The following is a 114,875-nucleotide window of genomic DNA, read 5'->3' on the forward strand; positions in this document are numbered from 1 at the left end:
GGTATTTTGGACAATTATCGTCCCCTGCACCAGACCAGCGACGAGGACTGGGAGCAGATTTTTGCGCTCAATCTGTCCGCGACTATGAAAATCACCCGCTTTTACCTGCGGAAAATGCTGGAGAAGAAATCTGGCATCATTATTAACATGTGCTCGATTGCTAGCTTTCTGGCTGGCGGCGGCGGTGCTGCCTATACAGCCTCTAAGCATGCTCTGGCTGGCTTGACCAAACAGATAGCCTTAGACTATGCGGATAAAAATATCCAAGTGTTTGGCCTAGCGCCAGGCGCTGTCAAGACAAACATGACTGCCTCCGACTTTGAGCCAGGCGGACTGGCAGACTGGGTTGCTGAGGAAACGCCTATCAAGCGCTGGCTGGATCCTCAGGAAGTGGCAGACATCAGCCTCTTTCTAGCCAGTGGTAAGGCATCTGCTATGCAGGGCGAGATTATCAAAATCGACGGCGGCTGGAGTTTGAAGTAAGGAAATAAAATGTTTAAATGGGAAAAACGCAAAAAGACTTATATGATTTGTCTAACTCTGCTATTTCTTATCTGGGTAAACAATACAAGCCTCTTTTCTAATAAAGAGGGGAAGGAATATAAAATCCTAGCCCATCGAGGGCTTGCGCAGACCTTTGATGAGTCTAAAGCGGACTGGGAGAGCAATACGGCAGCCATGATTGACCCGCCTATGCATCCCTATCTTGAGAACACTATTTCTTCGATGCAGGCGGCTTTTGACCTAGGAGCGGATGCAGTGGAGTTTGATGTGAAATTGTCCAAAGACAAGCAACTGGCAGTCTTTCATGATGCAACTCTCGAATTCAAAACTGGCATTGAGGGAGAAATTCAGGACTACACGATGGCTGAGCTCAAAAAGATGGATATCGGTTACGGTTATACGGCTGATGGCGGAAAAACCTATCCTTTTAGAGGAAAAGGAGTCGGTCAGATGCCCACAATAGATGAGGTTTTTGAGTCTTTTCCCGACAAGGAGTTTGTGATTGAGGTCAAAGACGGGAAATTAGAAACCTATAAAGTCTTGTGGGAGAAACTAAAAATGCTTTCGCCCGAAAGGCTAAATAAACTCAGTGTCTGCGGGGCAAGCGAGGAAGGCGTTCATTGGTTGCGCAGTCAAAGCAGCAGCCTCAAGCTCTTGTCGAAGAAGCGCATGCTTAAGGCTCTTATCCAATATGAACTATTGGGCTTTACGGGCTATATCCCTGAGGAAATGAAAAATGCAGAGCTGCGTATTCCTTTGAAATATGCCAGATTCTTATGGGGTTGGCCAAATAAATTTATGGAAAGAATGGAAGCTGTCAATACACGGGTTGAGCTAACAGCTGGCGGCAGCGACTTATCAGAAGGTTTCGATCATATCCATAGTCTAAAAGATATTCCTGAAAGCTTTGACGGCTATATCTGGACGAATAAAATCAATGAACTGCATCTGAAAGAAGACAAAGAATGAAGGTAAAGAATACTTTTTTCCAATCCTGGACCAAAAATATGGTACTTTACGGTTTGGATGCTGGCCTAGGGCAGTTCTTCATGAATGCGCCTGAGACATCCTGCCTTTACCAACTAGGAAATTTCATTTTTCCGGCTGGTTTGGCGGATTCTGATTTTTGGCAGGATTATGGCATAAAATACAGCTTGGCTGACAAGGTCATTATCTCCGAGGAACCTAGTTGGCAAGAGTTTCTAGATAGCCAGAGTGAGTTGCAGCAATTTACTCGCTATGCTTTTGCGGACAGGGCAGACTTTGACACAGAGGCTTTGGAGAAATGGCGGAGCAGGCTACCAGCAAACTACCACCTTTGTCCGATTGATAAGGAGAGTTATGAGCGTTTGGCTGAGGAAATCTGGTCTCAGGATTTGCAGGGTGATTTTTCCGATTTTGACCATTTTCAAGCGGCGGGTGGCTTTGGATTTTTGTTCTATTCAGGAGAGGAAATCATCGCTGGCGTATCGACAGGATTGGTCTATCATGGAGCTCTTGAGATTGAAATAGCTACCAAGCCAGCCTACCAAAGATAGGGCTTGGCCAAAATCTTGGGTGCCCAGATGATTTTAGAAGCCCAAAAACGCTCACTCTTTCCTCTATGGGATGCGCACAATGAGGCCTCCAAGAAGGTCGCAGAAAGATTGGGCTATAAGTGCCTAGGAGCTTATCCAGCTTATGAATGGAAAGGGACTTTTGATCAATGAAGAAAAACCAAACCTATTTCTTAAAAGACATCATTGAGGCTGTAAAATCGGAAGAGCTAGATGATGATTTCTGTTTGTATGCTAAGGAAAATGGAGAACTGAATTTTCAGGACAGCTACTTGCTTCCTTGTTGGTAAAGTTTTTGTCCTTTAGGGCAAAAATCATGGCTATTGTTATCATTAAAGCAAACCAAAAGGCGGGAATGAGAATAGGAGAAAGCATTTCGCGAAGGGCTGGTGCAATAGCGCTGAGTAGCCGACTAAGGAGAATTCCTGTTAAGGGAGTTGTTAGGGCAAACCAGCGCGGGTAAGCCGTTTTCTTACTCAAAACGAGGATAACAATAAATAGGAGAAGTACAGCCATAAGTACGAAATAAATAAGCAGAAAGTTATTTTTCACTATTGAAAAGCTTTCTAGTAATTTTGCAATATCGGCAGAGGGATTATGGGCATACAGCCGCGAAGTGGCGGCAAAATAGAAATAGCTGGTGTGGAGGAAAACACAGACAGTCATGAGAATCCAAGCTCCTACTATTCCTAGCCATTTTTGTCTCAGCCCGATAGAGAGGATATAGACGCCCATTCCTAAAAGCGGGAAAAGAAGTAAGGCATAGCCTGCAAAATCAACTTTCCAAGCTGCTAAATCAGGCATGTGCTGCCAAAATCCCTTTCCAAAACCGTCAGAGATAGCAATCAATATATCTGCAACATAAATCAGCCAGCTTCCTAAAATAGACCAGGGAGCCCAGCGACGGATCGTTTTTTGAGTCATAAGCGCCTCCTTTAGACTTGTGTTGCTAACATTTTACTAAAGGTTTGTTACGGAAGCAAGTCTCGAAATGCCTAGAGGCTATAAAATGGTGTCTGCTTTCTATGTAAGGGGATGAAATGATTTCAGAAAGTGTGGGAAATGTTTGATTTTTGGGCTCTTTGTCAACTGTAGTGGGTTGATGAGAAGTTATAATCTGGAGAGGACTAAATCAGTCCTCTCCTTTTTGATGTTCAAAGCGATGAGGATTCTAGTTTTAAAATTGTCAAAGTTCCGAAATCCGAAAGCGTTTCGCTTGATGACTTTGATGAGGTTGTTAGTAGCTTCTAGTTTTATGTTTGAGTAGGGCAGTTCCAGTGCGTTCAGGATCTTATCCTTGTTTTTCAAGAAGGTCTTAAAAACAGTTTGAAAAATAGGATTTACATAAGAAATGGTATCTTCAATGAGTCCAAAGACAAGTAAGGGAGCAGGAGCTGGAGTTGATTTATTACGGTGAAGATTTTGCGGATGTTCTCTTGTCAGTTATGGAGCAGAAAGCAGAAGCAACTGATCAAGAGTGTTTACAGGCTCTGCTTTACTATTATGAGCATGATGACTTTATGGATTTTGAATAGAGATAATTCATCAAGAGTTTTTTTAGAGGCGGCTTTCTTTATTGGCTTTGATAAAGATACGGACTAGTATAGAAATTTTTATAATGAGAAAGACAGGAGAAATGATGACCCCAAAAGAAATGTGGCAGGCCTACAAGAAAATCAATCCAGCGATTGGCGACGAAATTGACGCTTGGGTCTTCGGTGTTCAAGCAGACCAACTGGCTGATTTGGTGCTGAGTGGTGAGAAGACAGCGACGGCTTCGGCCTATGAGCTCTATAAGCTTGAAAATGAGCCTCTACCTCAAGTAGGAACTTTCGATGTCATACTGGACAGTCGTGACAGGGCAGTCTGTATCGTTGAAATCACCAAAGTCTCTGTGCTGCCTTTTAATGAGGTTTCAGCCGAACATGCCTTTAAGGAAGGAGAAGGAGATAAATCCTTGGCCTACTGGCAGCAAGTCCATGAGGCATTTTTCACAGAGTGTCTGGCGGAAGCCGGTTTGGAATTTTCCCAAGAAACGGCTGTCGTCCTTGAAGAATTTCGCAAGGTCTATCCGCTGGATTGAGCTTAAGTCTATTTTTGAATAGGCTTTTTATTTGCCCTTGATAAATCGAAACAAAAGTGTTACTATTAGGTATATAAAGAAATCGTGATTTGGAGGAGAAATGGACAAATTAATTTTAGGCTTACTCATGATAAAGCATTTTACAGTTTATGAAATCCGTCAGGTGATGCGGCAAAATTTCAGCTCTATGTGCAGCGACAGTCTAGGCAGTATCCAAGCAGCCTTAAAAAAACTGTCCCAGCAAGGAGCAGTGACTTATTCGGAGTATGTAGAAAAAGGAAAAATGAAGAAGGAATATGCCATTACTGCTTCTGGACGAATCTTGTTTTTGGAGTGGCTTAAAACGCCTATCGATATGAGCAAGAACAAGAATATGGACTTGGGGAAATTCCTTTTTATGGGTTATCTGCCTAAGAAAGAGCAGCTTCAGATGCTGGATTTGACCATTGAGGGGCTGGAAGTTGAAGTCCAAGAGTTTGAAGCTGTCAAAGACGCGATTCGTTATACAGAGGAGCAGGAAAGGGTAAAAGCCTATCTAGAGCAGAACAGCCACCTGGCTACAGAGCTGATAGAGACCAGTCAGGCGGCTGATTTAGCTGAAAGTATCTCTCAGATTGGCTATTTTGAGATGAAGACGCTGGAATTTGGGCTGGATTCGGCCCGCTTTCAGTTGGACTGGTTTAGCAAGCTTCGCCAGCAGTTGGCTGAAAATGAGAAAGAGTGCTGAGATACTAAGTATTCGAAAAGCAGTGGATACTTGCCTTGTTGATACATTTGGCAATGATTTTGAGAGTTTGAAAAACAAATTAGCAATTCTTCCGCTACAGGATATATCGACTATGTACCTGTAGATGCGGCTTATCGGCACCAAGGGATTGTTGGTCAGCTTCTGACAAAGGATTTAAAGAACTGATCTGGATGGGGTAACTGGCCAATAAAGAAGAAAATCTTAATTGAAAGACAGAAGTCGATTTAAGTCTGCAATCTATATAAATCCACAATTCATAAGGTCATAGAAACTAATTTTTCTACCAGTCTTTTAGAGACCGTTTCTGAAAAAGATTGAAAATAGCTCTAAAAAAGCTTATAATATAAGCTATAAAACGACAGAAGGCTTCTAGGAGGATTAATTTTGAAGAAGGTTCATTTTTTTATCATTTACGGCTGTGTCTGCTTTGTACTGATTGGCGGAACCTTTCTCTATACTTACTTTAAGCCTGGAGGAATCGCAGAAGCTCTTGAATCCCGCTTTAAGCTGTCGGCTGTAGTGGATGCATCCTTGAAAAAATTCGATCATGATAGTTTCTACATGGATCGGCTGTCTGAGTCAACCTATCTAGAGGGCTACAAAAAAAGAAAAGCCAAGACGGTTAAACAGCTGACTGTTTCAGATTCACCTTATTTAGCCAAGCTTTATGAAACCTATGATGATCAAGAATTGACCCATTATTTCAGTGAGGATCGGATGTACTTGGAAGAAAAAGACGGCTTTGAGACCATTGATGACACCGACTCACGGAAACATATCAATGGTTATTCGGGCATGTCCTCTTTTAAGGCTTTGCTGCAGGTCATGGTAGATAATGAGTCAGAACTGACTAAGAAAAAAGTGGACGGCGGCTATGAGTTTTCAGTAACAGCAGAAGGTGATTTAGCCTATGATCTTATCGATGCCTTCTACTATGCTTATAATGATGAGCATTATGATACGACCATTGATATTGAGAAGTGTCAGGTTGCCTTTGTGGTTGACCCTAAGACTCGGACCATTCGCTCTATTGATATGACCATGGATTTGGATGAAGATACAGCCTTAGATGGAGAATTGATTTACTTCAAGCAGAGGGCAGTCTTCAAGGATTATGGCAAGGCGAAAGTCCATCTTCCAAAGAAAATCAAAGAAAAAGAAGCAAAATCAGCTGTTTAATGGCTGATTTTTTTGTGCAAAAGTTTTTTTGTTGCAGATTTTTAAGGGGATGGCTTGATTTTAAATTTTTAAAAATTACCTTTTAGTGATATAATAAAGGTGATATCCTACAGAAAAGAGATCATTGATGACAAATTACGCGATTATTTTGGCTGCGGGTAAGGGTACTCGCATGAAGTCAGATTTACCCAAGGTACTGCATAAGGTTGCAGGGATTTCCATGCTGGAACATGTATTCCGCAGTGTCAATGCCATTGATCCAGAAAAGACCGTGACAGTTGTTGGCCACAAGGCAGAGCTAGTCGAGCAAGTCTTGGCAGGTCAGACAGACTTTGTCCGTCAGACTGAGCAGCTAGGAACAGGTCATGCCGTTATGATGGCGGAGCCTGTTTTGGAAAATCTGACTGGTCAGACGCTGGTCATTGCTGGCGATACTCCTCTGATTACAGGAGAAAGCCTGAAAAATCTGATTGACTTCCATATCAACCACAAGAATGTTGCGACTATCCTGACAGCAGAAGCAGATAATCCTTTCGGCTATGGCCGTATCGTTCGCAATCAGCACGACGAAGTCTTGAAAATTGTTGAGCAGAAGGATGCTTCTGATTTTGAACAGCAAATCAAGGAAATCAATACGGGGACTTACGTCTTTGACAATGCTCGCCTCTTTGAAGCCCTCAAAAACATCAATACCAATAATGCTCAAGGTGAATACTATATCACAGATGTGATTGGCATTTTCCGCGAGAATGGTGAAAAAGTCGGTGCTTATACGCTGAAAGACTTTGATGAGAGTCTGGGGGTTAATGACCGTGTAGCTTTGGCTACAGCTGAGAGTGTAATGCGCCACCGGATTAACCAGCAGCATATGGTTAACGGTGTCAGCTTTGTCAATCCTCATGCGACCTATATCGATGTGGATGTAGAAATTGCGCCTGAAGTTCAAGTTGAAGCAAATGTGACCCTGAAAGGTCAGACCAAGATTGGGGCAGAGACTATCCTGACCAATGGTACTTATATTGTGGACTCTGTCATTGGAGAGCGGGCCGTTATCACCAACTCTATGATTGAGGAGTCTAGTGTGGAAGATGGAGTGACGGTCGGGCCTTACGCTCACATTCGTCCAGGTTCTAGTCTGGCCAAGGATGTTCATGTCGGAAACTTTGTTGAAGTTAAAGGATCGTCAATCGGAGAAAATACCAAGGCTGGTCATTTGACCTATATTGGAAATTCTGAAGTCGGTGCTAATGTCAACTTTGGTGCGGGTACGATTACAGTCAATTATGATGGTCAGAAGAAGTACAAGACTATCATTGGTGACAATGTCTTTGTTGGTTCTAACTCGACCATTATTGCCCCAGTTGAGCTGGGTGACAACTCACTAGTCGGTGCGGGTTCTACTATTACCAAGGACGTACCAGCAGATGCCATTGCTCTGGGACGTGGCCGTCAGATTAACAAGGAAGATTATGCTAAGCGACTTCCTCATCACCCTCAAAATAAGTAGGTTTAGTCATGGAATTTGAAGAAAAAACCGTCCAACGGACGGAGATTTATCAGGGACCGATTTTTAAAGTGGTTCAGGACCAGGTAGAGCTGCCAGAGGGCAAGGGTCAAGCCCAAAGGGATTTGATTTTTCATAATGGCGCGGTGGCTGTAATTGCTATCACCCCGGAAAATAAGATGATTTTAGTTAAGCAGTACCGCAAGGCAATTGAAGCGACTTCTTACGAGATTCCAGCTGGCAAGCTGGAGGTAGGAGAGAATGCAGATCCCCAAGCGGCGGCCCTCCGAGAATTAGAAGAAGAGACCGGCTACACAGGACAGCTGGAGTTGGTCTATGATTTCTACTCTGCCATCGGTTTTTGTAATGAAAAAATCAAGCTCTACAGCGCCAGCCATTTAACAAAGGTCGAAAACCCTCGTCCCCAAGACGAGGATGAAACATTGGAACTTTTTGAAGTCAGTCTGGAGGAGGCGCATCAGTTGTTGCAAAACGGTGACATCTGCGATGCCAAGACCATCATGGCCCTTCAGTACTTGGAACAAAAAAATCTGAATAAATAGGAACGTAGATCAATGGGAAAAGCTTTATTAACAGATGAAATCATTGAGCGGGCTAACCGCGGTGAGGATATTTCGGGGCCGCCTCTCATGGATGATGAAGAAACTAAGATTCTTTCAACTGGCAGAAGCTCCTTTAGCTCGCAGCAGTCTAGCCGACAGGATACTCAGTTTGGTTATCAAAGCCCTCAAAACCGCTTTGGTTATGAAGAAGCTCGGTCTCAGCAGTATCAGAGTCAATTTGGCCATCAGACTGCTCAAAACCAAGAGGAGTTTACGGATGAGACTCTGCACATTGAGGTAGATCCGACCGTGACTAAGAGCCGTCGAATTGAAAATCAGAAGCGGAGCCTCTTTCAAGCCAAACTCAATAAGATTCTCCTTTGGGTGGTTATCCTGCTGATTGGTTTGATTGCTGCTATTATTTGGTGGCCTTAAAAACCTGCTCTATTGCACTTAAAAGGAAGCCTAGTCTGTCTAAGCTTCTTTTTCATCAGATGATTTGAGGTATTATATGAAAATTGGAATTATCGCTGCCATGCCCGAAGAGTTGAAGATACTGCTGGAGCATTTAGAAAACCCGCAGAAGCACCTACGTTTGGGCCATGTCTATCATACGGGCTCCATCGGCTACCATGAAGTGGTGTTGGTCGAAAGCGGGATTGGCAAGGTTATGTCCGCTATGAGTGTGGCTGTTTTGGTCAATGACTTCAAGGTCACAGCCGTGATTAACACAGGCTCAGCTGGAGCAGTGGCAGAAGGTCTGGCTATCGGCGACGTGGTGGTCGCAGATCGTCTGGTCTACCATGATGTGGACGTGACGGCCTTTGGCTATGACTACGGTCAGATGGCACGGCAGCCACTCTATTTTGAAGCGAGCCGCTATCTGGTTGCTGAAATGAAGAAAATTTTGGAAAAGACCCATCAAAAGGCCAGAGTAGGTTTGATTGCGACAGGTGACAGCTTTGTTGCTGGTCAAGATAAGATTGATCGCATTAAGGAGCATTTCCCAGATGTCCTGGCTGTCGAGATGGAAGGCGCAGCTATTGCTCAAGCTACACATTCGATCGGCCTGCCTTTTATGGTTATTCGCGCCATGAGCGATACGGCAAGTCATGATGCCAATGTCACTTTTGATGAATTCATTCTTGAAGCTGGTAAACGCTCTGCAGAAACCCTGATTCAGTTTCTGAAAGAGTTGGTTTAAAGGGGGAGATAGTATGTACAAAGAGTCTTATTTTGATGGTGGTCTCTTTTCTTACATCGGTCATGTGATTTTGGCTACCTTGATTACCGTTTTTACACTGGGGATTTGTGCCCCATGGGGCATGTGTATTCTGTATAATTGGAAGATAAAACATACAGTTATTGACGGGCAACGTCTTTACTTTGACGGTACTGCCATGCAGCTTTTTGGAAATTGGATCAAGTGGTGGCTCCTGACCATTGTTACCTTTGGTATTTATGGCTTTTGGCTGAAGATCAAACTGACCCAGTGGATTACCAAGCATACGCATCATGCGAATTGAGGACAAGCAAGCGAGACTTAAGTGGCTCGCTTTTCCTTTTCTTCTGTCTTGCCCAAAAATCCCTTTTGATGGTATAATCAAGGAACTGCAATCAATGATATAGGAGAAAAAATGAGTATCTTAGAAGTTAAAAATCTCAGCCACGGTTTTGGAGACCGGGCTATTTTTGAGGATGTATCCTTCCGCCTGCTCAAGGGTGAGCATATCGGCCTAGTCGGTGCCAATGGTGAGGGGAAGTCAACCTTTATGAGTATTGTGACGGGTAAAATGCTGCCGGATGAAGGCAAGGTCGAGTGGTCCAAGTATGTGACAGCTGGCTATCTGGACCAGCATGCTGTTTTGGAGCAAGGCCAGTCCGTCCGCGATGTTTTGCGCACGGCTTTTGACGAGCTTTTCAAGACGGAGGCTCGTATCAATGAAATCTATATGAGCATGGCTGAGGAAGGAGCTGATGTTGATGCCCTGATGGAAGAAGTGGGCGAGCTGCAGGACCGCTTGGAGAGTCGAGATTTCTATACTCTGGATGCCAAGATTGACGAAGTTGCACGGGCACTAGATGTCATGGACTACGGTATGGAAAGCGATGTGACGGAGCTATCTGGTGGGCAGCGGACTAAGGTTCTCTTAGCTAAGCTGCTTCTTGAAAAACCAGATATCCTACTCTTGGACGAGCCAACCAACTATCTGGATGCGGAGCATATTGACTGGCTCAAGCGCTATCTCCAAAACTATGAAAATGCCTTTGTTCTGATTTCCCACGATATTCCTTTCCTGAATGACGTGATCAATATCGTCTACCATGTGGAAAATCAGCACTTGACTCGTTATTCTGGCGACTACTATCAGTTCCAGGAAGTCTATGAGATGAAAAAATCTCAGCTGGAAGCGGCCTATGAGCGACAGCAGAAAGAAATTGCGGACCTTAAGGACTTTGTGGCTCGCAATAAAGCCCGTGTGGCGACCCGTAATATGGCTATGTCACGTCAGAAAAAGCTGGATAAGATGGACATTATTGAACTGCAAAGTGAGAAGCCTAAGCCTTCATTTGACTTCAAGCCTGCCCGAACACCTGGCCGCTTTATTTTCCAAGCCAAGGATTTGCAGATTGGCTACGACCGACCGCTAACCCAGCCCCTTAACCTGACCTTTGAGCGTAATCAGAAGGTAGCAATCATCGGAGCGAATGGGATTGGAAAAACAACCCTGCTCAAGAGTTTGTTGGGGATTATCCCGCCTATTTCAGGTCAGGTCGAGCGTGGGGACTATCTGGAGCTGGGTTATTTCGAGCAGGAAGTCGAAGGTGGCAATCGTCAGACACCGCTGGAAGCAGTCTGGAACGCCTTTCCGGCACTTAATCAGGCAGAAGTCCGAGCGGCTCTAGCTAGATGTGGCTTGACTTCTAAGCACATCGAGAGCCAGATTCAGGTTCTTTCAGGTGGGGAGCAAGCTAAGGTCCGCCTTTGCCTCCTCATGAATCGAGAAAATAATGTTCTTGTGCTGGACGAGCCGACCAATCACCTGGATGTCGATGCCAAGGAAGAGCTCAAACGAGCTCTGAAAGAATACAAGGGCAGCATCCTCATGGTCTGTCACGAGCCTGATTTCTATGAAGGCTGGATGGACCAGATCTGGGATTTTAACCAGTTGACTTGATAAAATTTAAAAAAGAAAAGAGACGGTTCATTGAGAATCGTCTCTTTCTGTTGCTAATAATTCAAAAACTGCTCGATTTCCTGCTTTTCAATCTGTTTGCCGTGCTGGCAGACTGGGCAGGTGAGGTAATGTTTTCTACCGTAAGGAAAGGTAGGAATCCAATAGAGTGTAAACTTTCGGCCGGTTTCAATAATGTCCCAAGGTGCGACGTTGTGGCAGTTGGCACACTCGATATTGCTTTGGGTCTGTCCTACGTTTTTCTGATAACCTTTATATCCCCAGATAATCATATTGATTTCCCTCCTTTATTGGTTGGGCGGTCAGCTTATTTGCTGAAGTCATAGTCCTTGATAATCTCGATTTTTTCAATCTTGATATCTTTTTTAGGCTTGTCATTGTCGTCTGTTTCTGCGGCAGCGATTTTGTCCACCACATCCATCCCTTCCAGCACTTGGCCAAATACGGTATAAGCACCGCCATCTAAAGTAGGATTTCCACCGTTTTTATAGGCTTCGATGATTTTAGCTGGGAAGGAATCCGTAGACATTTGGCTAGACAAGTCTTTCTTGCTTTGGTTGATAAAGAACTGACTGCCATTGGTATCAGGGCCTGCATTGGCCATGGATAGGGCGCCTCGAATATTATAGAGATATGGAGAATACTCATTTTTAAAGCCGTTTCCAGAGTCTTTAGACTTATCTTTTCCCTTCCAGATAGACTCGCCTCCAGTGCCGTTGCCTTTAGGATCTCCGGTCTGAATCATGAATTCATTGATTACACGGTGGAATAAAACGCCATCATAGTAGCCTTCCTTGGCATGAGTTAGGAAGTTTTCAACGGCCAGTGGGGCTTGTTTTGGAAAGAGCTTGATGCGGATATCGCCTTCAGTCGTTACCAACTTGACTTCCGCTTCATCTTCAGCAACTTCTGTAGATAGCTGCGGAAAATTGGCATTTTCGTTAGTCATGGCATCCTTGAATTGCTCACGGAGTTTGCTGGTTTCCTCTGGATCAGAGCTAGAGCTCACTAGAGAGGAACTGCTGGATGAGTTGGAGGAGCTAGTAGTCTCCTCTTTCTTACCTTTACCAGAGCAGCCAGCCAAGACAAGTCCTGATAAGAGGCTGATAAGAAGAATTTTTTTCATATAAAACCTTTCTCACATTAGATTGTAAACTACTGATATTTTACTACAATTAGGCTAGTTTTTCAAACCCTCCTGTGTCAGACAATCCAGAAGCAGATTTTTAAGTACTGATGGCCGTAAGTTTAGGCCGCAAATTGCTTCTATGTCTAACCATTCAGGTTGATAGATATTCTGGGTATGACTGCGAAGGGATTCCTCGCCCTGAATCATTGGTGTTGATGTATGGCTGATAGTGGCGCGAAAATAGATTTCTAAGCGGTGGCCATTTCTGAAAGTAAAGGCTGGCTGCAGCTGCTCTTCAGATAAGCTCCAACCCAGCTCTTCCTGAATTTCTCGCTGAGCTGCTTGGACTGCAGTCTCACCTGACTCGGCTCCGCCGCCCGGTATCACAAAATACTCTTCTCCATTTTTCCAGCGGTGGATGAGCAGTATTTGCTTGGTTTGGGGATTGAAAAGAATGACTCCGGCTCGCATTATCTTCCTCCTGATATGTTTTTACTATTAATTAATTAGAATTTCCTTATATTCTAACACAAGAACAAGAGTTTTGCTTGGACTTGTTAAAAGTATGGTAGAGTGAACAAATTCATCTTGATGTAATTAAATTTTATCTGAAGAGAGGGTTTAATAGCAGGCGAACTTGTGCATAGAGAAATGTTATGGTAAAATAAACAGTGTAAAAATAATAAGGAGTGTTTTCCATGGAGAAAAGACTGACAAGAGATGTCAACAACAAAAAAATCGCTGGTGTATGTGCTGGTATCGCAAACTACTTTGATTTAGATCCAACCTTGGTTCGTGTTATTTGGATTCTTTTGGTCTGTGTGGCAGGTACAGGTGTCTTGGCTTACTTGATTGCTTGGGCGGTTATGCCAGAGGCTTAATAAGAATTTTGTGATAGTGAAATGAGAACTGGCTAGCCCAGTTCTTTTTGCGTGGATAAATAAGTTTTTTTGTTTCTGATCTAGATAAAAGATTTCTCATCTAAGGCTCAAATATGGTATAATAAGGGTTATGGCAACTAAGAAAAACACGAAAAAAGGCCGGACAACTCGCCGGCCGACAAAAGCAGAATTAGAAAGACAAAAAGCAATAAAGAGAATGATTGCCACCTTTGTGTTGGCTCTTATTCTTTTGTTTGCAGCGATAAAGCTGGGCGCTTTTGGGGTCACCATTTATAATATGATTCGCCTCTTGGTGGGAAGCTTGGCCTATTTGGCTATTCTGGCCAGCTTTGGCTATCTCTTTTTTTTCAAGTGGCTGCACAAGCACGAGGGGACGGTTTCAGGATTTATCAGCCTCTTTTTGGGACTGGAGTTAATTTTCCAAGCTTATTTTGTCAGTGTGTTGAAGCTAGAGGGAGCAGCTGTCTTATCCACAACTCTAGGCAGGGTTTTGACTGATCTGACAGCCTTTAAGGTCAGCTCCTTCGCGGGTGGTGGCCTGCTAGGTTCTCTCCTTTACGCGCCTATCTCTTTTCTTTTTTCAAATATCGGCTCCTATTTCTTCGGCCTGCTCCTCATTCTTTTGGGCGGTCTCCTAATGAGCCCGTGGTCTATCTATGATATTTCAGAAAAGGCTATGGCTGCTTTTCAAAATTGGAGAGAGAAGCAGGAAGAAAAGCGACAGCTTCGTTTCTTGGAGCAGGAAGAGAAAGCTGCACAGGCAGCGATGCAAGCCATTGAAGTAGAGCAGGAAGAAGTCGAGGTCGATTCTGAAACAGGAGAGATTTTAGATGACGAGGACTTGTCAGATACAGCTGTGGACTTTGACGAGGCAGACTATGAGGAAGTGGGAGAGTATGACCCTCATGAGCCTATGGACTTTGGTCGCGAAGAAGAGACGGACGAGACAGATGTAGACGTTGAAGTGGACTTTACCGCCAAGGAAAGTCTAGACTATAAGCTGCCGACCATCAACCTCTTTGCGCCCGACAAGCCTAAGAATCAGTCCAAAGAAAAGCGCATTGTCCGAGATAATATCAAAATTTTGGAAGAGACCTTTGCTAGTTTTGGGATCAAGGCTGCTGTTGAGCGGGCTGAAATCGGACCTTCCGTTACTAAGTACGAGGTCAAGCCAGCTGTCGGTGTTCGGGTCAATCGGATTTCCAATCTGGCAGATGATTTGGCTCTAGCCTTGGCTGCCAAGGATGTGCGGATTGAAGCGCCGATTCCTGGGAAATCTCTTGTCGGGATTGAAGTACCCAACTCTGAAGTTGCGACCGTGACCTTCCGAGAACTCTGGGAACAGTCGAAAACGGATGCCAACAAGCTCCTAGAAATCCCACTTGGGAAGGCTGTCAACGGCTCTGTCCGCTCCTTTGACTTGGCTAAGATGCCCCATCTCTTGGTAGCGGGCTCTACTGGTTCTGGAAAATCTGTGGCCGTCAACGGTATTATTGCCAGCATTCTCATGAAAGCCAGACCGGATGAAGTCAAGTTTATGATGGTGGATCCTAAGATGGTGGAGCTGTCCGTTTATAATGACATTCCTCACTTGCTTATCCCAGTCGTGACCAATCCTCGCAAGGCTAGCCGTGCACTCCAGAAGGTTGTAGATGAGATGGAAAACCGCTATGAACTCTTCTCCAAGGTCGGTGCCCGTAACATTGCTGGCTACAATGCTAAAGTAGCCGAGTACAATGCTCAGTCAGAATACAAGCAGGTTCCCCTGCCTTTAATCGTCGTCATCGTGGACGAGCTGGCTGACCTTATGATGGTGGCCAGCAAGGAAGTGGAAGATGCCATTATTCGTCTGGGACAAAAAGCGCGTGCAGCTGGGATTCACATGATTCTGGCTACCCAGCGTCCATCAGTAGATGTTATCTCCGGTCTGATTAAGGCCAATGTACCCTCTCGGATTGCCTTTGCTGTATCCAGTGGGACAGACAGTCGGACCATTCTGGATGAAAATGGAGCAGAAAAGCTCTTGGGTCGTGGGGATATGCTCTTTAAGCCTATTGATGAAAACCATCCGGTTCGTTTGCAGGGCTCCTTTATCTCAGATGAAGATGTGGAGCGAATCGTAGCCTTTGTCAAGAATCAAGCTGAAGCTGATTATGATGATAGCTTTGATCCTGGTGAAGTATCTGAAAGTGATTTGGATACTGGTGGGGGCGATGATGAAGGCGATCCTCTCTTTGAAGAAGCCAAGGCCTTGGTTATCGAGACTCAGAAAGCCAGCGCATCTATGATTCAGCGGCGACTCTCGGTCGGCTTTAACCGGGCTACTCGTCTCATGGAAGAGCTTGAAGCGGCAGGCGTTATCGGACCAGCAGAAGGAACTAAGCCGAGAAAAGTTTTGCAGACGAATTGATTCGAATTTCACTAGTCTGCCAGCAAGATAATCATTTGATAAAAATAAATCTGCCAGCTGTCAGCCGGCAGATTTTCTCTACTTACACATTGCCAAGGAAAGGACAAGAAGGTATGAAACTAGACACCATTCACCATATAGCCATCATTGGCCATGATTATGCTAAGACCAGGGAGTTTTATGTGGACAAGCTGGGCTTTGATATGCTGGATGAGCACCATCGGTCGGACAAGAAGGATATTCTCTTTAATGTCCGCAAGGGAAATCTGACTCTGGAAATTTTTATCAAGGAAGAAGCCCCCAAGCGGCCAGCCCTGCCGCATCCTGAGCATACCGGTCTGCGGCATCTGGCCTTCCGAGTAACAGATGTCGAAGAAACGCTAGCGGAATTTGACCGTTTGGAGATTCCTCATACCGAGCTGCGCTATGACGACTTCGACGGCCGTAAGATGGCTTTCTTCTTTGATCCGGATGGCCTGCCTCTGGAGATTCACGAATAAGACTAGGAAAATCGGGAGGTTCTTCTTTCACGGCAAAAGAAGGACTTGTAAATCTCACATATGAAAAACCCATCGGCTATCTGATAACCGATGGGTCTTGTTTTACATTATTACAAAAAGAGTCCGATGACCATGGCTAGGTACATGAAGAAAGTCAGAAGAAAACCAGCCCGCCAGAAGAACTTAAAGAACTTGGGGTAGTAGAAGCTCCGTTTTTTCTTGAGAAAATAGATAGTAATGGCGATAGCGAGAACTGAGAGAGCTAAGGTCAGCTGGGGCAGCAAGCTATGATAGTAGGCCTTGTCTGAAATGATATAAAATTCCACAACAAAAAGCGGAAAAGCCAAGTCCGCAAAGTTTAAACCGTATTTTCTTAATTGAAAAACTCGCACTGTAATAGTGGTTAAAATCAAAGTTAAAAAGATAAATAAAATCGAAGCAATCTTTAATAGTGTCATAAGATTATTTTACCACAAAAAATTCAAAAAAGAAGATAAAATTCCTTGCATTTAACAAAGTTTAGTGTATAATAGAAAGGTATGCGAAAAGCATACTTGTGGGAGGTAAAAATCTTTATTTACCGCCAAAACCACAAAGGAGGATTTAAAAATGGCTAAAAAAGTCGAAAAACTTGTAAAATTGCAAATCCCTGCTGGTAAAGCTACTCCAGCTCCACCAGTTGGTCCTGCGCTTGGTCAAGCCGGTATCAACATCATGGGATTCACTAAGGAGTTCAACGCTCGTACAGCTGACCAAGCTGGTATGATTATTCCAGTTGTTATCTCAGTTTACGAAGACAAATCATTCACTTTCGTGACTAAGACTCCGCCAGCTGCTGTTCTTTTGAAGAAAGCTGCAGGTGTTGAAAAAGGTTCTGGTGAGCCAAACAAAACGAAAGTTGCAACAGTTACTCGTGCGCAAGTACAAGAAATTGCTGAAACTAAGATGCCAGATTTGAACGCTGCAAACATCGAGTCTGCAATGCGTATGATTGAAGGTACTGCTCGTTCTATGGGATTCACTGTTGTTGACTAATCAATAACGCTCATCCCATTTGCCCGCATTACACTTGATCAGATTGACGAGTGACGTGGGAGATGAAAATCGATTGAACCACTTACAAGGAGAAAGATAAAATGGCTAAAAAAAGCAAACAACTTCGTGCTGCTCTTGAAAAAATCGACAGCACAAAAGCATACAGCGTAGAAGAAGCTGTAGCACTTGCAAAAGAAACTAACTTTGCAAAATTCGACGCAACTGTAGAAGTTGCTTACAACTTGAACATCGACGTTAAAAAAGCTGACCAACAAATCCGTGGCGCAATGGTATTGCCAAACGGAACTGGTAAAACTTCACGCGTTCTTGTTTTCGCTCGTGGTGCTAAAGCAGAAGAAGCGAAAGCTGCTGGTGCAGACTTCGTTGGTGAAGATGACCTGGTTGCAAAAATCAACGACGGTTGGTTGGACTTTGACGTAGTAATCGCTACACCTGACATGATGGCTCTTGTAGGTCGCCTTGGACGTGTCCTTGGACCTCGTAACTTGATGCCAAACCCTAAGACTGGTACTGTAACAATGGACGTTGCAAAAGCAGTTGAAGAGTCTAAAGGTGGTAAGATTACTTACCGTGCAGACCGTGCAGGTAACGTACAAGCTATCATTGGTAAAGTTTCATTTGAAGCTGACAAGTTGGTTGAAAACTTCAAAGCTTTCAACGACACAATCCAAAAAGCGAAACCAGCTACTGCTAAAGGTACTTACGTAACGAACCTGACTATCACTACTACACAAGGTGTTGGTATCAAGGTTGACGTAAACTCACTTTAAGAATTATATTGAACTGCCTTTGGGTAGTTCTTTTTTTGAAATAAAAATGCTGATAACGATTACAAACTCATAGAAACATGTTATAATAATATCGAATCAATTTATTTTATAATAAAAGGAGACGGTGTCATGAAAAAAGATCAGAACCAGCTAACCTGGCTGATGGTATCTCTGATTGCTTTTAATATGGTCTGGGGTCTGGGAAATGTGGTTAATAACTATTCCCAGCAGGGCATTTCGGTAATTGTGTCTTGGATTCTTATCCTGGCTATTTACTTTATTCCCTATGCCCTCATCGTGGGGCAGCTAGGCTCGACTTTTAAGGAGAGCGGAGGCGGTGTCAGTGACTGGGTGGAGAAAACCTCTACCAAGCGGCTGGCTTATTTTGCGGCCTGGACTTACTGGGTGGTGCACATTCCTTATCTGGCTCAAAAGCCACAGGGTGTTTTGATTCCGCTGGGCTGGGCCATTCAGGGGAATGGTGACTTTTTGAGCAGTCTTGATATTCATTGGATTGTTATTCTTAGCTTACTGATTTTCGGTGCCTTTCTCTACTTGTCTACCAAGGGGCTGTCCACGCTCAAGGTGATTGGGGGCTTGGCAGGAAGTGCCATGCTCATCATGTCTTTCCTCTTCGTTCTCTTAGCTGTCGGCGCGCCTTTTATCAAACCTGACATGCAGTTTGCGACGGCCAATATGGATAAGCTCAGCACTTATATTCCCAACTTTGACTTCTCTTATTTCACGACTATCTCCCTCTTAGTCTTTGCGGTCGGTGGAGCTGAGAAAATTTCGCCTTACGTTAATCAAACACGCAATCCAGCCAAGGAGTTTCCAAAGGGGATGATTGTCATGGCTGTCATGGTTGGTGCTTCTGCTATCCTAGGTTCACTGGCTATGGGCATGCTTTTTGATGGCGGCAATATTCCTGAGGATCTGATGCGAAATGGTGCTTATCAAGCCTTCCAAAAGCTGGGCAACTACTGGGGAGTGGGCAATGTACTAGTAGTCATCTATGCCCTGACCAACATGGTTGGACAGATTGCTGCACTGGCTTTCTCTATTGATGCGCCTCTGCAAATCATGCTCAATAATGCTGATGAAGAGTTTGTCCCAAGCTGGCTGCGCAAGCGGACATCAAAAGGTGTCCTCATTAACGGTTACATCTTGACAGGGATTTTAGTTAGCTTCTTGATTATTCTGCCAATCTTTGGAATCAAGGAAATTGACGGCCTAGTCAAATGGATGACCAACCTCAACTCCATCGTTATGCCCATGCGGTATCTCTGGGTATTCCTGGCCTACATGATGTTGAACAAGGCCTGGAAGAAGTACAAGGATGCCGAGTACAAGTTTACTAAAAATCCAAAAGTTGGCTTTGCCATCGGAGCTTGGTGCTTCCTCTTTACAGCCTTTGCCTGCATCTTAGGGATGGTTCCCAAAGTAGACTATGCAACAGATCCAGCTGGCTGGCAATTCTCTCTCTTGACTAATATTTTGACGCCAACCGTCCTAATCAGTCTGGGTGTCATCCTGCCGCTCTTAGCTAAGTGGGAAAAGAAACAGTCGCTCAAGCAGTGAGTAGACCTTGTAAAAGATGATTGAAATATTCATTCCCAGTCCTATCTGATGATGGGGCTGGTTTTTCTGTGAAATGAGCTTGTCTGCTCTGCTATTTTACAAAAAGGAAAAAAGAAAAATTTCAGTGATTTAACTATATAAAAATCTCAAAATGTGGTAAAATAGTACAGATAAAATAAGGAGTAAAAAAATGGTAGAACCTAAGTATAAGCGTATTTTGATTAAGTTGTCGGGTGAAGCTCTTGCCGGTGAAAAAGGCGTTGGTATTGATATTCAAACCGTTCAGAAGATGGCGGAAGAAATCAAAGAAGTTCATGATTTGGGAGTTCAAATTGCTCTGGTTATCGGAGGTGGAAACCTTTGGCGGGGTGAGCCGGCAGCAGAAGCGGGCATGGACCGCGTGCAGGCCGACTATACTGGTATGTTGGGCACTGTCATGAATGCGCTGGTAATGGCGGATTCGCTGCAGCAAGTCGGTGTAGATACGCGCGTGCAGACTGCGATTGCTATGCAGCAGGTAGCTGAGCCTTATATCCGAGGTCGGGCTCTTCGTCATCTGGAAAAAGGCCGTATCGTCATTTTCGGTGCAGGTATTGGTTCTCCTTATTTTTCAACCGATACAACCGCTGCCTTGCGCTCAGCAGAGATTGAAGCAGATGCGATTCTCATGGCGAAAAATGGCGTAGATGGTGTTTACAATGCCGATCCTAAGAAAGACAAGACCGCTGTTAAGTTTGATGAGCTGACTCACCGAGATGTCATCAGCAAGGGACTGCGGATTATGGACTCAACGGCTTCGACCCTGTCTATGGACAATGACATTGACTTGGTTGTCTTTAATATGAATGAGCCGGGCAATATCAAACGCGTTGTTATCGGTGAGCAAATCGGAACAACAGTATCAAATAATTTATAAGAACGGAGATTAGAAACTCATGGTAAATGCAATTGTAGAAAAAGCAAAAGAAAGAATGACCCACTCGCACCAAAGTCTGGCTCGTGAATTTGGCAGCATCCGTGCAGGCCGCGCCAATGCCAGCCTTTTGGATCGCATCCATGTGGAGTACTATGGAGTAGAAACTCCGCTCAACCAAATCGCTTCGATTACGATTCCGGAAGCGCGTGTTCTTTTGGTAACACCTTTTGACAAGTCTTCTATCAAGGATATTGAGCGTGCGCTTAATGCTTCTGACCTCGGAATTACGCCAGCCAGCGATGGCTCTGTGATTCGTCTGGTCATTCCAGCTCTGACAGAGGAAACTCGCCGGGACTTGGCTAAAGAAGTGAAAAAGGTCGGTGAAAATGCTAAAGTTGCTATCCGCAACATCCGTCGCGATGCTATGGATGAAGCTAAGAAGCAGGAAAAAGCCAAAGAAATCACTGAAGACGAATTGAAGACCTTGGAAAAGGATATTCAAAAAGTAACGGATGATGCTGTCAAACATATCGATGAGATGACGGCAAATAAAGAAAAAGAACTTTTAGAAGTTTAACATTTTTATCAGAATCAAAACTCAGTTGGCTTTGGCTGACTGAGTTGTTTTAACATCAAAAATCCTTGCCTGGTTTGAAGAAGCAAGGTAGAAAATAGGTCTATATGAATACAAATCTTGCCAGCTTCATCGTGGGTATCATCACGGATGAAAATGATCGCTTTTACTTTGTTCAAAAGGACGGTCAGGTTTACGCTCTTTCTAAGGAAGAGGGAGCGCATGAGCTGGGGCAGTCTGTCAAAGGCTTTGCCTATAGCGATATGAAGCAGAAGCTTCGTTTGACAACTCTCGAAGTTACAGCGACCCAAGACCAGTTTGGCTGGGGAACAGTAACGGAGGTCCGCAAGGATCTAGGTGTCTTTGTCGATACGGGTCTGCCGGATAAGCAAATTGTCGTGTCACTAGACATCTTGCCAGAAATCAAGGAACTCTGGCCTAAGAAAGGCGACCGCCTTTATATCCGTCTAGATGTGGACAAGAAAGACCGCATCTGGGGCCAACTGGCTTATCAAGAGGATTTCCAGCGTCTGGCTCGTCCTGCCTACAATAACATGCAGAACCAAAACTGGCCAGCCATCGTTTATCGGCTCAAGCTTTCTGGCACCTTTGTCTACCTGCCGGAGAATAATATGCTGGGCTTCATCCATCCAAGCGAGCGCTATGCAGAGCCTCGTCTAGGTCAGGTCTTGGATGCACGGGTGATTGGCTTCCGTGAAGTAGACCTCACGCTTAACCTCTCCCTCAAGCCTCGCTCCTTTGAAATGCTGGAAAACGATGCCCAGATGATTCTGACCTATCTGGAGAGCAATGGGGGCTTCATGACCTTGAACGACAAGTCTTCACCAGACGACATCAAGGCTACCTTTGGCATTTCCAAAGGCCAGTTTAAAAAAGCTCTGGGTGGGCTGATGAAAGCTGGTAAAATCAAGCAGGACCCGACTGGAACGGAGTTGGTGTGAGGATAAAGAGTCGTGTATCTAGAGCTGATGCTTATAGAAATACGATTTTAAAGAAATGAAAGGAACCTATGAGAAAATCTTTTTACAGCTGGCTGATGACAGAGCGCAATCCTAAGAGCAAGGAGCCCAAGGCTATTTTAGCGGATTTGGCTTTTCAGGATACTGCCTTTCCCAAGCATACGGATGATTTTGATGAGGTCAGTCGATTTCTAGAGGAGCATGCAAATTTTTCCTTTAACTTGGGCGAGTTCGATGCTATTTGGGAAGAGTATCAGGACCATTAAGTGGATAGTGGCTAGGGATAGTCATTTTCTGCTTGCTTTGATATAATAAAGATAATTCATTCAAAAAAATAAAATAGAGAGGTTCTTTGTTTGCAGGAACATTCAGTAGAATTGAAACTGGGCCATCCAGATGATGCCTTTCATCTCTTTGGTTCTAATGAACGCCATCTGCGCCTTATGGAGCAGGAATTAAAGGTCACCATCCATGCCCGAACCGAGATTGTGCAGATTTTAGGTACGGAGACTGCCTGCGAGGAGACTCGACAGGTCATTCAGGCACTATTGATCTTGGTCAATCGTGGCATGACCATCGGTACTCCCGATGTTGTGACAGCCATTACCATGGTCAAAAATGACGAAATTGATAAGTTTGTAGCTCTTTACGAAGAAGAAATTATCAAGGACAGCTATGGCAAGCCGATTCGGGTCAAGACACTAGGTCAGAAAATCTATGTGGACAGTGTTAAAAATCACGATATCGTCTTTGGTATCGGGCCAGCCGGAACAGGGAAGACCTTTCTGGCGGTGACTTTGGCGGTGACAGCTCTCAAACGTGGGCAGGTTAAGCGAATCATTCTGACACGGCCAGCTGTGGAAGCTGGTGAGAGTTTGGGATTTCTGCCTGGTGACCTTAAGGAAAAGGTGGATCCTTATCTGCGTCCGGTCTATGATGCCTTGTATCAGATTTTGGGCAAGGACCAGACAACGCGCCTTATGGAGCGAGAAATCATTGAGATTGCTCCCCTAGCCTATATGCGGGGGCGGACTTTGGATGATGCTTTTGTAATTCTGGACGAGGCACAGAATACCACCATCATGCAGATGAAGATGTTTCTGACACGCCTCGGTTTCCAGTCCAAGATGATTGTCAATGGAGACATCAGCCAGATTGACCTGCCTCGCAATGTTAAATCAGGACTCATTGATGCTCAGGAGAAATTGAAGAACATTTCCCAGATCGATTTTGTGCATTTCTCAGCTAAGGATGTCGTTCGTCATCCAGTGGTGGCGGAGATTATCCGAGCTTATGAACCAACTCCTGTTAGAGAGGCTGCAACTGAGCCAGAAGAAATGGAATAACATACGAAAAGAGCAGATTTATTTCTGCTCTTTTTTGTGGGATTGATTTTAAAATCGAAATAATCAACTAAACGAGTTCGTCAATAGATGTGTAGTCTTTGTTGAGGCCTTCTGCAACTGGTTGACTGGTGATGTGACCTTGGTAAGTCGTTACACCTTGGCGCAGGCCTTGGTCATCTGCAATGGCTTGCTCGAAGCCTTTTACTGCCAAGGCTTCAACATAAGGAAGGGTAACATTGGTCAAGGCGATGGTAGAAGTGCGGGCTACAGCGCCAGGGATATTTGCAACTGCATAGTGGAGAACACCATGTTTTTCGTAAACAGGCTCAGTGTGAGTCGTCACGCGGTCGGCTGTTTCAATGACACCGCCTTGGTCAACGGCTACGTCTACAATGACAGAGCCTGGACGCATTTGCTTAACCATATCGTCTGTCACTAATTTTGGAGCCTTCGCACCTGGAATAAGTACTGCGCCAATCACGACATCTGCTTCTCGAACGCTAGCTTCGATATTGAAAGGATTCGACATGAGGGTCTGGATTTGATGGCCGAAGACATCTTCTAGGACAGACAGACGCTTAGCGCTGATATCCAGAATAGTCACTTGAGCACCCAGTCCTAGAGCAATACGAGCGGCATGAGTACCTACGACACCGCCGCCGATGATAGTAACTTTTCCTTTCGGAACGCCCGGTACACCACCGAGAAGTACGCCAGATCCACCTTCACTCTTAGTCAGGAAGTGGGCTCCGATTTGGACAGCCATCCGTCCAGCTACCTCACTCATAGGTACCAAGAGTGGCAATTGTCCATCTTGGTCGCGGACAGTTTCGTAGGCCAGACCAGTTGTCTTGGCACTTGTCATAGCATCTGCAAGTTCAGGAGCGGCAGCCATGTGCAGGTAGGTAAAGAGCAAGAGGTCATCGCGGAGGAATCCATATTCAGCTGCCAGAGGTTCTTTGACCTTGACCACCAGCTCAGCTGCCCAAGCTTCTGCAGCAGTAGGGACGATTTTTGCACCTTGCTTTTGGTAGTCTGCATCTGTAAAACCAGATCCCAGCCCCGCATTAGTCTCAATCAGAACTTCATGGCCTTTACCAACGAGGCTATGAACACCAGCTGGTGTCAGAGCGACACGATTTTCATTGTTTTTGATTTCTTTTGGAATACCGATTAACATAAAAAATATGCTCCTTTTTTAAGATGTTTTTATTGTATATGAAAACGCTTCAAAAATCAAGAAAAAATCGGAGCGGTTTGCTTTCATCAGTGAATTGTGCTATTCTGTTAAGAAAAAATAGGAGGTCCTGATGGAAAATATTTATGTCAAACTGGCCCGTCATACCAGACTGGAAACTGAGCGGTTGATCCTGCGTCCAGTGACCTTGGAAGATGCCCCAGCGATGTTTGAGTACGCTTCGGATGAGGAAAATACTCGCTATACCTTTGAGACTAACAAAAGCCTGGAAGAAACACGCAATAATATAGCTCTCTTTTATCTGGCCAATCCTCTGGGGCGCTGGGGAATAGAAGTGAAGGAAAGCTGCAAATTCATCGGGACGATTGACCTGCATAAGATTAGGCTGGACTTGAAAACGGCGGCTATCGGCTATGTAATCAATAAAAAATACTGGAATCTGGGTTATACGACAGAGGCCAATCGCGCAGTCATCAAGCTGGCTTTTGAGGAAATCGGAATGAATAAACTTGTAGCGCTGCATGATGTGGATAATCCAGCATCTGGCCGGGTTATGGTCAAGTCGGGTATGAAATATTCTCACGAAGAGCCTTATGCGTCACTAGACAAGCATGAGCAAGGCCGCATTGTGACGCGGTTGCATTACTATCTGACTAGGGAAGATTATTTTGCAAAAAAATGAGAAAGGATATTGACAAGCACCTATCTACATGTTATATTAGATAGGTACGCTGATTTAGCTCAGTTGGCAGAGCGCATCCATGGTAAGGATGAGGTCGCCGGTTCGATCCCGGCAATTAGCATCTTGTAGGACAAGGTTGGGTTTTCCCAGCCTTTTCTTTTTGTCAATGATAACTGGTAGTGAAAAGCAAAGTTTTGAGGAGGTACAAAATAAAAAAAGAACTGCTTTTGTCTTTGCGGTGAGTGGTTGACAAATCTGCTCTGCTATTTTCCAAAACCCTGCCCTCGGCTCCCTAAAGTGAGTCAAAATATGATATAATAAGGTAATACTAGCAGAGTGGGTAAGATATGTATATCGAAATGGTAGATGAAACGGGTCAGGTTTCAGAAGAGATTCTTAAACAGACTCAGGAAATTTTGGAGTTTGCGGCCCAGAAAACGGGCAAGGAAAATAAGGAAATGGCTGTGACTTTTGTCAGCAATGCGCGTAGCCATGAACTCAACTTGGAATATAGAGATACGGATCGGCCGACGGATGTGATTAGCTTGGAGTATAAGCCTGAGTTGGACATCGCTGTTGACGAGGAGGATTTGCTGGACCATCCTGAGCTAGTTGAGATGCTGGAAGATTTTGACGCCTATATCGGCGAGCTGTTCATTTCAGTGGACAAGGCACGTGAGCAGGCTGAAGAATACGGCCACAGCTTTGAGCGGGAGATGGGCTTTTTGGCAGTGCATGGTTTTCTGCATATCAACGGCTATGATCACTATACGTCGGAAGAAGAAGCAGAAATGTTTGGTTTACAGGAAGAAATTTTAACTGCTTATGGACTCACAAGGAAATAACAAACGCAAATGGAAAAATCGAGATGTGGTCTCGAGTCTGGAATTTGCTTTAACCGGTATTTTTACAGCCTTTAAAGAGGAGCGCAACCTGCGCAAGCATGTCCTTTCGGCTCTGGCGGTGATAGTTGCGGGACTGATTTTTGACTTGTCCGCGATAGAATGGCTCTTTCTCTTTTTGAGCATTTTTCTAGTCATTGCCTTTGAGATTGTCAATTCTGCCATTGAAAATGTCGTAGATCTGGCCAGTGATTACCACTTTTCTATGCGGGCTAAGAATGCCAAGGATATGGCAGCGGGAGCTGTTCTGGTCGTGTCTGGCTTTGCAGTTGTGACGGGACTGATTATTTTTGTTCCCAAGATTTGGGATTGGATTTTTTAAAGATTTGAAAATCGGGGGAGACTGCCGATTTTCTGCTGTTTTAATGGAAATATTGAGGTAAAATAATGACTTTTAAATCAGGTTTTGTAGCTATTTTGGGACGTCCTAATGTTGGGAAATCAACCTTTTTGAATCATGTTATGGGGCAGAAGATTGCCATCATGAGCGACAAGGCTCAGACCACTCGCAATAAAATTATGGGGATTTACACGACGGATAAGGAGCAGATTGTCTTTATCGACACGCCGGGAATCCACAAGCCCAAGACGGCTCTAGGTGATTTTATGGTGGAAGCAGCTTACAGCACCCTGCGTGAGGTGGATACCGTTCTCTTCATGGTGCCGGCTGATGAGCCGCGTGGCAAGGGCGATGACATGATTATCGAACGCCTGAAAGCGGCCAAAGTACCAGTTATTTTGGTAGTTAATAAGATTGATAAAGTCCATCCGGATCAGCTTTTAGCGCAAATTGATGATTTCCGTCAGCAGATGGACTTCAAAGAAATCGTGCCGATTTCAGCCCTGCAGGGCAATAATGTGTCCCATCTTATTGATATTCTCAGTGAGAATCTGGAGGAAGGCTTCCAGTATTTCCCAGAAGACCAGATTACCGACCATCCGGAGCGCTTTCTGGTGTCAGAGATGATTCGGGAGAAAGTGTTGATGTTGACACGGGAGGAAATTCCCCACTCAGTCGCGGTGGTTGTTGACAGCATGAAGCGAGACGAGGAAACGGACAAGGTCCATATCCGAGCGACTATCATGGTGGAGCGTGACAGCCAAAAAGGCATTATCATTGGTAAAGGCGGTTCCATGCTGAAGAAAATCGGATCCATGGCTCGGCGCGATATTGAGCTCATGCTGGGGGACAAGGTCTTCCTAGAAACTTGGGTCAAGGTCAAGAAAAACTGGCGGGACAAGAAGCTGGACTTGGCGGATTTTGGCTATAATAAGAAGGAGTATTGAGGTTCTAAGGAAGCTAGGAAAAATTATATTTGAAAAAGCAGTGAAAGAGAGCATAACAATTTGTTATCTCTTTTTACTACAAACTAGCAGCAAGATAGAAAATTGTTGATATTACGTTATTTAATATTTATTATCCTTCCGTTAATCTGCAAATATTGTTCCGTTAATCCTCGTATTATTCCGAACTATGGTATAATAGAGGGAGAAAGTGAGGTGTGCTCATGTATATGACAGTGAGGCAGGCAGCTGATCTCTGGGGGATTTCTGATCGTCGAGTTCGGTCTCTGTGCAGTCAGGGAAAGATTCCGGGTGCTGTCCAAGAAGGGCGTTTGTGGAGGATTCCCTCAGATGCCAGAAAGCCAGCGGATGGCCGTTATAAGAAAGCAGAGAGTCTCTTGCCTTTGATTGATGAAAAGATGATGCAGTTATCAAAACTTCGCCCTTTGACGGATGGAGAGTTGGAGCGGCTGAATGAAGAGTTCACAGTCGAATATACCTATAACTCAAATGCCATTGAGGGCAATACTCTGACCTTGCGTGAGACAGATTTGGTCCTGCGTGGATTGACTATTGACCAAAAGCCTTTAAAAGATCATATGGAGGCAATCGGTCATCAGGAGGCTTTTCAGTATGTTCAAAGGCTTGTTGAGGAGAACCAGCCTTTGTCAGAACAGATGATAAAGGATATTCATTATCTAGTATTAGCGGATAAAAAAAATGACCGAGGCATTTATCGGAGAGTCCCGGTGCGCATCATGGGAGCAGCCAATGAACCGGCTCAGCCGTATATGATTGCTCCATTGATGGAAAAGCTCCTAGTGGACTATGCTGTAAGTCAGGAAAATATGGTGACCAAGCTAGCTCAGTTTCATATTTCCTTTGAGAGTATCCATCCGTTTATTGACGGCAATGGCCGAACGGGTAGGCTCTTGGTGAATTTGGAGTTGATGAAGGCGGGCTATCCACCGATTGATATAAAATTTACGGATAGATTGGCCTATTATCAAGCATTTGATGACTTCCATTCAAAAGGAAGTTTATCGTCAATGGAGGATTTATTTGCCAAATATATCAATGAAAGATTGGATATGTATTTGGAGATTCTATCTCTTGATGACGAAGGATAAGGAGATCAGATTTATAGTTGATATAAATCTTTCCAATCCTGCTTTCTTTGTCTCAGGTGGAAAAGAAGCCGAAACCATTCATGACTGGCACCGCAGGTTGGCACAGAAAAATGCTAGGTCTGAATGCGCCTATTATTCTGGCAAAGGGCCTGCTTGGCTTTTTAGTGATGTGGATACGCATATTCAGCTACTGCGCTATTTCTTTCAAAACGCTGCCTTTCCAGAGAAATTGAAAGGATTTTGATATGGACTATATTTCCTATATTCGCTCCAAGGTGGGGCATGATAAGGTTATTCTGAATTTTGCTGGTGGAATTGTAGCAGACGAGGACGGTCGTGTGCTTCTGCAGTTGCGAGGTGATAAGAAAACATGGGCGATTCCTGGTGGAGCTATGGAGCTCGGGGAGACTTCTCTGCAATCAGCCGTGCGTGAATTTTACGAAGAGACAGGCATTGCTGTTGAAGCCAAGCGCTTGCTGAATGTTTACACTAATTTTGATGAATCTTATCCTAATGGGGACAAAGTGCAGACGGTTGTCTTTCTGTATGAGTTGCAGGCACTGGAGAATGTTGATATTTCCAATTTTCATAATGAGGAAACACTGCGGTTAGGCTTTTTTTCTAAAGAAGAAATAGCAGAGCTGGAAAATGTATCGGATAAACACCGCCTGATGCTGGATGAGTATTTTTCGGACAGCTTTGCTATGGGGCTTTGATATTGAGAATACTAAGAAAGGAGCTTTATGCCTGAATTACCTGAAGTGGAAACGGTTCGGCGTGGTTTGGAGCGTCTGGTTGTTGGCAAGACGATTGGGCAGGTGCAGGTCCGCTATGCTAAGATGATTGGAACGGGAGTGGATAGCTTTGTCCATGACTTGCCAGGTCAGACCATTGAAAGGATTGGCCGTCGGGGCAAGTATTTGCTTTTTTACCTGACGGGTGGAGTGCTGATTTCCCATCTGCGAATGGAAGGCAAGTATCTTTTTTATCCTGATGAGGTGCCTGAGCGCAAGCATGCCCATGTCTTTTTCGAGATGACAGATGGTGGGACGCTTGTTTATGAGGATGTCCGCAAGTTTGGGACCATGGAGCTGTTGAGAAAGGATCAGCTGGAGGCTTATTTTGCTGCCAGAAAGCTTGGTCCTGAGCCGACAGAGGCGGACTTTCTTTTATCGCATTTTGTAGCAGCTTTGAATCGTTCCAAGAAGCCCATCAAACCCTATTTGCTAGAGCAGACCTTAGTCGTTGGGCTAGGTAATATCTATGTAGATGAGGCTCTTTGGCGGGCGCGGATTCATCCGGCAAGGCCAGCAGCTAGTCTAAAACCTACTGAAGTGAAGCGGTTGCGTGAGCAGATTATAGAAGTTTTGCAGCTTGGGATTGAAAAGAGAGGATCGACCATTCGGACCTACCGCAATGCTTTGGGTGAGGATGGCACTATGCAGGATTTTCTGCAGGTCTATGGAAAGACTGGCCAACCCTGCGCTAGATGCGGCAGCCCGATTGAGAAAATTAAGCTGGGCGGACGCGGTACACATCTCTGTCCTCATTGCCAGAAAGCGAGGTAGCTGTCATGGCAAGAATTATCGGTATCACTGGCGGCATTGCCTCGGGTAAGTCAACTGTGACAGAGGTTTTAAGGCAGCAGGGATATCAGGTTATCGATGCGGATCAGGTGGTTCATAAGCTACAGGAGCCGGGGGAACGGCTTTATCAAGCTCTTTTATCTACTTTTGGCTCATCTATCTTACAGGAAGATGGGCGCTTGGATCGGCCTAAGCTGGGAGCTATGATTTTTGGGAATCCCGAACTCTTGGAGCAATCCAGTCAAATACAAAATCAGATTATCCGCGAGGAACTGGCTGGCCGGCGAGATTTGCTGGCAGAGACGGAAGACATCTTTTTTATGGATCTTCCCTTGTTGTTTGAGTTACAATATGAAGATTGGTTTGACCAAATCTGGCTGGTGGACGTGACAGAGGAAACTCAGCTCAGTCGTCTTATGACTCGAAATGCTCTCAGTCAGGTAGAGGCAGAAAAGCGAATAGCAGCTCAGCTATCTTTACAAGAAAAACGAAAGAGGGCGGATGTGCTGATTGATAATAATGGCTCGCTAGAGGCTACTCGACAGCAGATTCGCAATGCTTTGCAGAAATTAGAAAGAAGATGATTTATCACGACACAAGTAAACTGGAAACATAACCTGAAAGTCGCTTGGTTTGGGAACTTCCTGACAGGTGCCAGCATTTCTCTGGTGACGCCTTTTATGCCACTTTTCGTGGAGCAGTTGGGTGCTAGCGGTCATGAGGTGGAGTATTACGCTGGGCTAGGGATTTCACTCTCTGCAATCTCAGCGGCGCTGCTCTCTCCTGTCTGGGGAAGCCTGGCCGATCGGTATGGCCGTAAGCCTATGATGATACGTGCAGCTACTGCCATGGTTTTCACGATGGGCGGTATTGCCTTTGTTCCCAATATTTTCTGGCTCTTGCTCCTACGCTTTCTAAACGGTGTTTTTGCTGGTTATGTTCCCAACAGCACAGCTTTGATTGCCAGTCAGGCTCCCAAGGAAAAAACGGGTTATGCTCTGGGAACTCTCTCGACCGGTGTCGTTGCGGGTAATCTTATGGGTCCATTTATTGGTGGTCTGATTGCGGAGATGTTCGGTATTCGAAATGTCTTTCTCCTGATTGGCGGCTTCTTTCTAGTGGCAGCCCTGATGACTTTTTATTTGATTCGGGAGGATTTTGTGCCAGTGACCCGACAAGAAGAGGTAGGCTTTAGGGAATTGTTGCGTCAACTCAGGTATCCTAAGATGCTGATTAATCTCTTTCTGACCAGCTTTGTTATCCAGTTTGCAGCTCAATCTATTAGCCCTATTCTTGCCCTCTATGTCAGAGAGCTAGGGCAAAAGGACAATCTGATCTTTGTTTCGGGTCTCATCGTTTCTAGCATGGGACTTTCCAGCATGATGAGCTCCAGCATTCTGGGGCGGTTAGGAGACCGTATCGGCAATCATCGGCTTCTGGTGCTGGCTCAGTTCTATTCAATCCTGATTTATCTGCTCTGTGCCAATGCTGGTTCCCCTATGCAGCTGGGCTTTTATCGCTTTTTATTTGGCCTAGGAACAGGAGCGCTGATACCAGGTGTCAATGCTCTGCTAAGTAAGATAACACCCAAGTTTGGAATCTCTAGAATTTTCAGTTATAATCAGATTTTCTTTTATCTGGGTGGGGTGGTCGGCCCTATGTCTGGATCGGTCATTGCGGCAGCCTATGGCTATCATTCAGTCTTTTATGCAACAGCAGGGCTAGTTGCTGTCAGTATGCTGGCCAATCTCTTTAGTTTTCGAAATTTATTTAAAAAGAAGGATATCTAGTGCGCGTTAAAATAAATTTAAAATGTTCCAGCTGCGGCAGTCAGAACTATCTGACCAGCAAAAATACTAAAACGCATCCGGAAAAAATTGAGGTTTTAAAGTATTGTCCTAAGGAAAGAAAAGTTACTTTACATCTTGAATCCAAGTAGATTTTATGATAAAATAGATAGGATTTTAAGGAGTTTTTATTTATGTACAACCTATTATTAACCATTTTAGTCATTTTATCAGCTATTATTGTCATTGCAATTTTTATGCAACCAACCAAAAATCAGTCCAGCAACGTCTTTGATGCCAGCGCCAACGACTTGTTTGAACGTCCTAAGGCACGCGGTTTTGAAGCTGTGATGCAGCGTATGACGGGAATCATGATTTTCTTCTGGCTACTGATTGCATTGGTATTAGCAGTATTATCTAGTAAATAAAATGGGCTCTGACTTCGTCTTGGCCTATTTTTTAAGTTTTAAAGAGATTTAGCAAGGATGAAGAAAGAACTCATCAAGAGAAGAGGAATATGAAATCAGAAATCATTGAATATTTAAAAGACAGGCAGCAGGCTAGCGTGGATGAGCTGGCGGCTGCTTTGGGGAAAGAGTCTTCCAAGGCCTTTAGTAGCTTGGTTAAGACCATCTCCCAGATGGAAAGAAAGCATCAGATTCGTTTTGATGACAAGGGGCGGATTGAGCTTTATGAGAAGAAAAAGCAGGAGCGTCTGACGCTCAAGGGTGTTTTTCATGCCCACAAGAATGGCTTTGGCTTTGTCACCCTGAATGAGGAAGAGGATGACCTCTTTGTCGGCCGCAATGATGTCAATCATGCCATTGATGGCGATACGGTGGAAGTAGTCATCACCAAGGTGGCAGACCGGATCAAGGGAACATCAGCTGAGGCTAAGATTATTGATATTTTGGAGCATAGCCTGACGTCGGCAGTTGGCCAGCTGGTTCTGGATGAAGAAAAGCCCAAGTACGCGGGCTATATCCGCTCGAAAAATCAGAAAATCAGCCAGCCTATTTATGTCAAAAAACCAGCCTTAGTTCTGGACGGTACAGAAGTACTCAAGGTTGTTATTGACAAATATCCGACCAAGAAACACGATTTCTTCGTGGCCAGTCTGGTCGATGTGGTCGGCCACGTCAACGACCCTGGTATTGATGTACTGGAAGTGCTGGAGTCGATGGACATTGTCTCCGAATTTCCAGAAAAGGTCTTGGAAGAAGCCGAGCGAGTTCCAGATGCACCGACTGAGAGTGATTTGGTAGGGCGTTTGGACCTGCGAGATGAGATTACCTTTACCATCGATGGAGCGGATGCCAAAGACTTGGACGATGCTGTCCATATCAAGCGTCTAAAAAATGGCAACTTTGAGCTGGGAGTACACATCGCAGATGTGTCCTACTATGTCAAGGAAGGCTCTGAGCTGGACAAGGAAGCCCTTAATCGGGCAACTTCAGTCTATGTGACCGACCGCGTGGTACCTATGCTGCCAGAGCGCTTGTCCAACGGTATCTGCTCCCTCAATCCCAATGTGGATCGGCTGACCCAGTCGGCGATCATGGAGATAGATGCCAAGGGGCGCGTGGTCAAGCATACCATTACCCAGACTGTTATCAAGACGACCTTCCGCATGACCTACAGTGATGTCAACGACATCATCGCAGGAGATGAGGAAAAAGCTGGGCAGTTCAAGGCTATTGTGCCTAGTATTGACAGCATGGTCCAGCTACATGAGATTCTGGAAAGGATGCGCTTTAAGCGTGGTGCACTTAACTTTGACACCAATGAAGCCAAAATCATGGTCAATAAAGAAGGCCGGCCGGTTGACATTGTCCTGCGTCAGCGGGGAATTGCTGAGCGCATGATTGAGTCCTTTATGCTGGTGGCGAATGAGACGGTGGCTGAGCATTTTGCTAAGCTAAATCTGCCCTTCATCTATCGGATCCACGAGGATCCTAAGGCGGAGAAGGTGCAGAAGTTTATCGACTATGCCTCTAGCTTCGGGATTCGGATATACGGGACGGCTAGCTCTATGAGTCAGCAGGCTCTGCAGGATATTATGGAGGCGGTCAAAGACCAGCCTTATGAGGATGTCCTGTCCATGATGCTTCTGCGCTCCATGCAGCAGGCTCGCTACTCTGAGCACAATCACGGCCACTATGGTCTGGCAGCGGAGTTTTATACGCATTTCACTAGTCCGATTCGCCGTTATCCAGACCTTTTGGTTCATCGGATGGTGCGGGATTATGGCAAGTCTAAGGAAATAGCAGAGCATTTTGAGCAAGTGATTCCAGAGATTGCCAGTCAGTCTTCCAGCCGAGAGCGTCGAGCTATCGAGGCCGAGCGTGAAGTCGAAGCCATGAAGAAGGCTGAGTACATGGAAGAATTTGTTGGAGAAGAGTTTGACGGCGTGGTTTCAAGCGTGGTTAAGTTTGGACTCTTTGTCGAGTTGCCCAATACGGTCGAAGGCTTGATTCATGTCACCAACCTGCCAGAGTTTTACAGCTACAATGAGCGGACCATGACCCTGCAAGGAGAAAAGTCTGGCGTGATCTTCAAGGTCGGTCAGCAAATTCGCATCAAGTTGGTCCGAGCGGATAAAGCTACGGGCGAGATTGACTTTGAGTATCTGCCTAGTGAATTTGACCTGGTAGAAAAGACCAGTAAGACTGGCAGAGGCAGGTCAGGCAGAAAGAGGCGTCGTGAGGATGACAAGCGTAGCCATTCTGCCAAAGAAAAAGGCCACAGAGATAAGAAAGATAAGAAGTCCAAGAAAGGCAAGAGCCAGAAGGCATTTTACAAGGAACTAGTTAAGAAAGGAGCTAAGCATGGCAAAGGGAGAAGGAAAGGTCGTCGCTCAAAATAAGAAGGCTCGACACGACTACACCATCGTGGATACCATTGAGGCCGGCATGGTGCTGACAGGGACGGAGATCAAGAGCGTCCGCGCAGCCCGCATCAATCTCAAAGACGGCTTTGCCCAAATCAAGAACGGTGAGGCCTGGCTCAGCAATGTCCATATTGCTCCTTATGAAGAGGGCAATATCTGGAACCAAGAGCCTGAGCGTCGCAGAAAGCTACTGCTGCATAAGAAGCAGATCCAAAAGTTGGAGCAGGAGACCAAGGGAACTGGCATGACGCTGGTGCCGCTCAAGGTCTATCTCAAGGACGGCTATGCCAAGCTGCTTCTGGGGCTAGCCAAAGGGAAGCACGACTATGACAAGCGCGAGTCCATCAAACGCCGCGAGCAAAACCGAGACATTGCAAGACAGATGAAGAACTTTAATACAAGATAAAAGACTGGGTGACCGGTCTTTTTTTATTTTATGGAGCAAGTTTTCCGGTTATTCGATTGTCTTCGATGACTTTTCTAATTTTAAAAAAAGAAGTGAGCATAATAGTTGATAAGTAACCATCCAGATGATATGCTTGTTCTTGCATCAGATACAAGTTTATAAAAAAGGAGTTTCTATGGATACAAAATTCTCAGTGGCTTTGCATATCTTGACAATGATTAGTGAGAGTAGGGAGACTTTGAGTTCGCAAAACTTAGCGACGAGTGTAGGAACTAATTCTAGCTATATCCGAAAAGTCATTACCTTGTTGAAAAATGCAGGTTTAATTATTTCTCATCAAGGTAAATCGGGCTATCAACTCGGCAAAACTCCTAAGAAGATGAGTTTACTTGAGATTTATTATGCTACCCAAGAAGTTAAGCGCATTAGTTTGTTTCAAATGCATCAGAACGCTAATCAAGAATGTTCTGTCGGACAAAATATTCAAGAAGCGGTCTCGCCGATTTTTGCTATTGCAGAAGCTCAACTAGAAAAGGCATTGCGCCATCAAACATTAGATGATGTCATCAATAATTTATATAAAACAGCTAATCAAGTTCGAAACTGACTTGTAAAATCTTAGTTTTAAAAACAAAAATACAGTCTTGCACTTGATGCAAAGAAGATAAAGGATAGAAAAGAGATTATAATGAAAGCAGCACTACATACAAAATATGACAAAAAGAACATCAACCTTACGATAACAAAAATAGCAAAGCCTATCATTACAGATAATCAAGTTTTGGTTAAGGTCACTGCAGCGGGAGTCAATCCTTTGGACAATATGATTTCCCGAGGAGAAGTTAAGATGATCGCTCCTTACAAATTGCCGCAAACAGCTGGAAATGAAGTTGTTGGAGTTGTTGAAGAACTTGGAAGCCGTGTCAGCAACTTCAAGCTTAGCGACCGTGTTTTTGCTCGCCTCCCACTTGATCATATCGGAGCTTTTGCAGAATATGTTGTCGTAGATAGTGAAGCCTTGGCAAAAGTCCCAGAATATTTGACAGACATAGAAGCTGCTGCGGTGCCTTTGACGGCTTTGACTATTATGCAAGCCCTTGAGCTTATAGGAGCTCAAGCTGGTAAAACAATCTTCATCTCTGGAGGTACAGGTGGTGTTGGTGGCATGGCGATTCCTATTGCTAAAGCAAAAGGCTTGAAAGTCATTACGAATGGTGCTGCCGTTAACGCTGAGCGTGTCTTGAAACTGGGGGCAGATCGCTTTATTGATTACAAGACGGAGGATTATACAAAAACTGTCAGCGATGTGGACTATGTTTTGGATACACTTGGTGGTGCTGAAACAGAGAAGCAAATGTCTATCATGAAAAAAGGCGGACACTTGGTTTCTCTTCGAGCGATGCCAAATGATGCTTTTGCTAAACGCATGAACTTGCCAAAATGGAAACAAATCTTGCTAGGACTTGCTGGTCGTAAGTTTGATAAGATGGCTGAGAAGTATGGTGTTCATTATCATTTTATTTTTGTTGAAAGTAACGGTGCTCAATTACAAGAAGTAGCAGATATTTTCAGTAAACTTGAAATCAAACCGTCTATTGATACAGTTTACCCGTTTGATGAGGTGAATCCTGCTCTCGACAAGGTTGCGAATGGACGTTCACGTGGGAAAACAGTTCTCAGCTTTGAATAATTAGAAAGAAGTTTATGTCTTACATTACAACAAAAAATCAATACATTACTGTTGCTGGCAATCAAATTGCCTATCGTGAACTTAGCAAGGGTAAGTCTGACTTTCCACTTGTTATGTTAGTTCACTTGGCTGCTACCTTGGACAATTGGGATCCAAAACTTTTAGATTTGATTGCGCAAGAGCATCATGTCCTTGTCTTAGACCTACCAGGTGTTGGGGAAAGTCAGGGAAAAGTTGCAACGACTATCCCAGGCATGGCAGAGCAAACCATTGCCATTATAAGTGATTTAGGTTACAATCGTATCAACCTTTTAGGACTGTCTATGGGCGGTATGATTGCTCAAGAAATAGTTCGTATGGATTCTGATTTGGTTAATTCTCTTATTTTGGCAGGAACTGGTCCTCGAGGTGGATTTGAAATGGATAAGGTTACCGGAAAAACATTCAAATATATGTTTAAAGCTGCCCTTGAGCGTATTGACCCAAAACGCTATATTTTTTACAATCATGATGAGCAAGGTAAAGTAGAGGCTTTGAAGGTTTTAGATCGTATGGGCGCGCGGACTGAGGAATTTAAGGACAAAGACATGAAAATTGCTGGTTTCTTAACGCAGCTCAAGGCAATCAAGGCTTGGGGACAAGCTCCACAAGACGATCTGAAATATATCACTCAACCAACCTTAATTGTGAATGGTGATAAGGATATGCAAGTCCCAACAGAAAATTCTTATGCTATGCATGAAAAGGTAGAAGGCAGCAAACTTCTTATCTATCCAAATGCTGGACATGGTTCCATTTTTCAATATGCAGATGAATTCTCAAAGGAATTGTTGAGGTTTTTGGCAGCATAAAATAGTCAAAATGGTAGGGTTAAAAAAGGGACATAGCAACTTTAATACAATATGAAAGACTGGGCGACCGGTCTTTTTTAACATTCAACTCTGTCAATTGATTTATGCTATAATGGAAAGGATGAGGTTTGAGGATGACCACTTTTGTTGAATGATTGATGAAAAAAAGTGGAATGACTCCGAGGATTATCAAAATAAATGGCTAGATGAATTAAAAACTGGTGGTAAGCAAATGAAACTCAATAAAAAATTTTTCATATTTATATTCTGTTTGATTCTGACTTTCGTGGCTTCACTGACTTTTTTTCTAGGTGGGAAGAAGAAAGAATATGCTAAGAGTGAATATTGTGTTGAAGGAATACAGCTATTTAATAAAGATAAATATGTTTTGGTTGGCAGTAAAGAAACTGATTCTTTTCGCTATAGTCAAAATTATATAACGGATTTTAAATACAACAGCTTGGATGAATATGACAGTGCAAGTTCATCTAAAGTAAATAAAGAGGAATATTTCAAAATCAAGATATATAATTTGCACGATTCTACCAAAATAACTAGCAAAGAAGTCGATATCTATAGTTTGTTAGGACGAGAGAATACATATAGGCTAAAGCAGATTCAGGAGCAGTTCTCAAGGGATGGCAAAGAGTATTTATCCTTTAGCATGTATTCGAACGAAGTCGGTAAGATAGAAAAAACTATATACGTAATTCTGTCGTTGGATACGGGAAAAATCGAAAAGAAGATGTCAGAAAATGAGTTCAATGAATTTTTAAGTAAAGAGGATATCACAATTTTTCCTGTGGAGGCTTCTTCGCCTATGGCTACCAATTGGAAAAAAGGAGGTATAGAGAGTCAGATTAGTTCTTCAACATCAAATTATCACTTAGGATATGGACCAGGTTACTTAGTAGCTTCTTATGATAAAGGTAATTTAGATCTTTCAGGCACTAATTTCGCAAAACTTTATCCAGAAATTGAGATAAATATAAAAGAAGGCAATAAAATTTATTTCCGTCCTAATCAGTATAATGAAGAAGAATGGTTTAATGATTTAATTCATTGGTTTGCGCCCGAAGGTCAGGATGTAATGGAACTTTATGCCACAGATGAAACTACTGGAGAGAAAACACAGATTCGATCTTTTAATGATTTCAAGCAGTGGGTTGAAACCCATCCACAAAAAGAAAACTAGAGTCTACAGGGAAAACGATAAAACTACTGACAAATAACTTTTACGACAAGCGCGAATCCGTCAAACTCCGCGAACAAAACCGCGACATGGCAAGACAATGGAAAGGATGAGGTTTTAGGATGAATTTATTTGTAAAAAGAAGATCTTTTAAGACAAACTATATACTGGATTAAGGAGCAGAAGATGAAAAAGACAAATAAAAAATGGTTGAACAGATTACTGTTGTTTGTATCTGTTCTCGGATTGATAGGGGGAAGTTTATTCCTCTATCAATGGTATCTGTCGGAGAAATATACAGGTTACCAGTATTACACTGGTAAAGCTAAAATTGACTCTTATCAAATTATTGCGGATGGCAAAGGAGCGATAGTACATTGGGATGTAGTTCAGTCAGAGGAAGCAGAATTGCGCAAGTATAATAAACAATTATTCACTGAATGGCTAAATCCTACATCTCAAAACTATATTCTTAGGAATAATTTGAAATTACCAAAGCACCCTTCGGCTATCCATGAATCGATTGGGAAGAATGCCTATTGGACTTTATCAATTTACAAGTTAGAAGGGAATAAACTAAAAGAAGAGCCTGAAATTGACTTACTAACTACAGTGAACCAATATAAAAGGGGTTATATTGCAAGTTATATTGGTCCGGTTTACTCTTATAAAGGCAAAGATTTGTTGGCGCTTTACATTAGACCTTTGGAAGGCTATGAGATAAAGAAACAGGTGTTTTTAAATCTCCAAACAAGAAAAATTGAAGAAGTGAAAGCTATTGAAAATATAAAGTTTCCCTATTCTTCTATCAAACTTAATAATATATCTAACTTTGGAATAAAAAGTGATGGATTTGGGTTCCATTTTACAATCAAACCAGGGGAAATGGTAAATACACCTATTAGCAAAGATAAAGATGCTATGAACATATTAGAGAAAGAGAATTCTCAAGTTGTCATTTTGACAAACGAAAATAGTTTTGATACCGTTGATAGAATTGCATCAGTTTATTCAAAGTTTTTGCCAAACGATTATAATCTTTATAGAGACTCTAAGATACCCAAAGAATTGTCTATCGATGGTCAAGATCATGCGTTCAGTTCCAAGGAAGAGTTTGACCAATATTATGATGTTGAAAAAGCCAAAAATCTTTATCATTTGAATGATTAGAATGTTGGTAGACGGTTTATTTTCTATCTTCGGCAGTATATTATCTGAAAGAGCACACTTTGATTTTTGTTACTGAGCTCGGACCGATAAGGGTACAGTGATATATTTTTTCTTGATGTTCTCGTATTTTTTGAATTGAACTATCAAAGATATGCTGCTGGTTGCAGTATTAGGCTTCTTTGGCTATAAGCAAGTTAGCAAGAAAAAAGAAGAATGATAGTAAACTTCCTATGTGAGAAAGAACTGGCTGATGGACCAGTTCTTTCTTTTTGCAGGGAAGGCAGTTCAATTTGACACTTGTCAAGTCTGTGCTTTTCGAGTATGATAAAGACAGTTAAATTATTCGGAGCTTGGCTTTCAGAGAAAGGATTTTTTATGATAGAAGAATTGCTAGCCTATAAACGCATGCCGTTGTGGACGGCTGAGACAATGCCAGAAGCGGTAAAGAGAAAGCACAATACCAAAGAGGGAACTTGGGGCAAAATCACTGTTCTCAAGGGACGGCTTAAGTTTGTCGAGATGTCAGAGGAAGGTGAGGAGCTAGCTGAGCACATCTTTGAAGCTGGTCAGGACAATCCTTTTGCCCAACCCCAAGCTTGGCATCGGGTTGAATCCCTGACAGATGACCTAGAGTGGTATTTGGAGTTTTACTGTCGGCCTGAGGATTATTTTCCAAAGAAATACGGCAGTAATCCAGTGCACTCAGAGGTTTTGGAAGCCATGCAGACAGTCCAGCCAGGGCGGGCTTTAGATCTAGGCTGTGGTCAAGGTCGCAATGCTCTCTTTCTGGCCAAGCAGGGCTTTGAAGTGACGGCTGTAGATCAGAATGAGCTGGCACTGGAGATCTTACGTAGCATTGTGGAGCAGGAGGATTTAGCTCTGCCAGTGGGTAGCTACGATATCAACTCAGCTAGTCTGACCCAGACTTATGATTTGATCGTTTCCACTGTTGTCCTGATGTTTCTGCCGGCGGAGCGGATTCCGGATATTATCCGAAATATGCAAGAGCATACAGCGCTTGGTGGCTACAATCTCATCGTCTGTGCTATGGATACAGAAGACTTCCCATGCTCTGTTCCCTTTCCTTTTACTTTTAAGGAAGGCGAGCTTGCCGAGTATTATAAAGACTGGGAGCTGGTTAAGTACAATGAAAATCCTGGTCACCTCCATCGCCGTGATGAAAACGGCAATCGAATTCAGCTGCGCTTTGCGACGATGCTGGCTAAAAAGGTTCAGTAGGAGACAGTAGGAAAGAACTAAATTTTTGAAAATTTAGCTTTACCAACTTATTTTGAGGTTCTGGTTTAAAAGGTCTGGGAGACAATTTAAATTGTCTCAGCCTCAATATTTTTTGAACAGAATAAAACTAGACTGAGGCATTTTTGTCTCAGTCTTTTTTTATTTTAGTAAAAAACTTTAGAAATATTTTAGAATTTCTTGAGAAATATCTGAAGTTTGGCCGCTATACTAGAAAGTGCAAGGGGGAGAGAAAAGAGCTGGAAGCAACAGGACAGCTGGTAGAAAACTAGAAAACTTTAGTTTTTCTTTAAGTGTGAGTCTAGAGCAGATCACTTTTAAAAGCAGACTGAATGACCTTATTCTCTCCTCTTGCGGCAAATTTTTCCAGACCTTCAGTTTTCTGTTGACGAGGAAAAAAGAATATGTTAAAGTAAATGAGTAAAATAAAAAAGTCAATTATATTTTACTTAATATAAAAGGAGGAACTCATGAAGAAAAGAACGAAAATCATTCTAACTTCTACTTTGACTGTGACCGGTCTAATCTTAGCTGCCGGTGGCTACTGGGCTTATAAGACCTTTGTCCCTCAGGAGACACCGATTGATAAGAATGCCACAGTGAGGACCAATTACTATCAGGCCATCAATAAAAAATGGCTGGAAAAGGCAGAAATCCCTAGCGACCAGCCGTCTAACGGTGTGTTTTATGAGTTGAACGAGCAGGTCAAGGATAAGATGAAGGCGGATGTCAAAAATCTAGTCTCTGGTAAAGAAGAGTCAACGATTGAAGGCATGCCTGAGTTTATCAAATACTACCAGCAAGCGACTGACTTCAAGCAGCGGGAAAAGGATGGCTTAGATCCTCTCAAGTCCTATCTCAAGGAAATTGAAGACTTGTCCGATCTGAAGGACCTAGCTAGTAAGGCTGTTGACTGGGAAAAACGCGGTTTGGCTCTGCCGTTTACCTTTGAAATTAGTTCTAACCTAGAAAATACCAATCAGAAACAAGTGAATCTGTCCAGTCCAAGTCTTATGCTGCCGGATAAGAGCTACTATGAAGATGAAGGTGCTAAGAAAAGGATGATGGATCCGCTGGAAAAAGCATTCAAAGAAGCCTTTCAAAAGCTAGGCTATAGTGAAAAAGATAGCGAAAAGATCGTCAAAGAAGCCTTAGAATTTGATGGAGAATTGGCCAAGTATGCCCAAAGTAATGAAGAAACTTCGGAAATTAAAAATCTTCACCACCCTAAGACGGCAGAAGACATCAATGCCTACTCTGATACCTTTAAGTTTCACGATATTATCAATGACTATCTAGGCCAGGAATCTGGTGATGTCAATGTACCTAACCCTAAGTATTATGAAAATTTTGCCAAGGTAGTCAACGACAAGAACTTTGCCAAGCTAAAATCTTGGATGCTTGTGAAGCAAGCAGCATCAGCATCTAGTTTTCTAACCGATGACTATCGGCTGATTTTTGCAGAGTACCAAAAATCCTTGCAAGGTACTAAGGAAGCAACTTCGAAGGAAGATGCAGCATACAATCTGACAACAGGAACTTTTTCAGATGTCTTTAGTCTTTACTACGGTCGCAAATATTTCGGTGAGGAAGCCAAGCAAGAAGTGACCCAAATGGTCAAGGATATCAAGGAAGTTTATCGGGAACGAATGCTGAAAAACGAATGGCTGTCAGAAGAAACCAAGCAGAAGGCAGTCAAGAAGCTGGATACGATGAAACTCTATATCGGCTATCCTGAAAAAGTTCGCGAAGTGACTAAGGCCTTAAAAGTAGATGATAAAAAATCCTTCTTTGAAAATGCAATTGCTTTGAGTCAAGCAAAACATCAATATGATGTTGAGCACTTCTCTGAGCCAGTAGACAAGGACGAGTGGCTGATGCCTTCCTATGATATCAACGCTTACTACTCACAGGAAAATAACAGTATCAACTTCCCAGCCGCAATCCTGCAGAATCCATTCTTTGATGTTAAGCAAGAGATGGAAAAGAACTACGGAGGTATCGGTATGGTTATTGGTCACGAGATTACTCACGCCTTCGACTCAAACGGTGCAAACTTTGATGAAGAGGGGAATTTGAACAATTGGTGGACAGAAGCAGATAAGAAAGCTTTTGACAAGAAAATTGAAGCTGTTACCAAGCAGTGGGATGGTATTGAAATCTACGGCGGCAAGGTCAACGGCAAGCTTACGGTAACAGAAAATGTAGCCGATGCGGGTGGACTTTCAGCTACTCTTGAAGTTGTTAAAAAGAAATATCCAGATGCAGACTTGAAGAATTACTTTGAAAACTATGCCAATATCTGGAGAAGCAAGGCCAGTCTGCAATTTAACCAACTTCTCCTGAAGGTAGATGTTCATGCTCCGTCCGAACTGCGGGTCAACCAGCAACTCAAAAATGTAGAGGCCTTCTATGAAACCTATCCAGAAATCAAAGAAGGTGATGCCATGTATCTGGCTCCAGATAAGCGGGTCAGCGTATGGTAAGATGGCTTGTCTAGAGAAGACGGTAAAATAATCTAAGCTATGAAGCACAACCAGTTTGGAAATAGGAGAGAAGTTTGTTCTTTTTCTCCTATCCATTCTTTCCTGCAATACTTGCGCGGCTGCGGGTTGTGCCTCCGCAGCCACGTGTCTTTAAAGTCAGATTTTATCTGGCTTTTTTCTATTTTGAAATGAATTATTTATCTAGTAAATCTTACACGTCAAAAAAATGAAATCGCTTGCAAAACCTGGGGTAAAAGGCTATACTGAATATAGTATTTAATTTTGTAATTTTTTACAAAAAAACAAAGGAGATATTTTTATGAAAAAAATATTGTTTCGTTCCTTGTTAGCTCTTTCGACCATTTTTCTCTTTCCTTTCCAAGTGGTCGAAGCCTGCACAGGATTTATCGTCGGGAAAGACCTGACGGCAGACGGCACAACGCTTTACGGTCGGACAGAGGACTTGGAGCCCAATCACAATAAGGTCTTTCTGGTTCATCCTAGAAAGACTAATGCGAGTGGTGCCAAGCTAGTCGATGAAGCCAACGGCTTTGAATGGACCCTGCCGGCAGAAAGCTACAAGTATACCTCGGTATCAGATGTGACCCCATCCCAAGGTATTTTTGACGAGGTTGGCTTCAATGAGTACGGAGTTTCTATTTCTGCGACTGTTTCTGCCAAGGCTAATGATGCCATCCAAAAGGTGGATCCTTATGTAGAAAATGGCTTGGCAGAGTCTATCCTGACAACCGTCGTTCTGCCCCATGTTCAAACTGCCCGTCAGGGTGTGGAGCTGATGGCGCAGATTGTCAGAGAGCAGGGAGCTGCAGAGGGGAATATTATCACTATTGCTGACAAGACCGGTGTCTGGTATATGGAAATCCTATCTGGTCACCAATATGTTGCTATTAAATTCCCAGACGATAAGTATGCTGTCTTTCCTAATACTTTCTTCTTGGGCAGTGTTGATTTTGACGATACAGAAAATGTCATTGCCTCAAAAGGTGTTCAGGATGTAGCCAAGCAGGCTAATTCTTATAAAGAAATTGACGGGAAATTCCATATTTCTCAGTCCTACAATCCGCCGATGGCAGAGGCAGATCGTTCGCGTGCCTGGGCAGGTATCACCAGTCTAGATCCAAATGCGGCCGTGTCTTATAACGACTCTTACTTTGATCTCATGCACTCCACAGACAGAAAGATCAGTGTAGCAGATGTTATGGCTATGCAGCGCAATCGCTTTGAGGGCACTCAGTTCAAACCGCTGGACCAAATGGAGCTGGATGGTAAGGGGCTGCCACAACGCGGTACGACAGACCCTGTTTACAAATATCCGCTGGGAAATCCAAATGTCATGGAAGCTCATATCTTCCAGCTCAAAGATGGCGTTCCAGCCAATATGGGCGGAGGCACTATGTGGCTGGCGGTAGGCAGTCCGCGCTTCTCACCTTACCTGCCTTATAATGGAAATATCACGGATACTTACGATGCTTATAAGGTCAACACAACTAGCTACAGTCCAGACTCTTGGTACTGGGTAGCATCTCATATCTACGATATGGCGGCCAAGCATCAGGACCTCTTTGGTACTTCTGTCCAAGATAAGTGGAAGGCCTTGGAAGCACGCTTTATTGAGGAGCAAGATGCTCTGGATGCAGCCAATGCAGCTCTGCCAGACTCTTCAGCCAAAGTCACAGAGGAAACACAGGCTCGAGCAGCGCAAGTCTTTAAGGAAATGAAAGAGCTGGAAGCTGAAATGGAAGCTAAAATCAAGGAAGCAACAAAAACTACTCCTTCCAGCTCCAGCCAAGATTCTAGCAGCTCTTCGTCATCTCAAAGAACGTCAAGTTCTTCCTCTTTAGCAACTTCTAGTAGTTTTGACACACGGACAGAAGTCAATGTAGAAGATGACAGCTTGGTGGATGTCGCAACTGGCATTCGCTTGAAAAATGCTGATTTGGTCAAGGCTGGTCTTCAGCTGTCAGTGAAAAAACTGGAAAGCAAGATTCAGCCGACAGATACTTATGACATTCGCTTGACCGATCCGAATGGTCAGCCGGTACATCAGGTCAGTCCAACCCTTGTGACAATCCCAGTCCGCAAAGACCTGCCAGTAGATGCCGTCTATGCTCTGGATGAAAATGGCAAGCAGGTTGAGAAATTTGATGTAACGGTTAATCAAAACCAGACCATCAGCTTCACAACCAATCATTTCTCTGTTTACCAAGTACAGTATCGAAATGAGCAGTCCGTCAAGACTAAGAAAAAAGACCTGCCATCAACAGGTGAGCAAGTCACCATCATGGGCCTTGCAGGCTTGATTATCCTAGCAGGAGTCTTCTTCCTTTTGAAGAAAACAAAGAAAAACTAATGGAATATAAAAAGAAGGCCGAGCATTCAGTTCGGCCTTTCTTAGTGGAAAAAACGACTCTTCTCTAGGCTATCCTTTAAGCTAGAACCTTTTATCTTAAATAATCATAGTTATAAGTAGTCAAAATTATATCAGTGATTTCTTCAGGTTCTTCCTGAGCTCCGCCGGCTATCCAAAGAGAAATAATCCCCTCAACACTAGATAGGAAGATTTCCAAGGCGTATTTCTGAGGAATCTGAAAGTTCTCCTCTAAAAAACGCTGGGTAGCAGTCTCTTGCTTGTCACTCAGAATGATAGTGGTTATGTACTCCCGAATAGCCTCTCGAAAGTCAATATAATGGCTTCTGGTCAGGGCATTGATAAGACGTTCATTAGCGCGCAGTATATGAAATTTTGCTATCATTAACTTTTTGGGATATTCGTTCTCCACTTCAAACATGCTATAACTAGAAAGTTGGGAAATAATTTCGCTTTTGAGACTATCAACCATCTGATACTTATCTTGGTAGTGGAGGTAGAAGGTGCCGCGATTAATCCCAGCCCGCTTGCAGAGCTTACTGATAGAGATGTTCTCGAATTTTTCTTCTGAAAGCAGCTGAATCAAGGCTTCCTTGATATCTTCCTTAGTGCTGGTTTTTCGTTTCTGGATCATTGTTTCTTCCCTTTTTGCTTAAATCAACAATTTGTTGATTTTTGATTATTGCTTTTTATCTAAGCTCATTATATAATATCTGTGATTTGGAATCAACAGTTTGTTGATTTAAGGAAACGAGCTTTGAAAAGGAGAGAAACGATATGGCTTATATTGAAATGAAACATAGCTTTAAACGTTATCAGATGGGGGATACGGAAATAGTCGCCAATCACGATATTTCTTTTGAGATTGAAAAAGGGGAACTGGTTATTATTCTAGGTGCTTCAGGTGCCGGTAAGTCTACGGTACTTAATATCCTTGGCGGTATGGATACCAATGATGAGGGAGACATCCTGATAGACGGCCAGAATATTGCTGACTACAATTCCCACCAGCTGACGGACTATCGCCGCAATGACGTGGGCTTCGTCTTTCAGTTTTATAATTTGGTGCCTAACCTGACGGCCAAGGAAAATGTCGAATTGGCTTCTGAAATCGTCAAGGACGCTCAAGATCCAGTAGCAGCTCTGACCGCAGTTGGTCTGGAAAAGCGCCTCAATAATTTTCCGGCCCAGCTATCAGGAGGGGAGCAGCAGCGGGTGTCTATCGCTCGGGCTGTGGCTAAGAATCCCAAGATTTTGCTCTGCGATGAGCCGACAGGAGCTTTGGACTACAATACCGGCAAGCAAGTGCTGCAAATCTTACAGGATATGTCCCGCAATCAAGGTGCAACGGTGATTATCGTGACCCACAATGCTGCCTTTGCTCCCATTGCTGACAGGGTTATCCGCATGCACGATGCGAGAGTCAAGAGTGTTACAGTCAATGAACAACCACAGGATATAAGTACATTGGAGTATTGATATGAAGAGAAAGATTTATTGGAAAGATATTCTGCGCTCCTTCACTAGCTCTAAAGGACGTTTCCTATCTATTTTAATCCTCATGATGCTGGGCTCTTTAGCTCTCGTGGGGCTTAAGGTCGCTCCACCCAATATGCGCAGAACAGCAACAGATTACTTGAAAGAGCAGCGAACCATGGACTTGGCTGTTATGGCGGATTATGGATTGGATCCGGCGGATCAGAAAGAGTTGGAAGCTATTAAGGGAGCTGATGTCGAGTTTGGCTATTTGACAGATGTCACCGTAGACGAGGAGGCTCTCCGAGTATTCTCAGATACCAAAGATATTTCAAACTTTCAAGTGATCTCCGGTCGTCTTCCCAAGGATGAGCAAGAAATTGCTCTGGCTAGCTTTTGGTCTAAGAAATACAAGCTTGGTCAGGAGATTGATCTGACCGAGAAAGCAGGCAGTCGGTCAGTTCTAAAAAACAAGACCTACAAGGTCGTGGGCTTTGTCAACTCGGCAGAGCTCTGGTCTGATAAAAATTTGGGCAATGCGACTAGTGGAAGCGGTGCTTTATCAGCTTATGCTGTAGTCAGCCCTAAGGCCTTTGATACAGATGTTTACAGTATTGCCCGCCTGCGCTATTATGATTTAGAAAAGCTGGCTCCCTTCTCTGCAAGTTATCAGGAACGTTTGGAGCATCACCAGACAGCTTTGGACAAGAGCCTAGCGGATAATGGAGCGGCCCGGTTTAAGCGATTAGAGGCGGATGCCAAAAGCACCATTCAGAAGGGCCAAGATAAGATTGGTCAGGCTGAGAGTGAGCTGACTCAAGGGAAAAGGCAGTTAGAGCAAGCTCAGAATCAGCTGGACCAGCAAAAAAGCCAGCTAGAAGCAGCCCAAGCCGCTTCTATCCTACCTCCTGCTCAGCTCAGCCAGAACCAGCAGCAGATTCAGGAAGCTGAGTCCCAGCTCAATCAGAAAAAAACTGAGCTGGCACAGGCAGAGGAAGACTTGTCTGCTAACAAGGACAAGCTAGCTGACGCTGAGGCAGATCTGAGTCGTTTGAAAGAGCCGGCCTATCATAGCTATGACCGCAAGTCCCTGCCAGGTGGTAATGGCTATTATATGTATAAAAACTCCATGAATAGTATTGCCTCGATTGGTAATATCTTCCCGGTGGTGCTCTATCTGGTGGCGGCTATGGTGACCTTTACCACCATGACACGCTTTGTCGATGAAGAGCGAACAAATGCAGGTGTCTTTAAGGCTCTAGGCTATCATAGTCGAGATATCATTCGCAAGTTTGCTCTTTACGGTTTGGTTGCAGGGAGTCTAGGTACCCTCATAGGAATTCTGTTGGGACATTATTTCTTGTCAGGTGTGATTTCTTCTATTATTACCAGAGGGATGGTGCTTTCTGCCCCTCATGCTTATTTTTATATTTCCTATAGTTTACTGGCCCTGGGGCTTTCCCTTCTATCCAGTGTTCTCCCTGCCTATTTGGTGGCAAGACGGGAGTTGACAGAAGAAGCAGCTCACTTGCTTTTGCCCAAGCCACCGGTCAAAGGCTCCAAGATCTTTTTGGAAAGACTGTCCTTTATCTGGCGGCGCCTTAGCTTTACTCAGAAGGTCACAGCTCGCAATATCTTTCGCTATAAGCAGCGGATGTTTATGACCATCTTTGGTGTGGCGGGGTCTGTTGCCTTACTCTTTGCCGGTCTAGGACTCCAATCTTCTATTGGTGGTATTCCTAAACGCCAGTTTGAGGAGATTCTGCGATACGACTTGATTGTCGCTGTCAATCCTGGGGAGAATCAAGCTGAGCAAGACAAGCTGAAAAAGATGTTGGCTGATGGCTCGATTGCTGACTATCAGGAGATCCACAGTGAAACCTTGACAGAGAAATACAAAGGAAGAAAAGAGACAGAGTCCGTCACTTTGATGGTTACGGACAAGGAAAATTTTGAACCTTTCATCTCCCTAGAAAGTCCCGACAAGCAGCAAAAGCTGACTCTCAAGGACGGTGTATTTGTTTCGGATAAATTGTCCCGTATAGCTGGAGTTAGCCCCGGTGGCAGTATAGAGCTGGGTGGCAAGCTTGTCAAGCTCGCAGCAGTCAATGAGAATCATTTTGGCCATTTTGCCTTTATGAAGGCGACGGACTACCAGAAGATTTACGGCAAAAAGCCCGAGAAAAACGCTTATCTAGTGCGACTCAAGGACTCCTCTAGCAAAAATATTGTGGACAAGGCCAATGAATTTATGAGCCTCAAGTTTGTCAAGAGTGTTTCCCAAAATGCTAGCATGGTGAAGCAGTTCAACGTTCTAGCAGATTCTCTTAATAATACAATGCTGGTTTTGGTCCTGATTTCCATTCTTTTAGCAGTCGTCATTCTCTACAACCTGACAAATATCAATGTGGCCGAGCGGATTCGCGAGCTGTCCACTATCAAGGTTTTGGGCTTTCATAATAAGGAAGTGACCCTCTATATCTATCGAGAGACCATTATTCTTTCAGTGATTGGGATGGCAGTTGGGTTTCTAGGCGGTTTCTTCCTGCATCGTTTTTTGATTGAGAAGGTTGCGCCTAGCATTATCAGCTTAACCCCTCAAGTAAGTTCCTCAGTCTATCTGTTTCCTCTAACAGCAGTGACTCTTATTCTGACCTTACTTGGCTTCTTTGTCAACTACCGCCTCAGACGGGTGGATATGCTGGAAGCGCTCAAGTCTGTTGATTGATAAAAAAAGACTTTAAAACTTTCACTCACTTGATGGGTGGAAGTTTTTTTGAACTTTGATATAATATTCCTTGTAAAGAAAGAGAAAGATACACGATGACACGAAAAATTGCCTTATTATCCGATGTGCATGGGAATAGCACAGCCTTGGAAGCAGTAGTGGCGGATGCGGAAAGCCAGCAGGTGACAGACTATTGGTTTTTGGGGGACTTGCTCCTGCCAGGAACCGGTCGCAGAAATATCTTAGATAGGATGGAGAAGCTGCACATCAGTCTCCAGGTCAGAGGGAATTGGGAAGACAGTCTCTGGCATGCCCTGCACCAAAAGTTAGACTTGACACGTCCCAGCCATCTCTACCTGACCCGGCTCTGCCATTTTGTTCTAGAGGAAATCCGTCCTGAAGAGATTGACCGCATGCAGGAACTTCCTCTACAGGTCTTGACAGAAATAGAAGGCTTGAAGATTGCGGTTAGCCACCATCTGCCTGATAAGAACTGGGGGCGGGAGCTGATTTATATTGGCGAGCAGAGCAATTTCGACCGCCTTTTTGAAGGAAACGACTGCGCTGTCGCTGTTTATGGTCATATTCACCAGCAGTTTCTCCGCTACGGGACTAAGGGGCAGTTGATTATCAATCCCGGCTCTATTGGTCAGCCATTCTTTCTAGATTTGGCTTTGCGTCAGGACTTGCGAGCTCAGTATGCCATTTTAGAGATTGATGAGACGGGTCTGGCTGATGTCGACTTGCGGCGGGTAGCCTACGATGTGGAGCAGGAGCTGCGATTGGCTCGGGAGCTCCACTTGCCTTACTATGAGATTTATCGGGAAAGTTTGGTCAATGGTATCCACCATACCCACAACCACGACCTGCTGCGGGAAATCAGTGAGAGAGAAGGCTATGCAGACGATATTGCGGCTTTCTTAAAGTCCAGTCGTAACTCTTGAAGTTACACCATTTTTGAGATATAATAGTGAGAGAAAATGATGAGGGAGGAGAAAAATGCAGATTTCTAGCCGTTTTACCATTGCCACCCATATGCTGATTGTACTGGCTTTGGAGGGAAAAAAACAAAAACTGACAAGTGATATCCTTGCTGGCAGTGTTGGCGTCAATCCAGTTATTATCCGTAAGACCCTGTCCCAGCTCAAGAATGCCGGGATGATTACCGTTGCTCGTGGGACTGGAGGAGCAGAGATTGTTAAAGATTTGAAAGACATTAGCCTGTTGGACGTCTATAGCGCTGTTGAGTGTCTTGGCAAGAGCGGCCAGCTCTTTAGCTTTCATGACAAGCCCAATCCAGACTGTCCTATCGGCAAGAACATTCACAATGTCTTAGACGACCGCTTGGCGGCTATTCAGGCAGCTATGGAAGCTGAATTGGCTCAGACCAGTCTTGACGAGGTCGTTGCAGCAACCGAAAAAGAAATTAAAGAACAATCTGTTTCCTAGGAGCAGATTGTTTTTTGTTAAGAATTTTCCAAGATGTAATTGTTGACATTACATTAATATCTGCTATACTAATAGATGTAACATAAATAATTACAATTTAAAATAATCTTTCGGAGCAAATGGAGATGTGGAAAACCATATCAAGGAACCTATCTCTGCTTTGGGGAAATAAAAAAAGATTGAGCAGGCGGACTGCTGAATCTTCGATTGGATTAAAAGAGAGGAGAAAAAACATGACTTTTGAATATGAAAGCAAGATTTATCTAGGAGAGGTGGCACTTTATGTGGCCAATTTAGCAAGACAAAGGGATTTTTATCAGCGCGTTTTAGGCCTGGAACTTTTGGAAGAGCAGGACGGAGAGGTAGCTTTGGGCAGGAACGGACAAGTGTTGGTGAGACTCTTAGCGACCAGTGACCGGCAGTCCGTTAAGTCGGCTTACGGTCTTTATCATCTGGCGCTTTTGCTTCCAAGCCGTCAAGCCTTAGCAGATATCCTGAAGCATTTATCCGAAAATAGAGTTCCTATGGTTGGAGGAGCCGACCACGGTTATAGTGAAGCCATTTATCTGGAGGATCCAGAAGGCAACGGCATTGAGCTTTATCGGGACAAACCTCAGGCTGATTGGGATATTCGAGAAGATGGCCGTATTATCGGAGTGACGGAAGCACTTGCGGCTCAAGAAATCTATGAATTAGGTCAGGAAATCCAGCCGTTTAGTATTGCCGAAGGAACTCGTATGGGCCATGTTCATCTATCTGTGCAAAATAGCAGAGCAGCCAGTCATTTTTACCAAAAGCTTCTAGGCTTGGAGGACAAATTTTCTGTACCTTCTGCTAGCTGGCTGGCATCCGGAAACTACCATCATCATTTAGCCGTTAATGAATGGGGAGGTTCTCACTTGAATCATCGCCAACCGAAGCAACTGGGACTAGCCTATTTTGAAGCGCAAGTAGAAGGAAAAGAAGACTTAGTAGCTATTTATGAAAATGCTCTGGACTTGCAGGCACCAGCCCGATGGATTAGCTCCCAAGAGCTAGAAGTCACAGACCCAGATGGGATTGTGGCAAAAATTAAGACAAGAGTGGTATAATAAGGCATATCAAGAAGCTAAAAGAAAGAAAAAATATGTACAAGACTTATTATACATCGCCGATTGGCCGGATTCTCATCTTGACAGACGCAACTGCCCTGCTGGGGCTGTGGCTGGAAGGACAGAAATATTATGGTGCAGGCTATGATTTGGAGCAAGCACAGCAGGAGGAGACAGAAGTAAGCCAACGCGTTGTTGCATGGCTAGATGCTTATTTTAAGGGGGAAAATCCCCCAACAGATGAAATTCCATTGGCACCTCAAGTGACTGAGTTCAGAAGCAAGGTTCTGGCAGTGTTGCAGAAGATTTCCTACGGTCAGACGGCTACCTATTCAGATATTTTGCGGGAGTTGCGGGCTGAGTATGGAAAAATTGGCTCTGCTAGAGCAGTCGGTGGTGCCATCGGCCATAATCCCATTTCCCTTCTGATTCCCTGTCATCGGATTGTCGGAAGCGACGGCAAGTTGACTGGCTATGCCGGTGGCCTTGATAAAAAAGTTTTCTTGTTGAAACTAGAGGCGGGGGAGAAGACATCAGGATAAATAAAACTATTGATAAGCTAAAAAAGCACCGAATGGTGCTTTTTAACTTACTTTAAATATGTTAAAATGGATGTGATTAAAATAGGAAAAGAGTATAAAATGGCGAAAAAATCAAACGCAAATATTGGATTTGAAAAGGAATTATGGGATGCTGCAGATTCACTTCGGGGGCACATTTCAGCGTCAGAGTACAGAAAAGTTATTGTTGGTCTAATCTTTTTAAAATATGTATCAGATGCTTTTGAAGAAAAATACCAACAATTAATTGCAGAGGGTGACGGATTTGAGAATGATCCTGATGCATATTCAGAGGAGAACATTTTCTTTGTCCCTGAAATAGCTAGATGGCAATTTATTGCGAGTCATGCCCATTCTTCGGAAATTGGCACAGTCTTGGATGAAGCTATGCGTGAAATTGAAGAGGATAATCCTAGTCTAGAGAATGTCCTTCCTCAGATCTATGCCAGTCCAGACTTAGATAAGCGAGTTTTAGGGGAAGTTGTAGACATCTTTACTAATATTCAAATGTATGAAGGTGAGAATGAAAAAGATTTACTTGGGCGTGCTTATGAATATTGTATTGAACAGTTTGCGGCATATGAAGGAAAACGAGGCGGTGAATTTTATACTCCAACCAGTATCGTAAAAACGATTGTAGAAATATTAAAGCCTTATAGAGGCCGTGTTTATGATCCTGCTTGTGGTTCAGGCGGTATGTTTGTTCAGTCAGCTAAGTTTATAGAGAATCATAGTGGGAATATTAATAATTTATCTGTTTTTGGTCAAGAATCTAATGCAGATACTTGGAAGATGGCCAAGATGAACATGGTTATCCGAGGTATTGATGCGGATTTTGGTGAGCACCAAGCGAACAGCTTTTTCAATGATTTACATCCGACACTAAAAGCTAACTATATCATGGCTAATCCACCCTTTAATATTTCCAACTGGGGAGCAGATAAACTGCAAGATGATATTCGATGGAAATACGGAACGCCACCTAATAGTAATGCAAACTATGCTTGGATTCAGCATATGATTCATCACATGGATCCTAGTAATGGCAAGGTTGGCTTGGTTCTGGCCAATGGCTCACTCTCATCGACTCAGAGCGGTGAAGGGGACATTCGTAAAAAAATTATCGAAGATGACTTAATTGAGGGAATTATAGCTCTTCCAGCTAATCTCTTTTACAGTGTAACTATTCCAGCCTGTCTCTGGTTTATCAGTAAAAATAAAAAACAAAAAGGAAAGACGCTGTTTATCGATGCTCGAAATATGGGAGAAATGATTGACCGTAAGCATCGCGACTTTAGCGACGAAGACATTAAGAAGTTAGCAGATACCTTTGAAGCCTTTCAAAATGGAAACCTTGAAGATGTTAAAGGTTTTTGTGCGTCTGTTGAAACAGCAGAAATTGCAAATCAAGATTTCATTCTTACACCAGGGCGTTATGTTGGTATTGAGGAAAAAGAAGATGACGGAGAACCATTTGAAGAGAAGATGGATCGCCTGACGACAGAACTATCAGAACTCTTTACCAAATCGCATGAACTAGAAGGTGAGATTCGCGAAAGATTGGAGGCAATTGGGTTTGAGCTTAAGTGATTGGAAAGAATACAAAATAGCAGATCTTGTAGAAATCATATTTAGTGGTGGAACTCCTAATACTAAAGTCAATGAATATTGGAATGGTTCTTTACCATGGCTGTCATCTGGAGAAACCAAAAACAGATATATTAATAGTACAGAAAAAACTATAACGGAAAGTGGTGCTCAAAATTCTAGTACAAGATTAGCCTTGTCGGGAGATGTTGTAATGGCTTCAGCAGGTCAAGGGTACACAAGAGGACAAGTTTCTTTTTTGAATATTGATACTTTTATCAATCAATCAGTGATAGCAATCAGAGCAAATGAGAAGGTATTAGATAAAAAATTTTTGTTTTATAATTTATCTAGTAGATATGAAGAACTACGAGCAATTTCCGATTCAAATAGTATTCGTGGTAGTATAACTACAAAAATGGTGAAATCGATGAATATCAGGATTCCCGATTTGAATACTCAAAAGGCAATCGCAAATACATTAAGTTCCATTGATGATAAAATCGAAACAAGTAAACAGATAAATCATCATTTAGAGCAGATGGCACAAGCTATTTTTAAATCTTGGTTTGTTGATTTTGAACCGTTTGGTGGTGAAATGCCAAGCAAATGGCAAACGAAGCCTGCAGATTGTTTCTTTGATATATCTATTGGAAAGACACCTCCTCGCAAAGAAAATTGGTGTTTTTCCGAGGATTCCAAAGATGTCCCTTGGATTTCAATATCCGATATGGGGAAAGAAGGTTTATTTATAAATAAGACAAGTGAGTATCTAACCAGAGAGGCTATAGATAAATTTAACGTAAAAGTTGTACCCCAAAATACTATTTTATTAAGTTTTAAATTAACCATCGGTAGAATTGCTATAACCAATTGTAAAATGTCAACCAATGAAGCTATTGCACATTTCAAATTAACAAATAAACATGCCTTGGAATGGCTATATTGTTTCCTAAACAATATCAATTATGCTGAATTAGGCAATACCTCATCTATTGCTACAGCTATAAATTCAAAAATAATCAAATCTATGTTGATAACAATGCCAGACTCCTCATCTCTTAGTAAATTTCACAAAATAGCTGCACCTATATTTGAAGAAATTCGTAATAATCATGGAGAAATTGAAAGTCTTCAAAATCTTCGCAACATACTTCTACCCAAACTCCTCTCTGGCGAAATTCCAGTTAATCAAGCCACTAAATGATGATTTATCTTTTTAAGCTACCCGTAGAGTATAATAAAAACGAAAGGTAGGTAGCTTATGAAAGATAAATTAATCACGCAAATTACAACAGTTATGGCCAAGCATTTAAGTGCTCAACAATTAGAAAATCTGCAAAAGGTACTAACGGCAGCTTTTGTCAATGTAGAAGTTGCAGAGATTAAATCAGCTAATGAACAGAAGAGCAATAGTAAATTACTTGAACTGTTTATCTCGGCTAAGAGAATTGAAGGCTGTAGTGAGAAGTCTTTGAAATACTATAAGATGGTCATTGAAAATATGTTTGTTAGTCTCAAAACGTCCATAAGAGATTTAACTACCAGTGATTTGCGAACCTATCTTGCGCGTTACCAGCAGGAGCGGAAATCAAGCAAGGTGACGATTGACAATATGCGTCGGATTTTTAGTAGCTTTTTTGGCTGGTTGGAAGACGAGGACTATATTTTAAAAAGTCCTGTCCGTCGGATTCACAAGATAAAGACGGATAAAACGATCAAAGAAACTTTGTCTGACGAAGGACTTGAGCTTCTAAGAGATGCTTGTGATAAGATTCGTGATTTGGCTATGATTGATTTATTGACTTCAACCGGAATGCGTGTAGGTGAACTAGTGAGATTGAATAGGGAGGATATTAATTTTTATGAAAGAGAATGCGTTGTCTTTGGTAAAGGGAACAGTGAGCGAATCGTCTACTTCGACGCTAGAACAAAGATTCACTTGATAAACTACTTAGACAGCCGTCAGGATGATAATCCAGCTTTGTTCGTTTCCTTGTCTTCGCCACATGATAGATTGCTAATTGGAGGAGTGGAAACGAGACTAAGACAGCTTGGTCAAAAAGCAGACTTAAATAAAGTCCATCCGCATAAATTTAGACGGACATTGGCGACACGCGCCATAGATAAAGGCATGCCCATAGAACAAGTTCAGCACTTGCTCGGCCATGTCAAAATTGACACAACCATGCACTACGCCATGGTCAACCAAGCGAATGTCAAAAATTCGCATCGGAAATATATAGGATGAGGAGAAAATGATTTGGATGAATGGAAAAAGGTAAAGCTTGGCGATATATGTCAAACTAACTTAGAAACTTATTCTCTTTCTGAAAAATGGGATTTTGTAAATTATCTAGATACAGGAAGTTTAACAAAAAATGTTGTAAGTGAGTATCAGGAGATTGATTTGCAGAATGACAAATTACCAAGTCGAGCAAGGCGAAAAATATCAGTCAATGATATTTTGTATTCAACTGTAAGACCCAATCAAGAACACTACGGTATTGTAAAAGAAGTAGTACCAAATATGTTAGTTTCAACTGGATTTACAGTTATATCGGTAAATCAAGAGCTTGCAGATAGTGACTTTATATACTATTGTTTGACGCAAAGAGAAGTTATTGAACATTTACAGGCTATTGGAGAACAAAGTACTTCAGCATATCCATCTATAAAACCAACTGATATAGAAAATTTAGAACTTTTTCTTCCCTCTTTAAATGAACAAAGAGAAATTACGTCAGTTTTACGTGCACTAGATGATAAAATAGAAAACAATAGAAAGATAAATCATCATTTAGAGGCCTGATTTACTGAAATTTCGCCTGATAAGAGTTTGGGAAGTAAAGTATCGCGAAGAGTTTGAAGTTCACCGATTTCTTTTATATTGTTTCCAATGCTTTCAAATAAGGGGGTTACTTGTTTTGTGAAACGACTTACTTTATCTTCCGATAAATCAATAGTTGGCATAATTTCAATATGTTTCGGATAAATATGAGGTTGTGCCGATCCTGTTTGAGAATCATATATCTCTTGCTGACGTTTTTTTAGCATAACATACCAAAAGTAAACATTATCAGTTATACTGATATCAATATATGAAGAGTCGGAGGACCAAACTGGTATATGCCATAAATTAACGTACCCTGCATTAGCGCCAGATGCTGAAATTGTAAGAACTGGTGATTTGGTATTAGCAATATTATGAAAAGTTGAAGGTTGTAGTCCACCAGCGACAACAGGAACTTTTCCAACTATCGCATCTTTTGATAGCAAATTTTTACCACGTTTGGGAATAATATAGTTACCAATCGTAGATTTTCCTGAAGAAACATTAGGAAACATATTTTCAAATATTGAAGTTGCCATCTGCTCTAAATGATGATTTAGTAGTCAGATGAATAATATATTTTAGGAGTATTGAAATTGAAAGTAAATATATTTAATAGGGATATTTTAAAACAATTTTCTAAAGTATGTGCTACGCTTACTGCAATATTATCAGGAGTACTAATTTTTCTTGATATTCCTGATAACTGTCGACTTTATGCAGGCGTTGCTTATATTTCATTGCTTTTAGCTATTTATATTTTTATATGGATAAGAGCAAATAGAATGAAACAAATAGTTATTAAAATAGGTCTCACGACGGTTCTTGTAAAGTCTGGTGATATTTTTGATGAAGAAGGACTTAAAGCGGTGGCTTTCAATGAATATTTTGATACAATGGTCGATGATAAAGTAATTGCCAGACAATCATTAAATGGCCAGTTTATTATCAACTATATTGACGATGTTGAGAAATTGAACTCTGATATTAAAAACGATGATGATTTAAAAAATAATATTGTCGAAGAGGGAGTAAGACGGCAGCATGGTAAAACGACAAAATATGGGCTTGGAAGTTCAATTTTGATAGACGATGAGTATATTTTGACTGCTTTTAGCCGATTTAATAAAAATAATCAAGCTGAACTAACTATTCAAGAATATGTCAATTTTCTTTTAACATTTTGGAACGAAATTAATAGGTTATATGCTCAAAGATCGGTTATAGTTCCAGTATTTGGTTCTGGAATAACGAGGTTTAAAAATGGTTTTGAGGATATTGATATTAATGAATTGTTACGGATTATGATTTGGACTTTTAAAATTAGTAAAATTAAATTTGCATATCCTGCAAAATTAACTATTATCATACATAATGATTTACTCAGCCAAGTAAATTTATATGAATTAAGGGAGAATGAATAATGGCCTATCGCAATAAAACTTATGTTGCTTTTGATGGTGATAATGATATGCGTTATTATCAGTTAATGAAGGCATGGAAGCAAAATGACAACACATCATTTAATTTTCATGATGCTCATGATATTAACAGCGCTAGAGATACAAGCCAGGAAGAGTCAATTAAAAGACAGCTTCGTGAAAGAATGGCTAACAGTAAGGCCTTTGTTTTATTAATTGGCGAACACACTAAATACTTAACGAAATTCGTAAAATGGGAAATTGAACTTGCTATTAAGAAAGGGTTGCCAATTATTTGTGTTAATCTAAATAAAAACAAAAGGAAAGATGAATTGTGTCCGTCAAGTTTGAATGGACAGTTGGCAATATTCATTCCTTTTGGAAGCAAAATGATGCAATATGCTCTTGAGAATTGGCCAAAATCGCATGAGCAATACCTTAAAAATGGAGAAATAAGTTCTTACTGTTATAAAGATGCGGTATATAAACGATTGGGCCTGTAAGTTAAAAGTGATATAGGAGCTACATTATGGGATTTACTGAAGACAACTACGAACATGCAGTCATTGAACTTTTTCGTGATAGTTTGGGCTATTCATATGTCTATGGTCCAGATGTAGAGCGTGATTATAGAACACCTTTATATTTGGATGAGCTTTATCCTGCTTTGGAAAGGATCAATGCTAAGCTACCAACTGTTGCAATTCAAGAGGCAATTGAAAAGTTACAGCGTTTTGAAACAGGTTCCTTGCTTCAAAAAAATAAGACTTTTACAAATTATCTTCAAAACGGTATAGAAGTTTCCTATTTTCATCAAGGAAGAAAACAATCTAATCTCGTTTATTTAGTTGATTTCGATAATGTAAATAATAATTCTTTTACTGTAATTAATCAATGGACAATTGTAGAGAAGAGCAATAAACGTCCTGATATTATAGTGTTTTTGAATGGTTTGCCAGTAGTTGTTTTTGAGTTGAAAAGTCCTTCTCGCCAAGAAACAGATGCTTCTGATGCCTATCGTCAGCTTAAAACATATCATAAAGAAATTCCAAATTTATTTAACTATAATGCTTTTTGTGTAATGACGGATCTGGCTACTTCAAAGGCTGGGACAATTACTGCTGGTGAAGACCGCTTTATGGAGTGGAAGACTACTGATGGTAGGTTTGAAGATACTCAGTATGCTAATTTTACCACGTTCATTGAAGGTATTTTTGATAAGACTAGATTTTTGGATATTTTAAGGAATTTTATCTGCTTTTCTGAGGATGCCAAGATTTTAGCGGCTTATCATCAGTATTTTGCAGTGAATAAGGCTGCAGTATCTACTTTGAAAGCAACTAAAAGCGATGGACGGGGAGGGGTTTTCTGGCATACGCAAGGGAGTGGGAAATCTCTATCCATGGTTTTCTATGCTCATCTGCTGCAGAAAGTTTTAGACTCGCCAACTATTGTCGTTTTGACTGATAGAAATGATTTGGACGAACAGTTATATGGACAGTTTTCTAAATGCCAAGATTTTCTGAGACAGATACCGATTCGGGCAGAGAGCCGTTTGCATCTGAAAGAACTATTGACTGGTCGCCAAGCCAATGGCATTATATTTACAACTATGCAGAAGTTTTCAGAGTCAGAAGAGGCGCTTTCTGATAGAAGAAACATTGTTGTCATGGCAGATGAGGCTCATCGTGGTCAGTATGGACTTGAAGAAAAGATTAAAATTACCAAAGGAAAAGATGGAGAAAGCGAAGCGAAACTAGTCGTCGGAGCAGCCAGACTGATTAGAGATAGCTTGCCTAATGCGACTTATATTGGGTTTACTGGAACTCCTATTTCTACTAAAGATAAGTCTACAACAGAGGTTTTTGGTAATTACATTGATGTTTACGATATGACACAGGCGGTCGAAGATGGCGCCACTCGGCCTGTCTATTATGAAAGTCGTGTCATGCATTTAAAACTAGATGAAAATATCTTGCGTTTGATTGATACAGAGTATGACTTGATGGCACAAAGCGCTGAATCACATGCGATTGATAGAAGCAAGAAGGAATTGGGTCGTCTTGATAGTATTTTAGGGGCCGATCAAACTATTAGTGCCTTGTGTGAAGATATCATTACCCATTATGAAGAAAATCGTGCGCAGGAATTAACTGGAAAAGCAATGATTGTTGCTTATTCTCGTCCGATTGCGATGAAAATTTATCGTACCTTACTTGAAAAGCGTCCGAATTGGACAGAAAAAATTGGAGTTGTCATGACTTCTAGTAATAATGATCCGGAAGAATGGCATGATATAGTAGGGAATAAGCGCCATAAAGAAGAGATGGCTAAAAGGTTTAAAGACAATGAAAGCCCATTTAAGATTGCTATCGTCGTTGATATGTGGCTGACTGGATTTGATGTTCCTAGCCTTGCAACCATGTATGTATATAAGCCAATGCAAGGTCATAATCTTATGCAGGCAATCGCTCGTGTTAATCGTGTATACAAAAATAAAGAGGGTGGACTTGTAGTTGATTATATCGGTATTGCAAGTGCTTTAAAGCAAGCCATGAACGATTATACAAATCGAGACAAAGGTAACTTTGGGGACACTGATATAGCTAAGACAGCTTTACCAAAGTTTGTCGAAAAACTAGAGGTTTGTCGTGATTTGTTTTATGGGTTTGACTATTCAGAATTCATGCTCTCTAAATCAAGTGATTTAATCAGAGCTAAAACAATTAGTGGTGGGGTAAACTTCTTGTCAAGTGTAGACAAGGAGAAGAAGAAAGAGCTCTTCATAAAAGAATCGTTACTCTTACGCCAAGCGTTATCACTTTGTCGTTCTTTGCTTACTCCTGAGCAACGTTTTGAAGCAGCTTATTTTGAAGCAGTCAGAACATTGCTGACACGAATAACTGGGGAGGGTAAAAAGCTTTCTCTGAAAGATATTAATGATCGTATCAATGAGTTACTAAAAGCTTCTATCAAGAGTGAAGGTGTCATTAATTTATTCTCAGATATTGATACAGGATTTTCGTTATTTGATCCTAAATTTTTAGATGAAATCTCTAAAATGAAGGAAAAAAACATAGCGGTAGAACTCTTAAAAAAATTATTACAAGAGCAGATTACCTTATATCAAAGAACAAATTTAGTCAAATCCGAAAAGTTCTCTGAAATTCTTTCGCGAGCGATGAGAGCATATCTGAATGGCATGCTTTCGAATGGAGAAGTTATTGCTGAATTAATGAAAATGGCCAAAGAAATGGCGAAAGCTCACGAAGAGGGGGATTCTTTAGGTCTTACCGATGAAGAATTAGCTTTCTATGATGCTTTGACGCAACCACAAGCAGTCAAAGATTTTTATGAAAATGATGAGCTTGTTGCAATGACTCATGAATTAACGGAGACATTGCGCAAAAGCAGAACTATTGATTGGCAGAAAAAACATTCTGCGCGTGCTCGTATGCGCATGCTTGTTAAACGGCTCCTTAGGAAATACAAATATCCACCGGAGGGTGTCGAAGATGCCATTGTGACTGTTATCAAGCAATGTGAAATGTGGACGGATAATCCTGATAATAATTATGAGTCCTATTTATTTTCTGACCAACTGATGGCTGCTGAAAGTAGTGTAGAATTTGAATCGAAGTAAAATTTGACCGGCTATGCCGGCGGCCTTGATAAGAAAGCTTTCTTGTTGGAACTAGAGGCGGGGGAGAAAACTGAATAAATCTTTCTACTCAAGACTTTTACCATTTTACTGGTGAGAGTCTTTTGCTTGTATTAATAAACTTAAAATCCCCCTTGTCAGCTGCTGTGAGTGACAAAGGGGTTTTTGTTAGTCGATATGCCATTGTGTGGCCAGCCAGTCGGCAAAGGCAGCATAGCGCTCTTTGAGAGCTTCATGATGCCCGTAAGGGTCAAAGACGGAGTAGGTGGTAAGGATTTCTTTCTGAATCAATTGATGAATTTCTTCAGCATAGAAAGGAGCCTTGGAAAGTCGGTTCGAGCGATTCGCACCTTCTGTCCTTCCATTCTGCAAATAAACCAGACAGTCCTTGTTTTTCAAGTCCTGTGTCCGACAATAGTCGGTGAAACCTGGGTACCAAAAGGAACCGCAGATAGAAAAGACACAGGGAACTTCGCAGACACTATAGAGACTGTAAGCAGCCGCTAGTCCACCGAGAGAGTAGCCACCATAGGCAATTCTCTTGTCATCTAGTAGGTAGTGCTGTCTTACTTCTGCTAATATACGGTTGAATAGTTTCTGATGGTAACTATCTGCTCTGCCGCCAAAATCAGGATTGCCAGGCTTTAGAGCATTGGCTTTCCAGGGGGTATAATCGTCCAGCCTGTTGTTCGATATCAGTCCGATCAAGATTACCGATGAAGAAAGCCTGCTCAGGTAGTTTATCTGTCCATCATTTAGCAAGATTGCTGGATAAGGTTGTGATTTGTCATAATCTTGGGGCAGGGCAATATTGACAGTGATACCCTCCCAGACAAAGGTCTTATTTATTGACAAAGTCATTGATTTTCTCGAGTGAGTCGATTACAGCAGGACCATAATCCATGAACTCATCATAGGAGATGGTCATGATTTTCTGATTTTTGACAGCTGGGACATCTTCCAGAACGGGATTGGCCTTCATTAGATCAACTGCTTGTTCATCCATGGCCTTGTTGCGGTCGCTGGTTACGTAGATGATGACTTCTGGATCCATAGAAACCAGATTTTCCAAGGTTAGGTCAGAGGTTCCAGTCGCTACATTGGTATAGCCGAGCTGGTTAAGCAGGCTCTCCTGCAGGGCAGATTTATAGGCACCGAAAGTCTCATCGTTGTAGGCACACATGATGAGCGCTTTTTTCTTTTCGCCTTGGCTGGTCTTATTGGTCTTCTTGACACTGTCAATTCTTGTCTGCAGCTGGTCAGCATATTGATTAGCCTTGTCTTGAACATTAAAGATGGTTCCTATATTCTTGACATCTTCAACGATATTGCCTAGGTCTTGCTTGATATTAGACAGGGAAGCCTTCTGTGTGTAGACAGGGATTTTGTTTTCATTCCAGGCACTGACTGTCCCCAGAGACTTCTCAGAAAACATCATGTTTCGTCCAAGAAGAGCGTCTGGCTCATAGGATAGCACAGTTTCCTGTGATACGGTTTTCTTGTCGCCGACTTGCGGAATGGTTGCAATATCAGCCTTGTATTTATCTGTGACATCGTTGTCTGGATTGAGCATACCGGCAATCTTGTCTTTCAATCCTAGTTCAATCAAGATTTCGGTCGTTGAAAGGTTGTTGGTGATGACCTTTTCCGGTGCCTTTTCAAAGACCTGATCAATCTCCTTGCCTTCGGCATCGTAAGTTTTGATTGTCACGGGATATTTTGTCTCTGCTGTGCTCTTTTTCGCGCTTTCTGTTTTGGAGGAAGATTGTGAAGTTGAGCTTTCTTTCGTACTTTCTTTAGATGAAGAATTGCAGGCTGCCATTGTCAGTGCAGCAGTTGCGACGAGTAAGATACTGAGTGTTTTTTTCATATTGCCTTCCTTTCTTGGGCTTGGAGCTTGTATAGATAAAGCTGAGAGCAGGCTCTTATAGATACTGAATCATGGCCTGTCGATCCTTGGTCCAGATCACTTTGCTCTGAATACCGTAAACGGCTTGCAGTGAATCATGGGTGATGGCCTCCTTTGGAGCACCTTGGTATGCAATCTCACCTCCTTTCATGAGGTACAAATAGTCTGAATACCGACAAGCCAGTTGGATATCGTGTAAAACAGCCAAAACATTGATGTTCAGGTCTTTCACGATACGTAGCATATCCAGCTGGTATTTGATATCCAGATGATTGGTTGGCTCGTCTAGGAGCAGTAGGCTTGGCTGCTGAGCCAAAGCGCGTGCCAGAAGGACTCTTTGCTTCTCTCCACCAGACAAGGATAGATAGACTCTGTCTCTCTTGTCTAGCATGTCCACCTGTCTCAAGGCATGACGGACGAGGGCATAGTCTTTTTCGCTCTCTTTTTGAAAAAGGGACAGATGCGGCGTCCTGCCCAGCATGACGATTTCTTGGACAGTGCAGTCAAACTGAAGATGGTTAAACTGAGTTACAACGGCTATTTTCTGGGCTGCTTTTTTTATGCTGACCTGTTCAAGTGGCCTACTGTTTAGATAAATGTCCCCGCTGTCGGGTTTGATTTGGCGGTAGATGGTTTTGAGCAGACTAGTTTTGCCGCTTCCGTTTGGCCCTAAAATGGTATGAAACTGATTTCCCTCGACCTTGAGCGAAATCCCTTTTAAAATCTTTTTTGGACCAATAGAATAGTGGATATTTTGGCAAGTTAGATCCATATCAGCTGCTTACCTCCTTTCGGCTTTTGGCTACAATGTAGATAAAGAAGGGTGCGCCAACCAAAGCGGTAAAGATCCCAATCGGCAGCTCGGCATTTTTGACCAAAATTCGAGCTAAAACATCTGCCCAGACAAGAAAGAGAGAGCCGAGCAGGGTAGCGATAGGAAAGAGCCTTTTGTAGTTGGTACCGACTAATCTTCGAGCAATGTGCGGAGTGATTAGTCCGACGAAGCCGATAATGCCGCAGCAGGCAACCAGCACCGCAGTCATTATTGCGACAACTGTGATATAAAGGAACCAGTAAAAATGCAGAGGTACCCCCAGTGTCAAAGCTGCTTCGTCCCCCATCATCATGGTATTGAAAATACGATACTGGGAACAGAAAAACAAAAAGGAGAGACCAACAACAAGAGCTGGCAAGGTAAGATCTGACCAAGAAGTTCCGGCCAGTGAGCCCATAGTCCAGAACTTGATTGTCATAAGGCTGTCAGCATTAGCACCGACAGAAATGATAAAGTTGGAAAAGGCAATAAAAAGGGCATTTACAACTGTTCCTGATAAAATCAGACTGCTTGTCGTCATTTTTCCCTGCATGGATGCTATAAAAAGGACCACAGCTGATGCCAGAATGGCTCCTATAAAGGCGCCTGCGCCAGTAATGGATTTGAGCCCTAAGATAATGCTTAGTGTGGCTCCGAAAGTTGCACCGGCTGAAATTCCCAGGATATAAGGCTCTGCGATGGGATTATTGACAGTAGATTGCATGACGCTGCCACAGACAGATAGCCCAGCACCAGCTAGGATTCCCAAAAGCACTCTTGGAACCCGCATGTTCCAAACAATCGCGATTGTAGACGGCGATAGTTTGCCTGTGTCAAGGGAAAAGCCGAGCTTGCTGAAAATAATCTGGTAAGTATCCTGTATATTAATAGTGACCGATCCCAAGGAGACAGCTAAAAAGAGAGAACAAGCCAGAAAAATGATGAGAATCAAGAGCAGGCAGATATAGCGAGAAAATCCGTGATTTTCTGACTTTTTAAAGAGCATCCAGACCTCCTTAACAGCAAAGATTAGAATTTTTAGACAATTTTTTCATAAAAAATTATAACATTTTTAAATCAGAAGGGCAAGATGGGATAAAAACCTCTGATATGATAAGGATTTGTAACGCTTTCTCTTCTCAGTGATGAAATCATCTTGCTAGTGTAAAAACTGGTTAGTGAGGAGCCATTGAGTTTTTCGGAACGTCTCGAGAGACGATTTCATTGGAGGAAAAGCAGATGAACCTAAATGACTTGGTATAATTATTAGGAGACAAGAAAAAACGACAGAAACTTTTCTATCGTTTTTTGAAATTATAAATGCGTAAGGACTAAGACAGCTATAACGATGTCCAATAATGATAGCTTAAAGAACCAGAAGTCCTTTGCCAAGCCCAATAATCATTCAAGACATAATATAGGCTTATAAAATTCTATTCAAAATACAGCAAGTCCTTGCTAGTTTCGGTGAAGAGTTCAAAACCATTCTTAGTGACATGGCCGCAGTCTTCGATGCGGACACCGACCTTGCTAGGGATGTAAATACCAGGCTCAACAGAGAAGCACATGCCTTCTTCGATGACCATGTCGTTGCCCTCCATGATGGATGGAAATTCGTGAACATCCATACCAATACCGTGGCCGAGGCGGTGATTGAAATACTCACCGTAGCCCGCTTTTTCGATGACTTGCCGAGCGGCGCGATCTACTTCATGAGCTGTGACACCTGGCTTAATAAAGTCAAGAGCAGCTTGCTGGGCTTCCAATGTCAGATGGTAGATATCTTTTTTGAATTGGTCTGGCTGGCCAACAGCAACAGTCCGCGTCATATCGCTAGCGTAGCCATTAACCATGCAGCCAAGGTCAAAGAGCAGGAGGGCGTTATTTTCGACTTTATTGGCACCGGGAATGCCGTGCGGATTAGCTGCATTATTTCCCGTCAGCACCATAGTTTCAAAGCTCATCTCATAGCCTTCTCGCTTGATGGCAAAGTCAATCTGAGCGATGATATCTGTTTCAGTATTGTCCAGTGAGATATTGTCAAAACCGATATTAACAGCCTTGTCAGCATATTGGCCAGCTACCAGCATTTTCTGGATTTCGTCGGCAGACTTAATCAGGCGCAAGCGGTTGACGTAAGGAGTCAGGTTGGTAAATTCTGCACTATCAAAGACAGTTTTCAATCCATGATATTTGGTCAAAATCAAATTATCAAACTCAAGAGCGACAGTCTTGAAGGAGTGAGCCGGCAGGGCAGCTTTAATCTTATGCCAAGGATTTTCGGAGTCCATATAGCCAAGGACTGAAAAGGGAACAGCTCCTGAAGCACGCTCAACTTCTAGAGCAGGCACAAAGAGCAGGGGCTCATGGTTAGGATAGACAAACAAAAACATTTGCCGCTCATGCGGGTCGCTGTAGAAACCAGTCAGATAATTGATAGTGACTGGATCAGACAGGACAGCAGCATCTAGCTTCTCATTCTCGAGATAGTGGGTGATTTGTTGAATTTTTGTCATGGTCACAACCTTCTTTCTATGCCTCTATTTTGGCAAAAAATGTCAAAAAAAGCAAGACTTTTCAAAAACTTATCAAAATACTTGAAAGTGTTTACAAGAAGTGATAAAATGGTGAATGTAGGAAAGTGAAAACGATATTTTCAATAGAAGAAAGGAAACTATATGAACACAGACGACACAGTAACCATTTATGATGTCGCCCGTGAAGCGGGAGTTTCGATGGCGACAGTCAGTCGGGTAGTGAATGGAAACAAGAACGTCAAAGAAAACACACGTAAAAAAGTTTTAGAGGTCATTGATCGTCTTGACTATCGTCCAAATGCAGTAGCACGTGGACTAGCCAGCAAGAAGACTACAACCGTCGGCGTTGTCATTCCTAATATTACCAATAGCTATTTCTCAACCCTGGCAAAAGGGATTGATGATATTGCCGAAATGTATAAATACAACATTGTCTTGGCTAACAGTGATGAGGGTGATGATAAGGAAGTATCCGTTGTCAATACTCTCTTTTCTAAACAGGTGGATGGCATTATTTTCATGGGCTATCATCTGACAGAGAAAATTCGCTCAGAGTTTTCACGTTCGCGTACACCGGTCGTTTTGGCGGGTACTGTCGATGTGGAGCATCAGCTTCCGAGCGTTAATATTGACTACAAGCAAGCAACGGTTGATGCTGTAGAATTACTGGCTAAGCGCAATAAGAAAATTGCCTTTGTCAGCGGACCGCTTGTAGATGATATCAACGGGAAAATCCGTCTATCAGGCTATAAAGATGGCTTGAAGAATAAGAAGCTTTCATACAGCGAAGGCTTGGTTTTTGAATCGAAATATTCTTATGATGATGGCTACCACTTGGCAGAGCGTGTCATTGCTTCCAAAGCAACTGCAGCTTTTGTCACAGGAGATGAGTTGGCAGCAGGCCTCTTAAATGGTCTATCTGATCAAGGAATCAAGGTTCCAGAAGATTTTGAAATCATTACCAGTGATGATTCGCAAGTAGCTCGTTTCACTCGTCCTAACCTTTCCACAATCGGTCAGCCTCTTTATGACATCGGCGCTATCAGTATGCGCATGCTGACTAAGATTATGCATAAGGAAGAATTGGAAGAACGCGAAGTTCTCCTAGCTCACAGAATTAGCGAGCGGAAATCAACTCGAAAATAATCGGTGATCTGCAAGTCTGATTAGGAATTTCTCTGAACTTTAAAATCGAGTGAAGAGACTAAGTCAATGACTGCTTTAATGGAGTTTCATGACTATGAAGCGAGGCTGAGGTGTAGTACCTCAGCTTTTTTGTGTTTCCGTTTAGCTAGGGGTACTTTTCTAAGCCTTATCAGGCTTTGGATGGATTTTTTACCTCATTTGCCCTTGTGGTTTTCCTTTTTATTTGATTTTCGGTATAATAGGAAGTATGAAAGTATTACTGTATCTTGAAGGAAAGTCCGTTTTGGAGAAATCAGGAATCGGCCGAGCCCTCCAGCATCAGATGCATGCCTTGGATTTGGCTGGGATTCCTTATACGACTGACGTTTTAGGAGATTATGATGTGGTCCACATCAATACCTATGGTCCCCGTAGCTTGCTTCTTCTGCATGCTGCCAAGAGGGGCAATAAAAAAGTGATTATGCATGGGCATTCGACCAAGGAGGACTTTGAAAATTCCTTTATTGGTTCCAATCTCTTTGCTCCGCTTTTTGGTAAATACCTAACTCACATGTATAAAAAGGCGGATTTCATTATCACGCCTTCGGAGTATTCCAAGCAGCTGATCCAGTCTTATGGGGTCACTACACCCATGGTGGCTGTGTCAAACGGTATTGACTTACCAAAATATAAGAAAGATGCTCACAAGGAAGAGGTTTTTAAAAAGTACTTCAAGATTGAAGAAGGGCAGAAGGTGGTCGTCTGTGCTGGCCTTTATTTCCGCCGCAAGGGGATTGAGGATTTTGTAGAGGTTGCTCGCAGGATGCCTGATGTGCGCTTTATCTGGCTGGGCTCTATTAATCTCTGGTTGATTCCGCGTAAGATTCGTCGTCTGGTTCTCTTTGACCACCCTGATAATGTCGAATTCCCTGGCTATTTTAAGGGAGCTGTTTTCCAGGGAGCCATGTCAGGAGCAGATGCTTTCTTTTTCCCGTCCTATGAGGAAACTGAAGGAATTGTTGTCCTAGAAGCCTTGGCCAGTGAGCAGAATGTTGTGCTGCGTGATATTCCAGTCTATCAGGGCTGGGTGGATGAGCGCTCAGCCGAGCTCTGTCATAACGTAGACGAGTTTGTCCAGTCTCTGAGAAATATCTTGGATAAAAAGGTGGACAAGCGCGAAGCAGGCTATCAGGTAGCTAAAAGCCGGTCTATTGACGATGTTGCAGATCAGTTAGTCAAGGCTTATCAAACAGTTTTGGAGATGTAAGATGCGTATTGGTCTTTTTACAGATACCTATTTTCCTCAGGTCTCTGGGGTTGCTACCAGTATTCGGACTTTGAAGACGGAGCTGGAAAAATTAGGTCACACGGTATTTATTTTTACGACGACGGACAAGGATGTCAATCGTTATGAAGATTGGCAGATTATTCGGATTCCCAGCGTACCTTTCTTTGCCTTTAAGGACCGAAGAGTGGCTTATCGAGGCTTTTCTCATGCCTTAGAAATTGCCCGTCAGTACCAGCTGGATATTATCCATACCCAGACTGAATTTTCACTAGGGCTACTGGGGATTTGGATTGCCAAAGAGCTGCGGATTCCGGTAGTACATACCTACCATACCCAGTATGAAGATTATGTGCACTATATTGCCAAGGGGATGGTCATCCGTCCTAGCATGGTCAAGTACATCGTCCGTGGCTTCATGAGTGACTTGGATGGGGTTATCTGCCCTAGCGAGATTGTTTATGACCTCTTGGTTAATTATAAAATCGAAGCAGAAAAACGGGTGATTCCGACAGGGATTGAGCTGGCGAAGTTTGAGCGGCCGGAAATTTCGCGTGAGGATATCAAGAAACTCCGTTTCAAGCTAGGACTGGCTGAAGATGAGATTATGCTGCTCAGTCTGTCCCGTATTTCTTATGAAAAGAATATTCAGGCTATCGTTGAAGCGATGCCTGCCGTCCTTGAAGAAAATGACAAAGTCAAGCTAGTCATTGTCGGTGACGGTCCTTATGCGGAAGACTTGAAAGAACTGGTTGCCAAGCTTCAGATTGAAGAAGCTGTCATTTTTACAGGGATGATTGCTCCTAGTGATACGGCCCTTTACTATAAAGCTGCGGATTTCTTTATCTCTGCCTCAACCAGTGAGACCCAAGGTCTGACTTATCTGGAAAGCTTAGCTAGCGGCACACCGATTATTGCCCATGGTAATCCTTATCTGGATAATGTTATCAGTGACAAGATTTTTGGGACCCTTTATTACCAAGAGCGGGATTTATCAGGCGCTATTTTAGAGGCAATTATTGCGACGCCTGATATGGATGAGCAGAAGTTAGCAGACAAGCTCTACGAAATTTCAGCAGAGAATTTTGGCCGCAGAGTCTATGAGTTTTATCTGGATTTAACCATTTCCAAGGACTTCCACAACGAGCTTAGTCCAGAGGAAAGTGCTGCCAAGCGTCTGGCCAAGACAGTGGCCTATCTGCCCGGCAAGGTCATTTCTCTACCCATCAACGGCTCCGTTCGTATCCTCAAAGCTTCGAGTAAGCAAGTGAAAAAAATCAGGAATATAACTAAATTATTAGAATAGAAACATGCCTTGCATCATTGCGGCAATAGCTATTTATGCAAGGTTTTGTTTAGAAATAGAGGAGAAATCTTATGAAAAAATATCTCAAACAGCTGCCTTTGTTGCTTTTTTTCTATGGCATTTTCATTGCTTCAGATTGGATTTGGCAAGAGCTTTGGAGATATCTTATAGACAATACAGAAAGTGTAGAAAGTGTTTTGAACTGGCTTTCTAATCTTAATTTATTTTATTATGCTGTGCTGCTTCCTTTGATTGGCGCAGTGATTGTTTATATAAATACTCGGATGCAAGGTTTTTCACTGCCCTTTCTTCTTTTGATTCCAGGGGTTCAGTATTATTATCTATTCAAAAACTTTTTTGACGGACTTTTTTACTCAGGAGATAAGATTTATAATCCAATCACTTCCACGTTTTATAATGCTAGAGATATTCATGTCTTGTTATTCCTTTCTTTGGGAGGAATGCTGTTGGCAGAGCAATACCGTAAAAAACGTCAAGCTGCCACTTTGAGTCAAGAGGCTCTAAATCATTTTTCTGGTTTTGATGGTCAATAGCTCTTGCAAATTTTTCCAATCGTGCTATAATGTTTTCTAGAGACATATCACCTGCAGGAAATCTTTTAGAGAGCGCGTGGAGCTGGAAATCGCGTAGAGGATGCAGTTGGGACTACTCTATCAGCTTTTATGCAAACATAAAACGGTGGCTACGTTAGAGCCGATTCGAGGTGTAAGTCTTTTGACTTGCATAAATGAAGGTGGAACCACGTTGCGACGTCCTTTTATGGATGTCGTTTTTCTTTTGTCAGAAGGAGGAAGAATGGTGCTTTATATGATTGGCGGATCGCCTTGTAGTGGGAAGTCAACAATTGCTTCACTTCTTGCTAGACAGTATCAACTACTTCATATCAAACTGGATGATTTGGTAGACGAGATGATGAGTCAAGCAAGTGCAGATTCACAGCCGATTTGCCTTCTTAGACAGGACAGAAATCCGGAACAAATCTGGATGAGAAATCCAGAAGAGATGGCAGATGAAGAATGGCGCTTTTATGAAGAGATTTTTCCTTATGTAAAATCTTACTTGATAAAAAATCAAGATAGACCTCTCTTGGTGGAGGGAGCAGGACTTTTGCCTCACTTGGTAAAGGAGCTTGAATGGCCAGCGCCTTCTTATCTATGCTTGACTCCGACAGCTGATTTTCAGAAAAAGCATTATAGACAGAGAGAATGGGTTCCTTATGTCTTAGAGGGAACAACCAATCCTGAGCAAGCTTTTGAAAACTGGATGCAGCGAGACATTCTTTTTGCCCAAATGGTTCGTAAGGAAGCGATGAAATTAGGCTATCCTAGCCTCATAACAGATGGTAGTCAGTCAGAAAAGCAGACTGTGGAAGAGATTGCTCGAATCTTTAAATTGCTTAACAGAAACAATATAATATTAAAGGAGAAAACACATGATTAAGATTACTTTCCCAGATGGCGCTGTTCGTGAATTCGAATCTAGCGTTACAACTTTTGAAATTGCCCAATCTATCAGCAATTCCCTAGCTAAAAAAGCTTTGGCTGGTAAATTCAACGGCAAATTGATTGATACGACTCGTGCCATCACTGAAGATGGTGCCATTGAAATCGTGACACCTGACCACGAAGATGCTTTAGACATCTTGCGTCACTCTGCGGCCCACCTGTTTGCGCAAGCAGCTCGCCGTCTCTTCCCAGATATTCACTTGGGCGTTGGTCCTGCTATTCAGGACGGTTTCTACTATGATACGGACAATGAAGTAGGGCAAATTTCAAATGAAGACCTGCCTCGTATCGAAGAAGAAATGAAGAAAATCGTCAAAGAAAATTTCCCATCCATCCGTGAGGAAGTGACCAAGGATGAGGCGCGTGAAATTTTCAAAAACGATCCTTATAAGTTAGAATTGATTGAAGAGCACTCAGAAGACGAGGGCGGTTTGACCATCTACCGTCAGGGTGAATATGTGGATCTCTGCCGTGGGCCTCATGTCCCATCTACAGGTCGCATCCAAATCTTCCATCTCTTGAACGTGGCCGGTGCATACTGGCGCGGGAACAGCGACAATGCTATGATGCAGCGGATTTATGGTACTGCTTGGTTTGACAAGAAAGACCTGAAGAAATATCTGCAAATGCGGGAGGAAGCCAAAGAACGTGACCACCGTAAGTTAGGTAAAGAGCTGGATCTCTTCATGATTTCACAAGAAGTGGGTCAAGGTTTGCCATTCTGGCTGCCAAATGGTGCGACTGTACGTCGCGAGTTGGAGCGCTACATCGTTGATAAAGAGTTGGCTTCCGGCTACCAACACGTCTACACTCCGCCTTTGGCTTCTGTGGAGCTTTATAAGACTTCTGGCCACTGGGAGCACTACCAAGAGGATATGTTCCCGACCATGGATATGGGTGATGGAGAAGAGTTTGTTCTTCGTCCCATGAACTGTCCTCACCACATCCAAGTCTACAAACACCACGTTCACTCTTACCGTGAACTGCCAATCCGTATTGCTGAGATTGGCATGATGCACCGCTACGAAAAATCTGGTGCCCTGACTGGTCTTCAACGGGTGCGTGAAATGTCCTTGAACGATGGCCACCTCTTTGTAACGCCAGAGCAAATCCAGGAAGAATTCCAGCGTGCGCTGCAGTTGATTATCGACGTTTACGCTGACTTTAACTTGACAGAATATCGTTTCCGCCTGTCTCTTCGTGACCCTCAGGATACGCATAAGTATTTTGATAACGATGAGATGTGGGAAAATGCCCAAACCATGCTGCGAGCAGCCTTGGACGAAATGGGTGTGGACTATTTTGAAGCAGAAGGAGAAGCAGCCTTCTACGGTCCGAAACTCGATATCCAGGTTAAAACAGCCCTAGGAAATGAAGAAACTTTGTCAACTATCCAGCTGGACTTCCTCTTGCCAGAGCGCTTTGACCTCAAGTATGTCGGAGCTGACGGTGAAGAACATCGCCCAGTTATGATTCACCGTGGAGTTATCTCAACCATGGAGCGCTTCACAGCCATCTTGATTGAAAATTACAAGGGTGCCTTCCCGACTTGGCTGGCTCCGCATCAAGTGACCTTGATTCCGGTTTCCAATGAAGCCCATATTGACTACGCTTGGCAAGTGGCTAAAAAACTGCGCGACAAGGGTGTCCGTGCTGATGTGGATGAGCGTAATGAAAAGATGCAGTACAAGATTCGTGCTTCGCAAACTAGCAAGATTCCTTATCAGCTCATCGTTGGTGACAAGGAAGTAGAAGATAGTACTGTTAATGTCCGCCGCTACGGTCAAAAAGAAACACATACAATACCAGTAGACGAATTTGTAGAGCAGATCCTAGCAGATATTGCCAACAAATCACGCGTTTAGAGATATAAATTAGGTTAGAGAAGTTCAACAAGGACTTCTCTTTTATTAAATTATATGATATAATTTTTGTGACATATAACTAGAATTTATTGTTTGTGTATCCGCAAATTGTGATGAAGTCAACTGGGTAACTAGTTTAAGATTTCGCCTGTTGAGAAGCTTGTTCAGAAAATGCTCAACAAGTCTCGCATAGTGAGTAGTTATATGTTTTTATTATACTCTCAGGAGCACATCATGAGATTGAAAGAAATTAAAAATTTAAACCAACTATCTAAATTGTTAGGGATTGATAGGAATACTTTGAATAGTTTATTAAATCGGGAATATCGTGAAAAACTTTATAAGGTCTATGCAATTCCTAAGAAAGACGGTTCTGAAAGACAAATATGTGCACCGCAAGAGCCTTTAAAGAGTATTCAAAAAAGAATATCAGAACTTTTGTGGCGTGAGCAACTATGGATAAATCATGAAAAAGAAGAACAATATATAAAAAAAAATAAAATGATTAGAGAGGAAAAACAAAGATATATTTCATTCACAGAAACCATTGAAGACTATAATAGTGATTATAGATTAACATTAGAATTAAAAAAGAATTATAGATTTCAAAATAATACTATTCAGGGTTTTTAGAAAGGAAAAAGTATTCTTACGAATGCGGCTTTACATAGAAAGAAAAAATATATCATTAATATTGATTTAAAAGATTTTTTTGATAGTTTTACATTCTACAGAGTTCGAGGATATTTTGAACACCATAAAGATTTTTTATTGTCCAGAGAAATCGCAATGACGTTAGCTAATTTGGTTTGTTATAAATCAAAATTACCTCAAGGTGCGCCTAGTTCACCAATATTAACAAATATGATTGGTAGAATTCTAGATTCTCGTATTAGAAAACTTTGTAAAAAATTTCGATTAAAATATACCAGATATGCGGATGATATGACTTTTTCGACAAATGATGATGATTGTTTTGCTAGAGTAAAAGATTTTTTGCATGAACTAAATATTATTGTGGAAGATGCAGGATTTACTGTTAATGATAAAAAATCGAGAATATGTTACTGGTATTCTAGACAGACGGTGACAGGCCTAATAGTAAATAAAAGGATCAGTGTTTCAAAAAAATATTATAAAGCAACAAGAGGAATGGCACATCAATTATATATAGGTAGGGAAGTTTATGTAAATAAAGAAAAAGTCGATAATCCGATAAAAATTTTAAGTGGACGATTTGCTTTTATTAATCAAGTGGATCAGTATAGTGATAATATACTAGGACTAGAAAGAAATATTTTTTCTACAAGAGAAAAAACATTTCAACGTTTTCTATTCTACAAATATTTTTATGGTATTGATAGACCAATGCTTGTTACTGAAGGGAAAACAGATATACGTTATATCAGAGCTTCCCTAAAAAAATTGAATAAAAAATTTCCAGAACTTATAAATCTTGAAAATGATGGAAAAGCCGAATACAGCATTACTTTTTTAAAAAAATCTACTGTACTTGAAAAATATTTGGGATTAAATAAACATGGTGGGTCGATTTTTGAAAAGATTTGGAATTTATATTTGAATAATAACCTTTTAAATAATAAAAATTTTGGTGATATTTATAATTATTTTAAAAGGATAGGTTCTCCATATAAATCTCCTGTTATTATGCTTTTTGATAATGAATTAGATGAACCAGACCGGCCAATTAAGCAATTTCTTGATAAAATACAAAAGAATGGTTAAAAAGATATTTGAAAAAGAATATGAAGAAAGCAAACGTAAAAAAATTCAGAACTTGAAACAAGATGGGAAGACATCTAGTGAAATAAAAAATGAAATAAAAAATTTTGAAACAAAGTTTTGTGATGAGAAAAAAGAAGAATTTAAAGAAGAACTAAGAAAAAAGGAATGGATTCATATAAAAGATAATTTGTATTTAATGTTAATCCCTGATACTGAGTCGGGTATTAATAATTCTGATATAGAATCGTTGTTATTATCAGATGATATAAAAAAAGTAGATAGAATACTAAGAAAAGAATTTAATTCTTCTGACAAGAATTTTGTTGAGGAAAAAAATTACGGTAAGAACCATCTCTCGAAGCATATAATGTATAATTATCAAGATTTTTCTTTTCAAAATTTTAAAAAATTATTCGAAAATATAAAATCTATTATTCAAGATAATAAAAACAGAGTAAATAAAAAATAAACTTTACAAATTTCATAGATTCAAATAGCCCTGTGATTGCAGTCACAGGGCTTTGTAGAGTTTAAAAAAAGATGTCAAGTCTTTGTTAACTCAAGTATTTATCCACATAATCATCAAAATCAGGATACTCATTTCGGTTCATAGCATAGAGCATTTCCCCATAGAGAGGGTCGCTAGACGGGTCATCAGGTTCTAGAAGAGTAGCTATTTTCATATCATCATCTGGGAAAAGGATGGTGTAGTGATAGGTGTCGCTGACAGTAATACTGTAATATTTGGTGTTATCTTGATAGCCTGACTTATCTATCTTATAGTGAAATTCTTTATCGCCTAGCTTGCCTGTTTTGCCATTAAAGACAATGTCAATGTCCTCGCCGTTTGCTTTCTGAGCCTTCCATTTTCCTTGAAAGCTAGCGTGCTGACCGCAGGCGCTGAGAAAGATTAGTGATAAGAAAGTGATGAAAAGCCATGTTAGTTTTTTCATATCGTTCTCCTTGTCTATCCTTTGATATTATTCTATCACAAATATTAAAAATAAAAAAGCTGAGATGGTAAACTCAGCTTTTGAACAGTAGGTCTGTATTTAAGCTACTTATTCTGCAGCTTGAGCCCAGCGTTGGGATAGCTTGCGCGAGAAGCTGGAAATGGCGAAGTTAATCAGGAAATAGATGGCTGCTACCAGTAGGTAGAGTGCGAAGACCTGTTCAGCTTCAAAATAGCGTCCCATTAGAATTTGAGCAGAACCAAAGAGTTCTTGGAGCGCAATAACAGAATAGAGCAGGCTGGTATCCTTAATCACTGTTACAAACTGAGAAATGATGGCCGGCAGCATTTTCCGAATAGCCTGAGGTAGGATGATAAAACGCAAAATCTGAAACTGAGTAAATCCTTGAGATAAGCCAGCTTCAGTCTGACCTGGGTCAATGGCATTGAGACCACCTCGGATAATTTCTGCCAAAGCAGCAGAAGTAAAAACAGTGAAGCTGATGATACCGGCTGGCGTTGACTTAATCTGAAAGACTAAAAAGATAGTGAAAATCCAGAGCAGATTGGGTACATTACGGACAAATTCGATGTAAATGCTGGCAATCAGCTTGAGCAGTTTATTTTTCCCGTTTCTCATGACTGCTAGAATAGTTCCAAAAATCGTGGATAGGACAATGGAAATGAAAGAAATTTGTAGCGTCAGCCAGAGCCCCTTAAGGATAAAGAGGAGGTTGGTTGCGGTGAAGACTTTTAAAATATTTTCCATAGAGACCTCCTTAGATGCTGTAAGCTTGTTTATTGGCTTCCTCTACCTTACGTCCCCAGCTGGCGATTGGGAAGCAAAGGAGGAAGTAGAGCAGAGCTGCTCCGGCAAAGGCTGGGATGTAGTTGGAGTTCAGAGCAGACCAGGACTTGGTCACGAACATCAGATCCATACCAGAGATAATAGCGACGGTAGAAGTATTTTTTATCAGATTGACGACTTGATTGATTAACGGTGGCAGGATAATCCGAAAAGCTTGGGGCAGGATGATGTATCGCATAGTTTCTACATAGGTAAATCCCTGAGATAGTGCAGCTTCAGTCTGCCCGCGAGGAATGGACTGGATACCTGAGCGGATGACTTCGGCGATGTAAGCACCGTGGTACAGTCCTACACAGAGAACCGCAGTCCAATAGATTGAGGGCATGATGGTGTAATTGCTGACTAGCGGAAGACCGTAAAAGACAATCACAAATTGCACTAAGAGTGGTGTATTCTGATAAAACTCAACAAAAATACGAGCTAGACTACGTAGAACTTTATGCTTACCTGTGCTGATAGCTCCAAAGAAAATCCCTAGTAGAAGAGCCAAGGTCAGGGCACCGATAGAAATGGCTAAGGTAAAGAGGAATCCTTGGAAAAACTTGCCAAAGTCAGCAAAGTAGGCCTGCCAAGAAGAAATACTAAAACTCATAGGGTCTCCTTTCTAATCATCTGTTGAAGCAGATGGTTTTAAATCATATTTGTCATAAAGTTTCTGCAGACTGCCGTTTTCCTTCCATTTAGAGATTAGGCCATCTACATAGTCATTCAATTGAGTGTTGGATTTTTTTGTTACCACACCGTAATCGGCTTTTTTGAAGCTGTAATCCAGAATGTTTGACTTGGAACTTACATAGCCGGTCAGGATGGACTTGTCAACAGAAATGGCATCAATACGGTGAGCCCGCAAGGAAACAGCAAGTTCAGGGTAGGAGCCTAACTCCACATATTTGAAGTTGAGTTTTTTCTCTTGAGCGATTTCTTCCAGCAAGGTTTGAGTAATAGAACCTTGGACGACGCCGATAGTCTTGTTATTCAAGTCCTTGACGTCTGTAATTTTGCTGGATTTATTAACTAGAAAACCAGAAGCATCGGTGTAGTAAGGGGTTGTAAAATTATAGATTTCCTTACGCTCATCTGTGATGGTAAAGGTCGCAATTACCATGTCAACTTGTCCGTTGTCCAGAAGTGGTCCGCGGGTTTGTGCGGTAACTGGGAGGTAGTTGATTTTGACGCCTAGTTCCTTAGCAATTTTCTTTGCAATATCGATTTCTAAACCGCTGTATGTATTGCTATCAGGATTGAGGTAACCAAAATTAGGTACATCCTGCTTGACACCGACATTGAGGACTCCGCGTTTCTGGATAGCTTTGACCTGTTGGCTGGTACTGGAATCGGCTTGTGCGGGAGCGGCATGGATTAAGCCTAGAGTCAGAAGGAGTAAGAGTAGGCTGATGAGTATTTTTTGTAATTTCATAGGTCTTCTCCTTTTTAAGAAAGCACGTTATCACTCTCATGGTTGATAATTTTACTGAGAAACTGCTTAGCGCGAGGTTCGGTAGGATTGTCAAAGAAAGCATCAACATCAGTAGTATCCACTAACACTTCACCATCTGCCATGAAGATAATGCGGTCAGCTACCTCACGGGCAAAGCCCATTTCGTGTGTGACCACAATCATGTTCATGCCGTCTTTGGCTAATTTTTGCATAACAGCCAGAACATCACCGATTGTTTCAGGGTCCAGGGCAGAAGTAGGTTCATCAAAGAGCAGGATCTCAGGGTGCATGGCTAAACCACGGGCAATGGCAATCCTTTGCTTTTGTCCACCGGACAGCATGCCTGGGTAAGAGTCTTTTTTGTCCCACATGTTGACAAATTCTAGATATTTTTGAGCGATTTTTTTAGCTTCTTGTTTATCCATTCCTAGAACTTTAATAGGCGCCAAGGTAACATTTTCTAACACCGTTTTGTGGGGGTAAAGATTAAAATGTTGAAAGACCATTCCGACTTCTTTGCGTAAGTTGACCAGATCTTTGGCAGCAGTGTTCGTGACCTCGTGGCCATTGACAATCAGACTTCCCTGGTCAATACCTTCTAAAGCGTTGATTGTACGGATAAGAGTAGATTTTCCTGAGCCAGATGGTCCCAGCAGTACAACTACTTGCCCTTTTTCAAAACTGAGATTGATATTGCGCAGAGCATGGTAGTCTCCGTAATACTTTTCGACATTTTTGAATTCAACTAAAGCCATATCTTTCTCCTTTGTGTTAGATAATATGACATAGATTTTACCATAGAATAAATAAACTGTCAAATTGAATAAAAATGACTATTTTTATTCAGAGAGAAATTTTTTTGATGAGAATCGTCCATTTTCTACAAATGTGGAATAAAAATGGCTTGAATTAGTGTTTTTTAAGAAAACTTTGGTATAATAAGACTATATAAATAAATAAAATTGGATTGGGAGTCTAGCTAGGCAAACTAGATTGCCTTTTGCACGTTTTGATGCAGGACGACTTAGCTGACTATGTCACAACTTTTCTATCATGGAGTTGATTCAATCCCAATCTTATGTTAAGGTGAACATATGAAGAAAATATTAGTTGTAGATGATGAGAAACCAATCTCAGATATTATTAAGTTTAATATGGCCAAAGAAGGCTATGAGGTTTTGACTGCCTTTGATGGCAAGGAAGCCTTGGAAATGTTTGAAGCAGAACAGCCAGACATCTTGATTCTGGACTTGATGCTGCCAGAAGTGGACGGACTGGAAGTTGCTAGGACTATTCGCAAGACTAGCAATGTGCCGATTATTGTATTGTCTGCTAAGGACAGTGAGTTTGACAAGGTTATCGGCCTTGAAATCGGTGCAGATGACTATGTGACCAAGCCTTTCTCAAATCGTGAGTTGCAGGCGCGTGTCAAGGCACTTCTTCGTCGGGCAGACCTTGTTGTGGAAAACCAAGTAGAAGAAAGTGGCCCGAACGAGTTGACCATTGGAGAACTGCAGATTTTGCCAGATGCTTTTGTTGCTAAGAAGCATGGCAAGGAGCTGGAGCTGACCCACCGCGAGTTTGAACTTCTTCATCATTTGGCGACACATATCGGTCAGGTGATGACACGTGAGCACTTGCTGGAAACAGTATGGGGCTATGACTATTTTGGCGATGTCCGTACAGTGGATGTGACCATTCGCCGCCTGCGTGAAAAGATTGAAGATACGCCAAGCCGACCTGAGTATATCTTGACTCGCCGCGGAGTTGGCTATTATATGAGAAATAATGATTGAAGCAATTAAACAATTTGTGATTTCTGCGGATTTTGTCTTTGCTATCATTATTATCGGCTTCATTGTAGTTGTTGCCTTGCTTTTATTGGAAAATCGCCGGGATAATCAAAAGCTTGTACAGCTTAATCAAAAGGTTAAAGATTTGATTGCAGGGGACTATTCTGAGGTGCTGGACATGCAGGGGAGTCCAGAAATCACAGATATGACCAACAGTATCAATGATCTTTCAGAGGTCATTCGACTGACACATGAAAACCTTGAGCAAGAAACTAAACGTCTTTCCAGTATCCTGTCCTATATGACAGATGGCGTGCTTGCGACCAACCGCCGGGGGCAGATTATCACTATCAACGATATGGCAACCAAGCAGTTGGGAGTTAAGAGAGATGAGGTCCAAAATATGAGTATTTTGGATCTGCTTTCGATTTCAGACGAGTATGATTTGAGGGACCTGATTACCAATGTACCTGAGCTGACGATAGATTCTCAGGATGAAAATGGTGAGTATTTGAGCTTGCGGGTTCGCTTTGCTTTGGTAAGGCGGGAGTCGGGCTTCATTTCTGGTTTGGTAGCTGTCTTGCATGATACGACAGAGCAGGACAAGGAAGAGCGGGAGCGTCGCCTCTTTGTCTCCAACGTCAGCCATGAGTTGCGGACTCCGCTGACCAGTGTTAAGTCCTATCTGGAAGCCTTGGATGAGGGAGCCTTGTCTGAGCCAGTGGCACCAGATTTTGTCAAGGTGTCGCTCAATGAAACCAACCGCATGATGCGGATGGTGACGGACTTGCTCAGCTTGTCACGCATTGACAACGAGACCAGTCATCTGGAAGTGGAGCTGACGAATTTCACGGCCTTTATCACCTTTATCCTCAATCGCTTTGATAAGATAAAAAATCAAGATGAAACTAAAAAATATGAGATTATCCGTGATTATCCGATAACACCGATTTGGGTAGAGATTGATACAGATAAGCTGACCCAGGTCATTGATAATATCATGAACAATGCCATCAAGTATTCGCCGGATGGTGGAACCATTACTGTTTCCATCAAGACAACGGATGAGCAGTTGATTCTCTCGATTGCGGATGAGGGACTGGGGATTCCCAAGCAGGACCTGCCTAAGATTTTTGACCGCTTTTATCGAGTGGACAAGGCACGCAGCCGCGCACAGGGTGGAACAGGTCTGGGGCTAGCTATTGCCAAGGAAATTATCAAGCAGCATCAGGGCTTTATCTGGGCTAAGAGTGAGTATGGTGTGGGCTCGACCTTTACCATTGTCTTGCCTTATGAGAATGATGGTGTCCGGGATGACGACTGGGATAATGAAGATGATATATAGAAAGTAAACATGACTAAAGGATTTCAATACAGTATTCTAGCGTCAGGATCAAGCGGTAACTGTTTCTATCTGGAAACAGATCAAAAGCGGATTCTGGTTGACGCTGGCTTATCAGGCAAGAAAATCACTAGCTTGCTAGGCGAAATTGGCCGCAAGCCTGAGGATTTGGATGCCATTTTAGTGACTCATGAGCATAAGGACCACATTCATGGTGTTGGTGTATTGGCTCGCAAGTATCATCTGGATATTTATGCTAATGAGGCCACTTGGAAGGCTATGGAAAAGGACTTAGGCAAACTGGATGCTAGTCAAAAGCATATCTTTGAGTTGGGCAAGACCAAGACCTTTGGAGACTTGGATGTGGAGAGCTTTGGTGTCAGTCATGACGCAGCCTGTCCGCAATTTTACCGCTTTATGAAAGATGACAAGAGTTTTGTCATGCTGACGGATACAGGCTATGTCAGTGACCGGATGGCTGGGATTATCGAAAATGCCGACGGGTACTTGATTGAGAGCAACCATGATATTGAAATTCTTCGCAGCGGTGCCTATCCTTGGAGCCTTAAGCAACGGATTCTGTCGGATATGGGTCACTTGTCCAATGAAGACGGAGCGGAGACCATGATTCGGACTCTGGGCAATCGTACCAAGCGGATCTATCTAGGACATCTCAGTAAGGAAAACAATATCAAGGAATTGGCTCACATGACCATGGTCAATCAACTGGCTCAAGCTGATATGGCGGTTGGCCACGACTTCCAGGTCTATGATACCTCGCCTGATACCGCGACGCCTTTGACGAGTATTTAAACACCCGACCGAAAGGTTTGGTTTTCTTGCTCTAGTGCGGTATCCATTAAATATTTAAAAAGCAACGGTTTTATTTTGTAAAGGAGCTTGTATGCGGCCAATTTACTTTGTGGTAGGTCTATTATCTTTAGGGTTGGGAGTTTTGGGGATTTTTCTACCTCTCCTGCCAACGACGCCATTTCTTCTCTTGTCCATTGCCTGTTTTTCGCGCAGTTCCAAGCGCTTTGAGAATTGGCTCTATCATACAAAGATGTATCAGACCTATGTGGCAGATTTTCGAGAGACGGGAACGATTGCCAAGGAGCGAAAGAAAAAGATTATCGTTTCCATCTATATCTTGATGGGGATTTCCATTTTTCTAGCACCTATTATTTGGGTTAAGATTGGACTGTTGGGTCTGACCGTTTTTATCACCTATTATTTGTTTAAAGTAATTCCGGATAAGGAATAGAAATCACTGTCAGCAGGTGCGTTTGCGCCTGTTTTTTGTTATAATAGAGACTGTATATCTTTGGAAAGGAAAAGGTATCATGCTGCTTATCTGACGGAAGTCAGCATGATCTAAAATAGTAATGGAAAATTTGAAAAAAGCATTGCTGGAGCAGTTTGACTTGGTTTTCTCTGATGAGACCTTGTTGGAAACGGCTTTTACCCATACGAGCTATGCCAATGAGCACCGCCTCTTAAAAATTTCACACAATGAGCGCTTGGAATTTTTAGGAGACGCTGTTCTGCAACTGATTATTTCGGAGTATCTTTATACCAAGTATCCTAAGAGACCGGAGGGCGATCTGTCTAAGCTGCGTTCCATGATTGTTCGGGAGGAGAGCTTGGCAGGCTTTGCCCGTGATTGCCAATTTGATCAATTTATCAAGCTGGGACGCGGTGAGGAGAAGTCTGGCGGCCGGAATCGTGATACGATTTTAGGTGATTTGTTCGAGGCCTTTTTAGGCGCCTTGCTCTTGGATAAGGGTGTGGAAGCAGTCAAAAGCTTTCTCTATCAAGTCATGATTCCCAAGGTGGAAGCGGGAGATTTTGAGCGGGTGACGGACTACAAGACCAAGCTACAGGAGTTGCTGCAGATTAATGGCGATGTGGAAATTGCCTATCAGGTCGTCTCTGAAACAGGGCCGGCTCATGCCAAAAATTTCGAGGTGGCTGTTCTCATCAATGGCTGCAAGTCCGGTCAAGGCCAGGGGCGTTCTAAAAAGCTGGCCGAGCAGGAAGCTGCTAAAAACGCATTTAAAAAGGAAAGTTCTTCATGTTTTTAAAGGAAATTGAAATTCAGGGCTTCAAGTCATTTGCTGATAAGACTAAAGTTGTCTTTGATCAGGGAGTTACAGCGGTTGTCGGGCCAAATGGTTCCGGCAAATCCAATATTACGGAGAGCCTTCGCTGGGCTTTGGGAGAGTCTAGTGTGAAAAGTCTGCGGGGCGGCAAGATGCCCGATGTGATTTTTGCAGGAACAGAAACCCGCAAGCCACTTAATTATGCATCAGTGGTAGTGGTTTTGGACAATAGAGACCAATTTATCAAGGATGCTGCCAATGAGATTCGGGTGGAGCGACACATTTACCGTAGCGGTGACAGTGAGTATAAGATTGATGGCAAAAAAGTCCGTCTGCGCGATGTCCATGATCTTTTCATGGATACAGGGCTGGGACGAGATTCCTTCTCCATCATTTCCCAAGGGAAGGTTGAGGAAATCTTCAACAGCAAGCCGGAGGAACGCCGGGCAATTTTTGAAGAAGCGGCTGGAGTGCTTAAGTATAAGACACGTCGTAAGAAAACGGAAAGCAAGCTTAGTCAGACCCAGGATAATCTGGACCGTCTGGAAGACATTATCTACGAGCTGGAGAGCCAGGTCAAGCCCTTGGAGAAGCAGGCTGAAACTGCTAAGCGCTTCTTGAGTCTGGATGGCCAGCGCCGAGAGCTTTACTTGGATGTTTTGGTCGCTCAGCTGACAGCTAACAAGGAAAGGCTGACCAAGGCTGAAGAAGATTTAACGAATATCCAGCAGGAGCTAGCAGCCTACTATAGCAAGCGCGATGAGCTGGAAGTTGAAAATCAAACCTTGAAGGCCAAGCGCCATGAGCTCAATCAAACTTTGTCTGATAATCAAGCTAGTTTGCTGGAATTGACCCGCTTAATCAGTGATTTGGAGCGCCAGATTGATCTTTCTAAGTTGGAGTCCAGCCAGGCAGCGACGAGCCGTCGGGAAAATGAAGAACGCTTGGCCACTCTGTCAGAAAAACTGGCTCAGATAGAAAGCAACATAGAGGACAAGCAGGCTGAATTAAGCCAAATAGCTGCCAAACTGAGTGACAATGAGCAGTCTATCGCTGCTTTGGAAGCAGAATTAGCAGACTTTTCAGATGATCCAGACCAGCTGATTGAACATCTGCGCGAGCAGTATGTTAAGCTCATGCAGGAGGAGGCAAATCTTTCTAATGACTTGACTTCTCTGGAGAGCCAGCTGGCTAGCGAGCTTAAATTGGCTGAGAGCAAGAAAGCAGACTATGCTAAATTGCAAGCAGATTTGGAAGCTAGCCAGACTCAGGAGCAGGCTGGTTTGGAGGAGTTGGAAATTGCTCGTCAAGCCCTCAAGAATCTACTGGCTGACTACCAGAGTCAGGTTCAGTTGGTAGAGAAGCTGGAGGCTGACTATAAGCATCAGCAGACTAAGATGTTTGAGCTTTTGGATGACCTCAAAAACAAGCAGGCGCGTTCAAATAGCTTGGAAGCCATTCTCAAAAATCACAGTAATTTCTATGCTGGGGTTAAGAGTGTGCTGCAGGAGGCAGGTCGACTGGGTGGTATTGTAGGAGCAGTTAGCGAAAAGCTCAGCTTTGATCCTTACTATCAGACAGCGCTGGAAATTGCTCTGGGAGCAAGCAGTCAAAATATCATCGTGGAAGATGAGGCGGCTGCGACTCGGGCTATTGAATTTCTGAAGAAAAATCGGGCTGGCCGGGCAACCTTCCTGCCTTTAACAACCATTAAGCCGCGTCAGCTACCTGACCATCATCGCACTACGATTGAAAAGAGTGCTGGTTTTCTGGGACTGGCTTCTTCCTTGGTCAGCTATGAGTCATCGTTAGACAGCATTTTTCAAAATCTGCTGGGAACGACCGCTATTTTTGATACGGTGGAGCATGCCAGAGCAGCAGCTCGCCAAGTGCGCTATCAGGTTCGCATGGTGACTTTGGATGGAACAGAGCTTCGGACTGGCGGTTCTTATGCCGGTGGTGCCAACCGCAATAACAATACCATCTTTATCAAGCCGGAGCTAGATGCTTTGCTTGAAGAGATTAAGCAGAAAAATGTCAGCTTGAAAGAGCAGGAAGAAGCAGTGCAAATTCTGCAAAACCAGCTAAGTCAGGCCAAGCAGGTATTGGAACAAATCAAGACAGATGGTGAGCAAGCTCGCTTGGCTGAGCAAAAGGCTAATCTAGCCTATGAACAGTTAGCCAAGCGTGTAGAAGAACTCACAAGTCTGAAAAATCTACAGGAGCAAGAGTTGGCTAGTCAGTCTGCTTTGGATATTTCAGAAGAGAAAGACCGACTGCAGGCCCGCTTGACTGAGATTGAGCAAGAAAAAACGGATATCACTGCAGAAATAGAGCAGGTTAAGTCGAACAAAGATGCTGTTCAGGCTCGCTTTGACAAGCTTTCCTCTCGCCTAGCAGAACTCAAGCTCCAGCGAACAGAGCTGACCTCCAATCAACGCTTTGAAAAGAATGACTTGGAACGTCTGTCCGAGGAAAAAGCCAGCCTTGCAAAAGAGCAGTCGACCTTGGAACTTTTGATGGAGCAAAAGGAGCAGTCTAGCCTGCAGAAGGTGGATATTACAATCCTGGAAGAGCAATTAGAGACCGCCAAGCAAGAAAAGACTGACCTGAATCAAAGACTGATTCGCCTGAAATTTGAGCTTGAAGATCTGGAAGGTCAGTCTGACGATATTGCCAGTCGTTTGGAGCAAGCCCGCCATCAAAATGAAGAATTGATTCGTCGGCAGGCCAAGGCAGAGGCAGAAAAGGATAAGCTCATGGATGTCATGCGCCGTCTGGCAAGCAATCTGACAGATGACTATCAGATGAGCTTTGATGAAGCAAGCAGCCAGGCTCGGCCGTTAGAAAGTTTGCCAGCTGCTGAAAGTCAGGTGAAGGATTTGGAAAAAGCCATTCGAGCTTTAGGTCCAGTCAATCTGGAAGCAGTTGAGCAGTTTGAAGAAGTCAGCAACCGTTTGAACTTCCTAAATGAGCAACGAGACGATGTCCTATCAGCCAAAAATCTGCTCTTAGAGACGATTGAAGAGATGAATGACGAAGTCAAGGAACGCTTTAAATCAACCTTTGAAGCCATTCGTGAAAGCTTCAAGGTGACTTTCCGACAGATGTTTGGCGGTGGTTCGGCAGACCTGATATTGACGGAGGGAGACTTGCTGACTGCAGGTGTAGAAATCTCTGTGCAGCCACCCGGCAAGAAGATCCAGTCGCTTAATCTGATGAGCGGTGGCGAGAAGGCTTTGTCAGCTTTGGCTCTGCTCTTCTCTATCATTCGCGTTAAGACCATTCCTTTTGTCATCTTGGACGAGGTAGAAGCAGCGCTGGACGAGGCGAATGTTAAACGCTTTGGGGATTATCTCAATCGATTTGACAAGGACAGCCAGTTCATCGTGGTCACTCACCGTAAGGGAACCATGTCAGCTGCAGACTCTATTTACGGAGTTACCATGCAGGAGTCTGGTGTTTCCAAGATTGTATCGGTCAAGTTAAAAGATTTAGAAAGTATGTAAAATGAGTATAAAATTAGTAGCAACGGATATGGACGGTACCTTTTTAGACAGTAAAGGTCAGTTTGATATGGACCGTCTCAAGCAAGTTTTGACTCGCTTCAAAGAAAAAGGCATGTATTTTGCCGTAGCCAGCGGGCGCGGCCTCTTGTCGTTGGAAAAGCTGTTTGAGGAAGTGCGCAATGAGATTATTTTTATTGCTGAAAACGGCAGTTTAGTTGAGTTTCACGGCGAGGATCTCTATGAAGCAACCATGCCACGAGACTTTTATCTCAAGGTTTTTGACAAGCTGCAGGAATCTCCCTATGTCAATGTCAATGAGCTGCTTCTGACAGGCAAGCGGGCTTGCTATGTCTTGGAGACTGTGGATCCGACCTATCTTTCTTTCAGTGCTCATTATAATGAAAATATTCAAAAAGTGGCTAGCTTGGCTGATATTGACGATGATATTTTCAAGTTTACGACCAATTTTGCTGAGGACCAAGTCGCAGCTGGTGAAGCTTGGGTCAATGAGAATATCAACGGTGTCAAGGCTATGACGACGGGCTTCAAGTCTATCGACATCGTTTTGGATTATGTGGATAAGGGTGTTGCCATTGTTGAGCTGGCCAAGAAGCTTGACATAGATCTTTCTCAGGTTATGGTTTTTGGCGATAATCTCAACGATTTACACATGATGCAGGTGGCTGGCTATCCGATTGCGACTGAAAATGCTCGCCCTGAGATTTTAGAAGTGGCCAAGGAAGTCATCGGTCACCATGATGCTCAGTCGGTTATCACTTACATGGAGGGATTATAATGACAGATATAAAACTGATTGCTCTGGACTTGGATGGAACTCTTCTGAATTCAGACAAGAAGATTTCTGAGCGCAATTTAGCAACTTTAAAAGTTGCTCAGGATAAGGGAGTTAAGGTAGTTCTGACTACTGGCCGCCCCCTTAAGGCCATGGACTTTTTCCTGCATGAGCTGGGAACAGACGGTCGAGAGGATGAGTACACCATTACTTTTAATGGTGGTCTTGTTCAGCGCAACACTGGAGAAATCCTTGATAAAACAGTCTTTTCTTATGATGATGTAGCTCGGATTTATGAGGAGACGGATAAGCTCCACATCCCTCTTGATGCTATCTGCGAAGGACTTGTCTATCAGATTCAATCAGATCAAGACTCGCTTTATGCCCAGTTCAATCCTACTTTGACTTTTGAGCCCATTGATTTCAGTGATTTATCCAGCCAGCAGACTTATAATAAATGTGTCACCGCTTATGCTCAAGAACCACTGGATGCGGCTATTGAGCAAATTTCACCAGAATTATTTGAGCGCTATGAGATTTTTAAATCTAGAGAAATGCTACTGGAGTGGTCACCAAAAAATGTCCATAAAGCCAACGGTCTGGAGAAACTGATTGCCCATTTAGGTATTGAGAGAAGTCAAGTCATGGCTTGTGGTGATGAAGCTAACGATCTATCTATGGTTGAGTGGGCTGGTTTGGGAGTGGCCATGCAGAATGCAGTAGCCATCGTCAAAGAAGCAGCCAATGTTGTGACACCAATGACCAATGATGAGGATGCAGTGGCTTGGGCTATTGAAGAATATGTACTAAAGGAGGATTAGCCAATGGGATTATTTGACCGCCTTTTCGGCCGAAAAAAACAAGAACCACCGATTGAAGAAGTTGTCAAGGAAGCATTGGAAAACATTGGCGAGCTTGAAGAAGAAACAGCGCCTGTTCCAGAAGCAGGAGAGAATCTTGAAGCGGAAGCTGTTCAGTCCTATCAGGGCGAGCAGCAACTTGATGACCAAATTTCGGATACAAAAGATAGTTTGGCTGATGTTGAAGAGCAGTTAGTAACAGAAGAGCTTGCATCTCAAGCTATCCAAGAAGAAAGCAAGGAGCCAGAGCATGAAAGAGAAATTATTGCAGAAAATCAAGAAGTGGCTCAAAGAGCAACTCAGACTGAAGAAACTCTAGAAGAGCATCAGCCTGAAAGCAGTGACGAAACGGTAGAAGAACTTATTGAACAAACAGACCTGTCAGATGAAGCATCATCTTATACTGAGCATGAAGCAGTTTCTTATGACGAGGTGGGAACTGATTCAAATAATGAGTTCGAGCTCGAAACAGAAGCTGAGTCACTAACAGAATCAGAACAGGTTGACCAAGAAGCTGATGTTGCTGAAAAATCAGAAGCAGTAGCTACAGAAGATTCTGCTGAACTTCCTCAAGAGGAATCCACTCAGGAAAAATATGACCGCAGCCTAAAGAAGACTCGGACAGGATTTGGAGCACGGCTCAATGCCTTCTTTGCCAATTTCCGATCAGTAGATGAAGAGTTCTTCGAAGACTTGGAAGAGCTGCTCATCACTAGTGATGTAGGAGTGCAAGTAGCTTCCAGTCTGACTGAGGAACTACGCTATGAAGCCCGTCTGGAAAATGCTAAAAAACCAGCTGCTCTGCGCCAGCTGATTATTGAAAAATTGGTGGACATTTATGAGAAAGATGGCCGCTTTAATGAAAAAATCAATTTCCAAAATGGTCTGACTGTCATGCTCTTTGTTGGGGTCAACGGAGTCGGTAAGACCACCTCTATCGGCAAACTAGCCTATAAGTACAAACAACAAGGCAAGAAAGTCATGTTGGTAGCTGCAGATACATTCCGAGCTGGAGCAGTAGCTCAGCTGGCTGAATGGGGGCGGCGCGTTGACGTTCCAGTAGTAACTGGACCTGAGAAGAGTGATCCTGCCAGCGTGGTTTATGATGGTATGGAGCGTGCTCAAGCAGAGCAGGTTGATGTTCTTATGATTGACACGGCTGGTCGCCTGCAAAATAAGGACAACCTCATGGCTGAGCTGGAGAAAATTGGCCGTATTATTAAGCGAGTGGATCCAGAAGCACCGCATGAAACTTTCCTAGCTCTCGATGCTTCAACCGGTCAGAATGCTCTGGTTCAGGCCAAGGAATTTTCTAAAATCACTCCAGTCACAGGAATTGTATTGACAAAAATCGATGGAACAGCCCGAGGCGGAGTTGTGCTAGCCATTCGTCAGGAATTGGATATTCCAGTGAAGCTGATTGGCTTTGGAGAAAAGATTGATGATATCGGTGAGTTCAACTCAGAGAACTTTATGAAAGGCCTGCTTGAAGGCTTAGTATAAAGCAAAAAAGCCAGTACACGTACTGGCTTTTTTATGAACAATTTTTAAATTTTATTTGTTTGGAGACCACTGCCAGTCAGCTCCAAATTCTCTAAGGAGTTCAAGGGCAGCTTCTGGTCCCATAGAACCGACGGGATATTCATGGAGTGGCACTTCGTTGCTATGCCAAAGCTCTTCAATTTGATCAATCAGCTCCCAGCTGGAGCGGACTTCATCCCAGTGGCTGAAGTTGGTTGAGTCATTGTTGAGGACGTCAAAGATTAATTTTTCGTAAGGATCAGGTGAAGAACCGCTGGCTGTTGCGTCTGTCCGATAGTCCAGAGAGAGAGGGGCTAAGCTGAAGCGCTCGCCAACCTCTTTGCCATTCATGCTGAGAGAGAAGCCCTCAGTCGGCTGGATATGAATGGTCAGAACATTTGGTGCTAATTCCTCACCAAAGATAGACTCCATCTGCTTGAAGACAATATTGACAAGAGTGCCTTTTTCAGTGAGGCGTTTACCAGTTCGGAAGAAAAATGGAACATCACGGAAACGTTCGCTATTTACGAAGAAAGCTCCTGAAGCAAAGGTTTCAGTCATGGAGTCAGGATTGACATTAGGTTCACTCCGGTAGGAGATGTATTTCTTACCTTTGACCGTGCCAGACTTATACTGACCGCGTATAAAGAAGCGTTTCAAGTCTTCTTTATCGGGCTGTACCAAGCGTTCAAAAACTTTGACTTTCTCTGCCCGAATGTCCTCTTTGCTGAAGCTTTTTGGCTTGTCCATAGCTAAGAGTGACAGGAGCTGCAAGGTATGATTCTGCACCATATCCCGCAGAGCACCAGACTGGTCATAGTAACCGCCGCGTTCTTCGACGCCTAGCTTTTCAGCAAAGGTAATCTGGACATTGTCAATGTAGTCACGATTCCAGATATTTTCAAAGAGAAGATTGGCAAAGCGGATAGCGAAGATGCTCTGAATCATTTCCTTGCCTAGGTAATGGTCAATACGGAAAATCTGCTCTTCATCAAAGGCAGCCAAGAGTTCTTCGTTAAGTTGGCTGGCAGTTGCCAAGTCTGTTCCGAAAGGTTTTTCGACAATCAGACGTTCAAATCCTGTGCCGTCTACGATATTTTCAGACTTGAGGTGTTTGGCAATGGTTCCGAAAAATTGCGGAGCCATGGACAGGAAGAAGAGCTTATTGTGCTCGGCTTGGTACTGCTCATTGAGTCGGTTTTGAAGCTTGCGCAGCTCAATGTAGTGCTCGGTATCCTGCACATCATGACTTTGATAGTAGAAGTGGCTAGCAAACTCTTGGGCTTGCTCGGGACTGTCAGCTAAATCAGCGATTGCCTCGACAACGACAGACTCAAAATACTCCTTGCTCCAAGGCCGGCGGGCGGTTCCGATAACTGCAAAATGCTTGGAAAGATTGCCAGACTTATAGAGCCTGAAGAGGGATGGATAGAGTTTTCTTTTGGCCAAGTCACCGCTGGCTCCGAAAATTGTAACAATAACTTTTGAAGACATCCTGATACCTATTTTCTAAATGATGTCTCTATTTTATCACAATTTTTCTAAAGATTGTATTCAGAAATTCGGTTTCTGAAAAGGGAGATAAATAGAAAGAAATTGACCACTGCTTGAAACATATTCAAATACAAAAAATGAGGCTTAGACACAATTGTGCCAGCCTCGTTTTCTTTATTCAAATACCCTATAAACGTAAGGGTTGTCCGGTTTCTCTACCTTATCAAAGCTTTCAACTTCTAGAGTTGGCAGGCTTTGTCCCAGACTTTTATGGTAGTGCATGGTAATTTTTCCCTTGGCATGAATCCAGGTATTATTCTCGAAATGCTGGGTATTTCCAGTCGTCAAGAGGCCATAGACACCTGAGTCAGCGATACAATGAATAATACCGAAGCGAAAGAGAAATTGGCTCTTCTGGTCGCTGGGGTCATTGTAGACAAATCCAGTGAACTCCAGCGTTTTGCCTACAAACTCGTCGGGATAATCATAGATGACCTCCATGATTTCCATGTAGTTCTCAGTTGTGACCTGAATGGTATCTTGCTTGACATATTTCTTGGCGGCTGCCCGCATTTCTTTTTCGTAAGCCCCTTTGGTAAAGTAGGTGCTGGTGTCTGGCTTCAGGTATTGGCTGGTTGTGCCTTCGTCCTGCTGAATAGCAGTTGAAGTTCCCTCAGCCAGTGGAAAATGAAATCCTTTAGCCGAAACTGTTGTCGAATCCAAGGTTACAGTTGGAAAGAAAATTCCTACAAAAAGCGGAATGACGAGGAGCAGCACGCTGCCTAACTTGGCCCAGCGAGTGCTTAAATGACTGTGGACCTCCATCTTCTTCATCCAGATGATAAGCTGCACAACTGCTAAGACAAAAGACAGAATCATAGACAAGTATGCCAGATAGGAATAGTGGAGATTGATATATTGGTTGAGCTTGCCCGTCAGCTGCAGATACATGGTAATCTCAAAGTAGCCGACTAAGATTAGAAATCGAATCATAGGACCACCCCCACAAGCCAAGAGTAAAGAAAGACAACGATGGTAACCAGGCTGATAAATTGCCAGATAAAGCGTGTCTTAAAGTAGTTTTTCATCATCAGCAGATTCTTGACATCTAGCATAGGCCCAATGACCAAGAAAGCTAAGACAGGCGATAGGCCGAAGCTAGCAATCAAGGAGCTCCCGATGAAAGCATCAGCTTCGCTGCAAAGTGAGAGCAGGAAGGACAGCAGCATGAGCAGAAGAATAGCAACAGCCGGTGTCGAGCTGATAGAGGTCAGGATTCTGGTTGGAACATAGACCTGGACCAGGCTGGCAAAGAGACAGCCAAAGACCAGATAGCGGCCTGTATCGAAAAATTCGTCAATGGCCTGCACAAAGACATGAAATAGCTTTTGTCCTTTGCTGAGATGTGAAAAGTCATGCTCATGAACAGCCTTGCGATTTTCTTTTTGAATATTGCTGTCTGCAAAGAAGCCCAGAAAAATCCCTAAAAGAATAGCCACGACCATAGAACCTAAAGCACGAAGCAGAGCCATTCGGAAGGAATTTCCAAAGGCTGAGTAGGTCGCAAAGAGTACGATGGGGTTGATGACTGGAGCCGTTACCAGAAAAGGCACAGCCGTGTAGCTGGGAACTTTCTTTTCCAGAAACCGATTTATAATGGGAACGATTCCGCACTCGCAAGAGGGGAAGACAAAACCAACCAAGCTCCCAAAGAAAATCCGAGCCCATTTGTTCTTGGGCAGGAAACGATAAACCTTGTCTGGCGTGACATATACCTCGATAAAGCCAGAAATGATACTTCCAATCAAAACAAAAGGCAGGGCTTCAATGATAATGGAGAGAAAGATGGCGCCGGCTTGCAGGACACTGGCCGGCAGCTGAGAGAAGAAGCTCATTCTTTCTTATCCTTCTCATTTTTAGATTTTTTCTTGTCTTCCTCTGGGAATTCTACCTTTTCAATCTTGGGCAGGGTCGCAAACTCTTCGAACATCTTGTCCAAATCGTCTGATCTAGTAAATTTAACAGCCATAAAGGCACCTCATTTCTAAAATAATAATTCTATTATACTACCAATTATCAAAAAATGAAATTTTGAAACATAGCTCACTCAATACATAAAATTTACCTTAAATTTTTTTGTACAAATAGTACTAAATAGTTCTAAAACTGCCTATCTTTCAAAGCACTTGTGATATAATAGGATTGTTATGGAAAATATAAATATTGAAAAAATTACCCAGAAATTGGGCCTTAAAGAAAGCCAAGTATCACAGGTCCTAGATCTGACTGCTGAAGGAAATACGATTCCTTTTATTGCTCGTTACCGTAAGGAAATGACAGGAAATCTGGATGAGGTAGAGATTAAGGCAATCATTGACCTAGATAAAAGCATGACTGCCTTGGCAGAGCGTAAAGCGACGGTCTTAGCTAAGATTGAGGAGCAGGGAAAACTTACGGATGCGTTGCGTTCTGAGATTGAAGCTGCTGAAAAGCTGGCTGATGTGGAAGAGCTTTATCTGCCTTACAAGGAGAAGCGCCGTACCAAGGCAACTATTGCCCGTGAAGCAGGTCTCTTTCCTTTGGCCCGCTTCATCCTACAGGATGCGGCTAATTTGCAGGAAGAAGCAGAGAAACTTACTAGTGAAGCCTTTCCAACATCAGAAGCTGCTCTAGCTGGAGCAGGGGATATTCTGACTGAAGCAATTTCTGAAGACACCAAGCTGCGGGCTTGGACCTACCATGAGATGCAGACCAATTCTTTTATCGTATCCAGTCTCAAAGACGGTGATTTGGATGAAAAGCAGGTCTTCCAGATTTATTATGATTTTTCTGAAAAAGTAGCGACCATGCAGGGCTACCGAACACTGGCCCTTAACCGTGGTGAGAAGCTAGGTATTCTCAAGGTTGGTTTTGAGCACAATCTTGAGAAAATCCTGCGCTTTTTTGAAGTACGTTTCAAAGTGAAAAATGCCTATATTATCGAAGCTGTCCAGCAAGCAGTTAAAAAGAAAATCATTCCAGCTATGGAGCGCCGTATTCGGACCGAGCTGACTGAGGCTGCTGAGGATGGTGCGATTCAGCTCTTCTCAGATAACCTCCGCCATCTCCTCCTAATTGCTCCTCTCAAAGGTCGCGTAGTACTGGGCTTTGACCCAGCTTTCCGGACAGGGGCTAAGCTGGCTGTTGTGGATGCAACAGGTAAGATGCTGACGACTCATGTTATCTATCCAGTAGCGCCAGCAAAGCCAGCTCAGATTGAAGCTTCTAAGAAGGAGTTGTCAGAGCTGATTGAGCAGTTTGGCGTGGAAATCATTGCCATCGGAAACGGAACGGCCAGTCGAGAAAGCGAAGCCTTTGTAGCGGAAGTTTTGAAATCTCATCCGAATGTCAGCTATGTCATCGTCAATGAGAGCGGAGCATCTGTATACTCTGCTAGTGAACTGGCTCGTCATGAGTTTCCAGATTTGACGGTTGAAAAGCGTTCAGCTATTTCCATTGCCCGCCGATTGCAGGATCCTTTGGCTGAGCTGGTTAAGATTGATCCTAAGTCTATCGGGGTTGGCCAGTACCAGCATGATGTCAGCCAGAAAAAACTGTCTGAAAGTCTGGACTTTGTCGTTGATACAGTGGTCAACCAAGTCGGGGTCAATATCAACACCGCCAGTCCTGCCCTGCTGGCCCATGTAGCGGGTCTTAATAAAACTATCTCAGAAAATATTGTCAAATACCGAGAGACGGAAGGCTTGATTCGGTCTCGCGAGGCCATCAAGAAAGTGCCGCGTCTAGGCGCAAAGGCTTTTGAACAGGCAGCCGGCTTCCTGCGTATTCCTGAAAGTGATAACTTGCTGGATAATACAGGCGTTCACCCAGAGTCTTATAAGGCGGTGGAGGAGCTCTTTAAGCGTCTGGAAATTAGCAGTTTGGATGAAGCAGCCCAAGCCAAATTAAAAGGAGTGCAGACTGCTAGTTTGGCTGCAGAGCTAGGCCTAGGAGAAGAAACTCTAAAAGATATTATTGCTGATTTGCTCAAGCCTGGCAGAGATTTGCGAGATTCCTTTGACGCGCCAGTTCTGCGGCAGGATGTCTTGGATATCAAGGACCTGCGCATCGGTCAAAAACTGGAAGGAGTCGTCCGCAATGTCGTCGATTTCGGAGCCTTTGTGGATATCGGTATCCACGAAGACGGTCTTATTCATATCTCCAAGCTGAGCACGGACTATATCAAGCATCCTAGTCAGGTCCTATCTGTTGGTGATTTGGTCACAGTCTGGGTGGATAAACTGGATGTGGAACGGGAGAAAGTTAACCTCTCTCTGATAGCACCAAATGAATCTAACTGAGTACGTCAAACAGGTTTCTCTTGAAGATTTTGGCTGGGAATTTCGTCACCAAGCTTATTGGAATAAGCGTCTCCGTACTACAGGGGGACGCTTCTTTCCAAAAGATGGTCATCTGGATTTCAACCCTAAAATATATGAAACTTTTGGGCTGGAGACCTTCCGAAAAATTGTTCGCCATGAGCTGGCTCACTATCACCTCTATTATCAGGGTAAAGGATACCGCCATGGGGATAGAGATTTTAAAGAACTGCTCAAGCAAGTTGATGGTCTGCGCTACGCTCCTTCCTTGTCCGACTCGCAATCTTTTCTCGTCTATGAATGCCTGAGCTGCGGAGCACTTATCCGTCGTAGACGTAGAGTCAATCTTCAAAAATACCGTTGCGGACGCTGTATGGGCAAGCTCCGTTTGTCAGAGAAAGCTTGATAGATTAGCGAGAGAGTTCCTTGAAGAACTCTCTTTTTCAAAAGAATGAATATTCTAATCCATAATCAGCCTTTGGCCCGATTGTTTTCTCATGAAATATGGTAGAATAAAGTAAATATGATCATTGAGGTCTCTATCATGAACGTGAAATTCTATAAGTTGAAAAAGAATCGACTGATTTCCGGTGTCTTGTCCGGTCTGTGTGATAAATTTGATTTTGATCTGAGCCTGGTGCGCTTCCTCTTTATTATCTTTACTGTGGTCAATTTCGGCTTGGGAATTCTCATCTATATCCTGCTAGCTATGGTTATGCCCTATAAAGAAGACATAGAAGAAGAAATGTATGGAACCGGCCCGCGCAAACGAAAAGAAGCAGAAGCTATCGAAGACGATAAAGACGGCTGGTTTTGGTAATTCTTAATAAAATAGAAAATTTCGGGATGCACTCCCGATTTTTTACTTGAAGTAGGGAATGTTTTAGTAAGACATTTCTATACCGTGATTTATTTTCTGCTTGCTTCTTTTAGATAAAATCTAAAAAAGAAGCAGGATAGAAAACCAGGTAAATTGACACTTAAAAACATCACCAAAATATTAGCAATTTATCCAAGGAGGAAATATGACAGAATTTTGGAATGCCTATGACTTAAATCGAAATCAACTCCCTCATCTCCTGGTTCGAGGAGAAAAAATTCCTGAAGGACAGTTTCATCTATGTGTTAATGTCTTGGTTCGTCACCAGGATGGTGATATTCTCTTTATGCGGCGATCAGCCAATAAAAGCCTTTATCCTGGCTATTATGAGTTCGGAGCAGGTGGCAGTGTGCTGGCTGGAGAGGATAGTCTGACAGCCGCCTTACGTGAATTAGAAGAAGAAACAGGCTTGGTTCCTGACAGCATCAGACTTTTGGAGCAGGTGTGCTCTATCAAAGATCAGTGCCATTTCGACTATTTTGAAGTGGTTGTATCTGGCGATAAGAGTCAAGTCCGCTATCAGGAAGGCGAAACAGATGCCCATGTCTGGTTGCCTCTGAAAGAGGTCCCAGATTTTGTAGAAAACCATCCTTGTTTTAATAACCAAAAGAAGATTCTTAACAGCCTGCTTGACTAAGACCATGGCTGTTTTTCTATTTTTACTAAAAAGTTGATTTAAATCAAAATATTTTTTCGACCTAAAATCAATCTTAAAGATTCTTTTGAGGTAAAAATTTGCTATAATAGAAGCAGACAAATTTGAAGGGAGAAGACAATGTCAGTAAAGGTCAAAGACCTCTTAAAAATGTCTCGTCTGTCTCAGGAGTACGGAGATAAAGTTTTACTGGAGAAAGAAATTAAAACTTCAGATATTTCTCGGCCTGGACTTGAAATGACTGGATATTTTGATTTTTATACACCCGAGCGGATACAGCTGATTGGGATGAAAGAGTGGTCTTATCTGATGAAGATGAGCTCTCATAACCGCCATCAGGTGCTGCTGAAAATGTTCCAGCCTGAGACGCCGGTGATTATCATTGCTCGAAATTTAGAGATTCCTAAAGAAATGATTGATGCGGCTGATGAGAAGCAGGTTGCTATTCTTAGAAGTAAAGCCTCTACTAGCCGCTTGTCTGGAGAAATTTCCAGTTATCTTGATTCTCGGCTGGCTGAGAGGACCAGTGTTCATGGGGTCCTGATGGATATCTATGGCATGGGAGTTCTCATCCAAGGGGACAGTGGAATTGGTAAAAGTGAGACAGGACTTGAATTGGTTAAGCGTGGCCATCGTTTGGTTGCGGATGACCGAGTGGATATCTATGCCAAGGATGAAGTGACCCTTTGGGGAGAGCCGGCTGAAATCCTGCGTCACCTATTGGAAATTCGTGGTGTTGGTATCATCGATGTCATGAGCTTATACGGAGCCAGTGCTGTCAAAGATTCTTCTCAAGTTCAGATAGCTGTCTATTTGGAGAATTACGATACTCAAAAAACTTTTGACCGTCTAGGTAATGATACAGAGGAGCTGGAGGTTGCCGGTGTCAGAATTCCACGTATTCGGATTCCTGTAAAGACTGGTCGCAATATCTCAGTCGTGATTGAGGCTGCAGCGATGAACTATCGAGCTAAGCAAATGGGCTATGATGCTACCAAGATCTTTGAAGAACGCCTCACTGATTTAATTAGCCGAAATGAGGTGAAACATGATTGATCCAGTAGCTATCCAACTTGGGCCTATCAGTATTCGCTGGTATGCCATCTGTATTGTCACAGGCTTAGTTTTAGCCGTTTATCTTGCCATGAAGGAGGCTCCACGTCGGAAGATTATTCCTGATGATATTTTGGATTTTATCCTAGTAGCTTTTCCCGTAGCCATTGTGGGTGCCCGACTTTATTACGTGGCATTCGAATGGGATTATTACGGTAAGAATCTGATAAAAATCATTGATTTTTGGAATGGCGGAATAGCCGGGATTGCCATTTACGGTGGGCTGATAGCTGGTGCCATCGTTCTCTATTTCTTCTGTCGGAGAAGGTTGATTCACCCAGTCGATTTTCTGGATATTGCAGCACCAAGTGTGATGATTGCTCAGAGTATTGGGCGCTGGGGAAATTTTGCCAACCATGAGGCCTACGGTGCGGCAGTTAAGAGTTTGAACTATCTGCCTAGTTTTATTCGTGAGAATATGTATATCGAGGGCAGCTACAGACAGCCAACTTTCCTCTATGAATCTGTATGGAACCTAATTGGCTTTATCTTGATTATTGTTCTCCGCCGTCGGCCTAAGTTGCTGAGACAGGGAGAAATCGCCGCCTTCTATCTGATTTGGTATGGATTTGGTCGGATGATTATTGAGGGGATGCGGACGGACAGTCTTATGTTTGCTGGTCTGCGCGTTTCCCAATGGCTGTCGCTGATTCTTATTTTTGTAGGAATCGGCATCATCATTTACCAAAGAAAAAAGCAAGCCCCTTATTATCAAGAATAAGAAATACATAGAGCTGCTGACTCTTATAAGAGATGTCAGCGATGAAAGGAGAGAAATATGATAATTGAAATTGCTTATGCATTACTAGCGGTTGCCCTTATTATCTTCGTGATTTACTTGACGATTACTGTCAAAAATCTGGGCGAGAAAGCTGGTAAAATGCTAGATGAAACAGAAAATACCATCAAGGTCTTGACTTCTGATGTCAACGTGACCCTTCACCAAACCAATGATTTACTGGCCAAGGTCAATGTCTTGACTGACGACATCAATCAAAAAGTCGCAACCATTGATCCTTTGTTTACAGCTGTTGCGGACCTGTCTGAGTCCGTTTCAGATTTAAACGTTCAGGCGCGTACGCTGAGTAAAAAAGCAGTGTCTGCTGGTAAGGGAACAGTCAAAACTACAGCTGGTTTATCTGCTTTGCGTTTTGCTTCAAAATTGTTTAAAAAATAAGAAAGAAGGTCTATTATGGGAAAATTTTCATCACTGTTATTGGGAGCTGTCACTGGTGCAGCTGCTGCCTATTTCCTGACCAGTAAGAAAGGAAAGGAAACGACAGATAAGGTTCGGGACTTTGTAAAGGAATATCAAGAAAATCCTGATGATATCCACGAAGCTGTCGTTCAGTCCGCTAAAGACTTTTCAAATCAAGCTGTCAGTGCAATTCAGCAAACCAAAGAAAAGGTTGAGAAAGGCGAGATTACAACTGAAACAGTCATCGAATCTGTCAAAGAAACGACAAAATCTGTCGTTGACTACTCACAAGATAAGTTTAACGAAATCAAAGAAAAATTTGATAAAGAAGAAAGCAGCTTAGCTGAGGAAGAACCTGTGATCTTCGAAGAGGAAGAAGAACCTTCAGAAGAAATCATCATTGACTTCGGAGCAGAAGCGACAGAAGGACAAGAAGAAAAGGCTGTTGAAACAGACAGTCAAGAAGAAAAATAAAACAAAGAAGACTAGCAATTTTGCTAGTCTTCTTTGTTTACAAGAGTGAAAAAAAGAACCGAGGACTTAAAGCGTCGTCGGTTTTTCTTATATTTTAAAATCGTAGAATCACAAGGTTGGTTTATTTGCTAGTTTGGCGTTTCTTTGCGAACAGGCGATAAGATTGAATGCTAATCAGGCTGGAAGCAATGGCCAAAGTGAAGGACATAAATGTATTCATTTTTAAACTCAAAAATACAAAGCTAAACAAAACTGTCAAGACACAGAAAACAGCAATATTTAAGAAGAAAAAGAGTTCGCTTAATCTTGGTGATGTTTCTGCTTCAGGTAAGTACTCTTGATAGAGTGGTGTTTGTTCAGATTCAATTTCTTGATAGTAATAGTCAGTTGGGTCATCATATTGTTGGTATTTTCTTACGTGCATAATTCTCTCTCCTTACAGTACCCTCTAATTCTACCATTTTTTTGCAGTTTTAAATATTACAAAAGAGTTACAAAACGAATAAATTCGAATGAAAAACCACTCCTTTATATTTTTTTGCTATAATGGTTTTATGAAAAAGATAATTATTACAGCAACTGCTGAAAGTATAGAACAAGTTGAGGAACTTTTGAAGGCGAATGTCGACCGAATTTATGTCGGTGAGAAAAATTACGGCCTTCGTTTGCCTCATAATTTTAGTTTAGACGAATTAACTCGAATTTCTGACTTGGTTCACCAAGCAGGAAAAGAGTTGACCGTTGCGGTGAACGCGCTCATGCATCAAGAAATGATGGATAAGATCAGGCCCTATCTTGATTTTCTGCAGGAGATTGGGGCAGATTATATTACCGTTGGTGATGCTGGTGTTTTCTATGTGCTGCAGCGAGATGGTTATAAATTAAAGACTATTTACGATGCCTCGACCATGGTTACCAGCAGCCGTCAGATTAACTTTTGGGCTAAGAACGCAGGAGTTTCAGAAGCTGTCCTAGCGCGTGAGATTCCTTCTGCTGAGCTTTTTAAGATGCCAGAAATTCTGGAAATTCCTGCTGAAGTCTTGGTTTACGGAGCTAGTGTCATCCATCACTCCAAGCGTCCTCTTTTGCAGAATTACTATAATTTTACTCATATCGATGATGAAAAGACACGGGAGCGAGACCTCTTTCTGGCGGAACCAAGCGATCCGCAGAGCCATTACTCGATTTTTGAGGACAATCATGGTACTCATATTTTTGCCAATAATGACTTGGATTTGATGACCAAGCTGATAGAGTTGGTTGACCATGGATTCTGCCACTGGAAGTTGGAAGGCCTCTACACACCTGGCCACAACTTTGTTGAGATTGCTAAGATTTTTGTTGAGGCGAGAGATTTGATTGAAGAAGGCAAGTTTAGCTCAGACCAAGCCTTTGTGCTGGATGAGGCGATTCACAAACTACATCCAAAAAATCGTTTTCTCGATACCGGATTTTATGACTATGACCCTGATATGGTAAAATAAAATTAGAAACGAGAACTCTTTTTAGGAGTTCTTTTTTGTGAACAAAAATGAGATTTATAAAACATGAGTAAAAAATAAATGCTTCAAACTATTTTTTTGAATTAATTCGAATAATCTAAAAATTAGAATTGTGAAAATAATTCAAAGAACCTTGCTTTTAGGTGTAAATTACTATAAAATAATAAGGATTAGACATCAATACTTTTATATTGCAAATAGGAGAAAATGATGGCAAGAAAGTTGAAACGACCAGAGGTGTTATCACCTGCTGGTACTTTGGAAAAGCTAAAAGTAGCTGTTCGATATGGAGCAGATGCTGTTTTTATTGGCGGACAGGCCTATGGTCTACGCAGTCGGGCTGGGAACTTTACCTTTGAACAGATGGAAGAAGGGGTTCAGTTTGCGGCTAGTTATGGGGCTAAGGTCTATGTTGCGGCCAATATGGTCATGCATGAGGGCAATGAAGAGGGAGCTGGTGAGTGGTTCCGCCGTTTGCGAGATATCGGGATTGCGGCTGTCATTGTTTCTGATCCAGCTTTGATTGCTATTGCAGCATCAGAAGCACCCGGCCTGGAAATCCACCTGTCAACTCAGGCTAGTGCGACTAACTATGAAACGCTGGAATTCTGGAAAAATCTAGGACTGACTCGTGTTGTCCTAGCACGCGAAGTTTCTATGGCTGAGCTGGCTGAAATTCGCCGACGGACTGACGTTGAAATAGAAGCCTTTGTTCATGGAGCCATGTGTATTTCTTACTCCGGCCGCTGTACGTTATCCAACCACATGAGTATGCGCGATGCCAATCGTGGAGGCTGCTCGCAATCCTGTCGTTGGAAATACGACCTCTACGACATGCCTTTTGGTCAAGAACGTAAGAGCTTGAAGGGTGAAGTTCCAGAAGAATTTTCCATGTCCGCAGTTGATATGTCCATGATTGACCGCATACCAGACATGATTGAAAATGGAGTGGATAGCTTGAAGATTGAGGGACGGATGAAGTCTATTCATTACGTTTCTACGGTGACTAACTGCTATAAAGCAGCTGTGAATGCTTATCTAGAAAGTCCTGAAAAGTTCGAAGCTATCAAGCAGGATTTGGTCGATGAGATGTGGAAGGTTGCTCAACGTGAATTGGCCACAGGATTCTACTATCATACTCCAACTGAAAATGAGCAGCTTTTCGGAGCGCGACGCAAGATTCCAGAATACAAATTTGTAGCTGAAGTAGTAGCTTATGACGCAGACAGTCAGACAGCGACTATTCGTCAGCGCAATGTTATCCATGAAGGGGATCAGGTTGAGTTTTACGGACCGGGCTTCCGGCATTTTGAAACCTTTATCACAGACCTTCGTGATGCTGACGGTAACAAAATTGATCGGGCTCCTAATCCGATGGAGCTTCTGACCATTCACTTGGAGCAGCCCGTAGAGGCTGGCGATATGGTGCGGGCTCGTAAGGAAGGCTTGATTAATCTTTACAAGGAAGATGGCACTAGCGTGACCGTCCGAGCTTAATCTTATATTCATAGATGGCTTTTTAAATCTAGAAGCCATCTTTATGAATAGAGGTTATCAGAGAGGAAATAGCATGATTCAGGTTTACGGTGATATTCTTGATGAGGAGACTCGCTGCCAGCATTATCATAGTGAGAAAGATATCGTAGCTCTTAAGTGCTTTGCTTGTCAGAAATACTATCCTTGCTTTCTCTGTCATGACCGCTACGAAGATCATGCTTTTCTGGCCTATCCTGTGAGTCGGTCAGAAGATCGAGTAGTTCTTTGTGGTCATTGCAGGACCGAGTTGACTATTTCCCAGTATCTTGGCTGTGAGGATGCCTGCCCTTTCTGCGCTCATCCTTTTAATCCAGGATGCAAGAAGCATCGTTCAATTTATTTTCAGACAAATAAATAACTCTTCCATCCAGTTGGATGGAAGAGTTATCTTTTGAAACGACGATTGGTGATGCGAATGTCTTTCTTTTGGGCTTCACGGATATTATTGGGTACGAGACTGATTCGCTTTATGTCCTGCACGCGGATAATAGTGGTCATACTTTTCTTGAAATTCTTGATAATCAGCTGCAGGCGCTCGCGATCGTATTTGACAATATCACCAGTGAAGCTTTTGTCCAGAAAGATAACGTGGACACCAGATTGTTTACGCAGAGCTAGCTCAATGGTACGCAGGATGCGGCCACTGTCCTCTGGTCCTTGTTCATTCTTTTTGCCACTGATAAATTCGTTGGCTCTTTGTAAAATCATTTCGAGATATTTTTTCATAGCTAAAATCTCCATAACTTGTTACAATATATTATATAACAAAATTCCCTAAATTGTAAATTCTTTTACGAATTATTAGTTGGAAAATAAAACAAGAGGTGAAATATGGCTGAATTTACATTCGAAATCGAAGAAAAACTTCTGGTCCTGTCTGAAAATGACAAGGGCTGGACCAAGGAACTCAACCGCGTTAGCTTTAACGGTGCACCAGCTAAGTATGATATTCGGACTTGGAGCCCAGACCACAGCAAGATGGGCAAGGGAATTACACTTTCTAATGAAGAATTCCAAGTTCTCGTGGATGCATTTAAAAACTGATAGATAAAGCTCTATCAGTTTTTTCTATTTCTCTGAAAAGTAGGGATGAAATTTCAGACTCTTAAAAATAGGAATGCTGATGATGGTGATGACAACCATTTTTAGCAAGTCTGGCAGGATAAAAGGAGTAAGGCCAACCGCGACCGACTTAGAGAAATCAAATCCTCCTAAGAAATGAAGTCCTAGGATACCACCGACAAAGACGAGAGCATCACCCAATACATTGGCTATAAAAACCATATAGAAAGGACTGTCCTTATGGGTCAGACTGGATGTCACAAAGGCAAAGAGTAAGTAGAACCAGAGATAGCCGGCGCTTGGACCAAAGATAGCCTGAAAACCACCGCTTCCTCCAGCAAAGACCGGTAGGCCAATAGCTCCCAGCAGCAGATAAATAAAGACTGACAAAACAGCTTCGCGGGGTTTGAAAATCGTCGCAATCAAACCGATTACAAAAGTCTGCAACGTGATGGGAACGGGGCCAATAGAAATAGTTAATTGAGACAGGACAGCTAGGAAGGCAGCTCCGATAGCTGGGAGGGCAAGAAGAAAAGCTTTGTTCTTGTTCATAAATAGTAAACCTCTTTTTGATTTTATGGTAACTATTTTAAAAGCTAAATAAAAAAAAGTCAAGTCCTTCTTAATCGGACGAGACAATTATACAGACAGATTCTTATTTTCGTTTCTTGCTTCTGACGAGCAAGACGAAGAAGGCGATAAGACCAAAAATATTAAAGAAAAGGATGCCCAAGGCTGCAAGAAGCTTTTTCGTTTTACTCATCTGTTTCCCTCGTTTCTGGATTGCTTTGTTCTATCATATCAAAATTTTCAATGCTTGAATAGGTTTCATTAGAAAAAATAGCTATAGCTTTAAACTATATTATTTTCAATAAAAAAGGATTATCTAAAAGTGCTATAAAGAATTGCAGCACCTCACTTTGATTGATATAATAATGCAAAAGTAAATAAGAGTTTTTGCTAGAGGTGTGGGTGCGTAATCAACATCTTCCCAAAGCAAGACTGACTAGATTGGAGAAGGCTATGACAGATTTATTAAAAATTTATCAGGAACTACAGGAGAAAAAATGGGTCAACTTGTCCCATCAGATCAAGGAAGACAGTCCGCATTTTCCAGCTCTGCCTGCCTTGGAGAAGAAGGATATTTTCACTTTGAAAGACGGTTTTCATGTTCAGCAGTTTTCTGTAGTTGGCCAGTACGGGACTCATATTGATGCTCCGATTCATTTTGTGGAGGGTGGTCGCTGGTTGGAAGAGATTGAACTAAAAGATCTTTTCCTACCTTTGGTGGTTATTGATAAGTCTAAGGAAGTAGCAGAGAATCCAGACTTTATTCTGGGCAAGCAGGATATTTTAGATTTTGAAGCGGAGCACGGGCAGATTGAGCCAGGGACGTTTGTTGCCTTTCGCTCAGACTGGTCCAAGCGTTGGCCGAGTCAATCAGCCATGCGCAATCTGGATGTTCAGGAGATTCAGCATACTCCTGGGTGGGGACGAGATGCTCTAGAGTTCCTTATCCATGAGCGTGGTGTCAAGGCGGTAGGTCACGAAACTTTTGATACAGATGCGGGTATTCCTACAGCGGAGCATGGGCTGCTCAATGAATACTATCTGTTGGAGCAGGACATTTATCAGCTAGAAGTTATGACCAATCTGGATCAGTTGCCGGCTAAGGGTGCTCTCATCTCAATTAGCTTCCCCAACTGGCATCAAGCCAGCGGTTCACCAGTGAGGGCTGTAGCTATTTTACCATAAAAAAAGGAGTCTGAGATTTCATTTCAGGCTCCTTTTCGCATATAATAAGTAATAAAAAGATTGTTTTTCATAATTTTTGGAATTTCTTGATAGATATTTGACAATTAACCTTTTTAAATAGTGAAGCAGTAGTCTATGGTCTGAAAAAATTCTGAATTTCTTCCATTAGACTATTATTTGAAAGGATTGTCAAATTAAGTTGAAATAGTTTTGATTACAATCTTACAAAAATGTAAGATTCGTCTGTAAAATGAAAGATTAGGTTATGGAACGGTCAGCATCTTTATTATAAAATGGTAGCAGAAATCAAAAAGAGGCTGGAATACCAAACCTCTTCTGATTTTGAATGTTTATCGCATAGTCACGAATTCTTCGGAACCTGTCGGGTGAATAGCAACTGTAGCATCAAAGTCAGCCTTGGTAGCGCCCATCTTGATAGCAACAGCGAAACCTTGAATCATCTCGTCTACTCCGTAGCCAATGCCGTGCAGGCCAACGACCTTTTCATCCTCACCGGCAGTGATAAGCTTGAACTTGGCCTGTTGGCGGTGCTGGGTGACAGCTGAATACATGGATGTGAAGCTAGATGTGTAAACGTGGATATTTTCAGCTCCGTAAGTCTTAACAGCCTCTACCTCAGTTAGGCCGACTGTTCCAATAGCGGGATGGGAGAAGACGACGGTTGGAATAGTTGAGTAGTCCATCTTAGCATCTATTTTGCCGTTGAAAAGACGCTCAGACAGGGTCCGTCCAGCCTTGATAGCAACAGGAGTTAATTCTTTTTCACCTGTTACATCGCCTAGAGCATAGATGCCTGGTACAACAGTGTTTTGGTACTCATCTACAGAGATGAAGCCACGTTCATTGAGAGTGACGCCAGCTGCTTCCAGATTGAGGTCTTGGACGTTTGGTTTACGACCAATTGCCCAAATAACATGCTGGGCTGTGTGGCTGCTGCCGTCTTCAAAATAGAGCTTGAGCTGACCATCAGGCAGCTTTTCCAACTTTTGCGGAATCTTATGGGTATGAAGCTGGAGTCCAGAGTTTTCCATTTCTTGGAGCAGTCCGTCAATCAGATAGCTGTCAAAGTTGCGCAATGGTCGATCCTTACGGACAAAAAGGTCTGTTTTAACTCCCAGAGCATGGAGCACGCCGGCTAGCTCAACTGCTATATAGCCTGCTCCGACAATGGCAACAGATTCAGGTAATTCTTCCCAAGCGAAGACATCGTCGGAATTCTCTCCGTAGCCTGCGCCAGGGATACTTGGAATAGCAGCATGAGCACCCGTCGCGATGACAATGTGCTTGGCGCGAATAAGCTCACCGTTGACTTGGACAGTGTTTGCATCCACAAAACGGGCACGGCCTTCGATTAGCTCGACACCATTCCGCTTGAAGCTACCATCGTAGGACGAACGTGCTCGGTCAATATAAGCTTCGCGATTTTTCCGAAGGGTAGCAAAATCAAAAGCCTGATTATCAGAGGTAAAGCCGTAGTCTGGTCCATAATGCTGAATAGCTTCAGCGATTTGAGCACCATACCACATAATCTTCTTTGGGACACAGCCGACATTGACACAGGTACCACCCAGTTTCTTTTCTTCAATAACGGCAACCTTGGCACCGTATTCGCCAGCCCGATTCATGGTAGCAATTCCCCCGCTGCCACCGCCAATAGCAATCATATCAAATTCTTTCATTTTATCAGAATCTCCTTCTATTATATGAGGTAATTGTACCTTTTTTAGCATGTGAATGCAATAATCTGCTACGGATTTTAGTGGAGTGACTATCTGAGATAAAATAGCAACCATTTGTGAAAAACTGTAAATTTTTTTAGAAGAATTATGATAGCCTTGTGATATAATATAACAAAAGAAAATCGTTTTCATCAAGAGGAGGAAAAGAGATGAAAAAGTTAAAGAAATGGCAATTATTTAGCATTATTGGAGCTACGATTGCAGTTGTTGCAGGAGCAGTTCTCTTCATGTTTCTAAATGGAGGGAATCCTTCTGAGGCACCGGTCGATACGACTCCATTAGTCCAGAAAGCCAAGGAAGGGTCAGTGGCTTCTTCAGTCTTGCTGACAGGAAATGTCACAGCCAGCAATGAGCAGTACATCTACTATGACAGTACCAAGGGTGACTTGGAAAATGTGCTTGTCAATGTAGGCGATCAAGTGACTGCCGGTCAAGCTTTGGTTACTTATAAAAGTGCAGAGGCTCAGGCTGCTTATGATGCAGCTGCTCGGGCGGTTAGCAAAGCCGATCGTCAATTGCATGACTTGCAAACCAATGGTGTGACTGTAAATACTACCGGCGACGAAGAAGCTGATGGGGCGTCTGAAGCTCAGGCTCAGCGTTCTGTGGAGTCTCAGGCAGCTGACCTGCGCGATGCCCGAGCTGATGCAGTGGATAATATGAACAAAGCTCAAGCTACTCTCAATGCCTTGACAGTGACCAGCACAGCAGATGGTACAGTCGTAGAAGTCAACCGCGATGTTTCAAAATCAACAACAGGTGCCACTCAAACCTTGGTTCACATCGTTAGCAATGGAAATCTGCAGATTAAGGGTGAATTATCTGAATACAACCTGGCTAACTTGTCTGTCGGTCAAGAAGTGACCATTACATCAAAGGTTTACCCAGACAAGAAATGGACTGGTAAAATCAGCTACATTTCCAACTATCCGAAAGACGGCCAGCAGGCAGCAGCTCAACCGTCTGGAACAGGTGGTAGCGGAACAGCTTCAGGCTCTAAATATCCATTTACAATTGACATTACCAGCGAGATTGGTGAACTCAAGCAAGGTTTCTCTGTCAACATTGAAGTTAAAAACAATACTCAGGGACTCATTGTGCCAGTCAGCAGTGTGGTAATGGACGGAGACAAGAACTATGTTTGGGTCCTGGAAAAAGGAGTTGCCAAGAAGACAGAAGTAACGCTCGGAAATGCTGATGCTGAAAATCAAGAAATCTCATCTGGTTTGACAAAGGATAGTAAAGTTATCATCAATCCGACAGATAGCTTGAAAGACGGTCAAGAGGTGAAATCTTATGAAGAAGCTAATTGAGTTAAAAAATATTAATAAGAGCTATCGCAATGGAGACCAGGAACTGCAGGTATTAAAAGATATCAGTCTGGAGGTTGAAGAGGGCGAGTTTGTTGCCATCATGGGACCGTCTGGATCTGGTAAGTCTACTCTGATGAATATCATTGGGATGCTGGATCGTCCGACAACTGGTGAATATCATCTAGGAAGCGAAGAAGTCGCTAAGCTAGGTGATAAGAAGCTGGCCAAGGTTCGAAATAAGCAAATCGGCTTTGTCTTCCAGCAGTTCTTTCTCTTGTCTAAACTCAATGCCTTGCAAAATGTGGAACTGCCCTTGATCTATGCAGGTGTCGGTCTATCTAAACGTAAGTCCTTGGCCGAGCAGTTTCTGACCAAGGTGGAGCTGGACACGCGGATGCATCACCTGCCTTCAGAGCTTTCCGGAGGACAGAAGCAGCGGGTAGCCATTGCGCGTGCTTTGGTCAATAATCCCTCTCTGATTCTGGCTGACGAACCGACAGGGGCCTTGGATACCAAGACTGGTGAGCAAATTATGGAGCTCTTGACTGAGCTCAATCGAGAAGGGAAAACCATTATCATGGTAACCCACGAGCCTGAGATTGCGGCCTATGCCAAACGGCAGATTGTCATCCGTGACGGTGTCATCTCATCTGATAGCGCTAAGGAAGGAGGACTAGTCTAATGCAAAACTGGAAATTTGCCATTAGCTCCATTCTTGGACACAAAATGCGGTCTTTCCTGACCATGATTGGGATTATTATCGGAGTGGCTTCGGTTGTAGTTATCATGGCCTTAGGAGATTCCATTACCCGGCGGGTCAATGAGAGTTTTACCAAAAGTCAGAAAAACATGCGCCTTGTCTTTTCTCCTAAAAAGAGCAAGGACGGCTCCTACACACAAACGGCTGATCTCTATTCAGTAAATGTAGAAGATGAAAGCGAGGAAGTGGTGGAACCACCCAAGGCCCAGGAAGCATGGGTTAAGGAATTGACCCATATCAAGGGAGTGGATGGTTATTATGTGACCAACTCTGCTATGGAAACCTTTAGCTACGAAAATAAGCAGGCTGAGCGCGTCAATTTTGTCGGCGCAAACATGACCTATATTCAGGTGAAAAAATATAAAATCATTGCTGGTCGCGCTTTGAGGCAGCAAGACTATCAAGGCTTTGCCAGTGTTGTGCTGCTGGACGAAGATCTGGCTGCGAACCTCTTTTCTTCCGCTGAAGAGGCAATCAATAAAATTGTGACAGTGGGTGCAAGTAACTATCGGGTGATTGGGGTTTATAGAGATCCTGAAACTGCTGCTGCATCTGGCTCCATGCAGGTCTATGGTGGTAATGCCATTACGACCAATACTCTCATAGCTGCAAACTTTGGAGTAGATGAAATTTCAGAGATTGTTCTTCGAGTGAATGATACAAGCTTAGTTCCAGAACTTGGCCCTAAGGTTGCCAAGAAATTAACAGAAATTGCGGGACTCCAACAGGGAGAATATCAAGTGACAGACGATAGTGCCCTTTATCAGGAAGTGCAAAATATTTATGGTGCAATGACGGGAGTTATCGGTGCCATTGCCGGAATCTCTCTCTTTGTTGGTGGTATCGGCGTTATGAATATCATGTTGGTATCGGTCACTGAGCGAACTCGTGAAATCGGTCTGCGAAAAGCTCTGGGAGCAACACGTGGCAACATACTGATGCAATTTTTGATTGAGTCTATGATTTTGACACTGATTGGTGGGTTGATTGGACTGGTTCTAGCTGCAGGACTTGCGTCTGTATTAGGCTCAGCCATGAGTCAAATGCTGGAAGGAACACCAGTGACGGTATCTCTATCAGTCAGCATCGTCAGCCTTCTCTTCTCAGCAACTATCGGTGTTCTCTTCGGAATCCTGCCGGCCAATAAAGCCTCCAAACTGGATCCAATTGAAGCACTAAGATATGAATAATATAATCAAAAGTCTGGGGAACCAGACTTTTTTTGATGTAAAAAATCCTGCTGGAATTCCAGCAGGATTTGTTTTCTTAATATCGTATAAAATACAGATTATTTCATCGTAGGGAAGAGCAGGACGTCACGAATGGTCGTAACATCGGTCAGCAACATAACCAAACGGTCGATACCGATTCCCAGACCTCCAGTTGGCGGCATACCGTATTCCAGAGCTTCCACAAAGTCATAGTCGATGCCAGTTGCTTCGTCATCACCCAGTTCTTTGGCTTTTGCCTGTGCTTCAAAACGAGATAGCTGATCGATTGGATCGTTCAACTCGGTGAAGGCATTGGCATATTCTTTGGTCATGATGAAGAGCTCGAAACGATCCGTGAAGCGTGGGTCTTCTGGATTTTTCTTAGCCAGAGGTGACACTGCTACTGGGTGACCGTAGACAAAGGTTGGCTGAATCAAGGTTTCTTCTACAAATTCTTCAAAGAAAGCATTGATAACATGGCCAACTTCGGTGAAGTGCTTTTCAAGCGGAACTTTCTTTTCCTTGGCCAAGGCAGCAGCTTCTTCAAAACTCATATCTTGCCAAAAATCCACACCAGTAATTTCCTTGATGGCGTCAACCATGTGAACGCGTTTAAATGGTTCGTTGATCTTGATCTCAGTCCCTTGGTAGTTGACTGGTCCATCTCCATTAACAGAGACGGCTGCATGTTGGATAATACCTTCAGTCAAGTCCATGATGTCTTGGAAATCTGCATAGGCTTGGTAAACCTCGATGGAAGTGAACTCTGGATTGTGAGTTGCATCCATTCCTTCGTTACGGAAGATACGCCCAATCTCATACACTCGCTCCATACCGCCGACGATAAGACGTTTAAGGTGAAGCTCGGTTGCAATCCGAAGCACCATATCTATGTTTTGGGCATTGTGGTGGGTGATAAATGGACGGGCAGCAGCACCGCCTGCCTCATTGTGGAGAACAGGAGTTTCAACTTCAAGGAAGCCTTGTCCATCTAAGTAACGGCGGATTTCTGAGATGATTTTTGAGCGAGTGACAAAGCGTTCAAAGCTTTCGCGATTGGAAATCAAATCCAAATAACGTTTACGGTAGATGGTTTCAACATCTGTCAGGCCGTGGAATTTTTCAGGCAGAGGACGCAGAGCCTTAGACAGATGAGTAAGGTGGGTTGCCTTGATAGAAAGCTCACCCATATCTGTCCGCATAATCTCACCTTCGATACCGAGGAAATCTCCTAAGTCAGCCTTTTTGAAGATTTCATAATTTTCTTCACCAACTGCATCTTTACGCACATAAATCTGTATTTGGCCTT

At 42.8% G+C, this 114,875-nt stretch carries 117 protein-coding genes, 1 tRNA gene and 4 pseudogenes (2 of these 122 only partly in view); 94 read left to right on the plus strand and 28 right to left on the minus strand.

Annotated elements, in window-relative coordinates; all coding sequences use genetic code 11:
* The 3 genes and pseudogenes from J1C81_RS03795 to J1C81_RS03805 all read left to right on the plus strand — a co-directional run.
* Positions 1-483, plus strand: partial view of a 3-oxoacyl-ACP reductase gene (locus J1C81_RS03795; protein WP_002914669.1) — the 3' portion only. The gene continues 216 nt to the left of window position 1, outside the view; 483 of the gene's 699 nt are visible here — the last part of the coding sequence; its start codon lies beyond the left edge, outside the window; it ends in the stop codon at positions 481-483.
* A gap of 9 nt (positions 484-492) precedes the next feature.
* Positions 493-1,473, plus strand: a complete 981-nt coding sequence (locus J1C81_RS03800; RefSeq protein ID WP_002914670.1) for a glycerophosphodiester phosphodiesterase family protein — start codon at positions 493-495, stop codon at positions 1,471-1,473.
* Positions 1,470-2,213: pseudogene (locus tag J1C81_RS03805) on the plus strand (GNAT family N-acetyltransferase). The gene J1C81_RS03800 and the pseudogene J1C81_RS03805 overlap by 4 nt, the downstream one beginning before the upstream one ends.
* An 81-nt stretch (positions 2,214-2,294) precedes the next feature.
* Here J1C81_RS03805 and J1C81_RS03810 read toward each other — a convergent pair.
* On the minus strand, positions 2,295-2,984 hold the full coding sequence (locus tag J1C81_RS03810) for a DUF6796 family protein (protein WP_032909682.1): 690 nt from the start codon (positions 2,982-2,984) through the stop codon (positions 2,295-2,297).
* A gap of 186 nt (positions 2,985-3,170) precedes the next feature.
* Positions 3,171-3,434: pseudogene (locus tag J1C81_RS03815) on the minus strand (transposase); the annotation flags it as partial.
* On the opposite strand from J1C81_RS03815, the pseudogene J1C81_RS03820 reads away from it, so the two are divergent.
* From J1C81_RS03820 to J1C81_RS03865, 10 genes and pseudogenes are all read left to right on the plus strand, one after another.
* Positions 3,434-3,595: pseudogene (locus J1C81_RS03820) on the plus strand (DUF7716 domain-containing protein); the annotation flags it as partial. The pseudogenes J1C81_RS03815 and J1C81_RS03820 overlap by 1 nt on opposite strands.
* 104 nt (positions 3,596-3,699) lie before the next feature.
* Positions 3,700-4,143: an ASCH domain-containing protein gene (locus tag J1C81_RS03825; RefSeq protein WP_032909683.1), complete on the plus strand. Its 444-nt coding sequence runs from the start codon at positions 3,700-3,702 to the stop codon at positions 4,141-4,143.
* A gap of 100 nt (positions 4,144-4,243) precedes the next feature.
* Positions 4,244-4,870 (plus strand): PadR family transcriptional regulator, encoded by a 627-nt coding sequence (locus J1C81_RS03830; protein ID WP_002914677.1) that lies wholly within the window; start codon positions 4,244-4,246, stop codon positions 4,868-4,870.
* Positions 4,871-5,275: 405 nt separating this feature from the next.
* On the plus strand, positions 5,276-6,070 hold the full coding sequence (locus J1C81_RS03835) for a hypothetical protein (RefSeq protein WP_002914679.1): 795 nt from the start codon (positions 5,276-5,278) through the stop codon (positions 6,068-6,070).
* Between the two features lie 127 nt (positions 6,071-6,197).
* Complete coding sequence (gene glmU / locus J1C81_RS03840) at positions 6,198-7,577, plus strand: bifunctional UDP-N-acetylglucosamine diphosphorylase/glucosamine-1-phosphate N-acetyltransferase GlmU (protein ID WP_002914680.1); 1,380 nt, start codon at positions 6,198-6,200, stop codon at positions 7,575-7,577.
* Positions 7,578-7,585: 8 nt separating this feature from the next.
* The gene (locus tag J1C81_RS03845; RefSeq protein ID WP_002914681.1) at positions 7,586-8,137 is read left to right on the plus strand and encodes an NUDIX hydrolase; all 552 of its coding nucleotides are present in this window, start codon (positions 7,586-7,588) and stop codon (positions 8,135-8,137) included.
* A gap of 12 nt (positions 8,138-8,149) precedes the next feature.
* Complete coding sequence (gene macP, locus J1C81_RS03850) at positions 8,150-8,572, plus strand: cell wall synthase accessory phosphoprotein MacP (protein ID WP_002899866.1); 423 nt, start codon at positions 8,150-8,152, stop codon at positions 8,570-8,572.
* A gap of 76 nt (positions 8,573-8,648) precedes the next feature.
* A complete protein-coding gene (locus J1C81_RS03855) occupies positions 8,649-9,341 on the plus strand; it encodes a 5'-methylthioadenosine/adenosylhomocysteine nucleosidase (protein WP_002914682.1) in 693 nt (230 codons plus the stop codon).
* Between the two features lie 13 nt (positions 9,342-9,354).
* Positions 9,355-9,663 carry a DUF898 family protein gene (locus tag J1C81_RS03860; protein ID WP_002914683.1) on the plus strand — a complete coding sequence of 103 codons (309 nt, stop codon included), beginning with the start codon at positions 9,355-9,357 and terminating at the stop codon, positions 9,661-9,663.
* A gap of 111 nt (positions 9,664-9,774) precedes the next feature.
* Complete coding sequence (locus J1C81_RS03865) at positions 9,775-11,316, plus strand: ABC-F family ATP-binding cassette domain-containing protein (protein WP_002914684.1); 1,542 nt, start codon at positions 9,775-9,777, stop codon at positions 11,314-11,316.
* Positions 11,317-11,369: 53 nt separating this feature from the next.
* Here J1C81_RS03865 and J1C81_RS03870 read toward each other — a convergent pair whose 3' ends face one another.
* From J1C81_RS03870 to J1C81_RS03880, 3 genes are read right to left on the minus strand one after another with little or no spacing between them, the layout of a single operon-like run.
* The gene (locus J1C81_RS03870; protein WP_002897142.1) at positions 11,370-11,606 is read right to left on the minus strand and encodes a zinc-ribbon domain-containing protein; all 237 of its coding nucleotides are present in this window, start codon (positions 11,604-11,606) and stop codon (positions 11,370-11,372) included.
* A 35-nt stretch (positions 11,607-11,641) separates the two neighbouring features.
* Positions 11,642-12,460 carry a peptidylprolyl isomerase gene (locus J1C81_RS03875; protein ID WP_002899874.1) on the minus strand — a complete coding sequence of 273 codons (819 nt, stop codon included), beginning with the start codon at positions 12,458-12,460 and terminating at the stop codon, positions 11,642-11,644.
* 54 nt (positions 12,461-12,514) lie between these two features.
* Entirely contained in the window at positions 12,515-12,934 is a 420-nt protein-coding gene (locus J1C81_RS03880) for an NUDIX hydrolase (protein WP_002914685.1), read from the minus strand.
* Between the two features lie 227 nt (positions 12,935-13,161).
* Between J1C81_RS03880 and J1C81_RS03885 the strand changes: the two genes are divergently transcribed.
* The 3 genes from J1C81_RS03885 (at position 13,162) to gloA2 (ending at position 16,275) form a co-directional block, all read left to right on the plus strand.
* The gene (locus J1C81_RS03885; protein WP_002899876.1) at positions 13,162-13,344 is read left to right on the plus strand and encodes a PspC domain-containing protein; all 183 of its coding nucleotides are present in this window, start codon (positions 13,162-13,164) and stop codon (positions 13,342-13,344) included.
* Between the two features lie 130 nt (positions 13,345-13,474).
* On the plus strand, positions 13,475-15,775 hold the full coding sequence (locus J1C81_RS03890; protein WP_002914687.1) for a DNA translocase FtsK: 2,301 nt from the start codon (positions 13,475-13,477) through the stop codon (positions 15,773-15,775).
* Positions 15,776-15,888: 113 nt separating this feature from the next.
* Positions 15,889-16,275 (plus strand): SMU1112c/YaeR family gloxylase I-like metalloprotein, encoded by a 387-nt coding sequence (gloA2, locus tag J1C81_RS03895; protein WP_032909684.1) that lies wholly within the window; start codon positions 15,889-15,891, stop codon positions 16,273-16,275.
* A 110-nt stretch (positions 16,276-16,385) separates the two neighbouring features.
* Here the strand turns inward: gloA2 and J1C81_RS03900 are convergent, their stop codons facing one another.
* The gene (locus tag J1C81_RS03900) at positions 16,386-16,733 is read right to left on the minus strand and encodes a DUF3397 domain-containing protein (protein WP_002897148.1); all 348 of its coding nucleotides are present in this window, start codon (positions 16,731-16,733) and stop codon (positions 16,386-16,388) included.
* Positions 16,734-16,884: 151 nt separating this feature from the next.
* Here J1C81_RS03900 and rplK point away from each other — a divergent pair, with 151 nt between their 5' ends.
* The 8 genes from rplK to J1C81_RS03940 all read left to right on the plus strand — a co-directional run bounded on the left by rplK (position 16,885) and on the right by J1C81_RS03940 (position 23,498).
* Complete coding sequence (rplK, locus tag J1C81_RS03905) at positions 16,885-17,310, plus strand: 50S ribosomal protein L11 (RefSeq protein WP_002894851.1); 426 nt, start codon at positions 16,885-16,887, stop codon at positions 17,308-17,310.
* A gap of 101 nt (positions 17,311-17,411) precedes the next feature.
* The gene (rplA, locus tag J1C81_RS03910) at positions 17,412-18,101 is read left to right on the plus strand and encodes a 50S ribosomal protein L1 (protein WP_002894855.1); all 690 of its coding nucleotides are present in this window, start codon (positions 17,412-17,414) and stop codon (positions 18,099-18,101) included.
* Between the two features lie 129 nt (positions 18,102-18,230).
* Positions 18,231-19,682, plus strand: coding sequence for an APC family permease (locus J1C81_RS03915; protein ID WP_002914689.1), 1,452 nt, complete (start codon positions 18,231-18,233; stop codon positions 19,680-19,682).
* Between the two features lie 190 nt (positions 19,683-19,872).
* Complete coding sequence (gene pyrH, locus J1C81_RS03920; protein ID WP_002894857.1) at positions 19,873-20,598, plus strand: UMP kinase; 726 nt, start codon at positions 19,873-19,875, stop codon at positions 20,596-20,598.
* Between the two features lie 19 nt (positions 20,599-20,617).
* On the plus strand, positions 20,618-21,175 hold the full coding sequence (frr, locus tag J1C81_RS03925) for a ribosome recycling factor (protein ID WP_002914690.1): 558 nt from the start codon (positions 20,618-20,620) through the stop codon (positions 21,173-21,175).
* 104 nt (positions 21,176-21,279) lie between these two features.
* The gene (gene cvfB, locus J1C81_RS03930) at positions 21,280-22,134 is read left to right on the plus strand and encodes an RNA-binding virulence regulatory protein CvfB (protein ID WP_002914691.1); all 855 of its coding nucleotides are present in this window, start codon (positions 21,280-21,282) and stop codon (positions 22,132-22,134) included.
* 68 nt (positions 22,135-22,202) lie between these two features.
* A complete protein-coding gene (locus tag J1C81_RS03935; protein ID WP_002914692.1) occupies positions 22,203-22,418 on the plus strand; it encodes a YozE family protein in 216 nt (71 codons plus the stop codon).
* Between the two features lie 90 nt (positions 22,419-22,508).
* Positions 22,509-23,498 (plus strand): PhoH family protein, encoded by a 990-nt coding sequence (locus J1C81_RS03940; protein WP_002914693.1) that lies wholly within the window; start codon positions 22,509-22,511, stop codon positions 23,496-23,498.
* 67 nt (positions 23,499-23,565) lie between these two features.
* Here the strand turns inward: J1C81_RS03940 and ald are convergent, their stop codons facing one another.
* Entirely contained in the window at positions 23,566-24,678 is a 1,113-nt protein-coding gene (gene ald, locus J1C81_RS03945; RefSeq protein ID WP_002914694.1) for an alanine dehydrogenase, read from the minus strand.
* Positions 24,679-24,808: 130 nt separating this feature from the next.
* Here ald and J1C81_RS03950 point away from each other — a divergent pair, with 130 nt between their 5' ends.
* The 23 genes and pseudogenes from J1C81_RS03950 to J1C81_RS04060 all read left to right on the plus strand — a co-directional run bounded on the left by J1C81_RS03950 (position 24,809) and on the right by J1C81_RS04060 (position 46,380).
* The gene (locus tag J1C81_RS03950) at positions 24,809-25,378 is read left to right on the plus strand and encodes a GNAT family N-acetyltransferase (protein WP_002914699.1); all 570 of its coding nucleotides are present in this window, start codon (positions 24,809-24,811) and stop codon (positions 25,376-25,378) included.
* Positions 25,379-25,426: 48 nt separating this feature from the next.
* Positions 25,427-25,499: transfer RNA gene (locus J1C81_RS03955), tRNA-Thr, on the plus strand.
* 226 nt (positions 25,500-25,725) lie between these two features.
* The gene (ybeY, locus tag J1C81_RS03960; RefSeq protein ID WP_002894864.1) at positions 25,726-26,223 is read left to right on the plus strand and encodes an rRNA maturation RNase YbeY; all 498 of its coding nucleotides are present in this window, start codon (positions 25,726-25,728) and stop codon (positions 26,221-26,223) included.
* Positions 26,204-26,602, plus strand: coding sequence for a diacylglycerol kinase family protein (locus tag J1C81_RS03965; protein ID WP_002894866.1), 399 nt, complete (start codon positions 26,204-26,206; stop codon positions 26,600-26,602). Before ybeY ends, J1C81_RS03965 begins: the two co-directional genes overlap by 20 nt.
* A 65-nt stretch (positions 26,603-26,667) precedes the next feature.
* Positions 26,668-27,567, plus strand: a complete 900-nt coding sequence (gene era, locus J1C81_RS03970) for a GTPase Era (RefSeq protein ID WP_002894867.1) — start codon at positions 26,668-26,670, stop codon at positions 27,565-27,567.
* Between the two features lie 221 nt (positions 27,568-27,788).
* Positions 27,789-28,694, plus strand: coding sequence for a Fic family protein (locus J1C81_RS03975; protein WP_002914700.1), 906 nt, complete (start codon positions 27,789-27,791; stop codon positions 28,692-28,694).
* A gap of 28 nt (positions 28,695-28,722) precedes the next feature.
* Positions 28,723-28,938: pseudogene (locus J1C81_RS03980) on the plus strand (hypothetical protein); the annotation flags it as partial.
* A 1-nt stretch (position 28,939) separates the two neighbouring features.
* On the plus strand, positions 28,940-29,410 hold the full coding sequence (locus J1C81_RS03985) for an NUDIX hydrolase (RefSeq protein ID WP_002914702.1): 471 nt from the start codon (positions 28,940-28,942) through the stop codon (positions 29,408-29,410).
* A gap of 27 nt (positions 29,411-29,437) precedes the next feature.
* Positions 29,438-30,262, plus strand: coding sequence for a DNA-formamidopyrimidine glycosylase (mutM, locus tag J1C81_RS03990; RefSeq protein ID WP_002914703.1), 825 nt, complete (start codon positions 29,438-29,440; stop codon positions 30,260-30,262).
* 5 nt (positions 30,263-30,267) lie between these two features.
* A complete protein-coding gene (coaE, locus tag J1C81_RS03995) occupies positions 30,268-30,864 on the plus strand; it encodes a dephospho-CoA kinase (protein ID WP_002914704.1) in 597 nt (198 codons plus the stop codon).
* A 3-nt stretch (positions 30,865-30,867) separates the two neighbouring features.
* Complete coding sequence (locus J1C81_RS04000) at positions 30,868-32,070, plus strand: multidrug efflux MFS transporter (RefSeq protein ID WP_328263754.1); 1,203 nt, start codon at positions 30,868-30,870, stop codon at positions 32,068-32,070.
* Positions 32,070-32,219 (plus strand): 50S ribosomal protein L33, encoded by a 150-nt coding sequence (rpmG, locus tag J1C81_RS04005; RefSeq protein WP_072074309.1) that lies wholly within the window; start codon positions 32,070-32,072, stop codon positions 32,217-32,219. The genes J1C81_RS04000 and rpmG overlap by 1 nt, the downstream gene beginning before the upstream one ends.
* A gap of 42 nt (positions 32,220-32,261) precedes the next feature.
* Complete coding sequence (secG, locus tag J1C81_RS04010) at positions 32,262-32,495, plus strand: preprotein translocase subunit SecG (protein ID WP_002894878.1); 234 nt, start codon at positions 32,262-32,264, stop codon at positions 32,493-32,495.
* 89 nt (positions 32,496-32,584) lie between these two features.
* Positions 32,585-34,933: a ribonuclease R gene (rnr, locus tag J1C81_RS04015; RefSeq protein ID WP_002914705.1), complete on the plus strand. Its 2,349-nt coding sequence runs from the start codon at positions 32,585-32,587 to the stop codon at positions 34,931-34,933.
* Positions 34,896-35,363: an SsrA-binding protein SmpB gene (smpB, locus tag J1C81_RS04020; RefSeq protein WP_002894882.1), complete on the plus strand. Its 468-nt coding sequence runs from the start codon at positions 34,896-34,898 to the stop codon at positions 35,361-35,363. Before rnr ends, smpB begins: the two co-directional genes overlap by 38 nt.
* 175 nt (positions 35,364-35,538) lie before the next feature.
* Positions 35,539-35,970, plus strand: coding sequence for an Rrf2 family transcriptional regulator (locus tag J1C81_RS04025; RefSeq protein ID WP_032909685.1), 432 nt, complete (start codon positions 35,539-35,541; stop codon positions 35,968-35,970).
* Positions 35,971-36,051: 81 nt separating this feature from the next.
* Positions 36,052-37,053: an NADP-dependent oxidoreductase gene (locus J1C81_RS04030; RefSeq protein ID WP_002914708.1), complete on the plus strand. Its 1,002-nt coding sequence runs from the start codon at positions 36,052-36,054 to the stop codon at positions 37,051-37,053.
* A 14-nt stretch (positions 37,054-37,067) separates the two neighbouring features.
* Entirely contained in the window at positions 37,068-37,904 is an 837-nt protein-coding gene (locus J1C81_RS04035; protein ID WP_002914709.1) for an alpha/beta fold hydrolase, read from the plus strand.
* A 232-nt stretch (positions 37,905-38,136) separates the two neighbouring features.
* Positions 38,137-39,099, plus strand: a complete 963-nt coding sequence (locus J1C81_RS04040; RefSeq protein ID WP_032909786.1) for a hypothetical protein — start codon at positions 38,137-38,139, stop codon at positions 39,097-39,099.
* Between the two features lie 183 nt (positions 39,100-39,282).
* Positions 39,283-40,266 (plus strand): hypothetical protein, encoded by a 984-nt coding sequence (locus J1C81_RS04045; protein ID WP_002914711.1) that lies wholly within the window; start codon positions 39,283-39,285, stop codon positions 40,264-40,266.
* A 378-nt stretch (positions 40,267-40,644) separates the two neighbouring features.
* On the plus strand, positions 40,645-41,505 hold the full coding sequence (gene tehB / locus J1C81_RS04050; protein WP_216725502.1) for an SAM-dependent methyltransferase TehB: 861 nt from the start codon (positions 40,645-40,647) through the stop codon (positions 41,503-41,505).
* Between the two features lie 488 nt (positions 41,506-41,993).
* Complete coding sequence (locus J1C81_RS04055) at positions 41,994-44,009, plus strand: M13-type metalloendopeptidase (RefSeq protein ID WP_002914714.1); 2,016 nt, start codon at positions 41,994-41,996, stop codon at positions 44,007-44,009.
* Positions 44,010-44,328: 319 nt separating this feature from the next.
* On the plus strand, positions 44,329-46,380 hold the full coding sequence (locus tag J1C81_RS04060) for a C69 family dipeptidase (protein WP_002914718.1): 2,052 nt from the start codon (positions 44,329-44,331) through the stop codon (positions 46,378-46,380).
* Positions 46,381-46,471: 91 nt separating this feature from the next.
* Here J1C81_RS04060 and J1C81_RS04065 read toward each other — a convergent pair whose 3' ends face one another.
* A complete protein-coding gene (locus tag J1C81_RS04065; protein ID WP_002914719.1) occupies positions 46,472-47,032 on the minus strand; it encodes a TetR/AcrR family transcriptional regulator in 561 nt (186 codons plus the stop codon).
* A 143-nt stretch (positions 47,033-47,175) separates the two neighbouring features.
* Here J1C81_RS04065 and J1C81_RS04070 point away from each other — a divergent pair, with 143 nt between their 5' ends.
* From J1C81_RS04070 to J1C81_RS04115, 10 genes are all read left to right on the plus strand, one after another.
* Positions 47,176-47,877, plus strand: a complete 702-nt coding sequence (locus J1C81_RS04070) for an ABC transporter ATP-binding protein (protein WP_002914720.1) — start codon at positions 47,176-47,178, stop codon at positions 47,875-47,877.
* 1 nt (position 47,878) lies between these two features.
* Positions 47,879-50,602: an ABC transporter permease gene (locus J1C81_RS04075; RefSeq protein ID WP_002914721.1), complete on the plus strand. Its 2,724-nt coding sequence runs from the start codon at positions 47,879-47,881 to the stop codon at positions 50,600-50,602.
* Positions 50,603-50,697: 95 nt separating this feature from the next.
* On the plus strand, positions 50,698-51,546 hold the full coding sequence (locus J1C81_RS04080; RefSeq protein ID WP_002914722.1) for a metallophosphoesterase family protein: 849 nt from the start codon (positions 50,698-50,700) through the stop codon (positions 51,544-51,546).
* Between the two features lie 55 nt (positions 51,547-51,601).
* Positions 51,602-52,051: an Rrf2 family transcriptional regulator gene (locus tag J1C81_RS04085; protein ID WP_002914724.1), complete on the plus strand. Its 450-nt coding sequence runs from the start codon at positions 51,602-51,604 to the stop codon at positions 52,049-52,051.
* A gap of 233 nt (positions 52,052-52,284) precedes the next feature.
* The gene (locus J1C81_RS04090; protein WP_032909687.1) at positions 52,285-53,142 is read left to right on the plus strand and encodes a VOC family protein; all 858 of its coding nucleotides are present in this window, start codon (positions 52,285-52,287) and stop codon (positions 53,140-53,142) included.
* A gap of 35 nt (positions 53,143-53,177) precedes the next feature.
* Entirely contained in the window at positions 53,178-53,684 is a 507-nt protein-coding gene (locus J1C81_RS04095) for a methylated-DNA--[protein]-cysteine S-methyltransferase (protein ID WP_002914726.1), read from the plus strand.
* Positions 53,685-53,783: 99 nt separating this feature from the next.
* Positions 53,784-55,292 carry an N-6 DNA methylase gene (locus J1C81_RS04100; protein ID WP_427197502.1) on the plus strand — a complete coding sequence of 503 codons (1,509 nt, stop codon included), beginning with the start codon at positions 53,784-53,786 and terminating at the stop codon, positions 55,290-55,292.
* Positions 55,279-56,496 (plus strand): restriction endonuclease subunit S, encoded by a 1,218-nt coding sequence (locus tag J1C81_RS04105; protein ID WP_002914729.1) that lies wholly within the window; start codon positions 55,279-55,281, stop codon positions 56,494-56,496. Before J1C81_RS04100 ends, J1C81_RS04105 begins: the two co-directional genes overlap by 14 nt.
* Before the next feature lie 57 nt (positions 56,497-56,553).
* Complete coding sequence (xerA, locus tag J1C81_RS04110) at positions 56,554-57,540, plus strand: site-specific tyrosine recombinase/integron integrase (protein ID WP_002914730.1); 987 nt, start codon at positions 56,554-56,556, stop codon at positions 57,538-57,540.
* A 12-nt stretch (positions 57,541-57,552) separates the two neighbouring features.
* On the plus strand, positions 57,553-58,101 hold the full coding sequence (locus J1C81_RS04115; RefSeq protein ID WP_002914731.1) for a restriction endonuclease subunit S: 549 nt from the start codon (positions 57,553-57,555) through the stop codon (positions 58,099-58,101).
* Here the strand turns inward: J1C81_RS04115 and J1C81_RS04120 are convergent.
* On the minus strand, positions 58,086-58,661 hold the full coding sequence (locus J1C81_RS04120; RefSeq protein WP_002914732.1) for a restriction endonuclease subunit S: 576 nt from the start codon (positions 58,659-58,661) through the stop codon (positions 58,086-58,088). The genes J1C81_RS04115 and J1C81_RS04120 overlap by 16 nt on opposite strands.
* A gap of 57 nt (positions 58,662-58,718) precedes the next feature.
* Between J1C81_RS04120 and J1C81_RS04125 the strand changes: the two genes are divergently transcribed.
* From J1C81_RS04125 to J1C81_RS04135, 3 genes are read left to right on the plus strand one after another with little or no spacing between them, the layout of a single operon-like run.
* The gene (locus J1C81_RS04125; protein WP_032909688.1) at positions 58,719-59,546 is read left to right on the plus strand and encodes a macro domain-containing protein; all 828 of its coding nucleotides are present in this window, start codon (positions 58,719-58,721) and stop codon (positions 59,544-59,546) included.
* Complete coding sequence (locus J1C81_RS04130) at positions 59,546-60,046, plus strand: TIR domain-containing protein (protein ID WP_002300456.1); 501 nt, start codon at positions 59,546-59,548, stop codon at positions 60,044-60,046. The genes J1C81_RS04125 and J1C81_RS04130 overlap by 1 nt, the downstream gene beginning before the upstream one ends.
* A 26-nt stretch (positions 60,047-60,072) precedes the next feature.
* Positions 60,073-63,186 (plus strand): type I restriction endonuclease subunit R, encoded by a 3,114-nt coding sequence (locus J1C81_RS04135; RefSeq protein WP_002914734.1) that lies wholly within the window; start codon positions 60,073-60,075, stop codon positions 63,184-63,186.
* Between the two features lie 186 nt (positions 63,187-63,372).
* On the opposite strand, the gene J1C81_RS04140 is transcribed toward J1C81_RS04135, so the two are convergent.
* From J1C81_RS04140 to J1C81_RS04160, 5 genes are all read right to left on the minus strand, one after another.
* Positions 63,373-64,065, minus strand: a complete 693-nt coding sequence (locus J1C81_RS04140; protein WP_002914735.1) for an alpha/beta hydrolase-fold protein — start codon at positions 64,063-64,065, stop codon at positions 63,373-63,375.
* Positions 64,046-65,074 carry an ABC transporter substrate-binding protein gene (locus tag J1C81_RS04145; RefSeq protein ID WP_002914736.1) on the minus strand — a complete coding sequence of 343 codons (1,029 nt, stop codon included), beginning with the start codon at positions 65,072-65,074 and terminating at the stop codon, positions 64,046-64,048. Before J1C81_RS04145 ends, J1C81_RS04140 begins: the two co-directional genes overlap by 20 nt.
* Positions 65,075-65,129: 55 nt before the next feature.
* Positions 65,130-65,885, minus strand: a complete 756-nt coding sequence (locus J1C81_RS04150; RefSeq protein ID WP_002914738.1) for an ABC transporter ATP-binding protein — start codon at positions 65,883-65,885, stop codon at positions 65,130-65,132.
* Position 65,886: 1 nt separating this feature from the next.
* A complete protein-coding gene (locus J1C81_RS04155; protein WP_002914739.1) occupies positions 65,887-66,933 on the minus strand; it encodes a FecCD family ABC transporter permease in 1,047 nt (348 codons plus the stop codon).
* Positions 66,934-67,360: 427 nt separating this feature from the next.
* On the minus strand, positions 67,361-68,443 hold the full coding sequence (locus J1C81_RS04160; protein WP_002914740.1) for a M24 family metallopeptidase: 1,083 nt from the start codon (positions 68,441-68,443) through the stop codon (positions 67,361-67,363).
* Between the two features lie 162 nt (positions 68,444-68,605).
* On the opposite strand from J1C81_RS04160, the gene ccpA reads away from it, so the two are divergent.
* The 9 genes from ccpA to J1C81_RS04205 all read left to right on the plus strand — a co-directional run bounded on the left by ccpA (position 68,606) and on the right by J1C81_RS04205 (position 77,786).
* On the plus strand, positions 68,606-69,610 hold the full coding sequence (gene ccpA, locus J1C81_RS04165) for a catabolite control protein A (RefSeq protein ID WP_002914741.1): 1,005 nt from the start codon (positions 68,606-68,608) through the stop codon (positions 69,608-69,610).
* Between the two features lie 247 nt (positions 69,611-69,857).
* Positions 69,858-70,856 carry a glycosyltransferase family 4 protein gene (locus J1C81_RS04170; RefSeq protein WP_002914743.1) on the plus strand — a complete coding sequence of 333 codons (999 nt, stop codon included), beginning with the start codon at positions 69,858-69,860 and terminating at the stop codon, positions 70,854-70,856.
* A 1-nt stretch (position 70,857) separates the two neighbouring features.
* Complete coding sequence (locus J1C81_RS04175) at positions 70,858-72,180, plus strand: glycosyltransferase family 4 protein (RefSeq protein ID WP_002897194.1); 1,323 nt, start codon at positions 70,858-70,860, stop codon at positions 72,178-72,180.
* Positions 72,181-72,251: 71 nt separating this feature from the next.
* Entirely contained in the window at positions 72,252-72,734 is a 483-nt protein-coding gene (locus tag J1C81_RS04180) for a hypothetical protein (protein WP_002914744.1), read from the plus strand.
* 262 nt (positions 72,735-72,996) lie between these two features.
* Complete coding sequence (locus J1C81_RS04185) at positions 72,997-73,641, plus strand: ATPase AAA (RefSeq protein WP_032909689.1); 645 nt, start codon at positions 72,997-72,999, stop codon at positions 73,639-73,641.
* The gene (gene thrS, locus J1C81_RS04190; protein ID WP_002914746.1) at positions 73,634-75,571 is read left to right on the plus strand and encodes a threonine--tRNA ligase; all 1,938 of its coding nucleotides are present in this window, start codon (positions 73,634-73,636) and stop codon (positions 75,569-75,571) included. The genes J1C81_RS04185 and thrS overlap by 8 nt, the downstream gene beginning before the upstream one ends.
* A gap of 234 nt (positions 75,572-75,805) precedes the next feature.
* On the plus strand, positions 75,806-76,204 hold the full coding sequence (locus tag J1C81_RS04195) for a hypothetical protein (RefSeq protein ID WP_427197490.1): 399 nt from the start codon (positions 75,806-75,808) through the stop codon (positions 76,202-76,204).
* Between the two features lie 12 nt (positions 76,205-76,216).
* The gene (locus J1C81_RS04200; RefSeq protein WP_080556964.1) at positions 76,217-77,317 is read left to right on the plus strand and encodes a reverse transcriptase domain-containing protein; all 1,101 of its coding nucleotides are present in this window, start codon (positions 76,217-76,219) and stop codon (positions 77,315-77,317) included.
* Positions 77,310-77,786, plus strand: a complete 477-nt coding sequence (locus J1C81_RS04205; RefSeq protein ID WP_427197491.1) for a hypothetical protein — start codon at positions 77,310-77,312, stop codon at positions 77,784-77,786. The genes J1C81_RS04200 and J1C81_RS04205 overlap by 8 nt, the downstream gene beginning before the upstream one ends.
* Positions 77,787-77,871: 85 nt before the next feature.
* On the opposite strand, the gene J1C81_RS04210 is transcribed toward J1C81_RS04205, so the two are convergent.
* The 5 genes from J1C81_RS04210 to J1C81_RS04230 all read right to left on the minus strand — a co-directional run bounded on the left by J1C81_RS04210 (position 77,872) and on the right by J1C81_RS04230 (position 81,330).
* Complete coding sequence (locus J1C81_RS04210; protein WP_002914751.1) at positions 77,872-78,270, minus strand: hypothetical protein; 399 nt, start codon at positions 78,268-78,270, stop codon at positions 77,872-77,874.
* 108 nt (positions 78,271-78,378) lie between these two features.
* Entirely contained in the window at positions 78,379-79,038 is a 660-nt protein-coding gene (locus J1C81_RS04215) for an amino acid ABC transporter permease (RefSeq protein WP_002914752.1), read from the minus strand.
* A gap of 10 nt (positions 79,039-79,048) precedes the next feature.
* The gene (locus tag J1C81_RS04220; protein ID WP_002914753.1) at positions 79,049-79,729 is read right to left on the minus strand and encodes an amino acid ABC transporter permease; all 681 of its coding nucleotides are present in this window, start codon (positions 79,727-79,729) and stop codon (positions 79,049-79,051) included.
* A 12-nt stretch (positions 79,730-79,741) separates the two neighbouring features.
* Positions 79,742-80,554, minus strand: a complete 813-nt coding sequence (locus tag J1C81_RS04225) for a transporter substrate-binding domain-containing protein (protein WP_002914754.1) — start codon at positions 80,552-80,554, stop codon at positions 79,742-79,744.
* Positions 80,555-80,568: 14 nt separating this feature from the next.
* Complete coding sequence (locus J1C81_RS04230) at positions 80,569-81,330, minus strand: amino acid ABC transporter ATP-binding protein (protein ID WP_002914755.1); 762 nt, start codon at positions 81,328-81,330, stop codon at positions 80,569-80,571.
* A 339-nt stretch (positions 81,331-81,669) separates the two neighbouring features.
* On the opposite strand from J1C81_RS04230, the gene yycF reads away from it, so the two are divergent.
* The 9 genes from yycF to ftsY all read left to right on the plus strand — a co-directional run bounded on the left by yycF (position 81,670) and on the right by ftsY (position 92,477).
* Entirely contained in the window at positions 81,670-82,371 is a 702-nt protein-coding gene (gene yycF, locus J1C81_RS04235) for a response regulator YycF (RefSeq protein WP_002894937.1), read from the plus strand.
* Positions 82,364-83,713: a cell wall metabolism sensor histidine kinase VicK gene (vicK, locus tag J1C81_RS04240; protein WP_002899938.1), complete on the plus strand. Its 1,350-nt coding sequence runs from the start codon at positions 82,364-82,366 to the stop codon at positions 83,711-83,713. The genes yycF and vicK overlap by 8 nt, the downstream gene beginning before the upstream one ends.
* A 9-nt stretch (positions 83,714-83,722) precedes the next feature.
* Positions 83,723-84,523 carry an MBL fold metallo-hydrolase gene (locus J1C81_RS04245; protein ID WP_002914756.1) on the plus strand — a complete coding sequence of 267 codons (801 nt, stop codon included), beginning with the start codon at positions 83,723-83,725 and terminating at the stop codon, positions 84,521-84,523.
* A 91-nt stretch (positions 84,524-84,614) separates the two neighbouring features.
* Entirely contained in the window at positions 84,615-84,974 is a 360-nt protein-coding gene (locus tag J1C81_RS04250) for a YbaN family protein (protein WP_002903152.1), read from the plus strand.
* Between the two features lie 121 nt (positions 84,975-85,095).
* Positions 85,096-85,794, plus strand: a complete 699-nt coding sequence (rnc, locus tag J1C81_RS04255; protein ID WP_002914757.1) for a ribonuclease III — start codon at positions 85,096-85,098, stop codon at positions 85,792-85,794.
* On the plus strand, positions 85,785-89,321 hold the full coding sequence (gene smc / locus J1C81_RS04260) for a chromosome segregation protein SMC (RefSeq protein WP_002914758.1): 3,537 nt from the start codon (positions 85,785-85,787) through the stop codon (positions 89,319-89,321). The genes rnc and smc overlap by 10 nt, the downstream gene beginning before the upstream one ends.
* Position 89,322: 1 nt before the next feature.
* Positions 89,323-90,117: a Cof-type HAD-IIB family hydrolase gene (locus tag J1C81_RS04265; RefSeq protein WP_002897207.1), complete on the plus strand. Its 795-nt coding sequence runs from the start codon at positions 89,323-89,325 to the stop codon at positions 90,115-90,117.
* On the plus strand, positions 90,117-90,935 hold the full coding sequence (locus tag J1C81_RS04270; protein ID WP_002914759.1) for a Cof-type HAD-IIB family hydrolase: 819 nt from the start codon (positions 90,117-90,119) through the stop codon (positions 90,933-90,935). Before J1C81_RS04265 ends, J1C81_RS04270 begins: the two co-directional genes overlap by 1 nt.
* 3 nt (positions 90,936-90,938) lie before the next feature.
* Entirely contained in the window at positions 90,939-92,477 is a 1,539-nt protein-coding gene (gene ftsY, locus J1C81_RS04275; RefSeq protein WP_002914760.1) for a signal recognition particle-docking protein FtsY, read from the plus strand.
* 51 nt (positions 92,478-92,528) lie between these two features.
* Here the strand turns inward: ftsY and zwf are convergent, their stop codons facing one another.
* From zwf to J1C81_RS04295, 4 genes are all read right to left on the minus strand, one after another.
* Positions 92,529-93,989, minus strand: coding sequence for a glucose-6-phosphate dehydrogenase (zwf, locus tag J1C81_RS04280; RefSeq protein WP_002914761.1), 1,461 nt, complete (start codon positions 93,987-93,989; stop codon positions 92,529-92,531).
* 174 nt (positions 93,990-94,163) lie between these two features.
* On the minus strand, positions 94,164-94,982 hold the full coding sequence (locus J1C81_RS04285) for a TIGR03943 family putative permease subunit (RefSeq protein WP_002914763.1): 819 nt from the start codon (positions 94,980-94,982) through the stop codon (positions 94,164-94,166).
* Positions 94,979-95,884, minus strand: a complete 906-nt coding sequence (locus J1C81_RS04290) for a permease (RefSeq protein WP_002914764.1) — start codon at positions 95,882-95,884, stop codon at positions 94,979-94,981. The genes J1C81_RS04285 and J1C81_RS04290 overlap by 4 nt, the downstream gene beginning before the upstream one ends.
* A complete protein-coding gene (locus tag J1C81_RS04295; protein WP_002894961.1) occupies positions 95,881-96,018 on the minus strand; it encodes an SPJ_0845 family protein in 138 nt (45 codons plus the stop codon). Before J1C81_RS04295 ends, J1C81_RS04290 begins: the two co-directional genes overlap by 4 nt.
* Before the next feature lie 178 nt (positions 96,019-96,196).
* Between J1C81_RS04295 and J1C81_RS04300 the strand changes: the two genes are divergently transcribed.
* The 8 genes from J1C81_RS04300 to J1C81_RS04335 all read left to right on the plus strand — a co-directional run bounded on the left by J1C81_RS04300 (position 96,197) and on the right by J1C81_RS04335 (position 102,667).
* Positions 96,197-98,329 (plus strand): Tex family protein, encoded by a 2,133-nt coding sequence (locus J1C81_RS04300; protein ID WP_002914766.1) that lies wholly within the window; start codon positions 96,197-96,199, stop codon positions 98,327-98,329.
* Complete coding sequence (locus tag J1C81_RS04305) at positions 98,316-98,753, plus strand: SprT family protein (RefSeq protein ID WP_002914768.1); 438 nt, start codon at positions 98,316-98,318, stop codon at positions 98,751-98,753. The genes J1C81_RS04300 and J1C81_RS04305 overlap by 14 nt, the downstream gene beginning before the upstream one ends.
* 138 nt (positions 98,754-98,891) lie before the next feature.
* Complete coding sequence (locus J1C81_RS04310; RefSeq protein ID WP_032907817.1) at positions 98,892-99,167, plus strand: PspC domain-containing protein; 276 nt, start codon at positions 98,892-98,894, stop codon at positions 99,165-99,167.
* A gap of 205 nt (positions 99,168-99,372) precedes the next feature.
* Positions 99,373-99,864 carry an NUDIX hydrolase gene (locus J1C81_RS04315; RefSeq protein ID WP_002914770.1) on the plus strand — a complete coding sequence of 164 codons (492 nt, stop codon included), beginning with the start codon at positions 99,373-99,375 and terminating at the stop codon, positions 99,862-99,864.
* A 138-nt stretch (positions 99,865-100,002) separates the two neighbouring features.
* A complete protein-coding gene (hprK, locus tag J1C81_RS04320; RefSeq protein WP_002914772.1) occupies positions 100,003-100,938 on the plus strand; it encodes an HPr(Ser) kinase/phosphatase in 936 nt (311 codons plus the stop codon).
* Complete coding sequence (gene lgt, locus J1C81_RS04325; protein WP_002914774.1) at positions 100,931-101,716, plus strand: prolipoprotein diacylglyceryl transferase; 786 nt, start codon at positions 100,931-100,933, stop codon at positions 101,714-101,716. Before hprK ends, lgt begins: the two co-directional genes overlap by 8 nt.
* Before the next feature lie 57 nt (positions 101,717-101,773).
* On the plus strand, positions 101,774-102,172 hold the full coding sequence (locus J1C81_RS04330; protein WP_002897219.1) for a DUF948 domain-containing protein: 399 nt from the start codon (positions 101,774-101,776) through the stop codon (positions 102,170-102,172).
* Positions 102,173-102,187: 15 nt separating this feature from the next.
* Entirely contained in the window at positions 102,188-102,667 is a 480-nt protein-coding gene (locus tag J1C81_RS04335; protein ID WP_002897220.1) for a YtxH domain-containing protein, read from the plus strand.
* 121 nt (positions 102,668-102,788) lie between these two features.
* Here J1C81_RS04335 and J1C81_RS04340 read toward each other — a convergent pair whose 3' ends face one another.
* Positions 102,789-103,091, minus strand: a complete 303-nt coding sequence (locus J1C81_RS04340) for a DUF3270 family protein (RefSeq protein ID WP_002894977.1) — start codon at positions 103,089-103,091, stop codon at positions 102,789-102,791.
* Between the two features lie 130 nt (positions 103,092-103,221).
* On the opposite strand from J1C81_RS04340, the gene J1C81_RS04345 reads away from it, so the two are divergent.
* From J1C81_RS04345 to J1C81_RS04355, 3 genes are all read left to right on the plus strand, one after another.
* Positions 103,222-104,151 carry a peptidase U32 family protein gene (locus tag J1C81_RS04345; protein WP_032909788.1) on the plus strand — a complete coding sequence of 310 codons (930 nt, stop codon included), beginning with the start codon at positions 103,222-103,224 and terminating at the stop codon, positions 104,149-104,151.
* 228 nt (positions 104,152-104,379) lie between these two features.
* Positions 104,380-105,666 carry a peptidase U32 family protein gene (locus J1C81_RS04350; protein ID WP_032906623.1) on the plus strand — a complete coding sequence of 429 codons (1,287 nt, stop codon included), beginning with the start codon at positions 104,380-104,382 and terminating at the stop codon, positions 105,664-105,666.
* A gap of 73 nt (positions 105,667-105,739) precedes the next feature.
* Positions 105,740-106,063: a CHY zinc finger protein gene (locus tag J1C81_RS04355; RefSeq protein ID WP_002914778.1), complete on the plus strand. Its 324-nt coding sequence runs from the start codon at positions 105,740-105,742 to the stop codon at positions 106,061-106,063.
* 26 nt (positions 106,064-106,089) lie between these two features.
* Here J1C81_RS04355 and J1C81_RS04360 read toward each other — a convergent pair whose 3' ends face one another.
* Positions 106,090-106,446, minus strand: a complete 357-nt coding sequence (locus J1C81_RS04360) for a hypothetical protein (protein ID WP_002899965.1) — start codon at positions 106,444-106,446, stop codon at positions 106,090-106,092.
* 90 nt (positions 106,447-106,536) lie between these two features.
* On the opposite strand from J1C81_RS04360, the gene J1C81_RS04365 reads away from it, so the two are divergent.
* Positions 106,537-106,749, plus strand: coding sequence for a YdbC family protein (locus J1C81_RS04365; protein WP_002897227.1), 213 nt, complete (start codon positions 106,537-106,539; stop codon positions 106,747-106,749).
* A 24-nt stretch (positions 106,750-106,773) separates the two neighbouring features.
* Here the strand turns inward: J1C81_RS04365 and J1C81_RS04370 are convergent, their stop codons facing one another.
* The gene (locus tag J1C81_RS04370; RefSeq protein ID WP_032909691.1) at positions 106,774-107,319 is read right to left on the minus strand and encodes a biotin transporter BioY; all 546 of its coding nucleotides are present in this window, start codon (positions 107,317-107,319) and stop codon (positions 106,774-106,776) included.
* A gap of 471 nt (positions 107,320-107,790) precedes the next feature.
* Here J1C81_RS04370 and J1C81_RS04375 point away from each other — a divergent pair, with 471 nt between their 5' ends.
* Positions 107,791-108,522: a cyclase family protein gene (locus tag J1C81_RS04375; RefSeq protein ID WP_032909692.1), complete on the plus strand. Its 732-nt coding sequence runs from the start codon at positions 107,791-107,793 to the stop codon at positions 108,520-108,522.
* A 350-nt stretch (positions 108,523-108,872) separates the two neighbouring features.
* On the opposite strand, the gene gorA is transcribed toward J1C81_RS04375, so the two are convergent.
* Positions 108,873-110,222, minus strand: coding sequence for a glutathione-disulfide reductase (gene gorA, locus J1C81_RS04380; RefSeq protein WP_032909693.1), 1,350 nt, complete (start codon positions 110,220-110,222; stop codon positions 108,873-108,875).
* Positions 110,223-110,431: 209 nt separating this feature from the next.
* Between gorA and J1C81_RS04385 the strand changes: the two genes are divergently transcribed.
* Genes J1C81_RS04385 through J1C81_RS04395 form a run of 3 tightly spaced genes read left to right on the plus strand, consistent with a single transcriptional unit; the run spans position 110,432 to position 113,545 of the window.
* On the plus strand, positions 110,432-111,595 hold the full coding sequence (locus J1C81_RS04385) for an efflux RND transporter periplasmic adaptor subunit (protein ID WP_002914782.1): 1,164 nt from the start codon (positions 110,432-110,434) through the stop codon (positions 111,593-111,595).
* On the plus strand, positions 111,579-112,277 hold the full coding sequence (locus J1C81_RS04390) for an ABC transporter ATP-binding protein (protein ID WP_002903135.1): 699 nt from the start codon (positions 111,579-111,581) through the stop codon (positions 112,275-112,277). The genes J1C81_RS04385 and J1C81_RS04390 overlap by 17 nt, the downstream gene beginning before the upstream one ends.
* Positions 112,277-113,545 carry an ABC transporter permease gene (locus J1C81_RS04395; RefSeq protein WP_002914783.1) on the plus strand — a complete coding sequence of 423 codons (1,269 nt, stop codon included), beginning with the start codon at positions 112,277-112,279 and terminating at the stop codon, positions 113,543-113,545. The genes J1C81_RS04390 and J1C81_RS04395 overlap by 1 nt, the downstream gene beginning before the upstream one ends.
* 98 nt (positions 113,546-113,643) lie before the next feature.
* Here the strand turns inward: J1C81_RS04395 and lysS are convergent, their stop codons facing one another.
* On the minus strand, positions 113,644-114,875 hold the 3' portion of the coding sequence (gene lysS / locus J1C81_RS04400) for a lysine--tRNA ligase (protein WP_002914784.1). The gene runs 259 nt beyond the window's last position; only the last 1,232 of its 1,491 coding nucleotides appear in the window; the start codon falls outside the window, past its right edge; its stop codon occupies positions 113,644-113,646.

This window comes from Streptococcus sanguinis, assembly GCF_050225395.1.
In the GTDB taxonomy this organism is placed as follows: domain Bacteria; phylum Bacillota; class Bacilli; order Lactobacillales; family Streptococcaceae; genus Streptococcus.

Bases quoted from the DNA above. Each gene is read 5' to 3' on its own strand.
- hprK (WP_002914772.1), top strand. From the start codon at position 100,003: ATGTCAGTAAAGGTCAAAGACCTCTTAAAAATGTCTCGTCTGTCTCAG.
- J1C81_RS04065 (WP_002914719.1), bottom strand. From the start codon at position 47,032: ATGATCCAGAAACGAAAAACCAGCACTAAGGAAGATATCAAGGAAGCC.
- J1C81_RS04310 (WP_032907817.1), top strand. From the start codon at position 98,892: ATGAACGTGAAATTCTATAAGTTGAAAAAGAATCGACTGATTTCCGGT.
- secG (WP_002894878.1), top strand. From the start codon at position 32,262: ATGTACAACCTATTATTAACCATTTTAGTCATTTTATCAGCTATTATT.
- J1C81_RS03830 (WP_002914677.1), top strand. From the start codon at position 4,244: ATGGACAAATTAATTTTAGGCTTACTCATGATAAAGCATTTTACAGTT.
- J1C81_RS03915 (WP_002914689.1), top strand. From the start codon at position 18,231: ATGAAAAAAGATCAGAACCAGCTAACCTGGCTGATGGTATCTCTGATT.
- J1C81_RS04175 (WP_002897194.1), top strand. From the start codon at position 70,858: ATGCGTATTGGTCTTTTTACAGATACCTATTTTCCTCAGGTCTCTGGG.
- J1C81_RS04040 (WP_032909786.1), top strand. From the start codon at position 38,137: ATGAAACTCAATAAAAAATTTTTCATATTTATATTCTGTTTGATTCTG.
- J1C81_RS04075 (WP_002914721.1), top strand. From the start codon at position 47,879: ATGAAGAGAAAGATTTATTGGAAAGATATTCTGCGCTCCTTCACTAGC.
- J1C81_RS04145 (WP_002914736.1), bottom strand. From the start codon at position 65,074: ATGAAAAAAACACTCAGTATCTTACTCGTCGCAACTGCTGCACTGACA.
- J1C81_RS04135 (WP_002914734.1), top strand. From the start codon at position 60,073: ATGGGATTTACTGAAGACAACTACGAACATGCAGTCATTGAACTTTTT.
- J1C81_RS04195 (WP_427197490.1), top strand. From the start codon at position 75,806: ATGAGATTGAAAGAAATTAAAAATTTAAACCAACTATCTAAATTGTTA.
- J1C81_RS04170 (WP_002914743.1), top strand. From the start codon at position 69,858: ATGAAAGTATTACTGTATCTTGAAGGAAAGTCCGTTTTGGAGAAATCA.
- J1C81_RS04030 (WP_002914708.1), top strand. From the start codon at position 36,052: ATGAAAGCAGCACTACATACAAAATATGACAAAAAGAACATCAACCTT.
- J1C81_RS04070 (WP_002914720.1), top strand. From the start codon at position 47,176: ATGGCTTATATTGAAATGAAACATAGCTTTAAACGTTATCAGATGGGG.
- J1C81_RS04060 (WP_002914718.1), top strand. From the start codon at position 44,329: ATGAAAAAAATATTGTTTCGTTCCTTGTTAGCTCTTTCGACCATTTTT.
- J1C81_RS03870 (WP_002897142.1), bottom strand. From the start codon at position 11,606: ATGATTATCTGGGGATATAAAGGTTATCAGAAAAACGTAGGACAGACC.
- J1C81_RS03985 (WP_002914702.1), top strand. From the start codon at position 28,940: ATGGACTATATTTCCTATATTCGCTCCAAGGTGGGGCATGATAAGGTT.
- J1C81_RS04340 (WP_002894977.1), bottom strand. From the start codon at position 103,091: ATGCACGTAAGAAAATACCAACAATATGATGACCCAACTGACTATTAC.
- J1C81_RS03890 (WP_002914687.1), top strand. From the start codon at position 13,475: ATGGCAACTAAGAAAAACACGAAAAAAGGCCGGACAACTCGCCGGCCG.
- era (WP_002894867.1), top strand. From the start codon at position 26,668: ATGACTTTTAAATCAGGTTTTGTAGCTATTTTGGGACGTCCTAATGTT.
- J1C81_RS04045 (WP_002914711.1), top strand. From the start codon at position 39,283: ATGAAAAAGACAAATAAAAAATGGTTGAACAGATTACTGTTGTTTGTA.
- frr (WP_002914690.1), top strand. From the start codon at position 20,618: ATGGTAAATGCAATTGTAGAAAAAGCAAAAGAAAGAATGACCCACTCG.
- J1C81_RS04160 (WP_002914740.1), bottom strand. From the start codon at position 68,443: ATGACAAAAATTCAACAAATCACCCACTATCTCGAGAATGAGAAGCTA.
- J1C81_RS04395 (WP_002914783.1), top strand. From the start codon at position 112,277: ATGCAAAACTGGAAATTTGCCATTAGCTCCATTCTTGGACACAAAATG.
- J1C81_RS04055 (WP_002914714.1), top strand. From the start codon at position 41,994: ATGAAGAAAAGAACGAAAATCATTCTAACTTCTACTTTGACTGTGACC.
- J1C81_RS04295 (WP_002894961.1), bottom strand. From the start codon at position 96,018: ATGGCTGTTAAATTTACTAGATCAGACGATTTGGACAAGATGTTCGAA.
- rplA (WP_002894855.1), top strand. From the start codon at position 17,412: ATGGCTAAAAAAAGCAAACAACTTCGTGCTGCTCTTGAAAAAATCGAC.
- J1C81_RS03900 (WP_002897148.1), bottom strand. From the start codon at position 16,733: ATGACACTATTAAAGATTGCTTCGATTTTATTTATCTTTTTAACTTTG.
- J1C81_RS04085 (WP_002914724.1), top strand. From the start codon at position 51,602: ATGCAGATTTCTAGCCGTTTTACCATTGCCACCCATATGCTGATTGTA.
- J1C81_RS04155 (WP_002914739.1), bottom strand. From the start codon at position 66,933: ATGCTCTTTAAAAAGTCAGAAAATCACGGATTTTCTCGCTATATCTGC.
- lgt (WP_002914774.1), top strand. From the start codon at position 100,931: ATGATTGATCCAGTAGCTATCCAACTTGGGCCTATCAGTATTCGCTGG.
- J1C81_RS03860 (WP_002914683.1), top strand. From the start codon at position 9,355: ATGTACAAAGAGTCTTATTTTGATGGTGGTCTCTTTTCTTACATCGGT.
- J1C81_RS03845 (WP_002914681.1), top strand. From the start codon at position 7,586: ATGGAATTTGAAGAAAAAACCGTCCAACGGACGGAGATTTATCAGGGA.
- J1C81_RS04130 (WP_002300456.1), top strand. From the start codon at position 59,546: ATGGCCTATCGCAATAAAACTTATGTTGCTTTTGATGGTGATAATGAT.
- J1C81_RS04250 (WP_002903152.1), top strand. From the start codon at position 84,615: ATGCGGCCAATTTACTTTGTGGTAGGTCTATTATCTTTAGGGTTGGGA.
- J1C81_RS03935 (WP_002914692.1), top strand. From the start codon at position 22,203: ATGAGAAAATCTTTTTACAGCTGGCTGATGACAGAGCGCAATCCTAAG.
- J1C81_RS04180 (WP_002914744.1), top strand. From the start codon at position 72,252: ATGAAAAAATATCTCAAACAGCTGCCTTTGTTGCTTTTTTTCTATGGC.
- rnc (WP_002914757.1), top strand. From the start codon at position 85,096: ATGGAAAATTTGAAAAAAGCATTGCTGGAGCAGTTTGACTTGGTTTTC.
- thrS (WP_002914746.1), top strand. From the start codon at position 73,634: ATGATTAAGATTACTTTCCCAGATGGCGCTGTTCGTGAATTCGAATCT.
- ybeY (WP_002894864.1), top strand. From the start codon at position 25,726: ATGTATATCGAAATGGTAGATGAAACGGGTCAGGTTTCAGAAGAGATT.
- mutM (WP_002914703.1), top strand. From the start codon at position 29,438: ATGCCTGAATTACCTGAAGTGGAAACGGTTCGGCGTGGTTTGGAGCGT.
- J1C81_RS04185 (WP_032909689.1), top strand. From the start codon at position 72,997: ATGGTGCTTTATATGATTGGCGGATCGCCTTGTAGTGGGAAGTCAACA.
- J1C81_RS04215 (WP_002914752.1), bottom strand. From the start codon at position 79,038: ATGGAAAATATTTTAAAAGTCTTCACCGCAACCAACCTCCTCTTTATC.
- J1C81_RS04390 (WP_002903135.1), top strand. From the start codon at position 111,579: ATGAAGAAGCTAATTGAGTTAAAAAATATTAATAAGAGCTATCGCAAT.
- J1C81_RS04205 (WP_427197491.1), top strand. From the start codon at position 77,310: ATGGTTAAAAAGATATTTGAAAAAGAATATGAAGAAAGCAAACGTAAA.
- ald (WP_002914694.1), bottom strand. From the start codon at position 24,678: ATGTTAATCGGTATTCCAAAAGAAATCAAAAACAATGAAAATCGTGTC.
- J1C81_RS04365 (WP_002897227.1), top strand. From the start codon at position 106,537: ATGGCTGAATTTACATTCGAAATCGAAGAAAAACTTCTGGTCCTGTCT.
- J1C81_RS04100 (WP_427197502.1), top strand. From the start codon at position 53,784: ATGGCGAAAAAATCAAACGCAAATATTGGATTTGAAAAGGAATTATGG.
- J1C81_RS03855 (WP_002914682.1), top strand. From the start codon at position 8,649: ATGAAAATTGGAATTATCGCTGCCATGCCCGAAGAGTTGAAGATACTG.
- J1C81_RS04330 (WP_002897219.1), top strand. From the start codon at position 101,774: ATGATAATTGAAATTGCTTATGCATTACTAGCGGTTGCCCTTATTATC.
- J1C81_RS04290 (WP_002914764.1), bottom strand. From the start codon at position 95,884: ATGAGCTTCTTCTCTCAGCTGCCGGCCAGTGTCCTGCAAGCCGGCGCC.
- J1C81_RS03965 (WP_002894866.1), top strand. From the start codon at position 26,204: ATGGACTCACAAGGAAATAACAAACGCAAATGGAAAAATCGAGATGTG.
- rnr (WP_002914705.1), top strand. From the start codon at position 32,585: ATGAAATCAGAAATCATTGAATATTTAAAAGACAGGCAGCAGGCTAGC.
- J1C81_RS04025 (WP_032909685.1), top strand. From the start codon at position 35,539: ATGGATACAAAATTCTCAGTGGCTTTGCATATCTTGACAATGATTAGT.
- J1C81_RS04350 (WP_032906623.1), top strand. From the start codon at position 104,380: ATGGCAAGAAAGTTGAAACGACCAGAGGTGTTATCACCTGCTGGTACT.
- J1C81_RS04220 (WP_002914753.1), bottom strand. From the start codon at position 79,729: ATGAGTTTTAGTATTTCTTCTTGGCAGGCCTACTTTGCTGACTTTGGC.
- coaE (WP_002914704.1), top strand. From the start codon at position 30,268: ATGGCAAGAATTATCGGTATCACTGGCGGCATTGCCTCGGGTAAGTCA.
- smc (WP_002914758.1), top strand. From the start codon at position 85,785: ATGTTTTTAAAGGAAATTGAAATTCAGGGCTTCAAGTCATTTGCTGAT.
- J1C81_RS04035 (WP_002914709.1), top strand. From the start codon at position 37,068: ATGTCTTACATTACAACAAAAAATCAATACATTACTGTTGCTGGCAAT.
- J1C81_RS03865 (WP_002914684.1), top strand. From the start codon at position 9,775: ATGAGTATCTTAGAAGTTAAAAATCTCAGCCACGGTTTTGGAGACCGG.
- J1C81_RS04285 (WP_002914763.1), bottom strand. From the start codon at position 94,982: ATGATTCGATTTCTAATCTTAGTCGGCTACTTTGAGATTACCATGTAT.
- J1C81_RS04230 (WP_002914755.1), bottom strand. From the start codon at position 81,330: ATGGCTTTAGTTGAATTCAAAAATGTCGAAAAGTATTACGGAGACTAC.
- J1C81_RS04345 (WP_032909788.1), top strand. From the start codon at position 103,222: ATGAAAAAGATAATTATTACAGCAACTGCTGAAAGTATAGAACAAGTT.
- J1C81_RS04265 (WP_002897207.1), top strand. From the start codon at position 89,323: ATGAGTATAAAATTAGTAGCAACGGATATGGACGGTACCTTTTTAGAC.
- J1C81_RS04335 (WP_002897220.1), top strand. From the start codon at position 102,188: ATGGGAAAATTTTCATCACTGTTATTGGGAGCTGTCACTGGTGCAGCT.
- J1C81_RS04375 (WP_032909692.1), top strand. From the start codon at position 107,791: ATGACAGATTTATTAAAAATTTATCAGGAACTACAGGAGAAAAAATGG.
- J1C81_RS04210 (WP_002914751.1), bottom strand. From the start codon at position 78,270: ATGAAAAAACTAACATGGCTTTTCATCACTTTCTTATCACTAATCTTT.
- J1C81_RS04225 (WP_002914754.1), bottom strand. From the start codon at position 80,554: ATGAAATTACAAAAAATACTCATCAGCCTACTCTTACTCCTTCTGACT.
- J1C81_RS04080 (WP_002914722.1), top strand. From the start codon at position 50,698: ATGACACGAAAAATTGCCTTATTATCCGATGTGCATGGGAATAGCACA.
- J1C81_RS04140 (WP_002914735.1), bottom strand. From the start codon at position 64,065: ATGACTTTGTCAATAAATAAGACCTTTGTCTGGGAGGGTATCACTGTC.
- J1C81_RS04245 (WP_002914756.1), top strand. From the start codon at position 83,723: ATGACTAAAGGATTTCAATACAGTATTCTAGCGTCAGGATCAAGCGGT.
- rplK (WP_002894851.1), top strand. From the start codon at position 16,885: ATGGCTAAAAAAGTCGAAAAACTTGTAAAATTGCAAATCCCTGCTGGT.
- J1C81_RS04090 (WP_032909687.1), top strand. From the start codon at position 52,285: ATGACTTTTGAATATGAAAGCAAGATTTATCTAGGAGAGGTGGCACTT.
- ccpA (WP_002914741.1), top strand. From the start codon at position 68,606: ATGAACACAGACGACACAGTAACCATTTATGATGTCGCCCGTGAAGCG.
- J1C81_RS03875 (WP_002899874.1), bottom strand. From the start codon at position 12,460: ATGAAAAAAATTCTTCTTATCAGCCTCTTATCAGGACTTGTCTTGGCT.
- cvfB (WP_002914691.1), top strand. From the start codon at position 21,280: ATGAATACAAATCTTGCCAGCTTCATCGTGGGTATCATCACGGATGAA.
- zwf (WP_002914761.1), bottom strand. From the start codon at position 93,989: ATGTCTTCAAAAGTTATTGTTACAATTTTCGGAGCCAGCGGTGACTTG.
- macP (WP_002899866.1), top strand. From the start codon at position 8,150: ATGGGAAAAGCTTTATTAACAGATGAAATCATTGAGCGGGCTAACCGC.
- xerA (WP_002914730.1), top strand. From the start codon at position 56,554: ATGAAAGATAAATTAATCACGCAAATTACAACAGTTATGGCCAAGCAT.
- J1C81_RS03810 (WP_032909682.1), bottom strand. From the start codon at position 2,984: ATGACTCAAAAAACGATCCGTCGCTGGGCTCCCTGGTCTATTTTAGGA.
- yycF (WP_002894937.1), top strand. From the start codon at position 81,670: ATGAAGAAAATATTAGTTGTAGATGATGAGAAACCAATCTCAGATATT.
- pyrH (WP_002894857.1), top strand. From the start codon at position 19,873: ATGGTAGAACCTAAGTATAAGCGTATTTTGATTAAGTTGTCGGGTGAA.
- J1C81_RS03885 (WP_002899876.1), top strand. From the start codon at position 13,162: ATGGAGAAAAGACTGACAAGAGATGTCAACAACAAAAAAATCGCTGGT.
- J1C81_RS04150 (WP_002914738.1), bottom strand. From the start codon at position 65,885: ATGGATCTAACTTGCCAAAATATCCACTATTCTATTGGTCCAAAAAAG.
- J1C81_RS04360 (WP_002899965.1), bottom strand. From the start codon at position 106,446: ATGGAGATTTTAGCTATGAAAAAATATCTCGAAATGATTTTACAAAGA.
- J1C81_RS03880 (WP_002914685.1), bottom strand. From the start codon at position 12,934: ATGCGAGCCGGAGTCATTCTTTTCAATCCCCAAACCAAGCAAATACTG.
- J1C81_RS04095 (WP_002914726.1), top strand. From the start codon at position 53,178: ATGTACAAGACTTATTATACATCGCCGATTGGCCGGATTCTCATCTTG.
- J1C81_RS03800 (WP_002914670.1), top strand. From the start codon at position 493: ATGTTTAAATGGGAAAAACGCAAAAAGACTTATATGATTTGTCTAACT.
- J1C81_RS03825 (WP_032909683.1), top strand. From the start codon at position 3,700: ATGACCCCAAAAGAAATGTGGCAGGCCTACAAGAAAATCAATCCAGCG.
- J1C81_RS04370 (WP_032909691.1), bottom strand. From the start codon at position 107,319: ATGAACAAGAACAAAGCTTTTCTTCTTGCCCTCCCAGCTATCGGAGCT.
- J1C81_RS04120 (WP_002914732.1), bottom strand. From the start codon at position 58,661: ATGGCAACTTCAATATTTGAAAATATGTTTCCTAATGTTTCTTCAGGA.
- gorA (WP_032909693.1), bottom strand. From the start codon at position 110,222: ATGAAAGAATTTGATATGATTGCTATTGGCGGTGGCAGCGGGGGAATT.
- J1C81_RS04270 (WP_002914759.1), top strand. From the start codon at position 90,117: ATGACAGATATAAAACTGATTGCTCTGGACTTGGATGGAACTCTTCTG.
- gloA2 (WP_032909684.1), top strand. From the start codon at position 15,889: ATGAAACTAGACACCATTCACCATATAGCCATCATTGGCCATGATTAT.
- J1C81_RS04315 (WP_002914770.1), top strand. From the start codon at position 99,373: ATGACAGAATTTTGGAATGCCTATGACTTAAATCGAAATCAACTCCCT.
- J1C81_RS04355 (WP_002914778.1), top strand. From the start codon at position 105,740: ATGATTCAGGTTTACGGTGATATTCTTGATGAGGAGACTCGCTGCCAG.
- ftsY (WP_002914760.1), top strand. From the start codon at position 90,939: ATGGGATTATTTGACCGCCTTTTCGGCCGAAAAAAACAAGAACCACCG.
- glmU (WP_002914680.1), top strand. From the start codon at position 6,198: ATGACAAATTACGCGATTATTTTGGCTGCGGGTAAGGGTACTCGCATG.
- smpB (WP_002894882.1), top strand. From the start codon at position 34,896: ATGGCAAAGGGAGAAGGAAAGGTCGTCGCTCAAAATAAGAAGGCTCGA.
- J1C81_RS03975 (WP_002914700.1), top strand. From the start codon at position 27,789: ATGTATATGACAGTGAGGCAGGCAGCTGATCTCTGGGGGATTTCTGAT.
- J1C81_RS03950 (WP_002914699.1), top strand. From the start codon at position 24,809: ATGGAAAATATTTATGTCAAACTGGCCCGTCATACCAGACTGGAAACT.
- J1C81_RS04300 (WP_002914766.1), top strand. From the start codon at position 96,197: ATGGAAAATATAAATATTGAAAAAATTACCCAGAAATTGGGCCTTAAA.
- J1C81_RS04305 (WP_002914768.1), top strand. From the start codon at position 98,316: ATGAATCTAACTGAGTACGTCAAACAGGTTTCTCTTGAAGATTTTGGC.
- vicK (WP_002899938.1), top strand. From the start codon at position 82,364: ATGATTGAAGCAATTAAACAATTTGTGATTTCTGCGGATTTTGTCTTT.
- J1C81_RS04385 (WP_002914782.1), top strand. From the start codon at position 110,432: ATGAAAAAGTTAAAGAAATGGCAATTATTTAGCATTATTGGAGCTACG.